Source organism: Actinoplanes siamensis, from assembly GCF_016862395.1.
Lineage (GTDB): Bacteria > Actinomycetota > Actinomycetes > Mycobacteriales > Micromonosporaceae > Actinoplanes > Actinoplanes siamensis.
The window spans coordinates 114,388-227,666 of sequence record NZ_BOMW01000012.1; the positions used below are offsets into that span (position 1 = coordinate 114,388).

Here is a 113,279-nt window from a genome sequence, read left to right on the forward strand (position 1 = left end):
CTCGGCATCTCGCGGTGCGGCACCGCGCCGACCAGCCGGAGCCGGTCGGCCACCTGGAACCGCTCGGCGAGCGCGCGCAGCGACCTGGCGCCCGGGTCGGCGGGCAGCTGGTCCGGCGACGGGCCGCCGACGACCACCATCTCGGCGCCGGGGACGTAACGCATGGCCTGGATGACGTCGCCGTACCGCTTGTGCTCGACCAGCTTGCCGACCGCGAGGATGCGGGTGCGCTCCGGGTCACGCGGGGCGATCGGGCCCTCCGGGGTGAAACGCTCGCTGTCCACGCCGGCCGGGACGACGGTGAGCTGCGCCCGCGGCACGCCGATCCGGACCAGGCCGCGGACCTCGTCCTGGGTCTGCGCGACCACCCGGTCGACGGCCCGGCCGAGGGCCCGCTCGTAGCCGGTGCGGGACGGGCCGGCCACGCCCGGCTCGATCGCGCCGAGCTCGTGGAACGACTGCACGACCGGGATGTCGAGCTGCCGGGCGGCGGTGACGGCGGCCAGGCCGCTGGTCCAGAAGTGGGCGTGGGCGACGTCCGGCGACCAGCCGTCGCGCTGCCAGTGCTCGCCGAGCAGCCGGGCGAACTCGCCCATGTGCGGGAGGAGCTCGTCGGTGGGCAGCGGCTGGGCGGGGCCGGCCGGCACCTGGACGACGTGCACGCCGTCCGCTACCAGTTCGGCCGGCTCCTGGCCGGTGCGCCGGGTGTACACCCGCACCTCGTGCCCGAGATCGGCGAGCGCCCTGGACAGGTCGGCGACGTGAGCGTGTTGGTCGCCCACGCCGAGCGGGCTGGCGTACTCGGAGATCATCGCAATCCGCACGGGCTCTCCTCGGGGCGACAGATACGACTGTGATAACGGCGTGCTTCGTTGCCCGGCTGCTCCCAGCGTAAACATCGTCGCCGGCCACGCGCCGGCTTGCCGCGGCAACGGTGGCCGTGTTCGCCCGGTGGCGTGCCCGCGGCCGGCTCGATCTCGGACCAACGACTCAGCCGGGCCGGGAAGGCGCCCGGGGAGGTCCGTCGTTAAGCCGCCGCGGCGCCGGGTAAGAGCCATCCGTGGCTACCGTGACCCGCACCGTCCAGGCCCCGCCCGACCGCGTCTTCGCCGTCCTCTCCGACGGCTGGAGCTACAGCGACTGGGTGGTCGGCACCTCGCACATCCGCGACGTCGAGGACTCCTGGCCCCGGCCCGGCTCGCAACTGCACCACAAGGCCGGCCCGTGGCCGTTCTCGCTGCACGACTCCTCGACCGTGCTGGAGTGCGTGCCCGGCCGCGAGCTCAAGATCCGGGCCGGGCTGTGGCCGCTCGGCGAGGCGGTGGTGGACATCCTGCTGGAGCCGGCGTCCGGCGGCGGCACCCGGGTCGTCATGCACGAGGACTTCGAGTCCGGTCCGCTGCTCTGGGTCCGCAACAAGATCAACGACCTGTTGCTGCACCAGCGCAACGTCGAGGCGTTGCGCCGGCTCGCCGACATCGCCGAGGCGCAGCACGATCACCGGTAGATCGAGCGCTGCGCGGCCGCGACGGCCGCGCGGTAGGCGGCTCCGCTCAGCTTCCGGTCCCGGGCCAGCGCCGCGCGCGCCGCGTTCGCCCCCGGCGCCCCGTGCACCCCGCCCCCGGGATGCGCCGAGGAGCTGCCCAGGAACAGCCGGTCGACCGGCGTGTCCGCCCGCCCCAGCCCCGGGACCGGCCGGAAGAACAGCTGCTGGAACGCGGCGGACGTGCCGCCGCCGAGGGCGCCGCCGACCAGCGACGGGTTCTCCTCCTCCAGGTCCTCGGGCGAGAACACGTTGCGCCCCACGATCCGGCTCCGGAACCCGGGCGCCTGGTCCTCGATCACCCCCTCCATCCGCTCCACGTGCGCCGCGATCTCGTCCGCCGGCCAGCTCTCGCGATGCGGCAGATGGGTGTACGCCCAGGCGCTCTCCGTGCCCTCCGGTGACCGGGTCGGATCGGCCGTGGTCATCTGCCCGAGCAGCAGGAACGGGTGGTCCGGCACCTCCCCGGTGGCGAGCTCGGCGGAGTACCGGGTCAGCCCGTTCAGATCCGCGCCCAGGTGCACCGTGCCGGAGCCGGCGACCTCCGGGTTCTTCCACGGGATCGGCCCGTCCAGCGCCCAGTCCACCTTCACTGTCGCCCCGTCCCACCGGAAGTGCGCCAGGTCCTCCACCATCCGCGGCGGCAGCCAGCGCTCCCCGACCAGGTTCAGGAAGAGCGACGGCGCCGGCACGTCGGCGATCACCGCGCGCCCGGCCCGCCAGTCCCGCCCGTCAGCGGTCCGCACGCCCATCGCCCGGCCGCGCGCCACCAGGACCCGGCTCACCGGCGCCGAGTAGACGATCTCGCCACCTCGCGCCGTCAGCCGTCCGACCAGCGCGGACGTCAGCCGCCCGGCCCCGCCGACCGGTACCGGCCAGCCGACCTCCTGGCCCAGCATGGCCAGCAGCCACCCGTAGACCCCGCCGCCGGCCTCCTCCGGCGACAGGTCGGTGTGCAGCGCGCAGCCAGCCAGCAGCGCCCGGGCGCCCTCCCCGGCGAACAGCTCGGAGCCCAGCTCACGCGCGGAGAGCACGAGCCTGCGGGCCAGCCGCAGCGTCTGGCCGGTGCCCAGCCGCCGGACCAGGCCGAGACCGGACCGGACCGGGGGGAACGGCCGCGTGATCGCCTCCAGCATGCGGCCGGAGACCTTCGACCAGTCCCGGTACGCGTTGCGCCACCGCTCGCCGTCGCCGGCCGCGAACGCCTCCACCGACGCCATCGTCCGCTCGATCTCGCGATGCACCGTCGCGGCCCGCCCATCGGGCAGCAGATGGCTGAAAACGCTCGGCGCGTGCGTCCAGGACAGGCCGTACCGTTCGAGTGCCAGCTCGCGCATCACGGGCGAGGCGTAACCGAGCGGATAGAACGCGCTGAACAGGTCGGACAGGTACCCGGGCGCGGTGATCTCCCCGGATCGCACCGCGCCGCCCGGTTCGCCGGTGGCCTCCAGCACCCGAACCGTCCAGCCGGCGTCGGCCAGGATGTTCGCCGCCACCAACCCGTTGTGCCCCGCTCCGATGATCACCGCATCAACCGTGTCCACATTCGCACGTTAGCCACGTTTAGCCCCCAACCGCGAGGGCACCCCTCATTCATGGAACGGGGAAACAGCAAGCACGGCACGGTGCTCGACGAGCAGATGGCCCAAGAGGTGCGAGGCAGCATCCAGGGCACCGCAGGCGGACGGGCCGAGGAATGGCACACGCCCGAGCCGGCCGGCGAAGACCAGCCGGAGGTCACCGTCGCGCCCAACGGCGATTTCGGCCGGGGCATCCCGGACGGTGTGGGAAGCGCCCACGGCGAGGCTCTCAGCCGGTTCGGGAGCTTCCTGAGCAGATCCGCCTTCCCGGGCGACCGTGCCGCGCTGGAGGCCTCGGCGCGGACGATGAACGCCCCGGACGACGTGTTGCGGCGCATCGCGTCGCTGCCGGAGGGCAGGACGTTCCAGAACGTCGCCGAGGCATGGCATGCGAGTGAAGGAGGAACCGCGTGAGCACGGTCACCGAGTTCGTTGACGTCAACGTCCCGGTCCGCACCTGCTACGACCAGTGGACGCAGTTCGAGGAGTTCCCGCGCTTCATGGAGGGCGTCGAGGAGATCCAGCAGCTGGACGACACGCACATGCACTGGAAGACCAAGATCGCCGGAGTGGAGCGCGAGTTCGACGCGAAGATCACCGAACAGCTGCCCGACGAACGGGTCGCCTGGACCGCCACGCAGGGCGAGAAGCAGGCCGGTGTGGTCACGTTCCACCGCTTGGACGACACGCACACCCGGGTGACGGTCCAGCTCGACTTCGACCCGCAGGGCTTCGTGGAGACCGCGGGCGACAAGCTCGGCCTGGTGGACCGCCGGATCAAGGGCGATCTGCACCGCTTCAAGGAGTTCATCGAGAGCCGCGGCGGCATCACCACCGGCGGCTGGCGGGGCCAGGTGCACCGCCCCGGTGCGTGATCTCCCCCTGCTCCCGCGACGGCCGCCCCTCCGGGGCGGCCGTTTCTTTCTCCCCGCGCGCCGGCGTCCCGGTCCGCTTCGCTCCCGCCCTTTCGCGGCCGATCACGTTCCGGCCGTCTCCCGCGCCGCCTTCCGCCGCCGATCACGTTCCGGCCGCCTCCCGCGCCGCCTTCCGCCGCCGATCACGTTCCAGCCGTTTCGGGGGCCACCGCCCGGGTACGCGAAAGTCATGACTGATCGACCGGAAGGCGCCTGGCGCGACGAGGAGAAGCTCCCGTTGAAGGACCTGAAGCAGGCCATGGCCACGTGGGACACCGACGGGCAGGACGAGCCGAACGACAACGACACCGGCAACCAGCCGGGCGACAATGTGCGGCCCAGCACCGTGGGGCCCAGCGGACCGCAGTGATCAGCGCGTTCGCGGCCGGGCCCGGACGTTCCGGCGCAGGAGCACACTGCCCGTCCCGGCCGCCGCGCGGACCTCGTACCGATCGGCGGCCCGGTGCCAGCCGTCCTCCTGGAGGACCGCGCCCATCGGCGTCCCGTTGCTGGTGGTCCACGGAGTGACCACCGCCCCGGCGCCGCCGTCCAGCCGGATCCGGAACGGCGCGGACGTGTCGGCGGCCAGCACCACGGCGCCCACCCCGCCGGTGAACGTCACCGGCACCGTGCCGGCCGGCTCCGGCAGCCGCACCTCGGCAAGCCCGCAGGCCCCCAGGTCGATCCGGCCCACCCGGCCGCCGCGCAGGTCCAGCTGCTGCTCCCCCGCCCCGGCGGGCAGCCGGAGATCCCACCGGAGGTCCCGGTTCAGCACGATGCGTACCTCATCCAAGCCGTCACTCCCGGTGGCCCGCAGGCGCACCTCGACCCGGCCACCGCGCCGCGTCACCACCGGCGCCACCCCCGCGTCCGGCGCCGAGCTGACCCGGTAGAGCAGGCCGGGCAGGGTCGCCGTCCGCACCTGGATCCGGCTGGCCGCGTCGTGCACCGTGAGCCACGCGCCGGTCCGATTCGGCAGCGGACCCGCCTGAACCCGATCGGTCACCGGCGGTACCGGATCCGTCTCCGGAGCCGATTCCCTGGTGTAGCCCGCCACAACCGCTCCCACCAGCGCGAACGCCCCGATTGCGGCGACTGTTGAGCGACTCCGGCGCAAGGTTGGGTGCACGATCGGACAACGGAGAATCGGCCGAACGGGTGACGGCGTTCTCGGCTTGCCGAGCCAGACTTTTCGGGTGCGATCTGCCGGATTCCTGTCTGAACGTCAGCGCCGCCTCGCGTGGGTCGGCTTCTTCCTGGCCGCTTTCCAGGCGCCTCTGGCCGCGAAGCTCATCGATGACGCGTCGTGGTTCTTCGCCGTCGTCGTCGCTCTCGTAGTCGCGACGGTCATCGTCGCCGACGACGCCCAGCGTCGCCGCCCCGAGCCCGCCAACTACCCGGAGTAATTCCCGACGAACGATCAGGGCCGCCCGGCGCGGTCCTCTCGTCCCGGTTGAGGCAGGGCCCCCGGCGCGGTCCTCTCGTCCCGGCCACCCCGTCCCGCGGAGGTGGCCGCGCCGTTACCTGCCCGGCGTCCAGTGCCTGCCCGACGCTCAGCCGGGCAGTGACTCGTGCCCGCGCCGGCCGTGGGTGCGCCGCCGCTCCTTGAGTTCCGCCTCGTAGAGGTGGCGCCGCCCACCCGCGAGCTCGTCCCGGGCGTCCCGCTCCACCTGCCGGAACTCGCTGTAGTACCCGTCGTCGTACTCCTCGACGATCTGGAAGGTCCAACGCCCCGGGATGACGTTGCGCCCGATCAGCTCCCGCTCGATCCGTTCCGCGATCGCGGTGTGCCCACCCTTGCGGAACAGTGACACGGCCTCGTCCAGCATGAAGTCGGCGGTCCCGGTGAGCTGGTGCAGCGAGTACAGATGCCCGCGCACCCGTTCCACCGTCTCCAGTGCCTCGCTCAGCTTCCCGAGCGCCTCCACCGTGACGTCGTCCAGCCCGTCCGGCCGCCGATGCGCCGCATCCGGCCCGTCCGCCTGACCCGCTGGCCCGTCCGCCCGCTCCGGCCCGTCGTTCTCCTGCCGTGCCCGGCCGCTCCCGGCGCCGTCCGGCAACCGCTCCGCCTGCCGCGACCCGTCGTTCTCCGCCCCCGCCATGGCTCCCTCTCCTTCTTCGGCTGCCGCTCTCGTACCCGCTTCACCTCCTCCCGAACAACGTCGTTCCGGCCACGCGGCCCGGCAGCTTCAACCGAGCTGCACCGGTGGGGAGAACCGTTGGCTACCCGGCCGTCTCTACCTTTCTTCTCATGAATGGCCTGTTCAGCAACGCCGCCGCCCGCGCCGCCCTCCGCTCCGCCCACGCCTCGCTGGCCGACCTCACCGCCACCGTCGGCGTCAGCGGTCTCGCCGCCGCCCAGTCGAACCCCGGCCTCATGTCGGTCATCGACCAGCACGCCGCCGGCGTCCGCGACAGCCTCAACGCCGACACCCGCCCGCTGACCGCGATCCTGCTCGCCGCCTACGCCGAGGGTGTCCGCGACGCCGCCTTCCAGCACGGCTGGGTCGCTCCGGACGCCGAGATCGACTGGTCGGAGAACGACTGGGTCCTGCGCCGCCTGCTCGCCGTCTGCATGCTGGCGCGCACGCTCCCCACCTCGCACTGACCGGGCGGGCCCGCCCGTCCCCGCCGGACCGCTGGTCAGCACCAACCTCCGCGACATCCTGAGCGCCCAGTCACCTCCAGGGCCGGCCCCGCACCCGCGGCGCCGGCCCTGCTCACGTCCCAGCCCTCGGCGACATCCCGGCTCCGCAGCCTCAGGTGTCGTCCCGGGAGTCGGCCGCCCGCTTCTGCTCCGCACCCGGCGGCGAGACCACCTGGGTCCGATCACCGTCGTCACCCTCGCCGATCACCAGAGTCCGATCCGGCCCAGGCGACGGGATCACGGTCGTCTCCTCGTCCCCCGCGCCCTGCGTGACCACCGTGGTCTCGCCGCCGTCCTCCGCGCTCCGCTCGGCCGCCGGGGCGGTCCCATCGTCACCGGACCGCACTGCCGAGGCCGTCGCCCCGTCGCCGGACCCGGCAACCGCCGTGTCCCCGTCAGGTCGCCCGGAGCCCGGCCGAACCCCGGGCCTGATCACCGCGGTACCGGGCGTCGCCGGGCGCGCACCCGGATCGGTCGGCTCGTCGTCACGGCCGAACCCGGGGATGAAGTGCAGGGCGTCGTCCTCCGGCATCGCGATCACCTCGGTCCGGTCGTCCTCCGGCTCCCCGGCCCACCGGTTCGCCGCCCGGCGCTCCCGCTCCTGCGCGACCCGGCGCTCCTCGGCCGCCCGCCGCTCCTGCACGGCCCGGCGCTCCTCCACGGCGCGGGCCGCACGCTCGATCTCGGCCTGGCGGGCCGCCTCGGCCCGGCGCGTCTCCTCAGCCCGGCGCGTCTCCTCAGCCCGGCGCGTCTCCTCCGCGAGCCGCCGTTCCTCGACCCGGCGAGCTTCGGCCGCGAGCCGCGCCTCCTCGGCCTTGCGCGCCTCCTCCGCGCGCCGGGCCTCCTCCGCCTTGCGCGCCTCCTCCGCCCTGCGCGCCTCTTCCGCGCGGCGTTCCTCCTCGGCGCGGGCGGCCGCCTGGCGGGCCCGCTCCTCGGCGAACGCCCGGGTCCGCTCCCGGATCGCCGCCGACTCCACCGCCGCCTGGTCCAGCCAGCCCTCCCAGCGCCGCTGCATGGGCCGGATCAGGCCACCGCCGACGCCCACGACGATCACCCCGGCGACGGTGACCAGCACCGTGATCAGCAGTGGCCGGGTGACGGTCGTGGCGATGCCGATCTGGTCCAGCCCGGCGATCGCTGCGAGCGTGACGATCACCCCGGCGACCACGTTGGCCACCACTCGGGCGTAGCCGAGGTCGCCGAGGGCGTCGCGCACGAGATCGCGCGCGACGCCGGCCACCGCCACGGCGGCCACCACGATCAGGATCGCCACGAACGCCTGGGGCAGCCAGGCGATCAGCGAGTTGAGCAGGGTGCTCACCGGGTTCGGCCCCCACAGGCCGAAGGCGAGCTGCAAGGCGATCAGCAGCACCGCCCAGTAGGCGAGCCGGGCGCAGAGGGCGACCGGGTCGGTGCCGCGCAACAGGCGGCCCGCCGGACCGCGCTGGACGGCCCGGTCCAGGCCGGCGCGGCGCAGCGCCTTCGCCGTGATCGTCCGGGCCAGCCGCGCCAGTAGCCAGCCCACCAGCAGCACCGCGACGAACGCCAGGGCGACCGGCACATGGAGCACCAGAGATCGCCACATGTCGCTGAGTCCACGGCTCAACCCGTCACCGGTCATCCGCTGCTCCCGCCCTCTCGTCGCCTCCCCCGACAGGTGTATCACCCGCCTCCGACACATCCTGGACGACCGGAACAAGTCGATGAGGTACGTCGATCAGCGCCTCGGACGCACGTCACCGGCCGCGGGACCGGCGGCCGAGTCCTTGGAGACGACGACGGTCGACGGCCCCCGGGGAAAGCCTCCGGGTGCGTCGACGCGCACGGGAGCCGGGAACGCCGTAACCGAGAGATCGGGATTGTCCGATGAGGCGGATCGCACGAAGGAATCGGCCCGCCGCCACCCCTCGGCGGCTCCTGCGGCCGGGTGCGACTCCCGATGTCAACCATCCGGCCCGCGCGGCGGGCGGCGGCCCGGAACGCCAATGGACACGCGGACCACACCGCTTGATCACGTGCTGTCACGCCCTCCGGGTGGCACACCTCGCACAACGTCAAGAATCGGACGGTCGGCCGGTGCGGCATCGTACAAACGGCCCAGCCGGGATAGGCTTTCCGCATGGTCGGCTCGGGAGCGGCACGCCCGCCAGCGATCTCCACGCTGCCCGTGCAGTCCGCGGGAGCCAAGGGATGCGCGGCCCTGGTGCACGCCTTCGACTGGTCGCGCACCTCGCTCGGCCCCATCGACCGCTGGGACTCCGCGGTGCGCGCCTCCGTCGATCTGCTGCTGGAGTCGCCGGTCCCGATGATGTTCGTCGGCGGCCCCGACTGCGTGGTGCTCTACAACGACGCCTATGCCGAGGTGCTGGGCGGCCGGCATCCGGCGGCGCTGGGCCAGCCGGCCGCGGAGGCGTTCGGCGAGGCGTGGGACCAACCCGGGATGAGCGACGTGATCGGCCAGGTGTTCCGCACCGGTCAGGCCGTGCTGGAGCCGGAGAGCCAGGTGACGCTGCGGCCGGGCGGCTCGGAGCCGGCCTTCTACACCCGCGGCCACTCGGTGGTGCGCGACTCGGCCGGCGCGATCGCCGGGGTGCTCACGGTGGCCGCCGAGACGACGCAGGTGGTGCACCGGCTGCAGAGCCTCGGCGAGCTGACCGCGCGACTGGCCGGGGCGCTCACCATCGACGACGTCACGCGCGTCGTGCTGACGTACGCGATGGCCTCTTTTGATCTTGATCATTGTGTCCTGGCGGTGGACGACGGCAGTTCCTACCGGTTCGTCCGCCGGATCCGCGGCGAGATGCTGGACGAGGCGGACGAGCGCCTGCCACCGGTCTGGCGCCGGGTCGCCGCGGTCCCGGACGCGCCGCTGGTCACGGCTGCCGAGAGCGGCCGGGCGACGTTCGTCTCGGACGGCGAGCCGCTGCGGGCGGTCGCGCAGGACCGGCACGAGCGGCGGATCCGCTCGCTGGCCGCCCTCCCGCTGCGCACGGCGTCCGTGCGCGGCGCCCTGATCATGGGTTTCCGGCGCGCGCACGTCTGGCTGCCGGCCGAGCGCGCCCTGCTGCGCGCCGCCGCCGAGCTGATCGCGCAGGCGGCCGAGCGGGCCCGCCGGTTCGAGGCTCAGCACGGCACCGCCCAGCTGCTGCAGCGCAGCATGCTACCGGAGCACCTGCCGGAACTGGACACGTTCCGCATCGCCGCACGGTACGACGTGGGTGTCGACGGCAACGCGGCGGGCGGCGACTTCTACGACGCGTTCCGGCTCTCCGACGGCCGGCTGGCCATGGTCCTCGGCGACGTGGCCGGGCACGACGTGCGGGCCGCGGCCGTGATGGGCCAGGTCCGCGCGGCGCTGCGGGCGCTCGCGCTGACCGATCCGGCCCCGCCGAGCGTGCTGGCCGGGCTGGACCGGCTGGTCGGCTCGCTGGGCGCCGAGTCGCGGAACGAGGAGATCTTCGTGACCGTGGTCTACGGCGTGCTGGACCCGGCCGACGGGTCGGTCACGCTGGCCAGCGCCGGTCATCCGCCGCCGGTGCTGCGCCGCGCCGGGCTGGGCGGCGAGCCGGCCAGCGCCGAGCTGGTGAAGGTTCCGCCGGGCGCCCCGCTCGGGCTGGGCGGCCGCTGGCAGACCGGTTCGCTGACGCTGGAGCCGGGCGACACGATACTGATGTACAGCGACGGCGTGGTCGAGCGCCGCGACCGCCCGCTGAACGAGGGTCTCGACGCCCTGGTCGCCGCGGCGGCCGGCTCGGCGAGCGGCGATCCGCGGAACATGTGCTCGCTGGCCACCGCCGCGATCGAGGGCACCACGGACGACGACGTGGCGGTGCTCGCGGTCGAGCACGCCCTGGCGATGAGCCGGGCGGCGACCATGCACGTGGCCGCCGAGCCGACCGGCCCGAGCCGGGTCCGGCAGTGGATGAGCAACCGCCTGCGCGACTGGCAGGTCCCCGAGCCGGTGATCGGCGCGGCGATCCTGTGCACCAGCGAGCTGACCACGAACGCGCTGCTGCACGCCGGCACCCCGGCGCAGGTGCACATCGACCTCAACGCGGAGCGCCTGCTGGTGTCGGTGGCCGACACCGGCACCCGGGGCAGTGTGATCCGGGCCAGGGCCGATGCCCTCGCCAGCCGTGGCCGCGGGCTCGGCCTGATCGAGGAGCTGAGCGATTCGTGGGGCACCGATCCCACGGTGCGTGGCTCCACTGTCTGGTTCGAGGTGTTGCTCAACAGAGAGTGACAGCGTGCACTCTCGATGCGAGCCTTGGGCGCCTACGACACGAACGATCACCCACAATCGCGCATATCGGCGACCAAGGATCACCTGATTCACTCGACCGCTTACCCACGGTAGTTTAATTCTGCTCTAAAGCGGACAATGAACCGTCCAGTGGTGACGAAGCGTTATCAGTGCCGTAGAGTGCTCAAGCAACTGGGGACGTCCATACTGGAGCGGCACATGCGGATCAGAGGCTATGCACCACTGACACCCTGCTGGGTGGAGCTGGCGAGCGCGGACCCTGCGCGAGCGGCACAGTTCTACGGAGAGTTGTTCGGCTGGGAGTCAGCCGGTGATCGTTTCAAGCTGAACGGCCGTGCCGTCGCGGGTCTCACCCGCAGCCAGGCGGACCGCCCGGACGGATGGTTGACCCACCTCAGCACGCCGGCCCTGGACGAGACCCTGGAGCAGGTCGCGCTCGCCGGTGGCAGCTGCCTTAGCCACCCGGCCCACGCGCACGGCGGCCGCCGTGCGATCGTCACCGACCCGGCCGGCGCGGTGCTGGGCCTCTGGGAGCCGGCCGACTTCGCCGGGGCGCAGGCGGGCGGCGAGCCGGGCACCATGTCGTGGCCGGAACTGATCACTGACGACCCGAACGCCGCGGCGCTCTTCTACGGCTCCGCGTTCGGCTGGCTGCTGCGCCACGACTTCGGCGTCGGCGAATGGCTCAACCAGGCCCACGACGCCATCGCCGGCCTCGCCCCGGGTTACCGCGGCGCCTGGTGGCGCGCGGCCTTCCAGGTCGAGGACATCGCCGAGGCGGCGGACCGCTGCGAGCGGCTGGGCGGCGCGCTGATCTCGGAGCCGGCCGAGGCCGGGCTGACCGAGTTCGCCGAGCTGCGCGACCCGTTCGGCGCACGCTTCACGGTCGCGGCGCCGGTGCACCATCCGGTCGAGCTGACCGTTTCGCTGGGCTCGCTGCCGGCTTTCGAGCGGTTCGTCTGAGAGACACCTGGAATCCGCCGAAGGCCATCATTGCGGAAAGGCCGGCCCTCCGGGGCCGGCCTTTCGCATGACATTCACCGGGTACGACCGTAAGCCCCGCCCAGCCGGCCCCGAAAGCGACAGCGACCCCGGGACACCCCCAAGCCCCGGCCGACCCCACAGGCCGGCAACCGGAAGCCCTTCGAAGCCCCGAGACCCCCCGAGCCGAGCCGTCAGGGGTCTCTCCGGACCGGGTCCGCCCGCCACGGCCGGCGGCCGCCGGACGGCCCGGAGTGGCGACCCTCTCGCGGGGCGCCACCACGGGACAAGGCACCTCCCGTACCAGCAATCAATCGGTGTGCGGCAGGCGCGTCGCCGGAATCGTCCCCAGCCGCCCCTTCTGGAAGTCCTCGAAGGCCTGCTGCAGCTCCGCCTTGGTGTTCATCACGAACGGGCCGTAGTGGACCACCGGCTCCCGGATCGGCTGCCCGCCGAGCACGAACAGATCGAGCTCGGTCTTCGCCTCCAGGCGGATCGCGTCGCCCGCGCCGAACGTCGCCAGCTGACCGAGCTTGATCGGCCGCATGTCGGTGCCGGCCCAGCCCTCGCCGGAGAGCGCGTAGACGAGCGCGTTGTACTCCGGCTGCCAGGGCAGGTCGAGCCGCGCGCCCGGCTGCAGCGTCACGTGCGCCAGGTTGATCGGCGTGAACGTGGAGCCCGGCCCCTGATGGCCGGCGATCTCACCCGCGATGATGCGGATCAGGGCGCCCCCGTCCGGCGTCGTGAGCAGGGCGGACTCCTTGCCACGGATGTCCTGGTACTTCGGGTCGATCATCTTGGCGGCGCGCGGCAGGTTCACCCAGAGTTGCAGGCCGTGGAACAGCCCGCCGCTGGTGACCAGGTGCTCCGGCGGCGCCTCGATGTGCAGGATGCCGGAGCCGGCCGTCATCCACTGGGTGTCGCTGTTGGTGATGGAGCCGCCGCCACCCATCGAGTCCTGGTGGTCCATGATGCCGTCGATCATGTAGGTGACCGTTTCGAACCCCCGGTGCGGGTGCCACGGGGTGCCCTTCGGCTCGCCCGGCGCGTAGTCCACCTCACCCATCTGGTCCAGGTGGATGAACGGGTCCAGTTCGCTCAGCGGGACGCCCGCGAAGGCTCGCCGGACCGGGAACCCTTCGCCCTCGTAGCCCTTCGGCGCGGTCGTCAGGCGGCGCACCGGGCGGTACTCCGTCGCGACCGGGTCCAGCTTCGGCAGGCGCGGCAGAACAAGGACGTCATCGACGGTGATTGCAGGCATTTCGAGCCCTCCTGACTTCGAGGACTTCAGCGTATCTCCTTCAAATCTGAAAGACCAGGACTTAGCTTCAAATCTGAAGATCTAGTGAGCTGCGTCATCCTCGCTGACCGGGCGCGCTGGCTCCGCCGTCGCCGATCGTGCACGATCTGAGCGTGGACCCCCGATCAAGGACGGGGCGGCGCTGCACTCCCGCGCGTACACGACCTACGGCTACCTCGACCCCGGCAAGGTTGCGAAGTGGCGCGGCAGGGGCTACACCATCCAACTGCGTAACGTGCACCGCTGGTGTCCGCAGGTGCACGCGATCTGCGCTGCGATGCAGAACGAGACCGGGTACGGCACGTACGCCACCGGCTTCGTGACCCCGGCGGACGGGCAGGGTCTGCACCATCACTGGGACCAGAACATGGGGTTCGTCTACCAACTCGCCGGTCGCAAGACCTGGCAGATCTGGGAGCCCGGGGTCGAGGAACCGCACCGGGAGCAGTTCGCGTCCAACACCTCGCCGGGCAGCGAGGTTCTCGGCCGCATGAAGTCGAGGCGCCCCGACTACGAGTTCGACCTCGGTCCCGCCGGACGGCCGTTCCTACCGCGTCGTCCCGACCGAGCCGGTCGACGCGGCCTGGCACGCCTCGCTCCAGCACACCGAGCCGTACCAGGCCGCCTGCGAGCAGGTCGTGGGAGAGTTCATGCACCACGTGCCGATCCTGACCGAGGGCATGGCGGACGGCTCCTCGATGGAGTACACCCGCCAGGCGCTGAAGGCGACGGGCTACTACATCGACCCCGAGTTCTGGTACGGCGAGGCGAAGTCCTGCTGCCCGCCGAACCCGGGCATCTGAAAGGCCAACTGATCGATGCGCACTGACTGGGCCGCGTTGCCCGAGGCCGTCACGAAGGAAGTCGTCGACCGCGTCGGCGGTTCTCATGTAACCCCTGCCGCGACCGGTGACCACGCGGAGATAGCCGCAACCGTTACCGGGACGGCTGGGAAGGTGTTCCTGAAGGCGGCTCATTCTGACTTCGGGGTTCGGTCGTTGCGCTTCGAGCTGCGGGTGAGTGAGGCCGTAAGCGGGTCTTGCTCGCCCGCGGTCAGGTGGCACTTCGAGACGGCCGGCTGGCTGGTCGTGGGGTTCGAGCACTGCGAAGGTCCGCACGCTGACCTGTCGCCGGACAGCCCCGATCTGGATCTTCTCGGCGAGGCGCTGGCGGCGCTGGGCAAGACACGGGCGCCGGATGTGGGGCTTCTCAGCCCGAAAGGGCGGCTCGGGTTCGAGCACCCGGCGATGGACGGTGACGCGCTGGTCCACACCGACCTCGGGCCGGCCAACCTCATCGTCACCCGGGACGGCCTGCGGATCGTCGACTGGGCGATGGCGACCAAGGCCGCGCCGTGGGTCGAGCTTGCCATCCTCGCCCAGTGGTTGATCGGCGGCGGCCACACGCCCGAGCAGGCTGAACAGTGGTTGGCGCGGTACCCCGCATGGGGCGAGGCCGGTCCTGACGTCCTCGACGACTTCGCGGCGAAGAACGCCGCGAAGTGGGCGTCGAAGGCAAAACCCGGTTCACCGGACTGGATGCACGACCTTGCCAACTTGACCGGGCAGTGGGCGGCCTATCGGCGCAGGGCCGGTGAGAAAACGTGAATCCCGTCAATCGCAGGAGGCACTCCGTGCACCGCAACACGGCCTCCGCCGCGAACGGGCCACTACCTCAAGCGCTCACACCTTCCGGATCTTGGCAAAGGCCCGGCCGATCACGGCCAGCTCCTCGTCGTCGAGAACGTCGATGAATCGTTGGCGAACGGTCTCCAGATGCGCCGGCGCGGCGGCGCGCAGCGCCGTGAGGCCCTCGCCGGTCAGCACGGCCTCCTGGCCGCGGCCGTCGCCGAGGCAGCTCTGCTTCTCGACCAGTCCGCGTTTGACCATGGAGCTGATCTGATAGGTGATCCGGCTCGGGGAGAGCACCAGCCGGCTGGCCAGCTCGCCCATCCGCATCCGGCGTCCGGGCGCGTCGGCGAGCGTGACCAGGACGTGATAGTCGTTCATGCTCAACCCGGTCGCGGTCCGGAGCTCGTCCTCCAGCGTCGTGTGCAGCGCCCACGAGCTTTCGATGAACGTGCGCCAGTGCTGCAGCTGGCTCTCACTGAGCGGTTCGGCCATGCGCGGAACCATACTCCTTCAAATCTGAAACTTCCAATCTGAAATTTGGTACGGCCGCAGCCCGGTTCCCACGATCGGGGCCGGTGGAAAATGGCGGGCCTCGCGGGCGCTCCCCCGGCTAGCGTCTCGGGCGTGAGGATCCGCCGGGCCACATCCGCCGACGCCGCCGAACTCGTGCGCCTCCGCGCCGTCCTGCTGCGCGGGTTCGAGGACTCCGGGTGGAACGACGACTGGCGCGCCCCGGCCCGGGAGACCCTGCGCGACCAACTCGGCCGGGCCGAACCGCGGCTCGCGGCGTTCGTCGTGGACCGGCCCGCGGGGAACGGCCTCGCCGCCTGCGCGGTGGGCAACATCGAGCAGCGGCTCGGCGGTCCGGGAAATCCGGGCGGCCGGGTCGGGTACGTCTACAACGTCGTCACCGACCCGGACATGCGTCGCCGCGGATACTCCCGGGGATGCGTGACCGCGCTGATCGAGTGGTTCCGGGAGCACCGGGTGCGAGCCGTCGACCTGCGGGCCTCGGCCGACGGGGAACCCCTCTACACGTCGCTCGGCTTCCGGCGCGGCGCGGAGGCCGGGATGCGCCTGCGACTCAGCTGACCCGGGTCTGCAGGGACCGGGTCAGCTCGGCGCGCAGCCGGTCCAGGTCCGTCCCCCGGTCGGCCAGGATCCGCATGGCCAGGCCCTGACCCTCGCGGAGCACGCCCAGCATGATGTGCTCGGGCGCGATGAACTTGTGCTTGAGGCGCAGCGCCTCGCGCAGCGACAGCTCCAGCACCTTCTTGTTCCGCCCGGAGAACGGGATGTGCCCGCCCGAGGCGTAGAGCCTCCCGAAGATCCCGCGCTTCTTCCGGGCAGGCCTGGGCAGGTGCAGCGCGCCGGCGCCGAAGTTCTCCTCGATCGCGGCGCGCACCGCGTCCAGGTCGATGCCGATCGCCTTGAGGGCGGCGGCGTCCTCGGCGTCCCGGTCGGCCGCGGCGGCCGCCTCGCCGCCCAGGTCGCCGGCGTGACCGACGACGGCGGCGCGCACCCACTCGCGGTCGACGCCGGCCTCGCGCAGCACCACGGCCGCACCGTTGTCGAGGGCGATCAGCGAGAGCAGCAGGTGCTCCGTGCCGATCACCGGATGGCCCAGGTCACGGGCCTGCTGCTGGGCGCCGGTCACGACGGCGCGGGCGCTCTGGGTGAACCGCTCGAACATCTCAATCCTCCCGCGGGTCGATCATCGGCATCAGCCGTGCGTGTTTCTTGTGGACACCCTGGCGGGTCACCTCGAGCGCATCGGCGATCTCCTGCCAGGACCAGCCCTTCTTGCGCGCGTTCGCCACCTGCAGGTGCTCCAGGCCCTCCAGCAGGCGGCGCAGCGCCACCACCGCGCGCAGGCCGACCCGGGGGTCGGCGCTGCTCGCGGCGGCGGCGAGATCGGTAGCCTCGGTCATGTCGTCAACTTACGTTGACACCATCCACCGTGTCAACCCCGGTTGACGCGCGGGACGCTCAAGGCCTGTCGCCGGGATCACGCGAGCGCACGGCGAGGTCCGGGCGGTGGTTGTGCTTTCCCTGAGCGCCGCCCGGGCCACGCCGCGGCCCCCGCGTGATCCACGCGACAAGCCCTAAGCTGACGCGCATGGATCAGATCGAGCGCTTCGCCGACGTCGTCGTCCGGGCCGGGGTCAACGTGCAGCCCGGGCAGGGTGTCGTTCTCAACACCGACACCGCCCACCTGGAGATCGCCCGCGCGGTGGTCCAGGCCGCCTACGCCGCCGGCGCCGCCTGGGTCGAGCCGATCTGGTCCGACGGCCCGATGCGCCGCTCCGAGGTCGACCACGCGAGCCTCGACCAGCTGCGGGCCAGCCGCCCGTGGGCGCTGGAGCGCATCCGTGAGTGGGGCGCGCAGGGCGCCGCGTGGATCACCCTGGTCGGCGACGCCGACCCGCACGTGCTCGACGGCGCCGATCCGGTCAAGGCCGCCGCGCGACGGGCCGGCGAGTCGCTCGCCCGGCGCGACGTGGTGATGGGCAAGCTGCGCTGGACCGCTGTCGGCGCGCCCAACCCGGGCTGGGCCAGCCAGATCTTCGGCGAGCCCGACCTCGACCGGCTCTGGCAGGCGGTGGCCATCGCGATGCGGCTCGACCAGGACGACCCGGTGGCGGCCTGGCAGCGGCGGTCCGCGACGCTCGCCGAGCGCGGGGCGGCGCTGGACGCGCTGGAGCTGACCGAGATCCGCTACCAGGGCGAGGGCACCGACCTGACCGTCGGCCTGATCCCGGGCTGCCACTGGACCGGCGGCGGGATGCTGGACCGCGACGGCATCGCGTACCTGCCGAACATTCCGACCGAGGAGGTCTTCACCAGCCCCGACCGGCGCCGCGCCGACGGCGTGCTGCGGGTGACCAAGCCGCTGGCGCTGGCCGGCCGCCTGGTCACCGGGCTGCGGCTGACCTTCGAAGGCGGGCGGATCACGTCGGTCGCCGCCGACGAGGGCGCCGACATCGTCGAGGCGCAGCTGGCCACCGACGAGGGCGCGCGCCACCTGGGCGAGGTTTCGCTGGTCGACCGGGAGAGCCGGATCGCGAAGGCCGGGATCGTGTTCCACAACACGCTCTTCGACGAGAACGCGGGCTGTCACGTGGCGTGGGGGCAGAGCTTCCCGTTCGCGGTGCCGGGCGGGGTGGCGATGAGCCCCGAGCAACGGGCCGGGCTGGGGCTGAACACGTCGGGCGTGCACACCGACGTGGTGATCGGCGGCGCCGGGATCAGCGTGACCGGCACCGGGCCGAAGGGGACCATCGACATCATCCGTGACGACGAGTGGGTGCTGGAGTGACCTGACGCGGGCGCCCCGGACGGCCGGCTCTCCACATCGGACCTCGGCCGGCGTCCGGCGCCGCGGCGCGGGCGGCTCCCCGCCGGAGCGCGGCCGGCGGTGTGGCGCCGGCGGCTCCGGGACGAGGCCGGCGGGGTCAGGCCATGAAGAGGATCGCCGCGGTGCCGAGCAGCACCAGGAGCAGCATGGTGACGAGGAGGCCGGTCTCGGCGGCCGGTGCGGTCTCGGGTCCGGGCGTGGTGGTCAACGGCTCACTGCTCATGGCGGGATTTCCTCCGCGGGGTGGGACGCGTCGATCGGCGTGATCGTGTTGGACGTGCGCGCGGCGGGCGGGGGATCTACGGTGAGGGCGTCGTCGACCTCAGAGGGGTTGCCTGTGCCAACGGAGGACTGGCTGCTGACCGCCGCCGAACGCGGCAACCCGCACAGCCACATACCCACGTGGTGCTCGGGAAACACCGCCGAACCCCTGATTCACGGGAAAACGTACTTCTCCCGGTTGATGGCGGAGGTGGAGAAGCTCCGCGAGGGTGACCACCTGCTGTTCACCGACTGGCGGGGCGATCCGGACGAACTGGCCGCCGACGACGGGCCGGCGATCGCCGAGCTCTTCGCGTCCGCCGCCCGCCGCGGGGTGATCGTCAAGGGCCTGCTCTGGCGGTCCCATCTGGACAAGCTGGCGTACAGCGAGGAGGAGAACCGCAACCTCGGCGACCAGATCCGCGAGGCCGGCGGCGAGGTCCTGCTCGACCAGCGGGTCCGGCGCGGCGGCTCGCACCACCAGAAGCTCGTCGTGTTGCGGCATCCCGGCCGGCCCGAGCTGGACGTCGCGTTCGCCGGCGGCATCGACCTGTGCCACAGCCGCCGGGACGACGCGGAGCACCACGGCGATCCGCAGCCGGTGCGGATGGCCAAGGCCTACGGGCCCACTCCGCCCTGGCACGACGTCCAGCTGGAGTTGCGCGGCCCGGTGGTCGGCGCGCTCGACCTGACGTTCCGGGAGCGCTGGTCCGACCCGGCGCCGCTCGACCAGCACGGCCCTGTCTCCACGATCGCCGACAAGCTGAAACACGCCGACCTGCACGCCGACCGGCTGCCGCCGCAGCCGCCCGACCCGCCGGCGGCCGGGCCGCTGACCGTGCAGGTGCTGCGGACCTACCCGGCGATGCGCCCGCGGTACACGTTCGCGCCGCTCGGCGAGCAGACCGTGGCCCGCGGCTACACCAAGGCGATCAAGCGTGCCCGCCGGCTGATCTACCTGGAGGACCAGTACCTCTGGTCGGCCGAGGTGGCCCAGCTGTTCGCCGAGGCGCTGCAGGCCAACCCGGAGCTGCACCTGATCGCCGTGGTGCCCCGGCACCCGGACGTGGACGGCCGGTTCGCGCTGCCGCCCAACCAGGTCGGCCGGGAGCAGGCCATCGACCTGTGCAGGAGCGCCGCGTCCGACCGGGTGCACGTCTTCGACCTGGAGAACCACGCGGGCACCCCGATCTACGTGCACGCCAAGGTCTGTGTGGTCGACGACGTCTGGTGCAGCGTGGGCAGCGACAACTTCAACCGTCGATCGTGGACGCACGACAGCGAGCTGTCCTGCGCGATCCTGGACGACACCCGGGACGAGCGGGCGCCGGTGGACCCCGCCGGGCTGGGCGACGGCGCCCGCCGGTTCCCGCGCGAGCTACGGCTCGCCCTGACCCGCGAGCACCTGGACCGCGAGGACGGCGACGATCAAGATCTTCTGGACCCGATGGCGATCGTACGGACCATGACCGCCGCCGCCGAGGCCCTGCGTGACTGGCGTGACAACGGACGCCGGGGCCCGCGCCCGCCCGGGCGCCTGATCCCGCACGAGACGGTACGGCTCCCCTGGTTCCAGCGTCTCTGGGCGACCCCGGCGTACCGCCTGATCTACGACCCGGACGGCCGCCCGTGGCGTGATCGCCGGGCCGGCCGGTGGTGAGGGGGTATATCCAGCCATACCCCTGATCCGGATGCCAGCGGGATGGGCCGCGAGTCACCGGCTGCCTACGGTGAATCCGTGTCCACCACCAACCTGAGCGCGGCTCTCCGCCAACGCCGCTACCTGCTCACCTCCTGGCCGTGGCGGTCGGCGGCGTTCCTGTCCACCACCGCTGTCGTCGCGGCGCCGCTGTCGTTCGGCCTCACCCTGCTGTTGCTGCCGCTGCTGGTCTCCGGCCGGCGGATCGCCCACGGCGACCTGCCCACCCCGGCGATCCTCTTCCTGGTCGTGGTCGCCGCCGTGCTGCTGGCCGCCGGTGCCCCACTGGTCGCGCTGCCGGTCGCCGCCCTGGAGCGGCGGCGCCTGCGGCTGGTCGACCGGCGGCCGTTGCGCGGCGCGACCCATCCCGCCGGCCTCGCCGCGCTGTTCCGGGCGGAGGCCACCTGGCGCGCGGTGCTCTACACCACGCTGCTGGCCCTGCTCGCGCCACCGGTCTTCTTCGCGGCGTTCCTGGCGCTGCTCGCCGAGGTGCTGATGATCGGCAGCCCGTTCGGCGTCGGCACCTGGCAGTTCGGGAACTACACGGTGCACGGGGGCTCGCGCGGCCTCCCGCTCTGCCTGCTCGGGATCGTGCTGGTCCCGGTCCTGCTCTACCTGGCCGGCGCGCTCGCCGCCGGGCAGGCGATGCTGGCCCGGCGCCTGCTCGGGGCCGGCGACCCGTTGCGTGACCAGCTCAGCGAGGTGTCCCAGTCCCGGGCCCGGCTGGCCGACGCGTTCGACGCGGAGCGCCGCCGGATCGAGCGGGACCTGCACGACGGCGCGCAGCACCGGCTCACCAGCCTCACCCTGCACCTGGGCATGGCCCGGCTGGACCTGCCGGAGGACTCCCCCGCCGCGGGGCCGCTCGGGCTGGCGCACACCCAGGCCAAGGAGCTGATGGTGGTGCTGCGCGACCTGGTGCACGGGATCCGCCCGCAGGTGCTGACCGATCTGGGCTTGCCGGCCGCGCTGCGCGAGCTGGCCGGCAGCTCCCCGGTCCCGGTCACCGTCGAGGCGGCGATCGCGGCCCGGCCGCCGGAGAGCATCGAGACCACGGCGTACTTCGTGGCCGCCGAGGCGCTGACGAACGTCGCCAGGCACGCCCACGCGACCGAGGCCCGGGTCCGGGTGCGCGGTGACGGCACCCGGGTGGAGCTGGAGATCGAGGACAACGGGCGGGGCGGCGCCGACCCGCAGACGGGTAGCGGGCTGACCGGGCTCGCCGATCGGGTGGCGGCGGCCGGTGGCCGGTTGCTGCTGGCCAGCCCGGCGGGCGGGCCGACGCTGCTGAGGGTGGAGCTGCCGTGTCCGAGGTGACCGCCAGGGTGGTCCTGGCCGAGGACGGGGTGCTCCTGCGCGAGGGGCTGATCGGGGTGCTGGGCCGGTTCGGCTTCACCGTGGTGGACGCGGTGGGCGACGCCGAGCAGCTGATCACGGCGGTCGCCGCGCACGAGCCGGATCTGGTGGTCACCGACATCAAGATGCCGCCGGACTTCCGCGACGAGGGGCTGCGCGCCGCGGTGCGGCTGCGCCGGGAACGCCCCCGCCTGCCGGTGGTGGTCCTGAGTCAGTACGTGCAGGAGGAGTACGCGTCCGACCTGATCGGCACTGGCGACGGGGTGGGTTACCTGCTCAAGGACCGGGTGGCGGACATCGAGGATTTCGTGGCGGCGCTGCGGGCCGTGCTGGCCGGCGGCACGGTCGTCGACCCGGAGGTGGTGCGGCGGCTGCTGCACCGGCCGCGGGATCCGCTGGCCGGGCTGTCGCCGCGGGAACGGGAGGTGCTGGGGTTGATCGCGGAGGGGCGGTCGAACTCGTCGATCGCGGGGGCGCTGTTCGTGAGCGAGACCGCGGTGGGCAAGCATGTCGGCAACATCCTGGCCAAGCTGGGGCTGCCGCCGACCGACGACACCAACCGGCGGGTCCTGGCCGTGCTGACCTATCTGGGCGCCCGGGGCTGACAGGGGCGCCGTCTCGCCCCGCGCGGCAGCCGCGTCCGGAGCGGCGGCGGCCTGTGGGGGTGCCGGTGTCCGTGAGTTGCCAGTCGTGCGGGGCCGAGACCGGGGCGGCCGGGTCGCCTTCCACGGTCGGGCTGATCCGCCAGGCGTGCATCGGCGGCGGCCCGGTCGCGAACAGCGGTCCAGGACGTTCCTACGTCCCGCGGCGACACGCAGGACGTCTTTCTATGCCGCCACTTTCCATGCCGCCACGGCCGCGGCGAGGCGGTCCGGCACGTCATGAGCGTGATACGGCCATTCCGACTGCTCGATGCGGGCGAGAAAGCCGGCGTACGTCGCGGCCGACTCCAACGGCGCGACCGGCCGCAGCAGTTCCACTGCCCGTTCCGGATCGCTGCCCGGTACGGCTTCCCGCCAGCGCCGCGCCCACGCCGTGACCAGCGGCTCCGGCGCCTCCACGCCGTCGATCAGCCGGAGCAGGTCGAAAGCCGGATTGCCGATCGCCGCATCGCCCCAGTCGACGATCGTCAGCCGGTCCGCCCCGTCGGTACGCACATTGCCCGGGTGCAGGTCGCCGTGCACCAGCGTGTCCGGCAGCCCGCACCCGGCGACGGCGGCCAGCCGGTCCGGCAGCCCGTCGATCAGCTCGGCGAGCCCGGGAATGCCACCGAGATAGGGCGCGGCCACGGCGGCGAACCGCCCCGCCGCCAGCCGCCGGTCCGGCGCCCCGGCCCCGGCCAACTCCTCCGGATGGCGGGCGAAATGCTGCTGAACCGGGTGGAACGCCTCGGCGATCGCCGCGCACAGTTCCGGGCCGGCGCCGTACCGGTCCTCCCCCGGTACGTGCGCGAGCAGCATCCGTCCCTCCTCGCCGGCCGCCAGCACGTACGGCACCAGCTCCGGGGCCACCGAGGCGACCAGGCCCAGCACCGCCGGCTCGTGCGCGAAGAACCCGGGCACCTGCTTGATCCAGGCCACCGGCCCCTGCGCGCCGTCCACCCGCCAGATCGCGGACAGGTTCCAGGTGCGCTGCTGGCGCACTGTCACGTCGGCGAGCCCGAGCCGGTCCAGCGCACCGGATGCCCAGGCCAGCGTGGCGGCCGGTCCGCCCGGCGAGGCCCACGGCGCCCGGTGCGCGTGGGGCGTCAGATCGGCGCCGAGCGGGATCAGCCCGTCCGGCCGTTCCCGGGTCTCGGCCAGGTAGGTGACGTGCCCGCCGGGCGGGGCCGGCCGGTCCGTGCGCAGCAGCCGCAGCACGGTCACATCGACGCCCGCGCCGGCGACCACCTCGGCCACCTCCTGCCACCAGGGGCTGCCGACGGGGAACGGGGGCAGCGCGCCGAGCAGCTCACCGGCCGGATCGACGAGCACCAGGGTCACGGTTCGAGACACTGTCTCATTCTCTCCCACAGGTGGTCCCGGTCGGCCCGCCCCAGCAGACGCAGCCGGGCCATCCCGCCGTCGGGGAACACGTCGAGTCGCGCGTGCGTCACTTCCGGGCCCTTGGCCAGCGGGAACCGGTGCGGGGTGTCGGGGCGCAGCGCGGTCCTGGGCAGCAGCTCGATCTGATCGCCGGTGGCGGTGATGCCGGTGAGGACGGCCCAGCCGGGTGCGTTTCCCTTGAAGTGGCTGGTGTCCAGATCGGCGAAGCGCAACCTGGCCGGGGCCGCGAGTCGCACCAGCACCCAGTCGTTGGCGTCGTCGCGGCGGCGCGACGTCTCCCAGCCGTCGCCCATGTTCTGCGCCCGGCCGGGCATCAGCATGCGCTGCGGGTGCCCGTAGAACATGTTGCTGCAGTCGACGACGCGGCCCCCGTACTCCGCGGCGGCGACGTCGAAGACCTTCGGCAGCAGCTCCGGGTCGGGGATCACCTCGCCGTGCACACGCAGCCGGGCCACGCCGCCGTCCGGGTAGATGTTGAGCCGCACGTGGGTGAAGCGACGGCCGTCGCCGATCGGGAAGCGATTGCCGCTGTCGCCGGTGAGCCCCTGGCGCGGCAGGATCTCCACCCACTCGGCCCCGGCCAGCTCCTCCGGGCCCGGATAGCCGGGCAGGGCGGTCGCGTCGACAGACGCGAACGGCGGGTAGTTGCCGGTGAAGAACGCGGTGTCGATGTCGACGCCGTGGATCACTCCGGGCGCGCCGAGCCGGATCACGGCGAAGTCGTGCCCGGGACCGCGCCGCCGCCGGGTCTCCCACCCGTCGTACACCTGGCCCTTGTGGTCGAAGGTCTTCGGCGTGTGTCCGGGGGCGGCGGGCAGCACGAGGTGGTCGGCGGCGGCGAAGAACTCGTCGTTGGCGTGCACGACGCCACCGCCGAGGGCCCGCGACGCCAGGTCGGCCAGTGCGGTGAAGTCCTCCATCAGCTCCCCCTCGTCAGGAGTCGTCCGCCCGGTGCGCCACCGGCGACCGGGAAGCCGCGCAGCCAGGTGGCGCGCACCACGCCGCGCAGCGTCCTGCCGGCGTACGGCGTCACCGGGTTCTTGTGGTGCAGCGCGTGCGCGTCGACCACGAACTCGGCGTCCGGGTCGAAAGCGACCAGGTCGGCGTCGGCCCCGACCGCGATCCGTCCCTTGTGTTCCAGCCCGGCCAGGTCGGCCGGACCGGTCGCCATCCAGCTCACCACATCCGCGAGCGGGAAGCCCCGGGCTCGCGCCGCCGTCCAGATCACCGGCAGCCCGAGCTGCACCGACGCGATGCCGCCCCAGGCCGCGGCGAAGTCGCCGGTGTCCTGCCGCTTGAGCTCCGGCGTGCACGGCGAGTGGTCGCTCACCACGCAGGTGATCAAGCCGGCGGCCAGCGCCTCCCAGAGCTGGTCGGCATTCGCCGCGTCGCGGATCGGCGGGCAGCACTTGAACTCGGTCGCGCCGTCCGGGATCGCCGCCGCGTCCAGCGTCAGGTAGTGCGGACAGGTCTCCGCGGTGACCCGGACGCCGTCGGCCCGCGCCCGGGCGATCAGTGGCAGCGCCGAGGCGGCCGACAGGTGCAGGATGTGCACCCGGCGGCGCGCCGCACGGGCCACCTCGATCGCGGTGGCGACGGCGGCGTGCTCGGCAACGGCCGGCCGGGAGGCGAGGAAGTCGGCATAGGCCGCCGAGCTGGTCGCCTCCCGCAGGTGACCGGGGTCCTCGGCGTGCACGAGGAACAGCGCGTCGGCGGCGGCCATCGCCTCGGCGAGCTGGTCCCGGTCGACCGGCGGGAACTCCGGGACGCCGGAGTCGGCGAGGAAGGCCTTGAAGCCGAACACCCCGGCGGCGTGCAGCGCCGGGATCCGGGCGGCGTTGCCGGGGACGACGCCGCCCCAGAACCCGACGTCGACGTGGCACTGGCCGGTGGCGGCGGCTTGCTTGGCCGCCAGCGCGGCGGTGTCGACGGTCGGCGGCAGGCTGTTGAGCGGCATGTCGATGATCGTGGTCACGCCACCGGCGGCGGCCGCCCGGGTGGCGGTGGCGAAGCCTTCCCACTCGGTGCGTCCTGGCTCGTTGACGTGCACGTGAGTGTCCACCAAGCCCGGTGACAACACGGTGTCGGCGAGATCGACGTCGGCGCTCGCGGCCACCTCTGCCGCGTAGGGCCGGATCGCGACGATCCGCCCGTCCCGGACCGCCACCGCCGCCGGGACCTCGCCGCCGATCGTGATCACCCGGCGGGACCGCACCACGAGATCGACCATGGCCAGACCCTAACGACGATCTGTTTCCACCACACGCCCTTCTCGCCGGCGCCGGAATCCGGGCGCGTAACCTTCGGCCCATGATGCGACGCTGGGGACTGGCCCTGCTCAGTGCGGCCTGTGGGGTGCTCGCGGCCGTTCCCAAGCTGTCGCAGGGCTCACCTGCCGGCGCGGCCGCCCTGCTGGCGCTCTTCCTGGTGCTGGCGGTGGTGACGTCGCCGCTGGTCTTCCCGCGCGGTGTGCGCGCCGCCGAGGCGGCCACCGCCGGCCGGCCGGTGGTCTACTGGCGACCCGGCTGTCCGTACTGTCTGCGGTTGCGCGCCCGGCTCGGCCCGGACGCGGCCCGCCTGGAGTGGGTGGACATCTGGAAGGATCCGGAGGGCGCGGCGGTCGTCCGCGGCTTCGCCGACGGCAACGAGACGGTGCCCACGGTGGTCTTCGGCGGCGAGGGCTTCGTCAATCCCGACCCGCAGTTCGTCCGGGACAGACTGCAGACCGATTAGGTGTACGACCGGAGCGTCCGGCCCCCCCCCCGCGGCGACCGCGCCGGTCAGGTCGCCCGACCGGCGCGGCCCGATTCCAGACCGTCGGCGATTCGGCGCAGCCAATGTGTCGCGATGGGAACGAGGAGACGGACCAGCGCTCCCGGAAGGGCCAGGCCGATCGAAGCTCCGGTCAACCGGATCCGACACCTGTCGTCTGGAGCGCTGTCAGCTGCTCGCGGGCGAAGCCGGCGTCGGCCAGGGCGCCGCAGTCCAGCCCGCGCAGCAGGTATCCGGCCAGGGCGCGGGCGGTGGCCGGCTCGTCCATGATGCCGCTGTCCTGCCGGTCCAGGTAGCGCCGCAGGCGCGCGACCGCGGCGTCGCGGCCGTCCCGGAAGAAGGCGTACGTCGCGGCGTACCGGCTGGGCAGCTGCGCCGGGTGCAGATCCCAGCCCTGGTAGTAGCCGTGTTCCAGGGAGCGGCGGACCAGCCGGTGGTGCAGTCGCCAGGCGGCGTGGACGGCGTCGCGCCCGCCGGCCGGCAGGACGTTGGTGGAGCCGTCGGAGAGCCGGACACCGGTCTGGGCGGCGGCTGCCTGCATGACCGCCTTGGCGTAGTCGGCCGCCGGGTGTTCCATCGACTGGTACGCGGCGGCCACTCCGGCGGCGGCGCTGTAGTCGTAGGTGCCGTAGTGCAGGCCGGTGCACCGCCCGGCGGCCGCGGTGATCAACCGGGCCACGGTGGCCGTGCCGTCCGCGGCGAGCACCGCCGCGGGCAACTCGACCTGGATCTCGAACGTCAGGGCGCCGGTGCTCAGGCCGTACCCCGTCTCCAATCTCTCGCAGACCGCGACCATCGTCTCGACCTGGACCGGACCGCTCACCTTGGGCAGCGTGATGGTGAAGGTGCCGGGGCAGGACTCCAGCCACAGGTCGAGGGTGCGCAACGAGCGGCGGCGCGTGGCCGCCTCCAGGGACTTGATCCGCAGGCCGACGAAGGGCGGGCGGGGGCCGTCGCGCAGGATCGCGGCGGCCTCGCGGACCGCGGCGTCCTCCTGGTCGTCGTCGCGGACGCCGTAGCCGTCCTCGAAGTCGACGCGCAGGTCCTCGATCGGTTCGCGGGCCAGCTTGTCACGGACCGTGGGGTCGGGCCACGGGAAGCCGTGCTCGTCCATCGCGGCCAGCGCGATCGCGCCCCAGTCGCGGAAACCGCCGAGCTTGTCGGCGGGCACGTAGACGGTGTGCACGGGTTGCCGCCCGGCGCGCTCCCCCGGGTACCGGGCCCGGAGGAACGCGTCGTGGGCGGCGAGGCGCCGGTCGATCTCGGAATAGTCATGATCGGACAGGCGCATCCCTCTCTCCCCCGGTCAGTCGATCGAGTCGTAGGCGGCGGTGGTGAGGAAGTCGGCGAAGTCGTCGGCCAGGGCGACCCGCTCGAACAGCTTGCGGGCGTCCTCGAAGCGGCCACCCTCGCCCACCGCCTCCCGGATCTTCTCAAGCTCCTCGTCCTCGATCCGGGCGACCAGCTCGGCGGTGATCGGGGTGCCGTCCGGCAGTTTCACGCCGTTGTGGATCCACTGCCAGATCTGCGAGCGGGAGATCTCCGCGGTGGCGGCGTCCTCCATCAGGTTGTGGATCGCCACCGCGCCGTTGCCGCGCAGCCAGGCCTCCAGGTACTGCAGGCCGACGTTGACGTTGTTGCGCAGGCCGGCCTCGGTCACCTTGGCGCCCAGCGCGGCGACGTCGAGCAGGTCGGCGGCCTCGACCGCGACGTCCGGGCGCAGTTTCGCGAGCTGGTTCGACTTGTCGCCGAGCACCCGGTCGAAGATCTCCTGGCAGACCGGCACCAGGTCGGGGTGGGCCACCCAGGAGCCGTCGAAGCCGTCGCCTGCCTCGCGCTCCTTGTCCTCCCGGACCTTGGCCAGGGCCACCTCGTTGACCTGCGGGTCCCGGCGGCTGGGGATGAAAGCGGCCATGCCGCCCATGGCGAACGCCCCGCGTCTGTGGCAGGTGGAGACCAGCAGTTCGGTGTACGCCCGCATGAACGGCGCGGTCATCGTCACCGCGGCGCGGTCCGGCAGGATCATCCGCGGGTTGTCGCGGAAGTACTTGATGATGCTGAACAGGTAGTCCCAGCGGCCGGCGTTGAGCCCGGAGATGTGCGGGCGCAGCGCGTGCAGGATCTCCTCCATCTCGAACGCGGCCGGGATGGTCTCGATCAGCACGGTGGCCCGGATGGTGCCGACCGGGATGCCCAGCCTCTCCTGCGCGTGGGTGAAGACGTCGTTCCAGAGCGCCGCCTCCTTGTGGGACTCCATCTTCGGCAGGTAGAAGTACGGCCCGCTGCCGCGTTCGAGCAGCTCCTTCGCGTTGTGGAAGAAGTAGAGGCCGAAGTCGACGAGGGCGCCGACGGCCGGCTCGCCGTCGACCGGCAGGTGGCGCTCGTCCAGGTGCCAGCCGCGCGGGCGCATCACGATCGTCGGGTACGGGCCGCCGTTCAGCTCGTACGTCTTCGCGTCCGTCTCCAGCGAGATCGTGCGCCGGATCGCGTCGTAGAGGTTGCGCTGGCCGTCGACCACGTTGGACCAGTGCGGGGTGTTGGCGTCCTCGAGGTCGGCCAGCCACACCTTGGCGCCCGAGTTGAGCGCGTTGATGGTCATCTTCCGCTCGGTCGGCCCGGTGATCTCGACGCGGCGGTCCCGCAGGTCGGCCGGGGCGGGCGGGGCGGACCACTCGGCGGCGCGGATGTCCGCGGTCTCGGCGAGGAAGCCGAGGTTGGCGCCCGCGGCGATCTCGGCCCGCCGGGCGGCACGCGCCTGGAGGAGCTCGTTGCGGCGGGGCCGGAACCTCCGGTTCAGGTCGGCGACGAACGCCACGGCCTCGTCGGACAGGATCTCAGTCATCGTTGACGGCTCCTCTCGGTATGGTTACTCCCGCGTAGCGTAATGGTGACGCCGGCCCGCGTCAGCGGCCGTGAGCGCCAAGAAGATCACACTTGGCGCACGACTGTCGTCTATCCCCGCAGCAGGCGCCGATGCGCACGCCTCGCCTCCATGGTCAAGGTCCGCTCGTCTGCGTTGACCAGCTCGCCGCGCTCGACCACCGGCCGGCCGCCGACCAGCGCCAGCTCGACCCGCGCCGGCGGGCCGAAGACCAGCGCCGCCACCTTGTCCCTGATCCCCTCGTGGCCCAGCCCGTCCAGTCGCCACATCACCAGGTCACCCAGCTTGCCGGTCTCGAGCGAGCCGAGGTGCTCCGACCGGCCCAGGCAGCGCGCCCCGCCCATGGTGCCGAGCCGCAGCGCCTCGCGGGCGTCCATCGCCGCGGGCCCGCCGCGCAGGCGCGCCGTGTAGAGCGCCTGCCGCAGCTCCGCGCCGAGGTGCGAGACCTCCTGCGACGCCGCGCCGTCCACCCCGAGCCCCACCGGTACGCCCCGGTCGAGCAGGTCGCGCACCCGGGCCGTGCCGGCGCCCAGGCGCGCGTTGGAGCTGGGGCAGTGCGCCACCCCCGTCCCGGTCGCGCCGAGCCTGGCGATCGCCGAGTCGTCCAGGTGCACCCCGTGGGCGAGCCACACGTCGTCGCCGAGCCAGCCGACGCGCTCCGCGTACTCCACCGGGGTGCAGCCGAACCGCGTGCGGCAGAACTCCTCCTCGTCGCCGGTCTCGGCGAGGTGCGTGTGCAGCCGCACGCCCCTGCGCCGGGCCAGCGCCGCGGACTCCTCCATCAACCGGGTGGTGACCGAGAACGGCGAGCACGGCGCCACCGCTATCTGCAGTGTCGCGTCCGGCGACGGGTCGTGCCAGCGGTCGATCGCCGCCTCGGTCGCGGCCAGCGCCTCGTCGGTGTCCTCGACCACGTGGTCCGGCGGGAGGCCGCCGTCCTTGCGGCTCAGGTCCATCGAGCCGCGGGTCGGGTGGAAGCGCAGCCCGATCCGCCGAGCCGCCTCGATCTCGGCGGCCAGCACGTCACCGCCGTCGCGCGGGAAGACGTAGTGATGATCCATGCTGGTGGTGCAGCCGGAGAGCGCGAGCCAGCCCAGCCCGGCGCCGGCCGCCGCGCCGACGATCTCCGCGTCCAGCCGGCCCCAGATCGGGTACAGCGTGGTCAGCCAGCCGAAGAGCGTCTCGTCCAGAGCGAGCCCGCGGGTGGCCCACTGGTAGAGGTGATGGTGGGTGTTGATCAGCCCCGGCGTGACCAGACAACCCGTACCGTCGACGCTTGTCGTTCCAGGCGGGACAACCGGCTTCCCGGCGCCGACGGCGGTGATCCGTCCGTCGTCGCCGATGACCACGTGGCCGTCCGGGTATTCGGTGCCGGAGGCGTCCACCGTGGCGATCGCGGCGTTCTCGACGGCGATCACAGATACCACTCCACGGCTGCCGGCGGCACGTCGTCGCGCGTCACCGTGCCCTCGATCAGTCCGTACGGCCGGTCACCGGCGAGGAACACCTCGTTCTCGTTCTCCAGGCCGAAGACCGAGAGATCGACCAGGTAGTGATGCTTGTTCGGCAGCGCCAGCCGGATCTCGGCGAGCTCCGGGCGGGCGGTGAGCACCATGGTGCCCATCGACATCAGCGTCTGCTGCAACGACATGCTGTACGTGTTGACGAAGGCGTCGGTCAGCGCGTCCACGGCGCCCTCGAACGACGTGCCCCAGTCGGCCCGGTCGCCCAGGTGACGCCACTTCGCGTCCACAGCGGTCGCCAGGATGCGGTCGGTGGTCTCCGGCAGCGTGGTGTACCGGTCCCTCACGAACCCGTGGAACTCCGACGCGGTGGTGTTCATCAGGACCAGGCCGGTGACGCCGGAGACGACCTGGGTCGCCTCGCGGGTCACGGTGACCGCCGTGGTCCGCGTGTGCTCACCTCGCCGCCGGAACGAGTGCGGGCCGAGCCGGTCCCACGCGAACGACTCGACCGTCACCCGCGCCGAGCGCACCTGGCCCTGTGTCTCGACGAAGTGCCGGGCGAGCAGCAGCGCGAACGTCTCCGGCTCGCCGACACCGTGCTGCTTGGCGAACGCGTACACCGTGTTCTTCATCGTGTCGGTCGGCAGCACGCCGGCGTTGTCACCGGTCAGATGGGTCGCGCTCAGGTCGCCGGAGAGCGCGACGCCGACGTTGAGGTCGACCAGCCGGTGCGTGTCACCGTCCCGGTGCACACGGACCAGCCTGGTCTCCGCCTTGCCGTAACGATTGGGTCCGAGCACGATGGCCAACGGGTCTCAGCTCCCTCGATAGGTGGTGTAGCCGTACCGGCTGAGCAGCAGCGGCACGTGGTAGTGACGATCCGGATCGTTGACGTGGAAGGCCACCGTGATCTCCGGGAAGAAGCAGTCCCGGCCGAGGTGGGGCTCCACGTAGAACAGCAGCCGGTAGCCCCCGGCCTGCCACTCGCGCATCGGCACCCGGTAGCGCAGGCGGCCGTCGTGGTCGGTGCGGCCCTCGGCGATGGTCCGCCAGCCGTCCGCGTCGCGCCGCTCCAGCCGCACGTGGACATCCGCCGCCGGGTCGCCGGTGGCGGTGTCCAGGATGTGCGTCGAGATGCGGGCGTGTGCCTCCGGGGCGGTGCCGTCGTCAGAGGGCATCGAGCACCCGCTCCAGCCGCCGCCCCGCGATCTTGCGGAGCTCCTCCGCGACGATCGCCCGCTCGGCGGCCTCGTCGTTGTCCAGCCGCGCGCGGGCGGCCGCCAGGATCTCGGCCTGGCTCCGGCCGCTCGCGAAGATCAGGAAGACGTGGCCGAACTTCTCCTCATAGGCTCTGTTGGCCTCGGCCAGCGCCTGTCTCGTCCGGTCGTCGGCGGTCCGGGCCGCGGCCGACTGCTCGGTGCGGGACCAGGCGGCCGCGGGCGAGTCACCGGCCGCGCGCTCGCCGATCCGCGGATGCGCGGACAGGCTCTGCAGAATCTCCGCCCAGGTCAGTGCCCGTGCCGCGGCGTCGGCCGCGGCGACGATGGCGGCCCGGTCGGCAAAGGGCCTGCCGGCGGCGATCCCGGCGCCCCAGGCCGGCGCCGCCAGGCAGGCCAGCAGTCGCTCCGCCAGACGCTCGGCCGGCAGCGCGTTGAAGGTCTCCACCGCGCTCATGGGTCACCTCTCCTCCGTGTCGATCAGTCAAGCGGGCCGGCTCCGCCGCGTGCACCGGCGGAGCGAGGAATCGACACGGCCACCCTGCCACGAACCGGAGGCCGGAACACGCCCGATCGACCGTCCTGTGGACAACCGCCGGTTGTCCACAGGCCCCCGGCGAATTGTCGGTGGGACCGGTAAGACTGTGCGCGTGCTGATCCCCGCCGACGCCCTGCCCGATCTTCCGGTCCGCGACCTGCTGCCGGAGGTGAGCGCCACGCTGTCCGGGGCCGGAGCGGCGGTGCTGGTCGCGCCGCCTGGCACGGGCAAGACCACGCTGGTCCCGCTGGCCCTGGCCGGCGATGGCCGGGTGCTGGTCGCGGAGCCGCGCCGGGTCGCGGCGCGGGCCGCCGCCCGCCGGATGGCCGCGCTGCTCGGCGAGCAGGTCGGTGAGCGGGTGGGTTATGCGGTGCGCGGCGACCGGCGGGTCTCCCGGCGCACCGTGGTCGAGGTGGTCACCACCGGCCTGCTGGTCCGCCGGCTGCAGCGCGACCCGGAGCTGGCCGGCGCCACGGCGGTGATCCTCGACGAGTGTCACGAGCGGCACCTCGACTCCGACCTGGCGCTGGCCTTCCTGGTCGAGGTGCGCGGCGTGCTGCGGCCCGACCTGCGGTTGCTGGCCACCTCGGCCACCGCCGACGCGGACCGGCTGGCCCAGGTGCTCGGCGAGCCGGCCCACCCGGCGCCCGTACTGACCGCGCACGCCCGCACCCATCCCGTCGAGGTGATCTGGGCCCCGCCGCCCGGCCCGATCGCGCCGCCGCACGGCCTGCGGGTGGATCCGAGACTGCTCGACCACGTGGCCGCGACGGCCCGCCGCGCGCTCGCCGAGGGCGACGGTGACGTGCTGGTCTTCCTGCCCGGCGCGCGGGAGATCGAGACGGTCGCCGACCGGCTGCACGGCGCCGGGGCCGACGTGCTGCCGTTGCACGGCCGGCAGTCCGGTGCGGCGCAGGACGCCGCGCTGCGGCCCGGTCCGCGCCGCCGCGTCGTGCTGGCCACCGCGGTGGCCGAGAGCAGCCTGACCGTGCCGGGTGTGCGGGCGGTGGTCGACTGCGGGCTCAGCCGCGTGCCACGGATGGATCACGCGCGCGGGCTGGGCGCCCTGGTGACCGTTCCGGTGTCCCGCTCGTCGGCGGCCCAGCGGGCCGGCCGGGCCGGGCGTGAGGCGCCTGGGCGGGTTTACCGGTGCTGGCCACAAGCACGGCACGACCGGTTGCCGGCACAGCCCGAGCCGGAGATCGCGGCGGCGGACCTGACCGGTTTCGCCCTCGACCTGGCGCTCTGGGGCGATGCCTCGGGCAGCGGGCTGGCGTTGCCCGACCAGCCGCCGGCCGGGGCGATGCGCGCGGCCACCGCTACGCTGCACGACCTCGGCGCGATCGACGACTCGGGGCGGGTGACGCCGCGCGGGCGGGCGCTGGCCGGCGCGGGCCTGCACCCGCGCCTGGCTCGCGCGCTGCTCGACGGCGCCGGGCTGGTCGGGACCCGCCGGGCCGCGGAGATCATCGCGGTGCTCGACGACCCCGGATCCGCGACGAGCGACCTGGTCGCGGCCCTCCGGCGGGCTCGGGCCGCGGGTGATCGAGCGTGGCTCGCCGAGGTACGCCGTCTGGCCGCCGCCACCGAACCGGAGGCGGGCGCCTCGCCGGCTTCCGCCGCGGCCGAGGCGCCGGGTCCGGGCGGTGCGCGGGTCCCCGACGATCTGGCTGTCGGCCTGGTGGTCGGGCTCGCCTATCCCGAGCGGGTGGCGCTGGCCCGCGACCCGGGCGGGCAGGCGTATCTGATGGCCGGCGGCACCGCGGCCGACCTGCCGCCGGAGAGCCCGCTGGCCGGCACGCCCTGGCTGGCGGTGGCCGTCGCGGACCGGGCGGCCGGGGCACGCACGGCACGGATCCGCAGCGCCGCGCCGCTCGACGAGGCCACCGCACGCGAGGTCGCGGCGGCCATGTTCACCGAGGAGTCCGAGATCGGCTGGGTCGACGGCGACGTGCTGGCCCGGCGGGTGCGGCGGCTCGGCGCGATCACGCTGACCAGCACCCGGTTGACCGATCCTGATCCGGCGGCGGTGCGCGTCGCCCTGCTGGCCGGGCTGCGTGGCGCCGGTCTGGGCCTGCTCACCTGGAGCCGCGCGGCCGAGGAGCTGCGGGCCCGGCTCGCCTTCGCGCACGCGGCGCTCGGCGACCCGTGGCCGGACGTCTCCGACGCCGCTCTGCTGGAGCACGCCGAGGACTGGCTGGATCTGGGCTCCGCCCGCCGCCGCGCCGACCTGGCCCGGCTCGACGTGGCGGCCGCGCTGCGCCGGGCGGTGCCCTGGTCGGTGGCCGGCCGGCTGGACGAGGTCGCTCCGGAACGGCTGCCGGTGCCGAGCGGATCGCAGATCCGGGTGGACTACTCCGATCCGGCCGCGCCGGTGCTCGCGGTGAAGGTACAGGAGGCGTTCGGCTGGCGGGAGGCGCCGCGGCTGGCCGAGGGGCGGGTTCCGGTGCTGCTGCACCTGCTCTCGCCGGCGGGGCGGCCGGTGGCGGTCACCAGGGATCTCGCGTCGTTCTGGGTTCAGGGCTATCCGCAGGTGCGCGCCGAGATGCGCGGGCGCTATCCCCGTCATCCCTGGCCGGAGGACCCGATGACCGCCGTGCCGACCCGCCGGGCCAACCCCCGCTCCCGATGATCACGATAACTGCCATCCGCGTCCCCGCCGGCCCGAGCCGGCCGGGCGGCGGGGCGGCGCCACCACTCGGGACGGGCCGGGAACAGCCGGCAGGCCGGGACCTCGGCCCGAATCGACAGGCCCCGGACAGGCGGATCAGGGCCTCGGCTCGGGACGGCCCAGGTCGGCCAGGCGGGCCGGCGGTCCGAAAAGGTATCCCTGGCCCAGCGGGCAGCCGAGGCCGGCCAGCGCCGCGGCCCGCTCGTTCGTCTCGATGCCCTCGGCGACCACGGTGATGCCCAGGTCCGCGCAGATGGTGAGCACCGAGCCACAGAGGGCGCCGGCCCGGTCCGGGGCGGTGTCCACGTCGGTCAATGTGGAGTCCAGCTTCACCGTGTCCACAGGCATGCCGTGGAGCTGGGCCAGCGCGTTGTAGCCGCTGCCGAAGTCGTCCAGCGCCACCCGGACGCCACGGGCGCGGAGCCGTTCCACCATCGCGGCGGCGCGGGGCAGGTCCGGGATGCGCAGCGTTTCGGTGATCTCGACGACCAGGCGTTGCGGCGGCATGGCGTGCCGGGCCAGGGCCGCGTCGACGGCGTCCTCCAGGCCCTGCTGGCCGAGGCGGCCGGCGGAGACGTTGACGTGCACGTCGATCGGGCGGCCGTACAGTTCGGCCAGGGCGGCCGCGTCGGCGCAGGCCTGGTCCAGGACGAAGTCGTCGATCGCGGAGACCAGGCCGGTGCGTTCCGCCATGGTGACGAAGACGTCCGGGTGGACCGGGCCGGCGACCGGGTCGGTCCAGCGGGCCAGCGCCTCGACGGCCACCGTCGCGTGGTCGCTGAGGCGGACTATCGGCTGGTAGTGGACCTCGAAGCCGGCCGCGGCGGGGCTGCCGCCGCTGAGCGCGCCGGCCAGCAGCCGCGGGAGGTCGGCGTTCGGGCCGTGGACCGGGCCGGTGTAGCGGATCAGGGCGCCCTTGCCGCGGCGCTTGACGGCGTACATCGCGGCGTCGGCGCGGCGCAGCAGCAGGTCGGCGGAGAGGCGGTCGCCGGGTTCGGCGACGACCAGGCCGATGCTGGCGCCGACGCTGACCGAGCGGCCGTCGATCAGGTACGGCTCGCGGAGGGCGGCCAGGACCCGCTCGCCGACCCCTTCCGCCTCCTCGACCCACAGCCGGTCCGCGGAGATCCCGGCGAAGGCGCCCTCGGAGGAGCCCGCCGCGGAGGAAGCCGCAGCGGGCGAGGCTGCAGCGGACGAAGCGGCAGCCGACAAGGGACCCGCGGCCGAAATCGCAGCGGACGAGGGAACAGCGGACGAAGTGGACCCGGAGGCTGCCGCGGCCAGGTCGGCGGAGGAACCGGAGCGCGGAGCCGGGACGGGAGCCGTGGACACCCCGTAACCGGCGGAGGTGACCAGCCCGGGAGCCGTCGCCGGGTGACCGTTGACCACCACCCCGTTGGGCACGGGCGCCGCGGGATCGGCCGGCATCAGGATGTCGGTGCGGCGCCGGGCGGGCGGTCGCGCCTGCGACCCGCGCCGGGCATCTCCGGAGACGCGGATGCCGGCGGCCGACAGGACGTAGCGTCGCTGCCGCCCCACCACCCGGCGCAGCAGCGAGACCCGGGGCGCCGGCGCGGGCGGCAGGACGTCGCTCTGGTCCAGGACCACCGCGAACTCGTCCCCGCCGAGCCGCGCCACCAGGTCCTGCGGGCGCACCGAAGCGCGCAGCCGCTCGGCGATCGCGTACAGCACCCGGTCACCCATCGCGTGCCCGTAGGTGTCGTTGATCAGCTTGAAGTCGTCCAGGTCCGCGAAGAGCACCGCCACCGGCGTCCCCCGGTGCTGGTTCGCGTCCAGCGCCAGCACCAGGCGTTCCCGGAACAGGGCCCGGTTGGCCAGGCCGGTCAGCGGATCGTGGTAGGCCTGGTGGTGCAGCCGCCGCTGGGTCTCGGCGACCCGGTCGAGCAGCACCGAGTTGTCCAAAATAATGATCATCTGCCGGGTCACCACGAGACCGAGGCCGAGCCATCCCAGGTAGGCCTGGAACGACGTGAGCGGATGCCCGGTCGCCGTGCGGACCACGATCACCACGCCGGTGACCAGCACCGGGACGTACGGCAGCAGCAGGTGGAACCAGTCGCGGCGCAGCGCGGCCGAGTCGGGGAGCACCGGCATCGGCCGGGGCGGGCTGAGGGCCGCCAGCGCGACGAACCCCGGCCCGAGCAGGTGGCCGAGGAACTCCAGAAAGGAGAGCCCGGCCACCCAGGACGATCCGGCCCCGAGCAGCCGGATGCTGTCCGCGACGCCGAACGCGAGCAGCCCGGCCCCGATCAGGGCCAGCGGCCGGCGGCCGGCCGGCGAGTCGGGCCGGGTGGTGAGCAGCAGGACCACCATGGTGACCAGCACCATGTCGGCGATCGGGTAGGCGGCCGCCCACCAGGTCAGCGCGCCCCAGTCCGCGATCTGGCTCAGGCAGGCCGACGACCAGCAGAGCGCCACCACCGAGCCGACGATCAGCACGCTGTCGATGAGCAGCGCGATCTGGTCCCGCCGCGGGGAGGTGGGCACCGGGCGGGGCCGGGTCCGGGTCGCGCCGAGCAGGCCGAGCAGCATGCACACGGGCAGCACCACGAAGCCGATGTCGAAGATCGACGAATGGTCCGCCCGGTCGCGCCCGGCCAGGTCCCCGATCACCCACCAGAGCCGGCCCGCGGACCACGCGGCGAGTCCACCGGCCGCGAGGAAGCGCCAGTGGCGCGGGATGCCGATCCGGCGGCGTGCCGAGTCCAGGCAGGCCCAGGCCGCGATCGCGCCCGCGGCGAGCTGCGCGGTGTCGGTGTAGAGCCGGGGCGCGCCCACGAGCTCACCGACCGCCACCACCGCGAGGGCGAGCGCCAGAGTCCCGATCAAGCGCGCCGTCGTGATCACCACCAGTGGCCGGAGGAAATGGCCGCGCGGTCCGGCGCGGCCGGGCGAACCAGCCGCGTGGTCGTCCGCGACCGGATGGTGCCGGATGAAAATACCTGCTCAGTCCCCGTCGGTCACGTCGGCGACGACCACCGTGACGTTGTCCGGTCCCCCGCCGCGCAACGCGAGATCGACAAGCCTCTCCGCGCACGCCTTCGGGTCGGGAACGATGCGCATCTCTTCCTCGATGGTCGCATCGTTCACCACGCCCGTCAGCCCGTCGCTGCAGAGCAGCCACCGGTCGCCCGCCTGGGGCTCGACGATCACGTATGCGGGGCTGACCGGCTCGCCCTGGAGCACCCGCGTGACGACTGCCCGCCGCGGATGTCCGGCCGCCTCCTCCGGCTTGATCAGCCCCTGGTCGACAAGCATCTGGACGTATGTGTCGTCCTTGGTCAACTGGTTGAGCCGCCCGTCACGGAGCAGGTAGGCCCGGGAGTCGCCGACGTGCGCCATGGCCGCCCGCTCGCCGTTGAAGAGCACCGCCGTCAGCGTGGTGCCCATCCCCTGCAGCGAGGGGTCGGCGGCGACCGTCTCGGCGATCCGCCGGTTGGCCAGTTCCAGCGCCTTGTGCAGCGCGTCCATCTGATGTTCGGTCTCGATCGGCGCGTCGAGCGCGACCATGGACTCCACGGTCAGCCGGCTGGCCAGATCGCCGGCGGCCATCCCGCCCATGCCGTCCGCGACGACGAGGAGCCGGTCACCGGCGTAATGACAGTCCTCGTTGTTGCTCCGGACGTGTCCTTGGTCGGTGACGGCCGCCCACCGCAGGTGCAAGGTCATGGCGTGCAGCCTGCCAGGTCGATGGCTGGCTGTCTGCACGTGGTGGGCGGCATGTCGCACATGTCGTCGTCGAAAATACACTCACGCCGGGCCACGGGGCCGCCCGAGGCACCTGGAATCGATTTCGGTCACCTTCCGTGTCGGCGCTATCCATTCCAGTACCGTTTCCTCGACCGGCCAGCCACGCACCGCCACGGCGCTCTCCGGCGGGCGCACCGGCTCGGGGCAGAGGGTCTTCGACCGTACCTCGCCGTTGGGAATGAAAGTGACCTCGCCGGTCGGCCGCAGCATGGTCGTCGAGGTGTCGTCGACCGCGATCAGCTGGCCGCGGACCACCTCCCGGATGGGACCGCCCTCCTCGCCCACCTCGACCGCGCTGCTGGGCAGCACCGGCGCACGCAGGAAGACCACGCCGGCGACGATCGGCAGGGCCAGCGCGGCGCACACCGCCGGCCAGTGCGTGACCAGCCGGGCCCAGCGCGCCGGGACCGGCCCGGTGAGCAGCGGGCCGAGCAGCGGCGGCCCGGCCAGCAAAACGGCCGTGGCGTGCTCGCCGCCGCGCACCGCGGCGAGCACGCCGGGCCAGACGAAGATCCAGGTCAGCACGCCGGTGAGGACGGGTACCCAGAGCGTGATCCAGTTCATCACCCACGGCTCGGCGCGCAGCCGCTGCACAGCGGTCAGGCCGAGCACCGCGACCACCAGCATCTGCAGCGCCGGCAGCAGGCGCAACTGCCAGGTGAACGCGGCGATCATGATGGCGATGAGCACCACCCAGTCGGGCATCCGCAGCGCGGCGACCGCGATCGGCGAGCGGCCGGCGTCGCCCGGGTTGCTCACCAGCAGGATGCCGCCGAGAACCCGCAGGGTCAGGATCACCGCGGGGACGGCCCAGCTCAGCGAGATGAAGAGCGCGCTGATCATGCCGAGCGGATTGATGTACTGGACCAGCAGCAGCATGGTCGGCAGGTCCTGCCGGCTCAGATACCACAGCCGCAGCACCAGCAGCATCAGCGGGAACGCCGGCAGGACGGTGAACAGCCAGTTGAGCTGCGAGCGCCGCCGGCGTGGCGCGATCACCGGCCCCTTGGCGAAGAGGTCGGTCATTCCAGCAGGTCCTCCCACGGGAGCTCGCGCACGTCCGGCCGGATCACCCGGGGCTGCTCGGCGACCGCTATCGGGGTCTTGCCGTTCTGCGCGACCTCGACCTGGAGGTTGTTCTCATACGCCTTCTCCCAGCGGCCGTCGCGCGGATCGGCATAGGACCGGTACAGCGTGATGTCGACCAGCTCCTTGAGCGCGGGGTTGTTGCCCACGTTCACACCCCACCGCTCGACGGCGTCCAGACCGAGGTCCCAATGCGCGTACCTGTCGGGGAATCTCGCCTTCCAGCCGGCCAGGATCGCGGCGTCCGTGCTGATCGCGTCGACGTCGCCGTGGTCCATCATCTCGAAGCACTCCCGGACCCGGTTCTTCCGGAAGACCTCGGCGTCCGCCCGTTCCACAGCGATCTCGCTGGTCGCTGTGGACAGCGTGCAGACCCGCTGGTCGCGCAGGTCCTCGAGCGCGGAGATGGGCCGATGCCCGGTCAACGTGATCACGGACTGCTCGGTGTCCAGGTACTCCTGGGAGAACCGCACACCGGCCGCCACGCGGGCCTCGGTGATGCTGTAGCTGGCGATCACCATCTTCACCGGGACCCGCTTGCCGTTCTCGTCGTTCGCCTGCATCCGCGCGCGGTCCTCGGACTCCATACCGTAGAACCGCACCTGGTCACGGCGGAACCCGAGATCCTCCGCGATCATGTAGGCGATGTCGATGTCGAACCCGGACCAGATCTTGGTGGCTTCGTCGTAATAGGCGGTCCCGTACTGATCGTCCTTCACGCCGATGGGCAACTCCGGCCAGGTGTCGACTCCGGACTGGGCGCGCAGGTCCGCGAGCGACGGTGGGCCGCCCACGAAGAGCCGCACCATCGTCAGCCCGAGCGCGAGCACCAGCGCCAGCCCGAGCCCGGAGAGCCGCAGCGCGGCCATCGTGAACCGCTCCGGCCGGTCGGGCAGCACCTCCGCCTCGACCAGCGTCTCCGGCTCGGTCGCGAGCGGCAGCCGGCCCTCGTCCACCGCCTCCTGCACGGCGATGTCCCGGGCGGCGATGTCCTCCAGAGTCCGCCGGCGCAGCTTCCACACCCGGCGCAGCTGCGGTGGGATGCCGGCCGCGAGATCACCGCGGAGCAACGATCCTGCCCGCGACGCCGCGGCCTCGGAAGGTGGAGGCGGCGAAGCGGGCGAAGTCGACGAGGCGGGCGATGACGGCGTGGAAGACGAAGGAGACGAAGCAGGCGACCCCGACGAAGCGGGTGCGGAGAATGAAGGAGACGAACTTGGCGAAGCTCCGGAAATCGGCCCCGGGGCCCGCGAGGCCCTGTCCATCGGCTCGCCCATCGGCCCTCCCCACTGTCCCGGTGGGGCCATCGTGCACCATCAGGTCAGGGCACGGGGTCCCAGGTCCCGAGCGCGATCCGCGGACCGCACCGGCGCAACCGCGCGGCCACCAGCCGAAGCCCGCCGCCCAGACCGTACTTCTGAATCGCCTCCAGCGCGTAAGCGCTGCACGTCGGCCGGTAGCGGCACCTCGTGGGCAGTCGCGGCGACACCCTGCGGTAGCCGTGGATCGCGGCGACGACGGCCCGCTCGGCCGGGCGCACGGTGGAGCGGTGCCCGAGCAGCGCGACGAGCGTCAGCAGGGTGCTGAGCCGGAACAGGTCGCACCCGGGAAAGTCGCAGTCGCACCCCGGGTCGCAGTCACACCCGGAATCGCAGTTGTGGTACCAGGACTCCTTCTTCTTCTCCGGCTCCTGCGGCTGCACATCGTCGGGCACGTCTTCCACCGGCACATCGTGCCGGGTCACTTCAACCCCGCGGCACCGCCCGGAGATTCACAAGCGATCACCGATGGTGTACGCCCGGAGCACGCCCCCTGCGCGCCCCAGCCCCACGCCGGCGCGCCGCACGCTACTCGGCCGGGGCTGACGGTCGCCTCACGAGTCTTGAGACGACCACCAGCCCGGCCGAGAGCCTGGCGCCACGCCGCCCGTCCGGCCCGCGCCGAGCGTGCGCGGACCCCGAGCCGCGCGGGAGCCGGCGCGAGTGCGGCGGGTGCGGTGGTCAGCGGGAGGTGCGGACCACTACGGCGCTTTCCGGGGGGAGGACGACCCGGTCGCGTTCGAGGACGACGCCCTCGGCCGTGGCCAGCAGGACCGCGGACGGGACCGCGCGCAAGCTCACCGTCTGCGGGGCCCCGGCGAGGTTCGCGGCCACCGCGTGCCGGCCGCGGCGGATCACCACGAACTGGTCGCCGTGCCACACCTCGACCTCGGAGAGCCACGGATCGGTCAGGTCGGGCACCTCACGGCGCAGCCGGATCAACTTGCGGTACAGCGCGAGCATCTCCGAGTGCCCCGGCTTGCCCAGCTCCGACCAGTCCAGTTTGGAACGCTCGAAGGTGGCCGGATCCTGCGGGTCGGGCACCTCCGCCTCGGCCCAGCCGTGCCTGGCGAACTCGCGGCGGCGGCCGTTCTGCACCGCGGCGGCGAGGTCGGGCTCGGGGTGGCTGGTGAAGAACTGCCACGGGCTGCTCGCCGCCCACTCCTCGCCCATGAACAGCATCGGCGTGAACGGTGAGGTGAGCAGCAGCGTCGCGCCGACCTTGAGCAGCCCGGGCGAGAGCGTGGCGGTGAGCCGGTCGCCGATCGCCCGGTTGCCGATCTGGTCGTGGTTCTGCAGGAACGCGACGAACCGGTGCCCGGGGACACGCTGCCGGTCGACCGGGCGCCCGTGCCGGCGCCCGCGGAACGACGACCACGTGCCGGCGTGGAAGAACGCGCCCTCCAGCACCGTACGCAGGCAGTCCAGCGACCCGAAGTCCTCGTAGTAGCCCTGGCGCTCCCCGGTGAGCACGCTGTGCAGGGCGTGGTGCACGTCGTCGTCCCACTGCGCGTGCAGGCCGTAGCCACCGGCCTCGCGCGGGGTGATCAGCTTCGGGTCGTTCAGGTCCGACTCGGCGATCAGCGACAGCGGCCGGCGCAGCGCCGTGGACAGCGACTCCACCTCGACCGCGAGCTGTTCCAGCAGGTGCACCGCGCCCTCGTCGTGCAGCGCGTGCACGGCGTCCAGCCGCAGGCCGTCGACGTGGTAGTCGCGCAGCCACATCAGCACGCTGTCGGCGATGTAGCGCCGCACCTCGTCGGAGTCCGGCCCGTCCAGGTTGAGCGAGCTGCCCCAGGTGTTGGAGCCGGTGCTGAGGTACGGGGCGAACATCGGCGCATACGCCCCGGACGGTCCGAAGTGGTTGTAGACCACGTCCAGCACCACGCCCAGGCCCTTGTCGTGGGCGGCGTCGACGAAACGCTTGAGACCGTCGGGACCGCCGTACGCCTCGTGCGGCGCGAACCAGCAGACCCCGTCGTAGCCCCAGTTGTAGACGCCGTTGAACGCGTTCACCGGGAGCAGCTCCACCAGGTCGACGCCGAGGTCGACGAGGTGGTCCAGCCGCTCGATGGCGGCGTCGAACGTGCCGGCCGGGGTGAACGTGCCGATGTGCATCTCGTAGAGCACCGAGCCGGGCAGCTGGCGCCCGGTCCACGCCTGGTCGGTCCATGCGAACGCGGCGTGGTCGTAGACCCGGCTGGGGCCGTGCACGCCCTGCGGCTGCCAGGGCGAACGCGGGTCGGGGAGCGGGTTGTCGACGTCCTTGAGAACGAACGCGTAGTCGGTGCCGGGGCCGGCGGACGGCACGTCGAGGTGCCACCAGCCGCCGTCGCCCGGCTCCATCTCGTGGTCCCGGTCACCCACGCGCAACTTGGGCGACTTCTCCGGCGCCCAGACCTCGAAAGTAGTCATTCCTTCACCAGGAGAGCGACGGGATAGGTGTGGAGCAGCTCGGCAACGGCCAGGCGATCGCCACCGTAGCTGGCATTCGTGAACACTTCCGTCCAACTGTGTCCGTCGAGTGACAACGCGGTGTCGTGCCATCCGCCGTGCCGTGACAATCCGACCGGGAGCCGGGTGGCGACCGCCACCACGCCGCCGCGGTCGAACGCGAGCACGTGCTCACCGAGGCGGCCCTCGGCGAAGACCGGCTGGTACGACCGGAACAGCTCGGGACGTTGCCGCAGCAGCCGCAGCGTGCGGCTGACCACCAGCAGTTTGGCCGCGCCGGTGTCGTCGACCGGCGGCTGCCACCCGTCGTCGACGCGGCCGAGCAGCTTGCGGCGGGCGGCGAAGTCGACAGGCCGGCGGTTGTCCGGGTCCACCAGCGACCAGTCCCACAGTTCGGTGCCCTGGTACACGTCCGGCACGCCGGGCATGGCCAGCTGCACCAGCTTCTGGCCCAGCGAGTTGGACCACCCGGGCGGCGTGATCGAGGCGGCGAAATCGGACACCTCACGGTTCAGCGCGGGGTCGTCGTAGATCTTGTCGATCATCGCGCGCAGGGCGTTCTCGAACGACTCGTCCGGTTGCGTCCAGGTGGTGACGGCTCCGGACTCACGGGCCGCCTTGAGGGCGTACGCCAGCAATCGCTCTCGGGAGATCGGCCACGCGCCGACCGCGACCTGCCAGATCAGATGGGCCAGGGAGGGGTCCGGGAGCGGAGCGGCCCGGACCCAGCGGCGGACCACCTCGGTCCAGTCGCCGGGCACCTCGGAGAGCACCGCCAGACGGGCCCGGACGTCCTCGCCGCGCTTGGTGTCATGGGTGCTCAGCGACGTCATGGTGTCCGGCCAGTCATGCTGGCGGGCCTGCGCGCACTCGTGGAACTCGTCCGGGCTGACGCTGAACCGGGAGGGGTCGTTGCCCACCTCGTTGCGGGCGACGAACCTGGTCCAGCGGTAGAACGCGGTGTCCTCGACGCCCTTGGCCATCACCGCGCCGGTGTACTGCTGGAAGCGCACCGCCAGCTCGTCCGAGGCGTTGCGCAGCCGGCCGGTCAGCTGGTCCAGCACGCTGGTCAGCTGCGGTCGCCGGCGGCCCGCCTCGGCACGGGCCTGGGCCAGGTGCCGGGCGCCGGCCGGCAGGTAGGAGCGATAGACCGGGAAGCATGCGGCCAGCTCGGCCAGCCCCCGGGACGCCTCGTCGATCTCCGGGACCAGGCGGGACAGCCGCCCGAGCTCCGCCGCGAGCAGCCGGGTGGCCACGTCGTGCTTGGTCTCGTGCACCAGGTCCTGCCAGGAGATCTCCCGGCCGGTCAGGTGCCGCTCCAGCGTGTCGAAGAACGCCTCGGTGCTGCCGTCCACGAAGACGCCGTTGACCTCGGCCATCGCGTCGTAGCCGGTGGTGCCGGCGACCGGCCAGCGAGGCAGCTGCTCCCCCGGCTCCAGGATCTTCTCGACCACCAGCCAGGCCTCCGGCGCCGCGTCGTGCAGGCGCTGCAGGTACGCACCGGGGTCGCGCAGCCCGTCCGGGTGGTCGACCCGGATGCCGTCCACCATGCCCTCGCGCACCCAGCGCAGGATCTCGGCGTGGGTGGCCTCGAAGACCTCCGGGTCCTCGACGCGCAGCGCGGCCAGGTCGACGATCGCGAAGAACCGCCGGTAGTTGACCTCGCTGTCCCCGCGGGTCCAGTTGACCAGCTCGTAGTGCTGCCGGTCGTGCACCTCGCGGGCGCTGCCGGCGCCGGTCCCGTCCGCGATCGGGTACCGCTTGTCGTAGTAGACCAGCTCGTCGCCCTCGACCGTCAACTTGTCCAGCGCGTCCGGCTCGTCGGCCAGCACCGGGATCAGCAGCCGCCCCCGCGACCAGTCGATGTCGTAGAACGCGGCGTACTCCGACTCCTGGCCGCGCTTGAGCACGTCCCACCAGGTCGGGTTGGCCTTCGGGACGGCCACCCCGGCGTGGTTCGGCACGATGTCGGCGACCAGGCCGAGCCCGGCGTTCCGCAGCGCCTCGGAGAGGCCGCGCAGTCCTTCCGGCCCGCCCAACTCCGGGCTGACCTGGGTGTGGTCGACCGCGTCGTAACCGTGCTGCGAGCCGGGCGCCGCGGTGAGCAGCGGCGCCGAGTAGAGGTGGCTCACCCCGAGGTCGGCCAGGTAGTCGGCGATCTCGGCGGTGGCCTTCAGGGGGAAATCCGGGCGGACCTGGACTCGGTAGGTGCTGGAGGGGACCTTCTTGTTCGGTTTCCGGGTGGCGGTGGGGCGGTCGGATGTGGGCATTACACCGTCCTGTCGAGCACGATGAGGGAACGGTCCGGCACCCAGATCTTGTGGCCGGCCTCCACGACCGACGGGCGATCCAGGGACGGCTCGGCGGTTTCGATGACCTTCTCCCACTTCTCCCCGTACTCCGCGGGAGGTGTGGCGAACTCGAGGGGCGCGTCGTGCGCGTTGAAGAAGAGCAGGAACGAGCTGTCCACATGACGCTGGCCGTACTGGCCGCGTTCCCGGATGCCCTCGCCGTTGACGAACAGCGCGACCGCCCGACCGAAGTCGTTGCCCCAGTCGTCGCCGGCCATCGGGCGCCCGTCCGGGGTGAACCACTCCAGGTCGGGCAGCGGGTCGCCGCCGCCGCGCGCGGTCACCGGCAGGCCGGTGAAGAACCGCCGCCGCTGGAACACCTGGTGGCGGTGGCGGAACGCGGTCAGCTTGCGGACGAACTCCAGCAGCTGCTCGTCGGCGTTCTCCCAGTCCACCCAGCTCAGCTCGTTGTCCTGGCAGTACGCGTTGTTGTTGCCCTGCTGGGTGCGCCCCATCTCGTCACCGTGCGAGATCATCGGCACGCCCTGGCTGAGCATCAGCGTGGCCAGGAAGTTGCGGCGCTGCTTGGCGCGCAGCTCCAGCACCTTCTCGTCGTCGGTCGGGCCCTCGGTCCCGCAGTTCCAGGACCGGTTGTGGCTCTCGCCGTCCCGGTTCTCCTCGCCGTTCGCCTCGTTGTGCTTGTCGTTGTAGGAGACCAGGTCGTCGAGCGTGAACCCGTCGTGCGCGGTGACGAAGTTGATCGAGTGGAACGGTTTGCGGCCGTCGTCCTGGTAGAGGTCAGCCGAGCCGGTGATGCGGCTGGCGAACTCGGCCAGGGTGGCCGGCTCGCCACGCCAGAAGTCGCGGACCGTGTCGCGGTACTTCCCGTTCCACTCGGTCCAGTTCGGCGGGAAGTTGCCCACCTGGTAGCCGCCCGGGCCGACGTCCCACGGCTCGGCGATCAGCTTGACCTGGCCGACGATCGGGTCCTGCTGGACCACCTCGAAGAACGTGGAGAGCCGGTCGACGTCGTAGAACTCGCGGGCCAGCGTGGACGCGAGGTCGAAACGGAAGCCGTCCACGTGCATCTCGGTGACCCAGTAACGCAGCGAATCCATGATCAACTGCAGGCTCTGCGGACTGCGCACGTTCAGGCTGTTCCCGGTGCCGGTGTAGTCCATGTAGAACTGCGGCTGGTCGTCGACGAGCCGGTAGTACGTCCGGTTGTCGATGCCCTTGAGGCTCAGCGTCGGCCCGAGATGGTTGCCCTCCGCGGTGTGGTTGTAGACCACGTCCAGGATGACCTCCATCCCGGCCGCGTGCAGTGCCTTCACCATGCCGCGGAACTCCTGGGTCTGCTGCCCGAGCGTGCCGGTCGAGGAGTACCCGTGGTACGGCGCGAAGAAGCCGAGCGTGTTGTAGCCCCAGTAGTTGCGCAGGCCCAGGTCGTGCAGCCGGTTGTCATGGACGAACTGGTGCACCGGCATCAGCTCGACAGCCGTCACGCCGAGGCTCTTCAGGTGCTCGATGGTCGCCGGGTGGCCGATCGCCGAGTAGCTGCCGCGCATGTCCCGGGGGATGTCCGGGTGCCGCTGGGTGAGGCCCTTCACGTGGGTCTCGTAGATCACCGAGTGGTGGTACGGGATGTCCGGCCGCCGGTCGTTGCCCCAGTCGAAGTACGGGTTCACCACGACGCCCTTGGCCATGTAGGGCGCCGAGTCGGTGTCCGACATCTGGTCCGGGTTGTCGAAGTCGTACGCGTACAGCGAGGGGTGCCAGTCGATGTCCGAGTCGACGGCCCGCGCGTACGGGTCGAGCAGCAGCTTGTGCGGGTTGCACCGAAGTCCGCGGTGCGGCTCGTACGGGCCGTAGACTCGATAGCCGTACCGCTGGCCCGGCTCCACGCCGGGCAGGTACGCGTGCCAGACGAACGCGTCCTGCTCGTGCAACAGGACCTTGCGCTCGTTCCCGGCGGCGTCGAAGAGACAGAGCTCCACGGCTTCGGCCACCTCGGAGAAGATTGCGAAGTTCGTGCCCGTCCCGTCGTACGTCGCCCCCAATGGGTACCGGTGACCAGGCCAGACCTGCATGTGTTGCGCTCCCCTCGGCCTTCGGTCGTCGCGACCGGCCCGCGGTTCATGCCCGTCCGCGGGGCGGGTTAATCCTGTCCGGCCGCGTCTGTGGCCATTCTCGCGGGACCGGCTGATACGGTCGGTTCGACTGTCCGATTAGGCGATGATTTATCCCCATACGGGGGTTTAGCGTGTTCGAAATCGAGCATAAGGGGGACGTGCCGCGGATCGAGCCTCTGACCTTCGGGCCGCAGCTGGGCGGCGTGCCCTCCCCCGAACTCGGCGCGGGCCGGGAATGGCTGGTCACGGACGGTCTGGGCGGGTCGGCCACGGGCACCGTGAGCGGCCTGCGGACCCGCCCCGAGCACGCCCTGCTGACCGTCGCCCGGCCCGGCCGGACACCACACGTCGCCCTCGCCGCGCTCGATCTGACCGTGACGCTTCACACAGGCACGAAAGTGCCCCTCTACACCCACGCGTGGGAATCCGGCAGCGTCGACCCGCTCGGCCACCGCCTGCTGGAGACGTTCACGCTGAGCGCCGGGCTGCCCCGCTGGCGCTGGCGGATCGGCGACGTGGTGATCGAGCGCACGCTGGCGATGTCGTACGGGAGCCCGTCGCTCGCGGTGGTGCACCGGGTGGTCAGCGCGCCGGGGCCGGTCGGCCTGACGGTCGCGGCGATGTGCACCTGGCGCGAGGCCTCCGGCGCCCGGCGCGCGGACGGCCCGGGTCTGCGGATCGAGCAGGTCGCCGACGGGGTGCTGGTGGAGGACGCGTACCGGCTGGCCGGGCCGGGCTGGCAACCCGCCGGGCAGTGGCACCTGGGCGCCCGCGCCGGCGCGGTGACCGAGGACCTCTGGTTGGGCGGCACCTTCGGCGGACCGGCCTGGCCCGGCGAGACCCTGGAGATCTCCGCCTGGGCCGGCGATCTCGCGCACCGTCCGCCCGCGCCCCCTCTGGTCCTGGCCGCCGCGCGGGAGCGCGCGCATCGGCTGGTCACCGCCGCCAAGGCCGAGGGGTACGCCGGCAGTCTGGCCCTCGCCGCGGACGCGTTCGTGCTCCGGGCCCCGTTCCTGGCCGACGGCTATCCGTGGTCCGGGCGGGCCGCGCCGCTCGCCGCCTACGAGGGGCTGCTGCTCGACACCGGACGCGCCGACGAGGGCCGGGACCTGCTGCGCGCCCTGGTCGAGCGGCCCGGGGACGGTGTCGACTTCCCGCTCTGGCTGGTGCACGCGGTCGACCGGCACGTGACCCGCACCGGCGACAGCGATCTGGCCCGGGAGGTGGCCGTCCCGCTCAGCCGGCTGCTGCGGCAGTCGCTGAGCGGTGCCGGCCCGCTCACCGTGGACCCGGCCGACGGGCTGCTCGCGCTAGCGGCCGGCGCCGCTGCTCCCGGTGGCGGCCGGGTGGGCAAGCTCGTCGAGATCAACGCGCTGTGGGTGAACGCGCTCGCCGCGCTCGGGGACCTGCTGGCCGAGGGCGGGCGGGACGACGCGCGGCCCCGGGAACGGCACGCCCGCGCGCGGGAGTCGTTCGTGCGGCGGTTCCCGGCGCCCGAGGGCTGGCTGCACGACGTGGTGGAGGGGCCGGCGGCGCCGTACCCGCTCGGGGCGGGGACCCAGCACGACGATCCGACGCTGCGGCCGTACCAGTTGTTCGCCTGGTCGCTGCCGCACGCGCCGATGCGCGGCACCGCCGGGGTCGGGGTGGCGGCGGCCGGGGAGGCCCTGCTCACACCGCTCGGGCTGCGGACCCTGGCGCCGGACGAGTACGGCTACGACGGCGCCCACCCGGAGCAGGGCCGGGTGCTGCCGTGGCTGATCGGGCCGTACGTGGACGCCTGCGCCGCCACCGGCCGGCCGGTCGACGGCCTGCTCGACGGGATCACCGCCAGCCGCGCCGAGCAGGGCGTCGGCTCGGTCGGCGAGGCCGCGCACGGCGACGCCCCGCACCCGCCGGCCGGCCGCCCGTTCGACGCGCTCGCGGTCGCCGAGGCCCTGCGGGTGGAGACGAGGTACGCCCCGTGAGCCGGATCCTGATGCTGTCCTGGGAGTACCCGCCCCTGCTGGTCGGCGGCCTGGGCCGGCACGTGCACGCGCTGGCCGGCGCCCTGACCGAGGCCGGGCACGAGGTCACTGTCGTCACCCGGCACTGTTCGGGCACCCTCCGGGAGGAGACGATCGAGGGGGTACGGGTGGTCCGCGCCCCGGAGGACCCGCCCGTCTTCGAGACGACCGGCGGTGACCTGCTCGCCTGGGCGACGGCGTTCAACCACGCGCTGACCCGGGCCGCCCTGCGCGCGGTCCGGTCCGCCCGCGCGCGGGGCCGCCGGTACGACGTGGTGCACGCGCACGACTGGCTGGTCGCGCACGCCGCGATGACCGTTCGCGACCAGTTGGACGCCCCGCTGGTCGCGACCGTGCACGCCACCGAGTCCGGCCGCCACCAGGGCTGGCTGCCGGACGCGCACAACCGGACCATCCATGACATCGAACGCTGGCTGTGCGCCGAGGCCGACCGGGTGATCGTCTGCTCGGAGTACATGCGCGGCGAGGTGATCCGCCTCTTCGGGGTCCCGCCGGAGCGCACGCGGGTGGTCCGCAACGGGGTGGACGCACTGCGCTGGCGGGCCCGGCCGCGGGCGGTCGCGGCCGCCCGGGCCCGCTTCGCCGGAGTGGACGGGCCGCTGGTCAGCTACGCCGGGCGGCTGGTCTACGAGAAGGGCGTGCAGCACCTGCTGGCCGCGGTACCGGCGTTGCGGGACCGCTTTCCGGGGCTGCGCGTGGTGATCGCCGGCGACGGCCCGTACCGCGAGGAACTGGAACTGCGATCCGGCCCTCCGGTGACCTTCGCCGGCTTCCTGACCGGTCATGAGCTGACCGGGCTGATGGCGGCCTCGGACTGTTACGTGGTGCCGAGCATCTACGAGCCGTTCGGCATGGTCGCCCTGGAGGCGGCGGCGGCCGGAACCCCGGTGGCGGTCTCCGCCACCGGGGGCCTGACCGAGATCATCGAGCATGGGCGCACCGGCGTGCGTTTCCCGCCGGGCGACCCGGCCGCGCTGACCGACGCGGTCGCGGCAGTGCTCAGCGACCGCGAGTACGCCCGCTCCCTGGCGCTGCGGGCCCGCGCCCGCGTCGTCGAGGACTACAACTGGCACTCGATCGCCACCCGGACCGCGGCGGTGTACGACAGCGTGCGGGCGCGGCCCGGCCTTCTCCCGCACCAGACGTCGCCCCCGCTCCTGACCATCCCCCGGGTCCTGGTCGGCTGATCCGGGCCAGGGCGAGCGGCCCGGCCGGCAGCGGCGCGGCGCGACCCCGGCGGGCCGCGCCGTATCGCGGGGTCCGCCGGGAGCGCGGTGCGGATCAGGCGGCCGTGGCCGACCACATCGCGGTGAAGGCCGCCGCCTCCCCCGCCAGCCAGCTCTCCACATCGGCCGGTCGGGTCGCCGGGTTCAGCCGGTGGGTGACCCCGCGGCGCAGGTCGACCAGGACCGGCTCGGCGTCCGGCAGGATCTGGTCCATGTGCCGGGCCATCAGGTGCAGCATGGCGGTGACCAGCTCCACGCTCGGCGGCTCCTCGTCGAAGTGGATGCGGACCGCCTCCCGGCGACCGTCCTCGAAGCGCAGCCCGAAATGCGGGTTGATCTTCACTGCCAGCGGCCCGACGCTGGCCAGGGCGTCGCGGGTCTGGATCAGGGTGATCCGCTCGGGGTCGCCGAGGGACGCCAGGTAGGTGCGGGCGCCGGCGCGGAGCGACTCGTACAGCGGCTTCCAGCGCTCCTTCACCAGGGCGACGACGCCGCCGAGATAACTGCCGCCGGTGCGGAACGCGATGTCCGCCTTCAGCGCCTTGACGAGCTGGCCGTGGGGGTTGAACCCGCTCCGCCGCTCGCGCTGCTTGCGCAGGCCGCCGACGAACGTGGCCTTCGCGGGGCCGGTGCGGGAGACGTACCGCGTGAAGCCCAGCATCGTGGCGTAGGGCGGGATGACGGGCACGGGGTTGGTCGAGATCGTGGACAGGGTGGACGTGGTCACGTCGGTCTCCTCACTCGCGCCGCGAAGCCTCGAACAGGCGTTCCCACCTGGCCGAAGATCAGCAGCTCAGGGCCCCTCTTTCGTACATACATTCTAATCGACGGGTACGACATTCCCAACCGCCGGCGGCTCCGACCCGACGCGTCGACGCCCCTCCGCGGCAGGTCGCCCGCCGGCGTCGCGGACCGGTCGCCCGACGTCGGGATTTCCGCGGCCGATCCGGCCCGGCAATCCGCGAGGTCGGGCCGGGACGTGGCGCCGGGCGGGACGGAGCCGGGTTCCGGACCGGCCGGATGGCACAGAATGAGGGGCGTGGCTCTGATCCGGTGTGACTTCGACTCCGAGGCGCTGGAACTGCGTACCTCGATGACCGTGATACTGCCCGACCAGGACGGTGACGCCCCGCCGCCGGTGCTCTACCTGCTGCACGGGCTGACCGACGATCACAGCGCGTGGAGCCGGTTCACCTCGGTCGAGCGGTACGCCGCCGAGCACCGGCTCGCGGTGATCATGCCGCAGGTGCATCGCAGCTTCTACGCCAACGAGGCGTACGGGATGCGCTTCTGGGACTTCCTGTCGGCCGAGCTGCCGGAGCGGGCGAAGCAGTTCTTCCGGGTCTCCGGGCGCCGCGAGGACACGTACGTCGCCGGCCTGTCGATGGGTGGCTACGGCGCGATGAAGTGGGCGCTGCGCGAACCCGAGCGGTTCGCCGCGGCGGCGACGCTCTCCGGAGCGCTGGACCTGGCGTACATCCAGGAACATGATCTGCGGCCGGAGATGCGCGCCCTGGTCGCCCGGGTCTTCGCCGACCGGGTCGTCGCCGGAGGCGACGAGGACCTGCTGCATCTGCTGCGGGTCGCCGACAAGCGGCGGCTCCCCCGGCTGATGCTGCGCTGCGGCACGGAGGACCACCTGCTCGCGCAGAACCGCCGGTTCACCGCCGCCTGCAGGGCCAACGGCGTCGACCTGACCACCGCCTTCGAACCCGGCGAACACACCTGGTCCTACTGGGACGCCCAACTCCCCGCCGTACTCGACTGGCTGCTCACCCCCCGCAACCCCTGACCGCCCCCCAGCGACCGGCACCCCGACGCATTTCGCCCGCCGACGACGGGAGCGCCGAAAGCTACAAGCGAAGCGTGGTCGTTCTCGGCGCTCCCGTCATCGGCTCACAGGGGCGAAATGCCCGCCAGGTGGAGCGAGGCCATCAAACTCAGTCATCCCGGGTCTGCTCGGCCAGGAAGCGCTCCAGCTCCGCCCCGAGCTCCTCGGCCGTCGGCAGCGGCGCGTCCGACTCCACCAGCAGGCTGTTCGCCCGGCCGCGCAGGAACGCGTCGTACTGCGCCTCGAGCGAGGTGACCAGCCGGGCCGCCTGCTCGTCCTCGGCGATCTGCTTGTCCACCTCCTCGCGGACCAGCTTCGCCGACTCGCGCAGCTTGCCGGTGGGCAGCGCCAGCCCGGTGACCTTGGAGACGGCGTCGAGCAGCAGTTCGGCGGCGGCCGGGTAGCCGGTCTGCGCCAGGTAGTGCGGGACGTGCGCGGCGTACCCCAGCGCGTCGTGCCCGCTCCGCCCGAGCCGGAGCTCCAGCAGGTTGCCCAGGCTGGCCGGCACCTGTACCCGCTGCAGCCAGGACTCGTGGTCGCCGATCAGGCTCTTGTCGGTGGCGTGCGCGGTGAGACCGGCCGGCCGGGTGTGCGGCACGGCCATCGGGATGGCGTTCAGCCCGATCGTGACCTTGACTCCCAGCCGCTCGATGAGCTCGGTCACCGCCTTGATGAACCGCTCCCACTGCAGGTCCGGCTCGGGGCCGGTGAGCAGCAGGAACGGGGTGCCCAGCTGGTCGCGGACCAGGTGCAGGGCGAGAACCGGGTCCTCGTAGCTCTCGAAGTGATCGGCCACGAAGATCATCGGTGGGCGGCGGGACCGGTAGTCGAGGAGCTGGTCCATGTCGAAGGTCGCGACGACCTCGCTCTCCAGGTTCTCCAGCAGGTTCTCCCGGGAGAGCTGGATCGCGCTGCCGGCGTCGACGAACCCGGTGAGTGCCTGGATGAGCACCGGCCCGTCCAGGGCCGGCAGTTCCCCGGCCACCTCGTAGAGCCCGTGTGGGTCGAGCACCTGCGGTCCTCCTCGAAGACATCGCCCGCTGACGCGGGCTTTCCGCCGACAACAGCCGCGGCGGACAGTTCATTCCGTGTTTTGCATCATCGCGTACCGCCGGCGCCGGTACACGCTGTGGCGGTCAACCCGGAAAGTTCCGACAGCCGGGCAACAGACGTGCGCGGGCGCGCCACCAGGTGGGTAGATCGCCGCCTCGCCCCTCGGGAGTGATCTTGAGCCGATTCGCCAAGGTCGTGCCGGGAGCCGGAGTGATCCTGGGCACGTGGGTCAACTCCTTGGCGACCAGGGACCTGGCCCGTCGCGCCCGGGAGCATTTCCGGAACGGCTAAGCCCGTCCCGGCGCCGCCCGAACCTGAAGGACGTGCCGAGGATCCGCAAAGCCACCGCCGTCGTTCTGCCCGTGCTAGCCGGCTCGCTGCTGCTGGCCGCCTGCGCCTCCACCGGGACCGCGCCGGCGCAGCCGACCCCGACCGGGACGAACTGGCTGCTGATGGCGACCGGCAGCGTCGCGCCGTCGCCACAGGCCAGCTTCTCGCCGCGGGCCACGTTCGCCGCCGCCACGCTGTCGCCGGCCCCGTCCGTGTCGCCCACGCCGAGGGCGAGCGGCAGCGCCTGCGGGACGACCGGGTTCAAGGGCGGCCAGATCAACGGCGCCGACGTCACCGCGGGCAGCACCAGCGCCGTGGTCACCTGGTTCAACCCGGGCGGCGCCAACCTGGTCGGCTACCACATCCTCGCGGTCAGCCAGAAGCTCGTGAACGGCGCGCAGCCGGAGACGCCGGGCTGGGTCAGCGTCACGCCCTCCGGCTGCGGCTGGATGACCGGCACGGTGACCGGCCTCACCCCTGGTACGCCGTACGTCTTCTCGGTCGACGGCCAGTGGCTGCGCGAGGGCATGGACGGCACCTACACCCGTACCGTGGCGCGCTCGGGCGTGGTCAGCACGACCTGACATAAGCTTTCCGGCCATGGAGAGCATCGTCGACACGGTCGTGCTCGTGGCGATCTCGGTTGTCGGCGCGGCCCTCGCCCGCCGCCTCGGGTTCGTCGCGCCACTGGTCCTGCTCGTGGCCGGTCTGGGTCTGTCCTACGTGCCCGGTTTCCCGGAGGCCCATCTGTCGGCGGAGCTGGTGCTGATCGGCATCCTCCCGCCGCTGCTCTACGTGGCCGCCCTGCAGACCTCGGTGCCCGCGTTCCGCCACTCCCTGCGGCCGATCCTGCTGCTCGCGGTGGGCCTGGTGATGGTCACCGCGTTCGTGATCGGCTTCGCCGTGCACTGGCTGGTGCCGCAGGCGCCGCTGGCCGCGTGCGTCGCGCTGGGCGCCATCGTGGCCCCGCCGGACGCGGTCTCGGCCACCGCCATCGCCCGCCGGGTCGGCCTGCCCCGCCGCGTGGTCACCATCCTGGAGGGCGAGAGCCTGCTCAACGACGCCACCGCGCTGGTGATGGTGCGGGTGGCGACGGGTGCGCTGATGGGCACCGCCATCGGGTTCCTGGACATCACCAAGGAGGTCGCGCTCAAGGCCGGCGGCGGCCTGGTCATCGGCATGATCGCCGCGGTGGCCGCGGCCCGGCTGCACCGGTGGATCGAGGACTCGCTGCTCGACGACGCGGTGTCGTTGCTCACGCCGTTCGTCGTGGTGATCGTCGCGGAGAAGCTGCACACCTCCAGCGTGGTGGCCGTGGTGATCACCGGCCTCTACCTGGGGCACCGCATCCCGTACCTGCTCTCGGCCACCTCCCGGTTGCAGATGGAAGCGGTCTGGCGGCTCACCACGTTCCTCCTGGAAGGTGTGGTGTTCCTGTTGGTCGGCCTGCAGCTGCGGGTCATCGTGGAGAGCATCGAGACCGGCCTGTCGAAGACCGTCCAGGTCACCTCGCTGATCTTCGGCGTGCTGGTGCTGATCCGCTTCCTGTGGATGTACCCGGCGACCTATCTGGCCCGGCTGATCCCGCGGGTGCGCACCCGGGAGGAGCGCCCGCCGATCGCCGTGCCCACCGTGATCTCCTGGGCCGGCATGCGCGGCGTGGTCACCCTGGCCGCCGCGCAGACGCTGCCCGAGCCGGGCGCGGTGATCGGCGGCCGGCTCGTCCCGGACTACCCGCGCGAGTTGTTCGTCTTCATCGCCTTCGCGATCATCGTGCTCACCCTGCTGGTGCAGGGCACCACGCTGCCCGCCCTGGCCATGCGGCTCGGCGTCCGGGAGGACACCACCAGCGAGGACGCGCTGGCCGAGGCCGGGGTGCAGCACGCGGCCAGCCGGGCGGCCCTGGAGGCGCTCGACTCGCATGCCGGCGGGGCGCCCGCCTCGGTCGTCGACCGGCTGCGTGGCCTGGTGGAGAGCCGGTCCAACAACGCGTGGGAACGTCTGGGCAACCAACAGCAGGAAACCCCCTCGGCGGCGTACGGACGGCTGCGCCGCGAGATGATCAGAGCCGAGCGGCACGTCTTCAAAATCGCCCGGAACGAGGGGCGCATCCCCGAAGAGGTGCTGGTCCGCGCCCAGCGCGAGCTCGACCTGGAAGAGTCCCAGCTGCGACGGAGTGAAGAGTGATCTGCCAGCATCTCAAGGAGTCCGGCGAGCCAGCCCCACAGACGGCGTACGAACAGGGCTGCCCGCAGTGCGTGGCCGGCGGCTTCGACGACTGGGTCCACCTGCGACTCTGCCTCGGCTGCGGCCTGGTGGCCTGCTGCGACTCCTCACCTCGCCGGCACATGTCGGCCCATCACGCCGAGGCCGGTCACCCGGTGATGCGCTCGTTCGAGCCGGGTGAGACCTGGCGCTGGTGCTTCGACGACGAACAACTGGGCTGAGGAGCCCGGTGACCCGCCGGGGAGCGGGACGAGCCGCCGGCCGGCTGACAGTGGTCGGCTAGGCTGCCCGGCGTGAGTCCGTTCCCCGGCGTCCTGCCGCCGCCCCGCCGCTGAGCGGGGCGTGAGCCGAGCCGCCCGAGCCGAGGCGCGGGCGGTTGTTCCGGGCTGCGTTCCGCCGACGATCCGTCCGGACCGACTCACTCACGCGGAGCGTGCATGTTCTCGTCCCACTCACCCCATCTCTCGGCCGGCGCCCGGCTGAGCCTTCTCCAGCTCTCCGCCGCCGGGATCCTCTGGGGCACCGCCGGCGTCGTGGTCCAGGTCGTCGCGAGCCGGACCGGGCTCGGCGCCGTGGCGATCGGCTTCTACCGGCTGCTGTTCGCCGCCGGGACCATGCTGATCCTCGGCTTCCCGGCCCGCCGCCGCATCTGGGCCGCGTTCCGGTCCGCCCCGGTCGCCGTGCTCGCGGCGGGGGCCGGGCTCGCGGCGTACCAGGCGCTGTATTTCATCGCCGTCCGGCTCTCCGGCGTCAGCATCGCCACAGTGGTCAGCCTCGGCCTGGCGCCCGTGCTGCTCAGTGTGTGGGAGACGATCCGCACCCGGCAGCGGCCCGGCAACGCCGAGCTGGCCGCCTCGGCCGCCGCGATCGGCGGCCTGGTGCTGATCTCCACGGTGACCGGCGGCGGCGCGACCGCGTCCGGTCTGGGCCTGCTCGCGGCGGTCGCGTCCGGCACGGTCTACGCCGCGTCGACCGCGCTGAGCCGCCGGACCACCCAGGGCGTGCCCCCGCTGATCCTGACCACCCTGTCCGGCACGATCGGCGCGATCACCCTGGCTCCGATCGCCGTGTCCCAGGGCCTCGCCTTCACCCCCGGCCTCGGGCCGATCGCGCTGCTCGGCTACCTGGGCGTGATGACCACGGCTCTCGCGTACGCCTGCTTCTACACCGGCCTGCGCCACACCGCCGGCAGCGTCGCCGTGGTGGTCACCCTGCTGGAGCCGCTGACCGCCGCGCTGCTCGCGGTGCTGCTGATCGGCGAGCCCCTGGCCCTGCCCACGATCGCCGGCTCGGTGCTGCTCCTCGGCGCGGTCACCACGTTGTACCTGGGCGCCGGCCGCCCGGCGAGCCGGGAGCGCGGAAGCGGGCCGGGCGGGACGAGCCCGGAACGCCCGGCGGTGCCGGGCGGCCATGCGGACTCCGGCCGGTAGCTCAGCGGACGTCGAGCGGGAGCCGCACCAGCACCGTGGTTCCCGCATCGTCCCCGGTCAGCTCGATGCTGCCCTGGTGCCGTTCCACCACCACCCGGCTCAGGGTGAGCCCGAGCCCGCTGCCCGGCAACGTCCGCTCATGCCCCCGGCTGGTCCGGTACCGGCCGGTGAACAGCTGCTCCCGCTCGTCCCGCGGCACGTCCGCCGCGGCGTCCGAGACGGCCAGCTCGGCGACCCGGCCGGCGCGGCGCAGGCCGACCCGGACGTGGCCGCCGTCCGGGCTGTACCGGATCGCGCTGCCGAGCAGGTTCTCCACGACCTGCCGCAGCCGGTCGCGGTCGCCGGGGACGATCAGCTCGGCCGGCAGGTCGGTGTCGATCATCACCGGCGCCGGTCCGATCGCCGCCCGGCTCCGCTCGACCACGTCCCGGACCACCTCGGCCAGGTCGAGCGGGGTACGCCTGACGTCCGCGTGCCCGGCGTCCAGCGCGGAGAGCTCCAGCAGCTCGTTGATGATCTCCCGGAGCTGCACGGCGTTGCGTTCCACCACCGCGATCAGGCGCGGCCCGTCCCGGACCAGGGTGGCCTCGTCCGCCTCGCGGAGCAGTTCGGTGTACGCGCTGATCGACGTCAGCGGCGTGCGCAGCTCGTGCCCGATCAGCGCGAGGTACTCGTTCTTGCTGCGCACCAGCTGCCGCCGCAGATCCTCGGCCCGGTTGCGCTCGACGAACTGTCCCACGTGCGCGGCGATCCCGGACATCAGCGCGACCAGCTCGTCCTCCGGGTCCTCGACGGCGTCGGCGAATCCGGTGAGCACGCCGACCGTCCCGGTCCCGCCGTGCACCGGGATGGCCAGCGCGGTGTGCAGGCCGTCCCGGGACGTCTCCGGGGAGATCAGGCTCTGCGGGCGGCCCACGTCCCGGATCCACAGCGGCTTGTCCACCTGCCAGGCCCGGCCGGCCAGCCCCTGCCCGTACGCCAGCTCGCCGGGCACCGGGATCCCGGTCGGCCAGCCGGGGGTGCTCCACCGCGCCGCGGCCCGGATCACCCCGGCGGCCGGGTCGACCATCCACAGCTCGGCGTGCACCCAGTCGAGCGTGTCGACCACCGCCTCCAGCACCCGCGGACCGGCCGCCTCGACGCTCGGCGCCTCGGCCAGCGCCGTGGTCACGGCCAGCTCGCAGGAGCGAAACCGCTCCGCCCGCCGTTGCCGGGTGACGTCCTGCATGGCCTGGACCGCGCCGGCCACCCGGCCGTCCGGCCCGAGGATCGGCTGCGCGTCCATCAGGTAGTACCTGGTTCGCCGGGTGCGTCCGGGCCGCGCGAGCGGTTCGTCCTTGAGGCGTTCGCCAGCCAGCGCCCGGAGCAGGCCCGGTTCCTCGACGTCGGCCGGGTCGTCGGCCCAGAGCCGTCGCATCCGCTCGTTGGCGAAGACCACCTGCCCGTCGGCGTCGCACGCGGTCACCCCGTCGTGCAGGCTCTCCAGCACCGCGTCCAGGAACCGGTGCTGCTGCTCCAGCTCGTGCCGGGCCAGTTGCTCGCCGATCAGCAGCGTCGCCACCTCGGCCGCCTCGGCCACCGCGGTGATCTGCTCCGGGGACCACTCCCGCGGCCGCAGGTCGTAGGCGCAGCAGACCCCGATCACCCGCCCGTGCCGGTCGTGCACCGGGTAGCCCAGGTAGGCGCCGCCGTGGCTGCGTACCAGCCCGGACGGCACGCGCTCGTCCGCTGTCGCGTCGTCCACGATCACCGCCCCGCCGCTGTGCACCACCAGGCCGCCGAGGGAGTCGTCGAGTCCGGTGTCGGCGATCGCGTCCCAGTCGCCGTCGACGCCCCAGCTGCCGTACAACCGCAGTCTGTCCTTCTCCAGGAACTGCACGCAGGCGCTCGGCGTCTGTGCCGCGCGCGCGGTCAGCGCGGCCAGCTGGTCGGCGGTTCCGCTGGTGAGCACGCCGCGGTGGGCCGGCGACGCGAGGCCGTCGCGCGGCCGGCCGACAGGCGACCAGCGCGGCTCGATGGCGGCCGCCGGCGAGCCGGGATGCTCGTCGACGGCCGTCCCCCCGTAGAGGTCGGCCGGGCGTGCGATCGCCGCGGCCTCCGCCGCCCGTGCCCTTTCGGACCGCCCGGCGCCAGGGCCGGAGTCTTCTCGCCGCATGGCCGACCTCCACGGTTCAGGGTAGAGGTGCGAAAACCCTGAAACCGGCAAATCCCTCGGTCAGGCGAGCGGTTTTACGCAAGCTCGCGCCCGGCTCGCGGCCGCTCTCACAAACTTGGCGGTACGACCGTCTCAGCCGCCCCGGCCGGGGGCACGGCGCCGGAGGACCGCGTGTACCGCAGGTCCGCGATCGGCCGCCCCGCGGCGGCGCCCCGGCGCTCGAACTTCGTCTCCGGGCGGGCGTGCGGCATCGACGGCAACCGGCGCAGACCCGGGTCGGCGTCCAGGGTCGCGGCCATCGCCTCGGCGTACTCCGGCCAGTCGGTCGCGCAGTGCAGCACCCCGCCGGCGCGCAGCCGATCGCGGAGCAGCGCCACGTTCGCCGGCTGGATCAGGCGGCGCTTGTGGTGCCGAGCCTTGGGCCAGGGGTCCGGGAAGAAGACGTGCACGGCGTCCAGCGCGCCCGGGGCGATCCGGTGCACCAGCTGCATCGCGTCGCCCCGGGCCACCCGGACGTTGGCCAGGCCCAGCTCGCCGACCAGGGCCAGCAGGTTGCCGACGCCCGGCGTGTGCACCTCGACGCCCAGGTAGTTCCGCGCCGGATCGGCGGCGGCCATCGCTGCTGTCGCGTCGCCCATGCCGAAGCCGATCTCGAGCACCGCCGGCGCGTCCCGGCCGAACAGTTCCGGCAGGTCGAGCGGGGTGCGGTCGCCGTCCAGGACGGTGAGCCCGTGGGTGGGCCAGAGCGCGGCGTGGGCGTCGGCGTGCCGCGAGCTCATCCGCCCGCGGCGGGGGTGAAAGGTCCGGATCGGCCGGGCGCTGGTGTCAGTCATGGCGGCGCCCACGATACGGCCGCCGGCCGGTCCCGGACAAAATCGTCAGCGGCCGGGCACCGAGGGCTGCGAGCCTGCGTGGAACAGGGTGCGGGCGCCGGTCCGCAAGTCGACGATCATCACCTGGGAGCCCGCCGTGGTCTGGGCGGTCAGCAGCGCCCGGCCGGCGTCCTGGTACGTCATCTCGCGGTCCAGGGGGTTGCCGATGGTGCGCTTGCGGCCGGTCCGCGGGTCCAGCTCGACCACGTGGATCGGCTCGTTCTGCGCGGCGGTCTCGCCCTCCTGGTAGGCGGTGAAGGAGAGCCGCGCGCCGTCCGGGCGCCAGGACGGGATCACCGCGAAACCGCGGTTCTGCAGGCTGCCACCGCCGTAGGCGGCGACCGTCCGCTCCGCGCCGGAGCCCACCGTGCCGATGCTCAGGCAGGCGTCGTAGACCGCGTCGCACTCGCCGCCGCGGAACGCGATCTGCTTGCCGTCCGGTGACCAGGCCACCGCGTCGTCCACCCGCAGGCGCTCGACGAGCGATCCGGTCGGCCGGGTGGGCGCCGGCTCGTCCGGCAGGTCCTCGGTCCGGCAGTCGCGCGGGAACAGCACCGTGGGCTTCGCGGCGGGCGCCGTGGCGGAGATGCGGTAGACGCCCGGGCCACCGGTGCAGGAGAGGGACGAGAAGGCCAGCCATCTGCCGTCCGGGGACCAGGACGGGCCGGCGGCCGCCCGGGTGGTGAGGCGGCGCGGGGCGGTGCCGTCGGCCTTCATGGTCCAGAGCTGTCCGTTCCGGAGCACGGCCAACTGCTTGCCGTCCGGGGCCAGCCGGGGACGGGCGTACCCGCCCCCGGTGGTGATCCGCCGCTCGGCGGGGCCGGCGCTGGTGTAGATGTCGCCGCTACGGACGTACGCGACCAGGGTCTGCGGAGCGGAAGCCGCGGCGACCGCGGGCGCCGGGCTGAGAACGAGACCGGCCAGCACGGCCGCTGTTGCGCTGATCATGGATGACGGCTCCCCCGATGGTTCCTGCCTGCGTCTACGTCCTGCACCATCGTCGCAACCGGCCCGCGCCTTAAGGGGTTCAGCGGGCCGGCCGGACCACGGCGGCCGATCCGCTGCCGCGGCGCACCGGCTCGGCTACCGCCAGCTGCCCACCCTTGCGGGTGAACTCGATGGCGGTGGCGGCGCCGATCTCCGGTGCGTCGGCGCCGAACACATGACCGAGAGCGGTCAGTGCCGGCCCGTACGTCGCGCGGAACGCCGGTTCCGCCTGGATGCCCGCGGTGTTGCGCTGCGCCGCCCGGGGCGCCGCGACGGCCTGCGGCAGGGTGAGCCCCAGTTCCAGGCGGCCGTAGAGGATCTGCAGGACGGTGGTGATGATGGTCGACCCGCCGGGCGCGCCGGCCGCGAGGAACGGCTTGCCGTCCTTGAGCACGATCGTCGGCGACATCGAGCTGCGCGGCCGCTTGGACGGTCCGGGCAGGTTCGGGTCGTCGAAGGCGCCCTGCGTGCCGGTGAAGTTGAAGTCCGTGAGCTCGTTGTTGAGCATGAAGCCGCGCCCGGGCACCACCATGCCGTTGCCGCCGAATTGCTCCAGGGTCAGCGTGTACTCGACGACGTTGCCCCACTTGTCGGCGACGGTCAGGTTGGTGGTGCTCATCCCGTTGTCCGGGGTCTGCCGGGCGACGGCGGGCGCGCAGCCCGACGGTCCCGGCGCGACCGGCTTGACCAGCGCCCGGTCCGGCGAGATCTGGCAGGCCCGCTGCTCGGCCCAGCGGTCCGAGAGCAGTTCCCGCAGCCGGGACTGCGGGGTGTACGCCCCGACGTAGCGCCCCCGGTCGGCGAACGAGAGCGCCGAGGCCTCCAGGTAGTAGTGCAGCTTCTCGACTGTCGACGCCGAGGTGATCGGCGACGCCTCCAGGATGTTCAGCGCCTCGCCGACCGCCACGCCGCCGCTGGACGGCGTGGACATGCCGTAGACGGACAGCCCTTTGTAGTCGGACCGGGTCGGCGCGGGGTGCCGCACCTGGTACCCGGCGAGGTCGGAGGCGGTCAGCACGCCGGGCCGGATCGGGTACGCCCAGGGCGACGACGGGCTCGCCGAGACCGGTGGCCTGCGCACCGTCCGGAGCAGATCCGCGCCCACCGCGCCGCGGTAGAAGACGGCGGTGCCCTTGCGGGCGATCTCCCGGTAGGTGGCGGCCAGGTCGGGGTTGCGGATCGTGGTCCCGACCGCGGGCGGCGCCCCGCCCGGCAGGTACAGCGCCCTGGTCGCGTCGAACTGGCCGAACGCGGCGGCGTTCTCGGTGACCTGGCGGCGGAACTCGGCGTCCACGGCGTATCCGCGGTCGGCGACCTCGGCGGCGTCGGTGAGGGCGCGGCCCAGCGACCGCGTGCCCCACTGCCGGCTGGCCGCCTCCCAGGTGGCCAGGGTGCCGGGCACGCCCACCGACAGGCCGCTGACCCGGGCCTCGTCGAAGCCGTACGGCTGCCCGGTGCCGGGGTTGACGAAGTAGTCCGGGGTCATCGTCGCCGGCCCGGCCTCACGGCCGTCGATGGTGAACACCTGGCGCTTGCGGGCGTCGTAGTAGACGAAGAATCCGCCACCTCCGATCCCGGAGGCGAACGGCTCGGTCACGCCCAGGGTGGCGGCTGCCGCCACCGCGGCGTCCACCGCGTTGCCGCCCCGGCGCAGCACCTCGAGGCCGGCCGCGGTGGCGGTGGCGTCGACGGTCGCGATCGCGCCGCCGTACCCCTGAGCCGTTGATCCAGCGGCGACGGCCGGCGCCGAAACCGCTGTCAGTGACAGAGTGGTCAGCGAAACCGCTGCTAGTGCGGATAGGAGCCGCATCGGCCCTCCAGACTGGACGGTGTCGGTTGTCAGATCCTTGCCTACCGCTGAACACCAGCCGGCACAACCGCTGCGGCGATCATCCGATACCGAACGGCTCGGGTTCCACGGCCGGGCAGGTGGTTCCGGGCGGGGGCAGCCGCAGATCGAGCAGGTAGCTCTCGACCGCGGCCTTGACACAGGGACTGTGCGTGTACGCCACGTGCCCCCAGCCCTGGTAGGTGAGCAGCCGCGCGGACGGCCCCAGCTGGCCGGCCACCTGTTGCGCCCAGGCGTACCCGGTGGCCGGGTCGTGCACCGCGTTGACCAGCAGCGTCGGCAGCTTCGCGGGGCTCAGGCGGCGCTGCGGGCTGCCCGGCGGCGACGGCCAGCCGACGCAGCCGGCGGCCGCGGACAGCGCGATCGGCGAGGCGCGGACCTGCGGCGCGACCCGGGCCAGAGCGTCGAGCCTGCGCCGGTACGCCGCGAAGTCGCCCACCGGCAGCGACCAGTCCCCGCAGAACACCGCCGGGAAGCTGTTCGGCGTGAGCTCGACAGGTGGCGCCGCCCGGCGGCCGGTGGGCGGCGCCACGGGTCGGGAGGCGTCCTGCAGGTAGTGCGCGAACGAGAACCACTGCGGGTCGTAGAAGGCGCTGAACGCGGCGGAGATCAGCTCCCAGACGCCGAGCCGGGCCGGCGGGTCGTACGGGTCCACCAGGGTCCCGGCCGCCGCCTGCCGCATCAGCGAGGCCCAGAGCGCGGTGATGTCCTGCCCGCGCAGCACGCACCGGGTGTCCCGGGCGCACCACTTCACGAACTCGTCGAACGAGTCCTGCACCGCAGCGGTCTCCTGGGCCAGGAACCCGTCCACGTCCACGCTGTGGTCCATCACGCTGTCCAGCACCACCGCGCGCAGCGTGCCCGGGTAGCTCTCGGCGTACAGCTCGCCGATCATCGAGCCGTAGGACGCCACGAAGATGCTGATCTTCGGCTCGCCGAGCGCGACGCGGAGCGCCTCGACGTCGCGGACCACGGCCGCGGTGTCGGCGTGCTGCACCACGGGGCCGCTGCGGGCCGTGCAGTCGGCCGCCAGCCGGCGGTTGTAGTCGGCCAGCGCGCGGAAACCGGCCTCCGTGCCGACCAGCGGCGACGGTTTCGCGTCGACCAGGGCCTGGGAGCAGAGCACCGGCGAGCTGCGGCCCACCCCGCGCGGGTCCAGCCCGATGATGTCGAACCGTTTCTCCAGCTCGGGGCTGAAGAACTCGCTGTCCAGGGCCATGTTGACCGCCGAGGCGCCGGGACCGCCCGGGTTGACGATCAGCACCCCGATCCGGCGGGCCGGGTCGGCCGCCGCTCGCCGGGCCATCTGCAGCTCGATCGACGGCCCGTACGGATTGGCCCAGTCCGCCGGGACCCGCATCCGCCCGCACTGCACCTGCGCGTCCTCCGGGCACGCCGCCCAGGTCACCACCGAGGCGGCGCGGGCCGGCCGGGCGAACCCGAGCAGGGTGGCAAGGGTGAGGATCGCCGCCGTGACCGGCCGTCGTAAAGCACGCAAAACCTGTCCACTCCGCCCTGCGCGGTGAGATTCGGCCGCGCCGCACCATCGTGGGCCGCTGTTGCGCAACGATTCCACAGAATGCCCGATTGTGCATCATATGGGGCATTCATCACCGAAACCACGTGGCAGGGTTGATCCATGCCGACAGTCACCCGCCTGGCCCTCGCGGTAACCGGGGCCGTCCTGCTGACCGCCTGCTCCACCGGGGAGCCCACCGCCACGCCGTCGCTCGACCCGGTGCCGCCGGCGTCGGCCCCCTCGGCGGCGCCCGCTCCGAGCGGGTCACCGCGGACGCCTGACCTGGGCGCGAGCCCGGAGACGGTCGCCACCGGGATCCAGGTGCCGTGGGGGCTGGCGTTCCTGCCGGACGGCAGCGCGCTGGTCGCCGAGCGGCAGACCGGCGTGATCTTCCAGGTGCGGCCCGGCACGGAGCGGAAAAAGGTGTACACGGTGCCCGGCGTGCGGCCCGGCGGCGAGGGTGGCCTGCTCGGGCTGGCGGTCCGCGGGGACTGGGTGTATGCCTACTTCACCGGGGAGGACGACAACCGGATCGTCCGCTTCCGGCTCAGCGGTGGCGACCCTGAGGTGATCTTCAAGGGGCTGGACCGGGGGTCACGGCACAACGGCGGCCGGCTCGCGTTCGGCCCGGACGGGATGCTCTACGTGGGCACCGGCGACGCCGGGCAGGAGCCGCAGGCGCAGGACCGGGACGATCCGAACGGGAAGATCCTGCGGCTCACGCCGGAGGGTGAGCCGGCCAGCGGCAACCCGTGGCCGGGCTCACCGGTCTGGAGCCTGGGCCACCGCAACGTCCAGGGCCTGGCCTGGGACCGCCAGGGCCGGATGTACGGCATCGAGTTCGGCCAGGACACCTGGGACGAGGTCAACCTGATCCAGCCCGGCAAGAACTACGGGTGGCCGGAGGTGGAGGGCAGGGCCGGCGACTCCCGGTTCACCGACCCGATCGCGCAGTGGCGCACCGACGACGCCTCCCCGAGCGGGGCGGCCGTCGCCGGCGGCACGCTCTACGTGGCCGCTCTCAAGGGTGAGCGGCTGTGGACGGTGCCGCTCGGCGGCGGGACGGCCAAGGCCGAACTGACCGGGACGTACGGCCGGCTGCGCACGGTCGCCGTGGCCGCCGACGGCTCGCTGTGGCTGACCACCTCGAACACCGACGGCCGCGGCGACCCCCGGGACGGCGACGACCGGATCCTGCGCTTCCCGGCCCGCTGACGCCTTACCTGTGATTGTTCGGCGGAAGCTCGGGCAGGGCCGAGATGGCCTGCGCGTAGATCGCCATCTGCTTCGCGTTGGGGACCACGCCGAAGACCCGCAACTGGTCCTGCAGAGCCTGCTTGACCTGGTCCTCGGTCTGCCCACGGTGGGTCTGGGTCACTTTGTTGACGACGTAGTCGACACGGAGTTGCGCCTGCCAGCCAGCGGTGCGCTGACCGCCGGACGAGGCGAGGCTGCTGATTGAGGCGAGGGGTTTCATGCCCCGGTATTCGGCCGCACGGGTACCTGTCTTGACGATATGAGGACCCTGTGCACCGAGAAGGCAACCGGGGCATACCCGAGCGGACATCAGGCCTCGCGGTCCGCGCTCTCCTCGGCCGGCTGCTCCTGCGCCGGCAGCGGGTTGAGTCGCAGCCAGAGCAGCATGAGCAGCCCCAGGACCAGCATGGCCAGCCCCATCCACAGGTTGATCCGGACGCCTTGGGCCTTGTCGATCTCGGACGGGCTGTCGAACAGGCCCAGGACGGTGACGATCACCCCGTACAGGGTGAACATGCCGCCGATCACCGCACGGACATCAAAAAGTCGGTTCATGCCGATCTCGCTCCCACGCTCACCAGAAGGGGATGTAAAGGACGACGGCCAGGATCACCGCGATGGCGCCGAGCAGCACCGGGTTGCGCCACCACACCTTGTCGGCGGCGACGATCGTCTCGCCCGACGTGCTCGACCCGGCCAGGCCGTAGACCAGGCCGCGCAGCTCGCTCTCCGGCTTGCTCGGGGTGAACAGGCTGACCACGACCGCCACCACCACAGCGGTGACGAACGCGGCGCCGGCGCCCCAGAAGCTCTCCTCCAGGTCGGAGTTGAACGTGAAGACGTCACCCAGGTAGCCCAGGTAGAGCGTGAGCGAGGCGAGGAAGCCGAGCAGCAGCGACCAGAAGCCGGCCCACGCGGACATCCGCTTCCAGAACATGCCCACGATGAACGTGGCGAACAGCGGCGCGTTGAACAGCGAGAACAGCGCCTGGATGTAGTTCATGATGTTGTCGAAGCCGGCCGCGATGAACGCGGTGCCGATCCCGATCACCACGCCGACGACGGTGGCGATCCGGCCGACCCGCAGGTAGTAGCCGTCCGGGCGGTCCTTGCGGATGTAGGACTGCCAGATGTCGTACGTGAAGACGGTGTTGAAGCCGCTCACGTTGGCCGCCATGCCGGCCATGAACGACGCCACCAGGCCGGTCACCGCGACCCCGAGCACACCGTTCGGCAGCAGGTCGCGCATCAGCAGCGGGATCGCGTTGTTGTAGGTCAGGTCGCCCTCCCCGGCGCCCAGTCCCTGCACGGTGACCAGGGCGATCAGGCCGGGGATCACGGTCACCACCGGGATCAGCAGCTTCGGGAAGGCGCCGATGATCGGGGTGCGCCGGGCGGCGCTCATGTCCTTGGCGCTCAACGCCCGCTGCACCTCGGCGAAGTTCGTGGTCCAGTACCCGAACGAGAGCACGAAGCCGAGACCGAAGATGATCCCGATCCAGTTCGCGCCCAGCGGGTTGTCGGTGTTCGCCGTGTTGCTGAAGGTGTGCAGCGCCGCGTCACCGATCTTGCTGGCCTGCACCTTCTCCACCAGGCCGTTCCAGCCGCCGACCTTGACCAGGCCGATCACCGTGATCGGGATGAGGCCGGCCAGGATCACGAAGAACTGCAGCACCTCGTTGTAGATCGCCGAGGAGAGGCCGCCGAGGGTGATGTAGATCAGCACGATGGCCGCGCCGATCACGATCGACAGCCACAGCGGCCAGCCCAGCAGCGCCTGCAGGATCAGCGCCAGCGCGTAGAGGTTGACGCCGGCGATCAGCACCTGGGCCACCGCGAAGCTGACCGCGTTGAACACGTGGGTCGGCCGGTTGAACCGCCGCCGGAGGAACTCCGGGACGCTGCGGACCTTGGAGCCGTAGTAGAAGGGCATCATCACGATGCCGAGGAAGACCATCGCCGGAACCGCGCCGACCCAGTAGTAGTGCAGGGTCATCAGGCCGTACTGCGCGCCGTTCGCGGCCATGCCGATGATCTCGAGCGCGCCCAGGTTGGCCGAGACGAACGCCAGGCCGGTCACCCAGGCCGGCATCGACCGGCCGGAGAGGAAGAAGTCGGAACTGTTTCGGATGGCCCGCCGGGCCATGAACCCGACGCCCAAAACGGTGATGAAATAGATCGCGAGGATCAGATAATCGACGAAGTTCACGTCGAGCCGGAGACCGCTCACGGGCCCACCTCCAAGATTCGGCCCGGACCTACCCGGATTGAAGATTTTTCACACTCGTGTCGTGACCAACCTCTCCAGACCGTCGAGAATGCGCACCAGGCCGATGCCGAACGCCTGATCCTGGCCGCCGTGCGCGGCGACGCCGGCCAGCGCCGCGGAGATCGACCAGATCCGCCGGGTGGACACGCCGGAGTGGACCCGCGGCCGGATCGCGCTGGTCGGCGCCGCGGCCTGCGGCGCCACGATCGGCGGGCAGGGGCACCGGCACCGCTGCCGTACGCGCGGCAGCCGGCTCCGCTCCGGGCCGTCAGCGGAGCGCCGCGACCGCCTCCGGGGTGACCCGAGTGACCGAGTCGACCACCAGCGAGGCCTGGGCCAGCGCGTCCTCCGCCGGTGGGTAGACGCCGTGCGGGACGGCGATCACGGCCAGCCCGGCCGCCCCGGCCGAGCGCAGCCCGTTGCTGGAGTCCTCGATCGCCGCGCACACCTCGGGCGTCAGCCCCAGCGCACGGACCGCCGTGAGATAGACGTCCGGGGCCGGCTTGCCGCGCGGCACCTCCTCGGTGGAGAGCGTGACCTCGAACTCCGCGGTCAGCCCGGCGGTCTCCAGCACCTTGTCGATCAGGACCCGGGCGGACGAGCTGGCCAGCGCCAGCCGGTACCGTTCGCCGAGCGCGCGGACCGTCTCCACCGCGCCCGGGATCAGCGGCAGCGACTGCTCGTAGCGCCGCGCCATCCGGTCCAGCACGTCGGCCGCCACCCGGGCGGCCGGGAGCGGGACGCCCACCTCGTCGGCCAGGTGCGCGGACCACTCGGCGGTGCTCATCCCCATCATCCGGTCCTGGGTGTCCGGGAGGAAGGCGCGACCGTGCTCGGCCACGTACCCCCGCCGGACCTCCTCCCAGACCTCCTCGGAGTCGATGATCACGCCGTCCAGGTCGAAGACGACCGCCTCGATGCTCACAGCGCCTCCGCGGCCGGCACGATCTCGGGCGGCCCCACCACCCCGATCTGCCAGAGGTGGTCCATCACGCTGATCCGCTCGAAACCCGCCTCGTCGGCGGCCGAGGCGATCTCGGCGAGCGTCGGCGCGAGCCTGGCGGGGCCGTCCGGCCAGGTGAAGTTCGAAATGTGCAGCCCGAGTCGCATCACGGGACAAACCCTACCGGTTTCGTACGGACGGTGACCGCACCCGACCGACCCGACCCGAGCCGTCGAGATGATCACTATCCGCCGTTCCGACGAGTTGCCACCAGGTTGCCGACCGGTAGCTTCGTGCCCAAGCACCGCACCCGACCTGGGGAGCCGCCACTCATGCCCGTCGCGCCACTCCGATCGCAGTCACCTTCCGTGAGCGTCGTCGTCCCGGCCGGGACCACGGCCCTGCCGGTTCTCCTCGCCGCCCTGCCCGCGGTCGCCGAGGTGATCGTGGTGGTCGGCCGGGACGACGACACCACAGCGCCGGCGGCGCCCCGCGCCGCGCGGGTGATCCGGCAGACCCGTACCGGCATCGGCAACGCGCTGGCCTGCGGGGTCGCCGCGAGCACCGGGGACGTCGTGGTCACGCTCCCCGGCGACGGCGCGTGCGACCCGGCCGAGCTGCCCCGCTACATCCGGGCGCTGCGGGACGGCGCGGACGTGGCGCAGGGCACCCGGTTCCGCGGCGCGGGCCGCGACCTGTCCGGCGGCCGGATGTCCCGGACCGGCGCGCGGATCGTGCTCTGGCTCATGGCGGTGCTCTTCGGCTGCCGGCGCAGCGACCCGGGCTTCGGGTTCCGGGCGTTCTGGCGCGACGTGGCCGGGTCGGTCGGGCTGCCACCGGTGGCCGGGGTCGAGCCGCAGCGCGGGGACGGCGCGGAGATCGAGCCGCTGCTCACCGTGCGGGCGGCGCTGAACGGGCTGGTCGTGACCGAGGTGCCGGGGGTGGCGTACCCGCGGACCGGGCCGGTGGCGCGGGCCGGGCTGCTGGAGGCGGCGCGGGCGCTGGCCGGTGAATACGTCGCGCGGCGCCGGGCGGCTCCCGTGGGGACGCCGGACAGCATAGTGGTGATGACCCGGCGGGACGGGGCGGCCGAGCGGCTCCGGCGCACCGGCACCGACACCGGCTCGATCACCCCCGGTGCCGGCGCCCGCGCGGCGATGACCGGCCGGGTCGGCCTGGACCCGGCGTGGTCCGGGTCGCGGGCCGAGCCGGTGGACGGGCCGGGGCTGGGCCGGCGGAGCACCGACAACGGGGTGGAGCGGCGGCAGGGCGCGCGGCGGCTCAGTGGCGGCGCCGGGGAGCCCCGGCCGCCGGCCGGACGCACGCCGGGCGCCGGGGAGCCGCGCGTGCCGGCCGGGCGGACTTTGGGCGACGCGACGACCGTGCGCCGCCGGTGGCGCGACAACCGCGGCCACGAGGTGGGCGCCGAACGCCGCCGGGTGCAGAGCCGGCCCAACCTGCGCGTGATCAACGGGGAGGGCGCCGGGGACGGCTCGTCCCGTACCGCCGGATTGCGCGCGGTGCCCCCGGCGGACCTGGACCGGTGAACCGCCGCCGCCCGGCCGGAAGCCGGGCGGCGGACGCGGTCAGGCGCGGTCGCGCAGGCGCGGCAGGATCTCCTGCGAGTACAGGCGCAGGAAGCGCTCCTGGTCCGGCCCCGGCGCGTGGAAGACCAGGTGCTTGAAGCCCATGTCGAGGTATTCGGCGACCTTCGCGGCGTGCTCGTCCGGGTCCGACGAGACGATCCAGCGGGTCGTGGTGCGCTCGACCGGCAGGGCGTCGGCCAGGCGCTGCATCTCGACCGGGTCCTCGACGCCGGTCTTCTCGTCCGGGGAGAGGGCCAGCGCGCCCCAGTAGTGGGTGTCGTTGCGGGCGCGGTCGAGGTCGTCGTCGAAGGAGACCTTGACCTCGATCATCAGGTCCAGGTCGTCGATCTTGCGACCGGCCTTCGCGGCGCCCTCGGCGACCGCGGGCAGCAGCGTGTCGGTGTAGAGCGAGTGGCCCTTGCCGCTGGTGGTGATGAAGCCGTCGGCGATGCGGCCGGCCAGCCGGGTGGCGGCCGGGCCGGAAGCGCCGATGTAGATGGGCACCGGCTGTTCCGGCTTGTCGTAGATGGTGGCGTTCTTCGTGGAGTAGAACTGCCCCTCGAACGTCACCCGGTCCTCGGCCCACAGCTTCTTGATCAGCAGGACCGCCTCCTTGAGGCGGGCGAACCGCTCCTTGCCGTCCGGCCACCGCATGCCGAGCAGCACCTCGTTGAGCGACTCGCCGGAGCCGACGCCGAGCACGGCGCGGCCCGGCGCGAGGCAGCCCAGCGTGGCGAAAGCCTGCGCGACCACGGCCGGGTGGTACCGGAACGTCGGCGTGAGCACGCTGGTGCCGAGCAGCACCCGCTCGGTGCGGGCGGCCAGCGCCCCGAGCCAGGGCAACGCGGCCGGGGCGTGGCCGCCGTCGTGACGCCACGGTTGCAGGTGATCGCTGACGAAGACCGAGTCGAAACCGAGCTCCTCGGCGAGAATGCCGTACTTCAGCAGTTCCGCCGGCGCGAACTGCTCCGCCGACGCCTTGTACCCGAACCGAATCATGAACCCGAGCCTAACCCGCCGCGCGGTACGCTTTGCCCGCCTCGGTGGGACTGTCCCCGTCTTCGTAGAGGCCGAAGTCCACGCTGTCGCCCACGGCCGGCAGGCCGAACCAGGCGTAGCGCTCGACGAACGACCGCTTCTCCAGGCCGGCCGTGGCGCCCTTGATGAAGGCAACCTTCTGGGCGTCGCTCGGGTACTTCGGCGAGCCGGAGAAGTTCATCAGGCCGAACTCGGTGATCCAGATCGGCTTGCCGTAACGCTTGTGCACCGCGTCGACGTAGCCGAGGAACTGGTTCACCGAGGCGGCGCTGAAGTCCGAGCCGTACCAGTGCAGGGCGATCGCGTCGACCCGCAGCCCCTTGGACCTCGCGCCCGTCAGGAAGCGGTCGAGCCAGCCGCCCGGGGTGTCACCGCCGAACGCCACGGCCGGGCTGACCAGGCGCATCCCGGTCGCCTCCAGCTGCGGCCAGGCGGTCAGCGCGTCCTCGACGCTCATGTTCGCCTGCCCGGCCAGGTCCGGCTCGTTGAAGCCGAGCAGCGTGTCGCCCTCCGATCTGGCCTCCGCGAGGGCGGCGCCGGTGACGTTCTGCCTGCCCCAGATCATCGGTACGAACTCGACACCGGCCGGGCCGGGGAAGTCGTTGTTCTGCGAGGCCCAGTCGTAGTACCAGGCGGCGCCGACGTCCTCGAGGGCCGCCTTCGACCCGGTGAACTTCCAGACGCCGACCCCCTTCTTGGCCGAGGTCTGCCTGGCCGGCACGGCCGGCTTGGGCGATGCGGAGGTACGGCGGGGAGCCGGTGACGTGGTCGGCGGCGCCGAGGACGGGGCGAGTGTGGGCGGAGCCGTCGTGCCGCTCGTGGCGGGTGCCGGCGCGACGATCGCCTGCGGCGCCGGGGCGGCCGGGTCGTTCTCGGCACGCAGCGCGTAGACGGCCGCGCCGCCCCCGCCGACGACGCTCACCGCGAGCGCGGTGACCAGGGCTTTCTGTGCCGCGCCGACACCGGCCTTGACCGCCAGTTTGCCGGCCGCCGCCTTGCCCCCGGCCGCGGCCTTGCCCGAGGACGCCGCCGCGTAGGACGTCGCGCCCGCGGCGCCGGTCGTCAGCTTCGCGGTGAGGGCGGACGGCGGCACGATCAGCGCCAGGCCGGTCAGCAGGCGTTCCGCGGCCACCAGGTCCTGCCAGACCGCGGCGCAGAGCCGGCACTCACGGGTGTGCCGGGCGATCCGTTTGCGCCAGAGCGCGTGGGGGCGGTGGTCCCACGGCTCGATCAGCACCGCCAGCTCCGGGCAGAGCGGGCTGCGTTGCAGCGCCCGGACCACCGCCCGGGCCGTCTCCAGCTGGCCCTTCATCCGTTGGATGCGGACCGCCGCGTGCTGGCGGCCCAGGCCGGTGCCCGCCACGATTTCGTCGCGGGTCAGCTCGCCGGAGGCCTCCAGCCACCAGAGCGAGAGCAGCTCGCGGTTCTCCTCGTCCAGCCAGCGGGTCGCCTCGGCGGTCTCCCGGCGCTGGCCGGACAGCTCCAGGCGGGTGATCGCCAGATCGGTGAAGTCCGCGCCCGGATCGCGCAGGTCCGCGTCGAGCAGCGCGTCCGGGACGACCTGGCGGCTGCGGAAGCGGTCGCGCACCTGGCGCACCGTGATGGCCACCAGCCAGGACCGGAACGCCTCCGGCTCGCGCAGCTCGCCGAGGTTGCGCAGAACCCGGATCATGGTCTCCTGCACGACGTCGTCGACGTCGGCGTGCCCCTCCAGGGCCCGGCCCACGATGGTGTAGACGAGCGGGAGGTAACCGGCCACGAGCCGGTCCACCGCGGCCGGGTCGCCGGCTCGCGCGGCGAGCACCGTGGCGGTGTCGGGTTGGTTCACCATCTTCTGCCCTTTCATCCGGCGCCGGGCGCCAGGGAGGGAGACGCGCGCGGGCTCCATGGATAACACGAACCCGGCACGTGATGTCCCTCGCACGGTTAACGGATGACGTGATCGGGCACAGCAAACGGCATGCGGATGTCGGTTCGGCTCAATCTCCCCCGAGAGGTGGACAGTGTTCCCGCCGTGCGTCGCCTGCTGCGCTGCGCGCTGACCACCCTGGAGGTGGACCGGGAGGCCGGCGCCGATCTGGAGATCGCCCTCAGCGAGGCCTGCGCGAACGTGGTGAAGCACGCCGCCGGCGCGGAGGGCTTCGAGGTCCGGCTGGACGTCGGCGAGGACCACTGCTCGATCGACGTGGTCGACAACGGCAGCGGGTTCGACCTGGAGGCCGGGCCGACGCCGACCGCCTCCAGCGAGCACGGCCGGGGCCTGCTCCTGATCCGCGCGCTGGCGGAGAACGTGCGGATGCAGTCCAGCCCACGGACCGGATCACTGATCCACTTCGAGAAGTCCTTCGCCTGACTGTTCGTCCCCACCGCCGGTGCGGCGTCGCGGACGAGGTTGGTCCGGGCGGTCTGGGCCCTTCGCCTGACCGCCCACCCCGCCGCCGGTGCGGCGGGGTGGGCTGCCCGCGGGTCAAATATTTGCCGTATAACAAATATTGTTCCCGGAGAGGAGTTCAGGTGTCCGACCAACCGGTGCCCGTCGGAGCGCTGCTGCGCGCCTCGGCGCCCGACCGCCTGCCGGAGGTGGCGGTCGACCATCTGCGCCGGCACTTCGCGGCCGATCACGTCGAGGTGCTGGTCAGCGATCTCACCCTGCGAAGACTCACGCCGCTGCTCGGCCCAACGGAGCCGGACAGCGACCCGGGAGCGATGCGCTGTTTCGGCAGCCAGCGGCCGGGCACCGAGACCGACATCAGTGGCCGCGCCCGGCTGTACCTGCCGCTGTCCGCCTGGGGCGAGCGGCTCGGGGTGCTGCGGGTCGACCTGCCCGGCCGGCTCGACCCGGAGCAGGCCGACCAGCTTCGCACCGTCGCCGACGAGCTGGCGGTGGCCCTGCGCGCGGCCGACCGGATGACCGACCGGTACCGCGCCGCGCAGTGCCTGCAACGGCCCACCATGGCCGCCGAGCTGCAGTGGGATCTGCTGCCCGGGCGCTCGCTCGGCGACGAGCGGTTCATGCTGGCCGGACAGCTGGAACCGGCGTACGACGTGCACGGCGACCACTTCGACTGGGCGCTGGACGGCGACCGTCTCACCGTCACCGTGCTCAACGGCGCCGGGGAGGGAATGGACGCGGCCCTGCTCACCGCGACCGCGGTGAACGCCATGCGCAACGCCCGCCGCTGCGGCGCCGACATCGTCGAGCAGGCCGAGCTCGCCTCGGACGCGCTGCACGCCCGGTACGGCGGCAGCCGGCACGCGGCCACCCTGCTCCTGGAGATCGACCTGGTCAGCGGTTGGGTGGACGCGGTCGACGCGGGCTCCCCGCACTGCCTGATCGGCCGGGGCGGCGAGATCACCCAGGTCCGGCTGGAGCAGCAGCTCCCGCTGGGTATGTTCGGCGAGGCGCGCTACGAGATCGAGCGGTTCCGGCTGGAGCCGGGCGACCGGCTGCTCGTGGTCAGCGACGGCGTGCACGCGGCCGCGCCCGGCGCAGGCGTCACGTTCGGCGAGTCCGCGCTGGTCACGGCGTTGCGCCGGACTAGGCTGCAACCGGCCACCGAGGCGGTCGGTACGGTGATGCGGGGCCTGCGTGAGTTTCACTCCGGCGCCGAGCCGGAGGACGACGCGGTCACGGTGTGCCTGGACTGGCGCCGTTGATCTGTTTGGCATGGCCTCCGGTGGGGAAATGCAAAGTTCTTTGAACGGGATCCGTGACTTCGCGACGGGGAACGCCATGGAGCACGCCACCGAGGTCGCCGCGGCCATCGAGTCGTCTGTGGAGTCGCTGGTCGCTGTCCTGGAACGGGCCCGGCTCGCCCAGACGCCGGTGATCCCGCCGGCCCAGCTGCGGGTGCTGACCATCGTCGCGGAGAACCGGCACACCAACATGAGCCGCCTCGCCGAGGCCCTGGACGTGGTGCCCTCCTCGGCCAGCCGGCTCTGCGACCGCTTGGAGGCGACCGGCTTGCTGCGCCGGGTCGCCGACCCGCGGGACCGCCGCGAGGTGCGCCTGCTGCTCACCACCGCCTCCCGACGCCTGCTCACCGATCTGCGGCAGCGCCGCCGGGCCGCGCTCTCCGAGGTGCTGGAGCGGATGCCGGCCGGCGCCCGACAGGAGTTGCTGCGGGCGTTGCGCGCGTTCGAGGCCGCCGCCGGGTCCGGCGTCGGTGCGGACGCCCCCGCCGGGGACGATCTTCGCAGCGCCTAAGCTGGCCGGGTGCGTTTCGGCATCGTGATTCTTCCTGACCAGCGCTGGGCCGAGTCCGCCAAGCGGTGGCGCCTGGCCGAGGAGTACGGCTTCGACCACGCCTGGACCTACGACCACCTGGGCTGGCGCGACCTGATCGACGGGCCGTGGTTCGACGCGGTGCCGACGCTGACCGCGGCCGCGTCGGTGACCGAGCGGATCCGGCTCGGCACCTACGTCGCCACCCCGAACTTCCGGCACCCGGTGCACTTCGCGCGGGAGGCGACAGCGCTGGACGACATCTCCGGCGGCCGGCTGGTGCTCGGCCTGGGCGCCGGCGGGATCGGGTTCGACTCGGCGGTGCTCGGCGGGGCCGAGCTGAGCCCGCGCGCCCGGGTGGACCGGTTCACCGAGTTTTTGGAGCTGCTCGACACCATCCTGCGCGCACCGTCCACGACGTGGTCCGGGTCATATTTCTCGGCCGTCGACGCGCGCAGCATCCCAGGGCCCGTGCAGCAGCCCCGGCCGCCGTTCGTGGTCGCCGCCAACGGGCCGCGGGCGCTGCGGCTCGCCGCGCGGCACGGCGACGGCTGGGTCACCACCGGGCCGCAGTCCGAGACGGCAGAGGAATGGTGGCGGGCGGTGGCCGAGAGCCGGGACCGTTTCGAGGCCGCGCTCGCCGACGCCGGGCGCGCCCCGGAAACGGTCGACCGATACCTCAATCTCGACTCGTCACCGGTGTTCTCGATGAGCAGTCTGGACGCGTTCCAGGAAGCGGCCGGACGAGCGGCCGCTCTGGGTTTCACCGACGTGATCACGCACTGGCCGAGGCAGTCCAGTTGGTACGCGGGCGACGAACGGGTACTGGAAGCGGTGGCCGCCGAGCTGCCACGCCTGCGCACGACTATTTGAAACCATCCAATCCGGACGGAACCGCAATTCCGGTCGCCGGGTCAGCGGCCGTGCGCCGCCCGATAGGCGTTGCTGACCTCCTGCGGAATGCGGCCCCGCTCGGAGATTTTGTGTCCGTTGCTGATGGCCCACTCGCGGATCAGCCGGTTCTCGTCGCGGGAGCCGGCGGTGCGGGCCGGCGCGCCGCCGCGTGCCGGGACCCGGCCGGAAGCGGTCCGGCCCAGACGCGTTCCCGCGTTGATGTACGGATCCAGCGCCTTGCGCAGCTTTCCGGCATTGGCTTCGGAAAGGTCGATCGTGTAGCTGATCCCGTCGAGGCTGAACTCGACCGTGCGATCCGCCTTCTTGCCGTCCAGATCGTCGATCAGGGTGGTGATTACCTGCCGCGCCATAACGACTCCCGAGAAATTAATCGCCCGCGGACAGTCTGGCCCCCGAACGGCTTCCGGCGCAACTCCCCGGCACGATCCGGCAATTATTCGTCCCTTGTTGCCAGGACCCTTATCAGAATGGGCTGAGAGCATTCGCACCGAATCCTGAGAAAGCCCGGTTGGCCGCCGGCCGGGACTCACGTTAGGGTCGGCGCCATGCAGGACGAGCACGCCGCCTGGCTGGCGCACCACCGGCAGGCCGTGGCCGGGCGCGCCGCCGCCCTGGAGGCCGGGCGCAACACCGAGGCCAGGCACGCCGCGGCGCTGCTCGAGGAGTTCGTCCGCCGGGCCGGCGAGCGCGGGCTCGCCCCGCATCCGCTGAGCGCCCGCAGTTACGACGGCCGCTGGACGTACAAGACGCGCGTCCGCGGGTGGTACCTGAAGTCGAACCGGTCGGTCGCGGCCGGCGAGGACGGGGAATATTACGTGCTCACCGTGCCGGCGTCGCTGCGGGCCCGGTTCACCGGCGCGGAGCTGTCGCCGAGCATGCCCCGGCTGATCGTCGGCGCCGGCGGCGGGGACGGCGAGCCGGTGCCGCTGGAGCATCTGCTGGAGCGCCGGCTGGAGGCGGGAACCCGTTGGCCGTGACCTCTCGCCGCTTGCGCCCCTTCGCCGCGGCGCCGGCTGCGCGCTCCCGCCGGGCGGTCAGCCTGGTGCTGGCCGTGGGCCTGATCGTTCCGGCGTTGCCCGCTCCGGCCGCCTCCGCCGCCGCCTCGGGTGTTTCGGCCGCTTCGGCCGCTTCGGCCGTTTCCGCCGCTTCGGCCGTTTCCGCCGCTTCGGCCGCTTCGGCCGTTTCGGGTGCGGAGATCCCGTGCCCGCATCCGAAGATCGTCAAGCCGAGCGCGCCGCCGCGGCCCGTTCCGCCGCCCGCCGACCCGCAGGCGATGCGGGTCGGCGGCGACGCGCTGGCCACCCACGGCCTGGTCATCCCGGCCGGGGCGAAGCAGCCGCCGGCCGTCACCGCGACCACCTGGATGGTGTCCGATCTGGACACCGGCGAGGTGCTCGGCGCCTGCGGCCCGCACGTCCCGCAGACCCCGGCCAGCGTGCAGAAGACACTGCTGGCCGCCACCGCGATCGACAAGCTGGACCCGAGGAAGAAGGTCACCATCGTCCAGAGTGACCTGGAGATCGAACCGAACAGCTCGGCGGTCGGCATCGTGGCCGGCGGGACGTACCCGGTCTCCACCCTCTGGCTCGGGCTGCTGCTCAACTCCGGCAACGACGCGGCCAACGCGCTGGCCCGGATGGCCGGCGGCGGCGGTCCCGACGGCGTGGCCAGGACCGTGGCGGCGATGAACGCCAAGGCGGCCGAGCTGGGCGCCTTGCAGACGCACGCGGTGACCCCGTCCGGATTGGACGGCAAGGGGCAGTTCACCAGCGCGTACGATCTGGCGCTGATCGCCCGGGTGGATTTCGCCAACGCGGACTTCCGCAAGTACGTGCTGACCAGGAGCGCGCAGATGCCCGCGCAGCGGGCGCGCAAGGTGGCCGGGTTCCAGTTCCAGAACGAGAACAAGCTGATCTACAACTATCCGGGCGCGCTGGGCGGCAAGACCGGGTTCACCACGATCGCGCGGCACAGCTACGTGGGCGCGGCCCAGCGCGACGGGCGGCGGCTGGTGGTCACGCTGCTCGGCGCCGAGGCGGCGCCCCTGCGCGGCTGGCAGCAGGGGGCGGCCCTGCTGGACTGGGGTTTCACCCAGCCCGCAGGCTCCTCGGTGGGCCACCTGGTGACACCGGCGGAGGTGGCGGCGTCGGCGGCCGCTGCCGCCGCTGCGAGAGGCGCCACCGCGGAGAAGGCGACAGCGCCCGGGCCGGGGGTGGCCGCCGGTCCGGCGAGCCGCTCGCACGGATGGTCGGTGCTGGTCGCCGGCACGGTGGCGGTGGCGCTCACCGCCCTCCCCGTGCTCCTCCTGCTCACCCAACGACGCCGCCGCCGCAAAAGCCGCGACTGACCCCGCAAGACCCGGGTCCCCAACACGCGTAGCCGAGCCGGCACCCCCCACCCGGAAGCCGAGCCTGCGCCCACGCGACGCCCAGCCGACCCGGGCCCGCGGCGCGCCTCCCGTTCCCGGCTGGTGCCCAGGGGTGTCTCGCGGGCGGGAGAGAGCATGGGGCCGGCGGGGTTTGCCGGCGGGAAGAGCCGAGTCAGGCGGCGATCAGGCCGAACACCCAGATGACCGCGATCGCCAGGGCCGCGGCGAACTCGACGAGCAGGGAGAGGCCGACGGCGGCCAGGGCCCGCCGGGTGGAGGGCCAGGCCTGATCGGCCCCGAGGCGCATCGCCTCCATCGCGTACACGCCCAGCAGGAAGCCGAGCAGCAGGCCCACCACCGGCACCACGAAGAAGCCGATCAGGCCGAGCACCCCGCCCACCAGCAGGGTCCCGGTGGGCAGGCCGGAGTCCTTGAGCTTGCGGCCCGGCCAGACGAACTTGACCACCAGACCGGCGCCGGCCACCACCGTGGCCAGCGCCAGGACCAGCCACTTCGCGGCGGCGCCGGCGTCCGACAGCAGCACCCAGAGCAGCACACCGGCCCAGCTCAGCAGCAGGCCCGGGATGACCGGCAGGACCACTCCCAGCACGCCGGCCAGGATCAGCACACCGGAGATGGCGTTGACGGCGGTGGTGCTGTCGCTCAGGTCCATGCGGCACACCCTGCCGCACCACGCGGAAACCCTCAACCGGGGGCTCCGGCCGCCGATCGACTCGGGCATCGCCCCCGGGAACGGGCGGCCGGACGGCGCCGGAGCCGGTGGCGCGGCACGCGGGGCGAGCTCACCGCAATTCCCGGGGCGTTCGCGTGCAACCGGAGGGCAACTGTGCGTGACCTTCTCCCGCACCTCCGTGACCGCAGAGTTTCTCCCTGTCAGCCGGTGCCCTCCCAGCAACGGGCGCCGACAACAACCGGGGGAAACGACATGACCAGCACCGTGACGACCGCTGCCGACCTCGCCGCCGACACCGCTCCCGCGACGCCGGTTCTCTCCGCTGCCGAGCAGGAGGAGCTGATCCGCACGCACATGCCGCTCGTCGGGCACCTGGTGCGGGACATGCTCAGCCGGATCCCCAACCACATCCACCGCGACGACCTGACCAGCGCCGGCCTGCACGCGCTGGTCACCGCGGCGCGTGGCTGGGACCGGGAGCGCGGCGTCCCGTTCCACCGCTTCGCCGGCACCCGGATCCGTGGCGCGCTCCTGGACGAGCTGCGCGCGCTGGACTGGGCCACCCGGTCGGTACGGTCGAAGGCCCGCAACACCGACGTGACCCGCCAGAACCTGACCACCAGCCTCGGGCGGACCCCGACGCCGGAGGAGCTGGCCCAGGCGCTCGGCACCACCACCTCCGAGCTGCACCAGACCGACACCGACGTGCAGCGCGCCACCGTGCTGTCGCTGCAGGGCTTCACCACCAGCAGCGCGGACGAGCTGGTCACCGAGCGTACGCCCGGCCCGGAGGAGATGCTGCTGCGCCGCGAGCAGATCGGCTACCTGCACCACGCGATCGAGTCGCTGCCGGACCGGCTGCAGACCGTGGTGACCGAGTACTTCCTGTACGAGCGCCCGATGGCGGACATCGCCAAGGATCTCGGCGTCACCGAGTCGCGTGTCTCCCAGCTGCGCGCCGAGGCGCTGTCGCTGCTGCGTGACGGCCTGAACACCCACCTCGACCCGGAGCTGGCCCCGGTGCCGGAGAACCCGGACAGCATCACGGCCCGCCGGCGCGCGTCGTACTACGCCAGCATCGCCGGCAACACCACTCTGCACAGCCGGCTGGCGATGACCAACGCCAACGGGCACACCGCCATCGGACGCGGTCAGCGACCGGCGGCCTGATCATCCGAAGGGCTCGGCGTCACGACGCCGAGCCCTTTTTTGTTGTACGCGGCTATCGTGACGTTATGGGAGATTTCGTGGTGGCGCCCGCCGGTGTCGACGATCTCGGACTGATCGCGCAGTGGGCCGCCGCCGAGGGCTGGCTGCCGGGCGACGGTGACGAGCGGCTGTTCTTCCCGGTCGACCCGGGCGGCTTCCTCGTGGGCCGGCTGGACGGGCTGGTGGTGTCGTCGATCTCGGCGGTGCGGCAGGGCACCGGACACGGGTTCCTCGGGTTCTATTTGACCGCTCCCGATCAGCGTGGCCGCGGATACGGACTGCGTACCTGGCAGGCCGGGATGCGGCGGCTCGCCGGCCGGCACATCGGCCTCGACGGCGTGGTGGCCCAGCAGGACAATTACCGCAAGTCCGGGTTCCGGCACGCCTGGAACAACCTCCGGTTCCGCGGGACCGCCCGGGTGCAGGCCGCTGTGCCGGGGACCGCGCCGGTGGACGTACGACGGCTCGGCTTCGAGGATCTGGCCGCCTACGATCGGCGGTTCTTCCCGGCCCGGCGGGATACCTTCCTGGCGTTGTGGATCTCCGCGCCGGGGCACCGGGCGCTGGCCGTCCTCCGCGACGGCAAGCTCGCCGGGCTCGGGGTGGGACGGCCGGCCGGGCCGGTGGTCCGGATCGGCCCGCTGCACGCCGACACCCCGGAGATAGCGGCGCGGCTCCTGGGCGCGCTCGCGTCCGGCCCGGTCGTCCTGGACGTGCCCGACCGCAACCGGGACGGCGTCGAGCTCGCCCGCGCGGCCGGTCTGGAACAGATCTCCGAGACCGCCCGGATGTACACCGGCGAACCACCGGACATCGACGTCCGCGGCATTTATTCGGTGGCGAGCCTGGAGCTCGGCTGATTTATTGCGGGCATGCCTGACGCCTTGTTCGCCCATCCCCGGCTGGCCCCGCTGTACGACTCCTTCGATCGCGATCGCGGCGACCTCCCGGCGTACCTGGAGATCGTCGAGGCGCTGCGGCCGGCGCGGATCATCGACGTCGGGTGCGGGACCGGGACGCTCGCGGTGCTGCTCGCCGAGCTCGGCTACACCGTGACCGGGGCGGATCCGGCGGCGGCCTCGCTCGCGGTGGCGCGGGCCAAGTCGTCGGCTGTCGACTGGGTGCACGCCGGGGCGGGCGATCTCCGGGACGGTTCGTACGACCTGGCGCTGATGACCGGGAATGTCGCCCAGGTGTTCGTCACCGACGAGGAGTGGAGTGCCGCGCTGCGCGGGATCCGGCGGGTGCTGCGGGACGGCGGGCATCTGGTGTTCGAGGCGCGGCGGCCGGAGTTCCGGGCCTGGGAGGAGTGGGCCGCGGACACCGCGCCGGTGACCCGGGAGATCCCCGGGGCCGGGCTGGTCGAGCGGCGCCTGACCGTCACCGACGTCCGGTTGCCGCTCGTCACCTTCCGCACGGAGTTCCGTTTCCACGCCGACGGGACGGTGCTGACCTCCGACTCCACCCTGCGGTTCCGGTCGCCTGCGGAGATCGAGGAGGCGCTGGGTACGGCCGGATTCGAGGTTCTCGATGTCCGGGAGGCGCCGGACCGCCCCGGCCGCGAGAACGTCTTCGTGGCCGGGGCGGTCTGTTCACCCCAGTGAGGACAGCACCGCGGGGAGCGGGGCCGTGTGCAGGACGCCGAGGCGTTGGGTGGCCCGGGTGACCGCGACGTAGAGGTCGGAGAGGCCGCGCGGGCTCTCCGCCACGATCTCGTCCGGGCAGACCACCAGAACGGAGTCGAACTCCAGGCCCTTGGCCTGCCGCACGGTCATCAGCACCACGTGGTTGAGCAGGTCGGGCTGCTCCCCCACGGCGGCGCCCGGGACGGCCGCGACGACCTCGGCGCCCAGCCACGGCTCGAGCCGCGCGGGCACCAGGACGCCGACCCGGCCCGGCTCGACGGCGGCGGCCTCCTTGCGTACGTCCGCGATCAGCTCCTCGGCGAGCGCGTCCACCGGCACGCGCCGCGCCCACGGGTTCACCCCCGCCGAACGGACCGAGCGCGGCGGCTTGAGGCCGGGACCCACCTCGGCCAGGACGTCCGCGGCGATCGCCATCACCTCGGCCGGAGTCCGGTAGTTGACGCTCAGCTCGACCAGACGCCAGCGCTGCCCGACGTACGGCTCGAAGACCTGCTCCCAGGTGGTGCTGCCGGCCGGCTCGGAGGTCTGCGCGACGTCGCCGACCACCGTCATCGACCGGCTCGGGCAGCGGCGCATCAGCAGCCGCCAGGCCATCGGCGACAGCTCCTGCGCCTCGTCGACGATCACGTGGCCGAACACCCAGGTGCGGTCGGCCGCCGCCCGCTCGGCGGCGGTGCGGGTGTCCAGCTCCTCGTGCCGTTCGACGAAGGTGCTCGCGTCGACCACGTCGATCGCGGAGAGGATCTCCTCCTCGACGTCCTCGAAGTCCAGCGAGCGAGAGCCCTCGACGATCTCCAGCACGCCCTCGGCGTACTCGATGGCGGCCTCCCGCTGCCGGGCCTGTTCCCGCTTCTTCAGGGTGTCGTCGACCCCGAGCAACTCGGCCAGCTCGTCGAGCAGCGGCACGTCGGCCGGTGTCCACCGGGCCGAGCGGTCCCGCAGCAGCGACGGCGGCAGCCCCGCGGACTCCAGCCGGTCCGCGTCGGTGAGCAGATCGCGCAGCACCTGGCGGGGGGTCAGCACCGGCCAGCAGTCGAACAGCGCCTGCTGCACGTCGATGTCCTCGCGCAGCTCCCGCCGGGTCTCCGCGAGATCCGCCTCGGAGAGCAGGTTCTCCCCGCCCAGCGGGTCGGCGCCGATCCGCTCGGCGATCTGCAGCGACAGCGCGTGGATCGCCTCGGTCACGAAGATCGCGCGAGCCACGTTGTGCGGGCGGCCGGACCTGCGGGCGACGGCCCGGGCGTCCTCGACCACCGCCCGCTCGATCCGCAGCGGGTAGCCGTCGTGGTCCACCTCGACGAAGGTGCCCGGCACGGTCTGCCGGTCGGCGACTGCGTTCTCCAGCGCCGGCAGCATCAGGGCCTGGTCGCCCTTGATCGCCGTGACCGCGTCCGGCTCGGCGCCGCGGGCGCGCACGCCGGGGAACATGTCGCCGAGGGTGGCCAGCAGCACGCCGGTCTCGGCGAGCGACGGCAGCACCTGCGAGATGTAGCGCAGGAACGTGGTGTTCGGGCCGAGGATCAGCACACCGGACCGGGTGAGCTGCTCCCGGTACGTGTACAGCAGGTACGCCGCGCGGTGCAGCGCCACAGCGGTCTTGCCGGTGCCCGGCCCGCCCTGCACGACGAGCGCGCCGGCCAGCCCGGAACGGATCACCTCGTCCTGTTCGGCCTGGATCGTCTCGACGATGTCGCGCATCCGGCCGGTACGGTTCGCGGTGAGCGCGGAGAGCAGCGCGGCCTCGCCGGTCACGTCCTCCCGGCCGGCGCCGCCGACCGCCTCCAGGTCGAGGACCTCGTCGTCGATGCCGGTGAGCACCCGGCCGCGGGTGCGCAGGTGCCGGCGCCGGGTGACACCGTCCGGATTGACCGCGGTGGCGAGGTAGAACGGCCGGGCCGCGGGCGCCCGCCAGTCGACCAGCAACGGGTCCTGGTCGCGGTTCTCGGCGAAGAGCCCGATCCGGCCGACGTAGCGCTCCGTGCCGGTGGTGAAGTCGAGACGGCCGAAGCACAGGCCGTTCTCGACGGAATTCATCTGGGCGAGCTGCTCGGTGTAGTGGGCGCGGGTGGCCTCGCGCTGGGTGCGGCCCTGCGGGGTGCCGCCCCCCTCGAGCAGGATCGCCTTGAGCCGGCTGTCGGCCTGCTCACGCAGCTGGTCCAGCCGCTGGTAGAGCGCGGTCAAGTACGCCTGCTCGGAAACGGCGTCGGCGTTCGAGCTTGACAAAATCGCCCCTTTTCGTGCTATCATTCCGGCCGTCGGCAACCAATTACTTGGTTGCCTTTTCTGTTTACGGCAAACGACCAGAATAGCTGAACGCCCAGGGGTTACGGCCGCGGCGGCAAGTGTCCGGAAGTAGTCAAGGACACGCCGGAGCCGTTACGCGGGACGGCGTGGCGGGATTAAGCCCGTCATGGACATCAACACCCCGTACCGCCGGCTTGCCGTCCTCGCCCTCGCCGCCGTCTCCGCTCTCGGCGTCACCGCCGCCTGCTCCTCCGGCGACGACGACAAGGCGAACGCCGCTGCCGCCGGCGGCCCGGAGCCGAAGACCGTCGACGGCGCCAAGGCCGCGGCGCAGACCGTGTTCGACAGGTTCAGCGGTGGCGACTTCGCCGGCGCCTGGGACATGTACACCTCGGCCGGCAAGCAGGCGATCAGCAAGGACGACTACGTCAAGCTGAACCAGGCGTGCTCCCGCAAGGGGCTGGCGATCCAGCTCACCAGTGCCCGGATGGAGGGGGCCGACAAGGCCATCGTGATCGCCAAGCAGCTGGTCGCGGCCCAGTCGTACACCATGGTCTACGAGAACGGCGCCTGGAAGCTGGAGCCGGCCGCGGAGGGCCTGGCGCTCTACAAGATGGGCGCGGCCAAGGCGATCGCCGCCCAGAAGAAGGCAGGCACCTGCGCCAACGCATGATCTTCCGCCGGGGCCCGCCGCGCACCGCGGCGGGCCCCGGCCGCGCACCGAGTTCCTAGGCCGCCACCGGCAGGCCGTCCGGGCCGGTCAGGGCCAGCCGGCTGCGCAGCGTGCCGCGGCTGGCGATCCGGTCGTAGTACGCCGCCCGGCGCCGGGCCACGCACCCCTCCTTGGGCGGGTTCTGCGCGGCTAGCGCCGGGTCCAGGTGGGTGTTCAGCCCGTCCCGCAGCAACACCAGGGCCTCGGCGCGCAGCTGCGACACCCGGGACTCGCTGACACCCAGCTCGGCGGCGATGTCGGCCATCGGCCGCTCGCCGAAGAAGTAACCCTCGACGACCACGCGCAACCGGTCCGGCAGCGCGTCGACGGCGTGCCGCAGGTAGCCGAGCCGCTCCCGGCGGATGAGCATCTCCTCCGGCCCGGCCCCCGGCTCGGTGACGATGTCGTCGGCCGTGGCGGTGGTGAAGCCCTGGAGGCTGAACACCGTGGCGCGGTGCACGTCGTCCTCGGCGTGCTCGATGTCCTCGACCGTACAGCCCAGCCGCTCGGCGATCTCCGGCACGGTCGGGGTGCGGCCCAGCTCGGCGGTCAGCTCCTCGCGGGCCGAGTCGGTCCGGCGGGCGCGCTGGCGGACCGAGCGGCTCGCCCAGTCCAGCCCGCGCAGCTCGTCCAGCAGGGCGCCGCGCACCCGGGCCGCGGCGAACCGGGGGAACGGGACACCCCGCTCCGCGTCGAAACCGCGAGCGGCGGCGACCAGGGCGGCGTACCCGGCGGACAGCAGGTCATCGCGGTTGACGTGGGCGGGGACCCGGGCCAGCATCTCGCGGACCAGGTGCCCGACGAGCGGCATGTTCGCTCGCACGATGTCCTCACGACGCCGATCGACGGCAGATGCCTCACCGTTCATCAGGGGTCTCCTCAGTACCGGCCGGAGTGGGGGCGTCCCGGCGCTGAGGAAAAAGATCTGCGAGGCTGAGTGCGAAACGGTTCCCTGCCGGGTGCAGAGAGGTTGCCAAGGGCGACCAGTAGGATTGATCTCCAACTGACCTACGGAGAGTTACCCCCGTTGACTTCGTTCATCGAGCTAGGCGTCCCTGCCGTTCTGACCGGCGCCCTCGCCGAGCTCGGCATCACCACACCGTTCCCGATCCAGGCGGCCACGCTGCCGGATTCGCTCGCCGGGCGTGACCTGCTCGGGCGTGGGCGGACCGGATCCGGGAAGACCTACGCGTTCGTGCTGCCCGTCGTGACCCGGCTGGCATCGGACAAGAAGCCCCGCCGGCCCGGCCGCCCGCGTGCCCTGATCCTGGCGCCGACCCGGGAGCTGGCCACCCAGATCGAGGCCAGCCTGCGCCCACTCGCCGACGCGATGGGCCTGAACACGCTCACCGTGTTCGGCGGCGTCGGGGCGAACCCGCAGATCGCCGCCCTGCGCAGGGGCGTCGACGTGCTGGTCGCCTGCCCAGGCCGGCTCGACGACCACATCCGCAACGGGCACGCGTCGCTGGACTCCGTCGAGATCACCGTGCTCGACGAGGCCGACCACATGGCTGACCTGGGCTTCCTGCCGGTCGTGCGGCGGTTGCTGGGGCAGACCCCGGCCGGCGGGCAGCGGCTGCTGTTCTCGGCGACGCTGGACAACGGGATCGACGTCCTGGTCCGGCAGTTCCTCCGCAAGCCGGTCACGCACCACGTGGACGCGGCCGCGCAGGCGCCCGTGGAGATGGATCACCACGTGCTGCACGTCCAGCCGGACGACCGGTTCGAGGTGCTGGTCGACCTGCTGGCGGCGCCCGGCCGGTCGGTGGTCTTCACCCGGACCAAGCGGCGGGCCAAGGTGCTGACGAAGCAGCTCGTCGCGGCCGGGGTGCCGGCCGTGGAGCTGCACGGCAACCTGGCGCAGAACGCGCGCAACCGGAACCTTTCGGCGTTCTCCGACGGGACCGCCGGCACGCTGGTCGCCACGGACATCGCGGCCCGGGGCATCCACGTGGACGATGTGACGTTGGTCATTCACGCGGATCCGCCGGTGGAGCACAAGGCGTACCTGCACCGGTCGGGCCGGACGGCGCGGGCCGGCGCCCGCGGCACCGTGATCACGCTGATGACCGACGATCAGCAGGCGGATGTGCGGGATCTCACCCGTAAGGCCGGGATCCGGCCGGTCACCCGGCGGGCCCGGCCCGGCGACGCGCTGCTGGCGCAGCTGGCGCCCGGTGAGCGGACGTTCGTGGCGCCCGCGCCGCCGGCACCCGCCGCTGCGGCTCCCGCTCCGGCCGAGGGCAACGGCAGGTCCTCTCGCCGCCGCCGGGGCGGTGGCGGGGCTTCCGGCTCCGCACCGGGCGACGCCGTGGGTTCCGCCAACGGCGGGCGGCCTTCCGCTAACGGATCCGGCGGTCACCCGGCCGCCTCCCCGGCGGGCGCGGAGAAGAAGGCGTCCGGCCGGCGGCGTTCCGGCGGCGAGGCCGGCGGCTCCCCGCGGTCCGCCGCCGGAACGCCGCGCTCCGGGCAGGCGAAGACCAGCCGTTCCGGTACGCCCCAGCCCCGTCCCGCCACCGGCGGCGGCGCGGCCGCGTTCTCGGCCCGCGCGGGCGGCCGCCGCTCCGGCCGCTGACCCGACCGGCGTCGCGTCGCCGGCTCTCCACCGGCGACGCGACGAACCCGGCCAGGGAAGACCGCTGCGGGGCGGCTACCTGGCGGGGCGGGCCGAATCGGTTTCCGGGACCCGTACCGAGATCTCGTCGCCCAGCACGAACCCGGCGTTGAGCTCCAGCTCGTCCCCCGACCAGAAGCGGCCCGGGTCGTACCAGTTGGCCTTCCGGTTGCGGGGCAGCAGACCCATGTCCTCGTAGGTCACCGCGACCACCTCGGCGCAGTACGCCTTCTCCAGCGTCGCGTTCGACGTCTCGGACGGCTTCCACGGCGGGCGCATCTGCGGGATCCGGCCGCGGGCCCAGCGCATCGCGAGCTGGGAGGTGGACGGGAACGGCGTGCCGTCCAGCCGGGCCACCGTCTTGAGCGCCTTGTCCTCCATCGCGCGGGTCACCCCCGGCTCCAGCTGGCGCAGCCAGCCGCGCTGGCCGTAGCGGCGGGCCCAGACGGTCACCGCGTCGCGCAGGTCGTGCAGCTGGACGCCGCGCTGGAACGTGCCGGACCACAGGTCCGGCAGGGACCTGCCCAGCTCGGCGTGCCACATCAGTGGTGGCATGTCCTCGATCACCAGGGACATCCCGACATGGTTCACCGGGCTGTTGGTGAGGGTCTGGATGGCTCTGTCCGGCCCGGATCGGCCGCGGAAGATCCAGATGTCACCCGTGCGGGTCAGGTCGATGGCCTCGTCGAGGCTGATGTCGGCAACCACGTGTCTATTCTCAGCAGATGCGGTGGTGGAAGGTAGCGGGACTGGCGGGGCTGGCGGGAGTCGCGGCGACCGGGGTGGTGATCGCCCGGGCCGAGCGCAAGCGCAGGGCGTACACCCCGGACGAGATCCGGGAGAGGTTGCACACCCGGGTGGCGGAGGCCGCCACGTCGCCGGAGAAGAGCGAGTAGGAGCTCACTCGGCGAGGTCCGTGTCGCGCAGCAGGGACCAGAGGCCGGCGCCGTCCGGGGCGGCGAACCACGTCTTGCCCCCGGACGGCACGGCCTCGGGCGTCTCGGTCGGGCCCGGGATGGCGCCGGCCAGCACCGCCTGGGTCGGCGAGAGCCGGCGGATCGCCACGGCCGCCACGTTGTCCGGGTGCTCGCGGGCGAACTCCGAGTAGATCTCCTGGTCGTGCTGCCCGTCGTCGCCGACCAGCAGCCACCTGACGTCGGGGAACTCCTCGGCGAGCCGGCGCAGCGAGTTGCGCTTGTGCTCCTGGCCGCTGCGGAACCAGCGGTCCGGGGTGGGTCCCCAGTCGGTGAGCAGGATCGGACCGGCCGGGTAGAGATGCCGGCTGAGGAAGCGGGTCAGGGCGGGCGCCACGTTCCACGCGCCGGTGGACAGGTAGATCACCGGGGCGCCCGGGTTCGCGTTGATCAGCCGCTCGTAGAGCACAGCCATGCCGGGCACCGCCATCCGGGCGTGCTCGTCGAGGACGAACGTGTTCCACGCGGCGAGCAGCGGGCGGGGCAGCGCGGTCACCATCACGGTGTCGTCGATGTCGGAGACCAGGCCGAATCTCACCGCCGGGTCGATCACCCGGATCGGCGCGTCCACCGCGGTGGCGCCCTCGCAGTGCAGCCGGACGCTGGCCCAGCCCGGGTCGAGGTCGCCCTTGACCCGGCAGTCGACGTAACCGCTGCGGTCGGTGCGGGTCTCGGTGACGCTGCCGCCGACCTCGATGCGCACCACCGCGTTGCTCACCGGGGTGGTGGTGAAGCTGCGCCAGCCGCGCACCTTCTCCCGGCGCTTGCGGACCAGCCGGGGGCGGGACAGCAGCACCCGCGCCATCACCCGGGCCCAGCCGGGCGCGCCGTAGCCGGTGTAGGCGGTGATGTACGGTTTCCAGCCGCGGTTGCGCAGGTTCCGCTCGATGATCTCGTGCACGGCATCCTCGACCAGGGCAGCCCGGTGCATCCGGGCCACGGCCTTGGACGTCTCCGCCGGTGTTACCGCCACCATCTCCTCCTCGCCGTTCCGCTTCTCCCGCCCAGGAGAGCGTCCCGACCCCCGTCCAGCGCCGGGGAGTCCGAGAGACCAAACGTTACCGGGCGGGTCCGACAGGCCGCTCGGTAACGTGCGCGGGGTCCAGGGTGGACCTCAGGCGGCCGCCCGGATTTCGGCTGTGCTCCATTGCTCGGCCCACCACTGCTGGTCCACCGGCTCGGGGGCGCCGACCCGCAGCGGTGCGCTGATCGCCTCGGAGCGCAGGCTGCTCAGCGCCTCGGCGGCGGCCTCGACGCCCCGCCAGGCGGCCCGCTCCCGCTCGACGGCCGCGTACCAGGCGGACAGCCGGTGCGCCCGGGCCGCCTGGGCGAGGACCGCCTCCTGCTGGACCGGGTGCAGCCGCGGGTTCCAGCCGCGGTGCGCGAACACGTCGTTGAGCTGGTCGATGGAGAGGTCCTGGGAGCGGCACAGGGCGCTGGCCGCGCGGTGCAGGTACCGCTGCCGGTCGACGTTCTCGCCGGGCTTGCGGCGGCGGCTCATCAGCGGGTACGCCGTGGCCGAGCCGATCCGCCGGCAGGCCTGGTCGGCCTTCTCGTACGCGGCCCAGGCCTGCTCCACCCCGGCCTGCGCGGCCTCCCACTCGGCGCGGCGCCGGCGCACGGTGCCGGCCGCGCGCCCGGCCGCGACCGCGATCTCGTCGGCGTACCGCTGGCGCTCGGTGGCGTCCGGGGTCGGTTCGGTCAGGACACGGGGGATCGAGACGGTCGCCGCGGCGACGGCGAGGAGCAGCACGATGATCAGCCAGATCGCGACGGCTTGCGGGACGGAGCTCAGGAAGGCGGAATCCACGGAACACCCCCAGGACAGCGGAACGGGAACGACGAGCCGACGTGTGCGGAGAAGGACGTCAGCGGGCCGGGGGCGCGCGGGGGCCGCCGGTCGCCGGGACGACGCCGGTGCGGGCGGCCGGGGCCGGGGCCGCGCTCCGGGGAGCCGGCGCGGCCGCGGGCGGGGCCGGTTCGGCGAGCCGGGGCTCGGACTCGGGCTCGGCGGCCCGCGCCGCGACCGGGGCCGCGACGGCAGCGGAGTGCTGAACCGGATCAGCGGCCGGGGTGACGGCCGGGCCGGGCAGCCGCAGCGTGACCGCGAGGGCCAGCACGGCGAGACCGGTGAGGAACCGCAGCAACCGGCGGCCGTCCCAGGGACGGTTCGCCTCAGGCGTCACAGCGGTCACCTGGATCAAGGTACCTGTGCATGCGTCAACGCGCACCGCTCGTCCCGGACACCCCACCGGACGGTGTCCCGGCCGGTCACCCGGGCGAGAGACGATAGGTGTCATGGACCTTGAGATGCTCGAGCAGGTGGACCGGCTGGACGGCTGGCTGGGCGAGGGCGGCGTGGTGGTGCTCAGCGGCGCGGGCCTCTCCACCGACTCCGGCATCCCGGACTACCGGGGCCCGTCCGGCTCGGCACGGCGCAACACCCCGATGACCTATCAGACCTTCACCGGCGACCCGCTGGCCCGGCGCCGCTACTGGGCGCGCAGCCACCTCGGCTGGCGCACCATCGGCCACGCCCGGCCCAACGACGGGCACCGGGCGGTGGCCCACTGGCAGGAGCGCGGCCTGCTGCACGGGGTGGTCACCCAGAACGTGGACGGCCTGCACCAGGCGGCCGGCGCGCGCGACGTGGTGGAGCTGCACGGCAACCTGGCCCGGATCACCTGCCTGGACTGCGGGGCGCGCAGCGGGCGCGACCAGCTGGAGCACCGGCTGACCGCGGCGAACCCGGGATTCGCCGCGGTGGCCTCGGCGGTGAACGCGGACGGCGACGTGGAGCTGGACGACGCCGAGCTGAACGGGTTCAGCACGGTGGACTGCCTGGCCTGCGGCGGCATGCTGAAGCCGGACGTGGTGTATTTCGGCGAGACCGTGCCGGCCGACCGGGTGTCCCGGGCGTTCGCGCTGGTCGCCGCGGCGCGCACGTTGTTGGTCCTGGGCTCGTCGCTGACCGTCATGTCCGGCCGCCGGTTCGTGGTGCGGGCCGTCAAGCAGGGCACCCGGGTGGCGATCGTGAACCGCGGCGTGACCCGTGGGGAGCCGTACGCGGATCTGATGATCGACGCTCCGCTGGGGGTCGTTCTCCCGAATCTTGCCCGGGAGACCGATACGTACCGATTGTTGCCTCGGTAAACGAACCCGGCTTCCGCTGGTTACCGGAATGAAACCTAAATAGATCTCGGCCCCATTGACGTGACCGCGCTCACTGAGGTTGACTGCCGAAACCGGTCCCGAAACCGGTTCCGAACCCTCGGCGCTGGCCGCCGGAAACAAACTCTCGGAGGAGCTGTGCCGATCACCATCGCCGACGTGGCGGCCCGGGCGAAGGTCAGCAAGACGACCGTGTCGCGGGTTCTCAACGGCAAGGGTGAGCTGGACGAGTCGACAGCCGCCCGGGTGCGCGCGGTGATCGAGGAACTCGGCTACGTCCCCAGCGCCCGCGCGGTCAACCTGGCCCGCGGCCGCACCCGGGTGATCGGCATGCTGGTGCCCTCGCTGACCTGGCCCTGGATGGGCGAGGTGCTGCAGGGCGCGGTCGACGTGCTGGAGGCCGAGGAGTACGGCCTGCTGCTGTTCACCTTCAACCGCGGCGACGACTCGATGCGCCAGTTCGCCGCGCAGGTCGCCGCCAAGTCGTTCGACGGCCTGCTGGCGATCGAGCCGGAGGGCACCCTCGGCTACCTCACCACCCTGCACAACCGCGGCCTGCCGATGGTGCTGATCGACGACCGTGACCAGATCTCCGGCGGCCAGATCCCGACCGTCGGCACCACCAACCACAGCGGCGCCGCCGACGCGGCCCGGCACCTGCTGGAGATCGGGCGCCACAAGCCGCTCGTGATCACCGGCCCGCCGCGGTTCGGCTGCACCGTGCAGCGCTCCGACGGCTTCGCCTCGGTCTACGCCGAGGCCGGCCACCCCATCCCGGACACCTACGTGTTCCCCGGCGACTTCACCGTCGCGTGCGGCGCCGACGGGGTCCGGCAGGCGATCGCCGCCGGGCTCGAGTTCGACGCCGTCTTCTGCCACAACGACCTCTCCGCCTTCGGCGTCGTGCAGGCCGTCCAGGACGCCGGCCGGCGGGTTCCGGAGGACGTCGCGGTGGTCGGCTTCGACGACATCCCGATGGCGGCACACCACAAGCCGCCGCTGTCCACCGTGCACCAGCCGATGCGCGAGATGGGCGAGGCGGCGGCCCGCACCCTGCTCGCCCACTTCGAAGGCACCGCGCTCCCGAACCGGCCGACGGTGATCCCGGCGACGTTCACCGCGCGGTCCTCCACACAGGCCTGACGACCCAGCCACACAGACCCAGACCAGCACGTCCGGGGCCGGCACCCGCCGGCCACGCGACGCCGCACGCCCTCCGGGCACCCTCTCACCCTCAACACCGCCAAATCCCGAGGAGATTCTCCGATGCAGAGAAGGAAGCTGTTCGCGGTCGCCCTGGCGGGCGTGCTCGCCACGGGCGGCCTGGCCGCGTGCGGTGACTCGCCGAACGCCAACAAGAACGCGAACAACGGCAAGACCGCCGACTTCCTGTCGATCGGCATGCCGAACGGCACGGTCACCGAGAACAACAACCCCTTCGTCGGCACCTCGGCCGGCGCCTCGCTCGGGTACCGCTGGGTCGTCTACGAGCCCCTCGGCATGTGGAACAACGTCAAGCCGGCCGACCCGGCGAAGCCGTGGCTGGCCAGCGACATCAAGTGGGCCGCGGACTACAAGCAGCTGGACGTCACCATCCGCGACAACGCGACCTGGTCGGACGGGCAGAAGCTGACCGCCGAGGACGTGGCGTACACGTTCAACCTGGTCAAGTCGAACGAGGCGCTGAACATCTTCGCCATCCCGATCGACCAGGTCACCCTCAACGGCAGCAAGGTCACCGTGACCTTCAAGTCGTCGCAGTTCACCACGTGGCACAAGATCATCAGCCAGATCCCGATCGTCCCCAAGCACGTCTGGGAGAAGATCAAGGACCCGGCGTCCGACCCGATCAAGGAGCCGATCGGCTCGGGCCCGTACACCCTGAAGACCTTCAGCCAGCAGGGCATCGTGCTGGAGCGCCGGGAGACCGGTTACTGGCAGGAGAAGCCGGCCGTCAAGGAGCTGCGCTACACGTCGTACACCGACAACAACGCGCAGACCACGGCCCTGGCCACCGGCCAGTCCGAGTGGAGCTTCGTCTTCATCCCGAACTACCAGCAGACCTTCCTCGCCAAGGACCCGGAGCACTTCAAGGTCTGGGCGCCGGGCGTGCTGGGCATCCACGGCCTCTACATCAACACCACCCAGAAGCCGTTCGACGACCCGACGCTGCGCCGTGCGATGAACATGGTGATCAACCGGACGGACATCTTCAACCAGGCCGAGGCCGGCTACTTCCACCCGGAGCTGAAGAACGTCACGGGCCTGCCGGAGGGCGCTGGTGACGCGTTCATCACCGACGCCTACAAGGGACAGAACTTCAAGGTGGACGTGGAGGGCGCCAAGGCGCTGCTCACCGGCGCCGGCTACAAGCTGGACGGCACCACGCTGAAGGACAAGACCGGCAAGGCCGTCACCATCAAGCTCAGCGACCCGGCGTCGTGGTCGGACTACCAGACCACGCTGGAGATCATCAAGAGCAACCTGGCCGAGATCGGCATCGCCGCCACGGTCGAGAAGCCGAACCAGAACGTGTGGGACGCGAACGTCCAGAAGGGCGACTTCGGCGCCACCATGCGCTGGACCAACGGCGGCTCGACGCCGTTCGACATCTACCAGACCGTCATGGACGGCGACCTGAAGAAGCCGATCGGCACCGCCGCCCAGCAGGGCAACTTCGGCCGCTTCGACAGCCCGGAGGCGACCGCCGCGCTCAAGGCCTACGCGAACGCGACGAGCGACGCGGACCGCACCGCCGCCCTCGCCACGGTCCAGAAAATCTTCGTGGAGCAGGCCCCGATGCTGCCGATCGGCTCGGACAACGTCGGTGGCGCGATCAGCACCAAGAACTGGGTCGGCTGGCCCTCGGACAGCGACCCGTACGCCCCGATGCAGCCCACCCAGTCCGGCACGCTCGACGTGATCATGCACCTCAAGCCCGCCAACTCCTGATCGCCGCACCGCGGGCGCCCCGGTCGCCGGGGCGCCCGCGTCCCCTGTTCGCTGCTTCGTAAGGAACCCGGCATGACGTCGATCCCCGACGCGAAAGCGCCGGCCGCCGAGGTGGTGCTTGAGGCGATCAGCCTGACCAAGCACTTCCCCGTCCGCCGGAAACTGCGCGACCTGTTCTCCCACCGCAAGGACGCGGTGCACGCCGTCGACGACGTGAATCTCACGCTCCGGCGCGGACAGGTGGTCGCCCTGGTCGGCGAGTCCGGCTCGGGCAAGTCAACCATCGCCCGGCTGCTCGCCCAGCTCTATCCCCGCACCAGCGGGGACATCCGGCTGCACGGTGAGACGACGAAGGTCAAGGGGGGCGCGGCGTTCCGCCGGTACTGCTCCCAGGTCCAGATGATCTTCCAGGACCCGTTCGCGTCGCTGAACCCGACGCACACCATCCGGTACCACCTCACCCGGTCGCTGAAGATCCACGGCAACGCCGGCAAGACCGCCGAGGACCTCGACCGGGCGCTCATCGAGCTGCTGGAGCGGGTGCAGCTGACCCCGCCCGAGCGGTACCTGGACAAGTTCCCGCACGAGCTGTCCGGCGGCCAGCGGCAGCGCGTGGCGATCGCCCGGGCGCTGGGCGCCCGGCCCGAGGCGCTGCTGGCCGACGAGCCGGTGTCCATGCTGGACGTCTCGATCCGGCTGGGGGTGCTGAACCTGCTGCGCGACCTGCGGGACCGGCTCAACCTGGCGATCCTCTACATCACCCACGACATCGCGTCGGCGCGCTACTTCGCGGACCAGACGATGGTCATGTACGCCGGCCGGATGGTCGAGGGCGGCGACAGCGAGACGGTCACCCAGTCGCCCGCTCACCCGTACACCCGGTTGTTGATCGACTCCGCGCCGGACCCGGACCGGCTCGCCGGCACGTCCGACGCCGAAGGCGAGGACGCCGGCAACGGCGAGCCGCCGAGCCTGATCCACCCGCCGGCCGGCTGCCGGTTCCACCCGCGCTGCCCGTTCGCGATGGAACGCTGCAGGACCGAGCTGCCGGTCCCGCTGGAGATCGGCGACGCGCCCGGTCACTGGGCCGCCTGCTGGTTGTACGACCAGAACGAGAAGGCCGAGGTGGCCCAGTGAAATACCTGCTCCAGCGCATCGCGTTCTACCTGTTCACCGCGTGGGCCGCGATCACCCTGAACTTCTTCATCCCGCGGATGGTCCCCGGCGACCCGGTGCAGGCCCTGATCACCAAGTACCAGGGCCAGCTCAGCACCCAGGCGATCGACTCGCTGTACGTCCTGTTCGGACTCGACAAGGACAAGGGTCTCTGGCAGGAGTACCTGGACTACTGGGGCCAGCTGTTCCACGGCGACCTGGGCCTGTCCTTCACGTTCTTCCCGACCCCGGTCTCCGAGATCATCTCGTCGAGTCTGCCGTGGACGCTGCTGCTGGTCGGCATCACCACGATCATCAGCTTCTTCCTCGGCACCGGCCTCGGCGTGCTGGCCGGCTGGCGGCGTGGCTCGTGGGCGGACGGCCTGCTGCCGGTCACCACGTTCCTCTCCTCGGTGCCGTACTTCTGGCTCGGCATCATCGCGATCTACCTGCTCACCGGTCCGGGCAGCTTCTTCCCGTCGTCCGGCGGCTTCGACAACGGCCTGGTGCCGGCGTTCGACCAGTACTTCATCCCGAGCGCGCTGCGGCACAGCGTGCTCCCCGCGCTGACCATCCTGATCTCCTCGGTCAGCGGCTGGATCCTGAGCATGCGCAACATGATGGTGACGGTGTCCAGCGAGGACTACATCACCGTCGCGCACGCCAAGGGGCTCACCGACCGCCGGGTGGCGATGAGCTACGCGGCCCGCAACGCGCTGCTGCCGAACGTCTCCGGCTTCGCGCTGTCGCTCGGCTTCATCGTCGGCGGCACGCTGCTCGTGGAGATCGTCTTCTCCTACCCGGGCATCGGCTTCCAGCTCTTCCAGGCGCTGGGCGCCCAGGACTACCCGCTGATGCAGGGCATCTTCCTGATCATCACGATCTCGGTGCTGGTGGCGAACCTGATCGCGGACGTGGCGTACCTGCTCCTCGACCCGCGCACCCGCAAGGAGGGCTGACGCGATGAACGACCGCACCGAGCGGCACCTCGCCGAGCCGGACAGCCCCCTCGCACGCGAGGGCCAGGAGGGCTTCGCCAAGGGAGCACAGTCATGACCATTCCCACCTCCAGCATCGAGCAGGTCATCCCCGGCGAAGGCTCGATGGCGCAGCCGGAGACCGGCAAGAGGGGCAAGGCCAAGCGGCAGCGCTTCCGCTTCGTGTCCAACCGCAAGGCGGCCACCGGCCTGGTCATGCTCGCGATCTACCTGCTGTTCGCGATCATCGGACCGTGGGTCGCGCCGTACGCGCCGGACGCCCGCAGCAACGACCTGATCCAGAGCCCGTCGGGCGCGCACTGGCTCGGTACCACCCACCTCGGCCAGGATGTCTTCAGCCAGCTGCTGGTCGGCACCCGCAGCGTGATCTTCGTCGGCTTCTTCGCCGGCATCATCGCCACCATGCTGTCGGTGCTGATCGGCGTGACCGCCGGCTACCTGGGCGGCAAGGCGGACGAGGGCCTGTCCGCGCTCTCCAACGTCTTCCTGGTCATCCCGGCGCTGCCGCTGATCATCATCATCACGTCCACCCTGGAGAACGCCGAGGACTGGCTGATCGCCCTGGTGATCGGCCTGACCTCGTGGTCCTGGAACGCCCGGGTGCTGCGCGCGCAGACGCTGTCGCTACGCCGCCGGGACTTCGTCGACGCGTCCCGGGCCACCGGCGAGAAGACCTGGCGGGTGATCGTCTTCGAGCTGATGCCGAACCTGACCGCGGTGATCGCCTCGGGCTTCGTCGGCACTGTCATCTTCGCGGTGCTCTCCGAGATCACCCTGGCCTTCATCGGTGTCACGTCCAGCACCACCTGGAACTGGGGCACGATCCTGTTCTGGGCGCAGGGCCAGCAGGCCCTGGCCCAGGAGGCCTGGTGGTGGTTCATCCCGGCCGGCCTGGCCATCGCGTTGCTCGGCACCGCGCTCTCGCTGATCAACTTCGGCATCGACGAGTTCGTCAGCCCGCGCCTGCGCAGCGCCGGCAAAACCAAGATCAAAACAATTGATGGACGTACGGTCCGGATGCGCATCGGTTTCACACCGGTCCTGAGCAACTCCCCCGAGCCGCACACGCACGCCCGGCCGCTGGCCGATCCGGGCGCCGCGACGCCCGTCGTCAAGAAGGAGGTGGCCCCGTGAGCGACCCGGTGCTCGAGATCCGCAACCTGAACGTCGAGTACGGGCTGGGCGACCAGGCGGTCCGCGCGGTCCGCGACGTGAACCTGACCCTGCACCGCGGTGAGGTGCTCGGCCTGGCCGGCGAGAGCGGCTCGGGCAAGTCGACACTGGCGTACGGCATGACCCGCCTGCTCGCCCCGCCCGGCGTGATCACCGGCGGGCAGGTGCTCTACCACCCGGAGCAGGGCGAGGCGTACGACGTGCTCGGCCTCTCCGACCGCGAGCTGCGCGGGTTCCGCTGGGCCGAGACGGCCATCGTGTTCCAGGGCGCGATGAACTCGCTGAACCCGGTGCACAAGATCTCCACCCAGCTCACCGACGTGCTCAAGGCGCACCGGCCGGACATGTCCGAGTCGGCGCGCCACGCCCGGGCACGCGAGATGCTCAAGCTGGTCGGGATCGCCGCGGACCGGATGGACGCGTACCCGCACCAGCTCTCCGGCGGCATGCGGCAGCGCGTGATGATCGGCATGGCGCTGATCCTGCAGCCGCAGGTCGTGATCATGGACGAGCCGACCACCGCGCTCGACGTGGTCATGCAGCGGCAGATCCTCGGTCAGTTGATCGAGCTGCGCGAGCGGCTGGGTTTCTCGGTCATCTTCATCACCCACGACCTGTCGCTGCTCGTCGAGTTCTCGAACCGGATCGCGATCATGTACGGCGGCCGGATCGTCGAGGAGGCGCCGGCGGCGGCCATCTACCGGGACGCTCTGCACCCGTACTCCAAGGGTCTGCTCGGGTCCTTCCCGGCCCTGCGCGGGCCGCGCCGCGAGCTGACCGGCATCCCCGGCTCCCCGCCGGACCTCAAGGGCATGCCGAGCGGGTGCTCGTTCCACCCCCGCTGCCCGAAGGCGTTCGAGCCGTGCTCCGGGAACATCCCGGTGCTGGGCCGGCCGGGGACGCCGGACGGGCCGAGCCGGTCGGTGGCGTGCTGGCTGCACCCGACCGAGCAGCCGGTCGGATAGGCAGGCGGCCGGCCCCCTGCCGTCGGGGCCGGCCGCCACAATCCCGCACAGGGGAAATCCGCAATCCTGCATAGGGGACATTTCGTGACTTTCACGTGGGGTGTGGCGACCTCCGCCTACCAGATCGAGGGCGCCGCCGCCGAGGACGGCCGCACACCGTCCATCTGGGACACCTTCGCCCACCGCGTCGTCGGCGAGCACGGGGACGTGGCCTGCGACCACTACCACCGGATGCCCGACGACGTGCGGCTGATCAAAAGCCTGGGCGTGGACGCGTACCGGTTCTCGGTCTCCTGGCCACGGGTACAGCCCGGCGGGCGCGGCCCGGCGAACCCGGCCGGCCTGGCCTTCTACGACCGGCTGATCGACGAGCTGCTGGGCAACGGGATCGAGCCGTGGCTGACGCTGTACCACTGGGACCTGCCGCAGGAGCTGGAGGACGCCGGCGGCTGGCCGGAACGGGACACCGCCCACCGGTTCGCCGACTTCGCCGCGCTGGTCTCCGACCGCTTCCGGGACCGCGTCAAGAACTGGCAGACGCTGAACGAGCCGTGGTGCGCCGCCTATCTCGGCTACCAGCACGGCGTGCACGCGCCCGGCCGCCGCGACTTCGGCGACGCGCTGCGCGCCACCCACCACCTGCTGCTCGCCCACGGGCTGGCGGCCTCCGTCGTGAAACGACCGGACAACTCGGTGGGGATCGCGCTCAACATCGGCACCGCCACCCCGCACACCGACGACCCGCTGGACGTCGCCGCCGCCCGCCGCGCCGACGGCAACGTCGCCCGGATCTTCCTCGACCCGCTGGTCTTCGGCCGCTACCCGGAGGACGTGCTGGCGGACCTGGCGGCGCGGGGCCACCACCTGCCGGTCCGGGACGGCGACCTCGCGATCATCAACCAGAGGCCGGACGTGCTCGGCGTCAACTTCTACTTCGGACAGGACTTCGCCGGCCGCGACGAGCACGGCAACACCCACGACGAGCGCGGGCTGCCGATCGTCCGGGAGATCCGGCCGGACGTGCCGACGACCGCGATGGGCTGGGCGATCACCCCGGACCGGTTCACCACGCTGCTGCTGCGCCTGCACCGCGACTACGGCGTGCCGCTCGCGGTGACCGAGAACGGCGCCGTCTACGACGACCACCCGTTCCCCGACGGCTTCGTCGCCGACCAGGAGCGGACGGCGTACCTGAAGGCGCACGTCGAGGCCACCCTCGCGGCCCGGGAGCAGGGCGCGGACGTGCGCGGATACTTCGCCTGGTCGCTGATGGACAACTTCGAGTGGGCCGAGGGGTACGGCCGGCGGTTCGGCCTGGTCGCGGTCGACTACGAGACCCAGCGGCGTACGCCGAAACAGAGTGCGCTGTGGTTCCGTGACCGCATACGCTCCGGCCTGTGAGCGACTACCTGACAGTCAACCGCGCCAACTGGGACGAGCGGGCCCCGGCGCACGCCGCGTCCGCGGACTACGGCCTCGCACGCTTCGTGGCCGACCCCGCGCACCTGAGCGACGTGGTCCGCTTCGACCTGCCGCTGCTCGGCGACATCGCCGGGCAGCGGGCGGTGCACCTGCAGTGCCACATCGGCACCGACACGCTCTCGCTGTCCCGGCTCGGCGCCACCATGACCGGCCTGGACTTCTCCGGTGAGTCGCTGAGGCAGGCCCGGCTCCTCGCGTCGTCGGCCGGCGCGGACATCAGCTACGTGCAGAGCGACGCGTACGCCGCGCGGGACGCCCTGGACGGCGACTTCGACCTGGTCTTCACCGGGATCGGGGCGCTCGGCTGGCTGCCCGACGTCAAGCGTTGGGCGGCGACCGTGGCGTCGCTGCTCAAGCCGGGTGGGCGGCTGTTCATCCGGGAGGGACACCCGGTGCTGTGGGCCTGCGACTACGACCGTACCGACGGGGTGATCGCGCTCTCCGAGCCGTACTTCGAGCAGGCGGAGCCGCAGATCTACGACGAGGACGGGACCTATGTGGACACCGGGGCGACGTTCACGCACACCGTGACGCACGAGTGGAACCACGGGCTCGGCGAGATCGTCACCGCGGTGCTGGCGGCCGGGCTGACCCTGACCGGCCTGGTGGAGCATCAGAGCGTGCCGTGGAACGCGCTGCCCGGCCGGATGCGCCGGCTCGGCAACGGGGAGTGGCAGCTCGCCGACCGTCCCGAGCGCCTCCCGCACACCTACACCCTCCAAGCCGTCAAGTAGCCCGCCGCCCGCCCCCACGGGTGTCTCCGAGGCGTTGAGACACCCATCAGGACAAGCCGACCCCGGAGGCGCGGCCGGGCCGGGAGTAGCAGCGGCATGGCGGTGACGACTGTCCGGGCACCGGCGCTCCGGGCGTACCCCATCGATCCGAGCGGCCTGGACCCGGTTGCGGCCCGCGGGCTTCGCCGCACACAGCGGGTCGCCGGCCCGCGGCAGCGTGTCGGCCGGAGCCTCGCCCGGACGGACCTCCCGCCGGGCCCAGTTTAGAGAGCGGACGGATCCGGGTATCTGCCGCGCATTCCCCTGGTTTGGAGGCTCTCGATGCGTGCAGGCGCGGTTGTCATCGTCATCTGGCTGCTGCTCGGGCTGGTCGCGGCGTACCAGCGCAATTATTTCAAGAACACCGGCGACGCGAGCTGCGCGGAGGCCGGCACCGTCATCGTCACCACGCTCGCCGGGCCGCTGAACTGGCTCGGGGTCAACCCGAAGATCAAGTGCGAGGTGCCGGAGCCGTCCAAGTAGGCGGCTCTTGACCTGGAGCGCGCTCCAGGTCCTAGCGTCGTGGGACATGGAACTTCGTAACTTCGGGCGACTCGGGCGGATCAGCGCACTCACCCTGGGCGGCGGCGGCATCGGCGGCGTATGGGGCCGGACCGACCGGCGCGAGGCGGTGGCCACCGTGCACGCCGCCCTCGACGCCGGCATCACGATGCTGGACGTGGCGCCGTCCTACGGCACCGACTTCGAGTCGGAACGGGTGGCCCGCTCGTTCTCCTCCGCCGACCTCCTGATCACCTCCAAGGTCGGGCTGCCGGACGATCACGAACGGGACTTCGCCGCCCGCATCCGGCGCGGCCTGGTCGCGAGCCTGGAGCGTCTCGGCCGCGACCACCTGGATCTCTTCCTGCTGCACACCCAGATCCGGGCCGGCGCCCCGGTGCCCGAGACCATCGACCGGGACGGGTACCAGGAGGCCGCGGCGGCCTTCGCGGCGCTGCGGGACGAGGGGCTGATCCGGGCCTGGGGCATCACCGCGGTCGGCCATCCGGATCAGGTGCTGGCCGCGCTGCGGGGCACGCCCCGCCCGGACGCCGCCCAGGTGATCGTGAACGCGCTCGACCTCAACGGGTGGTGGGCGTTCGACGGCGTGCCGCCGAGGGGCGACGAGATCGTTCGCTCCGCTCACGAGAACGGGGTCCAGGTCATGGGCATCCGCGCGGTGGCGGCCGGGGCGCTCACCTCGGCGATTGATCGTACGACCGGAGCCGGCGACCCGGTGGCTGCCGACTTCGATCGCGCCGCCCCCTTCCGCAAGGTCGCCGCGGAGTGGGGAACGCCGCCCGCCGTGCTCGCGCATCGGTACGCGCTCTCGGTGCCCGGCGTCTCCACAGTGGTCCTCGGCGTGAAGAACCGGGCCGAGCTCGCGGAGTGCGTGGCGGCCGAGGCGGCGGGTCCGCTGTCGCCCTCCGAGATGGACGCGCTGCGCGCTCTGGCCCGGTGACCACCACCGTCGACCGAGCCGGCGCGCCCTGGTGTCACCGCCTTCGCCGGCGCGGACCGCGCTCTAGCGAACCCAGGGCGGGCTGATCACCGAGCCGTCGGGCAGGGTGGCCTCCAGCCCGACGCTGGTGGTCACCCACGCCTCGGCGGTCTCCGGGCCCCGGTTGTCGACGCCGAACTCGGCGCCTGCCGGGACCCGGAGCACGTCTCCCGGGTCCAACTGCTCGACGGCGCCGTCCAGGTGGACGTGGATCCGGCCGGTGAGCACCAGGATCACCTCCTCCTTGCCGACCCGGTGCGGGATGCCCGCGGTCCCCGGGGCGATCTCCAGCCGCCAGGCGCAGAGCTCCTCGCTGCCGGCCCGCGGCGAGACGTACGAGTGGAAGACCGCTCCGTGCAGGCGGTGCCGCACCGCGTCGCCGTGCTTTCGTACTGCCATCTGCTCCCCCTCATTCGGTCAAGTGACTTGACGAAATGGTCAACCAGCTTGACCGCCGTGTCAAACTCGACCGGTGCGACGTGATCTCCTGGACCTGCCGGTGCTGCTGCTCGGTGCGGCATCCGCGCTGGTGGACGGCATCAACGCGGGAATACGCGCCCGCGGCTTCACGGATCTGCGGCCGGCACACGGTTTCGCCTTCGTGCGCCTCGCCCCGTCCGGCGCGACAGTGGTGGAACTGGCCGAGCATCTGGGGGTGACCAAGCAGGCGGCCAGTCAGATGGCGGACGAGCTGGTCCGCAAGGGGTACGTCGCGCGCCGGCCGCACCCTTCGGACGCCCGCGCGCGGCTGCTGACCCTCACCGAGCGGGGGTGGGCGTGCACCCGGGCCGCCGACGAGGCCGCGTCCGAGGTGTTGCGGCCGTGGGCCGACGCTCTCGGGGCTGACCAGGTGGCCGCCGTGCGGGCGGCGCTGTCGGCGCTGACCGTCCCCGGCCGCATCCGCCCAACCTGGTGACCTTCCGCCCCCCAACCACCCGAGCCCATCCCAGCCCGGTCCCCCAGCCGGGACTGATGGTCGCCGAAGCCCGTCCGGAACAACCACCAGCCCCGGCCCGGTCCACTCGACTGGGGCTGGTGATTGTTCCGGACGGGCCGAGACGACCATCAGGGCCACCGGAGGGCTTGGCCGGGGGTGAGCATGGGTTCGGACGGCCACCAGGGCCGGCTGGGTGGTGGTCGCTCGGGGTGGCATGGAACGCGAACCGCCCGCCGCGTGGGCGGCGGGCGGTCGGGGCGGGACGTGGTCAGTCGCGCTCGATGTGGTGGCCGATCAACTGCGGTCCCATGAGGACAGCGGTGCCGGAGCCGTCGCGGCGGGTGTCGACCTCGGGGAGCTCGACCGGGTCGCCGGTGTTGGTGGCGCCGACCGGGCGCGGGCCGACCCAGGCCACCGCCAGCGCCGACTCGCCCTTCAGGAAGCGCTGCACCCGCACCCCGCCGGTGGCGCGGCCCTTCGCCGGGTACGACGCGAACGGTGTCACCTTCACCTGCGTGCCGGTCGACGTGACGACCATCGGCTCGCCGTGCGTGGGGTCCGAGGTGGACACCGCGTTGAACGACACGACCGTGGCCTCCGGCGTCAGGTTGATGCCGGCCATGCCGCCACCCTTGAGGCCCTGCGGCCGCACCAGCTTGGCCGGGAAGCGCAGCAGGCTCGCGTCCGACGTGACGAACACCAGCGACTCGGCGCCGTCCACCAGCCAGGTGGCCTGCAGCACCTCGTCACCCTCCTTGAGGGTGATCACCTCGAACTCGTCGGAGCGCACCGGCCACTCCGGCGCGCAGACCTTGACCACGCCGTGCCGGGTACCCAGCGCGAGACCCGGGGAGTCGCCGGCGGCCAGCGGCGCGAGCCCGACCACCTTCTCCCCCTTCTCCAGCGGCACCAGCTCGGACGCGGACATGCCGCCGCGCAGCGACACCGTCCCGGACTGCTCGGGCAGCACCGGCAGCGGCAGCACGTCGGTCTTGAACGCGCGTCCCCGGTTGGTGATCAGCAGGATCCGGCCGCGGGCGGTGGAGTGGATGAGCGCGCGGACCGCGTCGTGCTTGACCCGGCCGCTGCGCTTGCGGCCCTCGGCGGACTCCTCGCTCTCCGCCGCGGTCCGGGCGATCAGGCCGGTCGCGGAGAGGATCACCTGGCACGGGTCGTCGGCGACCTCGAGCGGGCCGGCCGGCACCGAGGCCGCGAGCACCTCCTTGAGGTCGCCGTCGATCAGCGTGGTGCGCCGGGAGCTGGCGAACTCGCTGGTCACCTCGGCGAGCTCGTCGGAGACGACCTGCTTGAGCACGGCTTCGTCGTCCAGGATCCGGCTCAGCTCGGCGATCTCGTTGCGCAGCCGCTCCTGCTCGGTCTCCAGCTCGATCCGGTCGAAGCGGGTGAGCCGGCGCAGCGGGGTGTCCAGAATGTACGTCGCCTGGATGTCGCTCAGCCCGAATTCGCTCATCAGCGACGACTTGGCGGCCGCCGCGTCGTCGCTGGCCCGGATGATCGCGACCACCCGGTCGATGTCGATCAGGGCGATGAGCAGGCCGTCGACCAGGTGCAGGCGGTCCTGGCGCTTGGTGCGGCGGAACTCCGTCCGCCGGGTGACCACCTCGTAGCGGTGCTGGACGAAGACCTCCAGCAGCGCCTTGAGCCCGAGCGTGCGCGGCTGGCCGTCGACGAGCACCAGGTTGTTGATGCCGAACGAGGTCTCCAGCGGGGTGAGCCGGTAGAGGTCGGCGAGCAGCGCCTGCGGGTTGACGCCGACCTTGCACTCGATCACCAGGCGGGTGCCGTGCTCGCGGTCGGTCAGGTCCTTGACGTCGGCGATGCCCTGCAGCCGGGCCGCCTGCCGCTGGCCGCGCTTGGGGCCGGAGGTGATCATCTTGCCCTTCACCTCGTCGGTGATGGCTTCGATGATCTTCTCGGCGCCGACGCCGTACGGCAGCTCGGTCACCGTGATCGCCTGGCGCCCGCGCCCGCCCTCGAGCAGTCCGGTCTGCGCCCGGGCGCGCATGCGCACCACGCCACGGCCCGTCTCGTACGCCCGGCGCACCTCGTCGAGGCCGAGCAGCTGGCCGCCGGTCGGCAGGTCCGGCCCGGGCACGAAGCGCATCAGCTCGTCGAGGCCGGCGTCCGGGTTGGTGATCAGGTGCCGGGCGGCCGCGACCACCTCGCCCAGGTTGTGCGGGATCATGTTGGTCGCCATCCCGACCGCGATCCCGGACGTGCCGTTGACCAGCAGGTTCGGGAAGGCGGCGGGCAGCACCTTGGGCTCGACGTCGTCGCCGTCGTAGGTCGGCTTGAAGTCGACGGTGCCCTCGCCCAGCTCGCCGACCAGCAGCATCGCCTCGCGCGACATCCGGGCCTCGGTGTAGCGGGCGGCGGCCGGCCCGTCGTCGGGCGAGCCGAAATTGCCGTGCCCGTCGATGAGCGGCGCGTTCAGCGAGAAGTCCTGCGCGAGCCGGACCAGCGCGTCGTAGATCGCCACGTCGCCGTGCGGGTGGTACTTGCCCATCACGTCGCCGACGACGCGGGCGGACTTCACGTACGCCCGGTCCGGCCGGTGGCCCTGCTCGGACATCGACCAGAGGATCCGCCGATGCACCGGCTTCAGCCCGTCCCTGGCGTCCGGCAGCGCCCGCGAGTGGATCACCGAGTACGCGTACTCCAGGTAGGAGTCCTCGACCTCGGTGGTCAGCGGGTTGTCGATGACGCGGGCGCCGGCCTGATCGAACGCGGACAGGTCGACGCGATTATCGGTGTTCTTGCGGCGTGCCATGAAACAGCGACCTCTCAGGCGTCGATCGTCTCTTGATCGATGCGGCCCGCCGCGTCGATCAGCCAGTTCTTCCGGGGCTCGACCCGCTCACCCATCAGCAGTTCCAGGGTGGCCTCGGCACGGTCGGCGTCGTCCAGCGTGATCCGGCGCACGGTGCGGCTGGCCGGGTTCATCGTGGTGTCCCACAACTCGTCGGCGTCCATCTCGCCGAGCCCCTTGAACCGGGGCACCGGCTTCTGCACCTGTTTGCCGGACCGCTCGTACCGGCTGACCGTGCTCTCCATCTCCTGCTGGGTGTACGTGTACACCGTCTCCGGGTTGCGGCCCTTGGTGACCACCTTGTGCAGCGGCGGCATAGCGGCGTAGAGCCGCCCCTCCTCGATCACCGGGCGCATGTACTTCGCGAAGAGGGTGATCAGCAGCGTCCGGATGTGCGAGCCGTCGACGTCGGCGTCCGCCATGATCATCACCCGGCCGTACCGCATCGCGCCGATCTCGAACGTGCGGCCCGAGCCGGCGCCCAGCACCTGGACGATCGCCGAGCACTCGGCGTTGTCCAGGACCTGCTGGAGGCTGGCCTTCTGCACGTTGAGGATCTTGCCGCGGATCGGCAGCAGCGCCTGGTACTCCGAGGAGCGGGCCATCCGGGCGGTGCCCAGAGCGCTGTCGCCCTCGACGATGTAGAGCTCGCTGCGGGAGATGCCGGTGGAGCGGCAGTCGACCAGCTTGGGCGGCATCGACGCGCCCTCCAGGGCGGTCTTGCGCCGGGCCGCGTCCTTCTGCTGCTTCTGGGTGAGGCGGACGCGGGCCGCGTCCACCACCTTCTGCAGGACCGTGCGGGCCTCGGTCTTGGTGCGCCGGCCGTCGATCCACTCCTTCAGGTACGCCTCGACCAGGGTCTGCGTCACCCGGGTGATGCCGGCCGTGGAGAGCTCGTCCTTGGTCTGCGAGGTGAACTGCGGCTCGGGCACCCGCACGTGGATGACAGCCGTCATGCCCTCCAGCAGGTCGTCCAGGACCGGCGGCTCCTCCTTCGGCTTGAGCAGGCCGCGGGCGTTGCGGATGGCCTCGGTGAGCGCACGCACCAGGGCACGCTCGAAGCCCTTGCGGTGCGTGCCGCCGTGCACGTTGCGGATGGTGTTGGTGAAGCACTCGACGTTGCGCTCGTACCCGGTGCCCCAGCGGAAGGCGACCTCGACCTGGGCCTGCCGGACCACGTTCGACTGCATGACGCCGTTGGCGTCGGCGGCGTTCTCCTTGTATGTCCCCTCGCCGGTGACCATCAGGATCCCGGAGACCGGCTTGTCGGCGGCCGGGGTCAGGAACTCCACCATGTCGACCAGGCCGTTGGGGTAGTGGAACGTCTCGGTGTGCGGCTCCTCGGCGGTCGCGTCGAAGAGCGTGAACTGCACGCCGGGCACCAGGAACGCGGTGTTGCGCAGCTTGGTGCGGACCGCCTCGACGTCCAGCCGGGCGCCGCTCTCGAAGTAGCGGGCGTCGTACCAGTACCGCGTCGAGGTGCCGGTGGGCTCGCCGCGCTTCATCCGGCGGGCCACCCGCAGGCCCGGCTGCGGGGTGAACGGCGCGGTCGGCCCGGGGCCGTCGAAGACGCCCGGCACGCCGCGCTGGAAGGAGATCTCGTGCACCTTGCCGTCGCGCTTGACGGTGACGTCGTAGCGCAGCGAGAGCGCGTTGACCGCGGAGGCGCCGACGCCGTGCAGACCGCCGGACGCCTTGTATCCGGAGCCGCCGAACTTGCCGCCGGCGTGCAGCCGGGTGAGCACCAGCTCGACGCCGCTCAATCCGCTCTTGGCGTGCACGTCGGTCGGGATGCCCCGGCCGTCGTCGTCCACCTGGACCGAGCCGTCGCCGTGCAGCGTCACGGCGATCCTGGTGGCGTGGCCGCCGACCCCCTCGTCGGTGCAGTTGTCGATGATCTCGTTGGCCAGGTGGTTGATGCCCCGGCTGTCGGTGGACCCGATGTACATCCCTGGGCGTTTCCGGACAGCGTCCAGCCCTTCCAGGTGCGTGAGGTCGTCAGCCCCGTACAAGGTCTCTGGCTGTGCGGTCACGAGGTGGCTCTCCCGGTCGCCCTTCGGTGGTCAGAACGGCGCGAGCCTACCCGGAGCGTCCGACACTTCTGTCCCTGGCGAGCCAGGTGACGGCAGGTCAGGTCGAAAATTCGGGAAAAAGGTTACAAAATTCCGCTAGTTGACCGCCATCAGGCGGGCGGACTGCGGCTGTAGCGCGCGCCACAGGTCCAGCGGGCACACCTTGCCCGGCACCGACACCGGCGGCATCTCCTGGTAGGCGATCAGCTCGTCGCTGACCTCCCGGGTGGCCGAGCAGACCACCACCGTGTCGTGCGGCGCGTACGCCTGCAGCCGGGCCGCGGTCGCCACCACGCCCCCGCTGATCATCCCGTAGCCCCCGTCGAAGGCCGCCAGCGGATCGACGATGACCTCGCCGGTGGCCAGCCCGGCCCGGGTCCGGACCCGGTGCCTGCCGGCCAGGAGACGCCCCCTCAACGCCTCCTGGACCGACAGGCCCGCGCGCACGGCCGAGGCGGCCGCCTCCGGCTCGAAGCCGTCCTCGCCGGCGCCGAACACCGCCATCACCGCGTCGCCGACGTACTTCTCGACGATGCCGCCGCCGTCCCGGACCACCCCGGCCACCGCCGAGAAGTAGTCCCGCTGGAGTGCCCGGACCTCCGCGCAGTCGAGCCGGTCCACCAGCGCGGTGAAGCCGACGATGTCGATGAACAGCACGGTCACGGTCTGGCGCCGCTCCGCGACGGCGTCGATGGTGCTGGCGGTCATGTCTCACGCTCCCCCAGAGCACTGCCTTGGCCGGGAGAACGGTGCCAGCCCGCGCCCGGCCCGCGGATCCGCAGAACGACGTATCTCCGAGCTGATCGACACTCGTCATTTTTGTGACGCAGAACAGTCCGAATTGACGACAACGTGGTAGGTGCTTTCGGATTAGGCTGCCGGACATGGCCAGCCAGGGGGACGACGGGCCGCTTGTCGGGCGCACCGGCACGCTGGCCGACATCAAGTCCTACTTGGGCGATGTCGGTCCCGGCGGGACGGCCGCGGTCTTTCTGACCGGGGAGAGCGGTGTCGGCAAGAGCCGGCTGCTGCGGGAGACCGCCGACGCGTTGCGCGGTGGGGGTTTCGCGGTGCTCTTCGGCACCTGTCTGGACATCGGCGACGCCTCGCCGCTGCACCCGGTGCTGCAGGCGCTGCGCCGGCACGACAGCGCGCCGGCCACTGTGGCCGACGACGCCGGCGCCCTGCTCGACCGGGTGTCGCGGGACCTGCGCGCGATCGCCGGCGACCAGCGGCTGCTGCTCGTCCTCGACGATCTGCAGTGGGCCGACCGGAGCACCCGCCAGCTGCTGCTCTACCTGCTCGCCGGTCTGGGCGACGTGCGGGTCTCGGTGCTCGCCGCGATCCGGGCCGAGGCCCTGCACGGCACCCACCCGCTGCGCCGGGTGCTGGCCGAGCTGCGCCGGCTGCGCTCGGTGCGGGTGGTCGACCTGGCCCCGCTGGACCAGGAGCAGACCCGCGAGCTGGTCACCGCGATCGCCGGCGGGGAGGTGGCCGGGGAGGACGCCGAGCGGGTCTACAAGCGCAGCGGCGGCAACCCGTTCGTGGTCGAGGAGCTCGCCAGGGACCTGCGCGACGGCCGGGTGGAGCTGTCCGACACGCTCCGCGAGATCTTCCTGTCCCGCATCGACGAGCTCCCGCCGAACGCGCACGCCGTGGTGAACGCGCTGGCCGCGGGCGTCGAGCCGGTCGAGCACGCGGTGCTGGCCCGGGTGGTGCGCCTGGCCGAGGACGAGCTGCTGGAGGCGGTCCGCGCCGCGGTGGCCTACCGCTTCGTGGTCGGCGACGGCGAGGGCTACCGGCTGCGCCACCGCCTGGTCGCCGAGGTGCTGGAGCAGGAGGTGCTGCCGGCCGAGGCGGCCGCGCTGCACCGGCGGTACGCGGAGGCGCTGGAGACCTGCCCGGGCGACGCCGACCACGCCCGGCTGGCCCACCACTGGCAGCGGGCCGGGCTGCCGGCCCGGGCGCTGCCCTCGGTGGTCGCCGCGGCCCGCTCCGCGGAAGGTCTGTACGGCTTCGCCGAGGCACACCGGCACTGGACCCTGGCGCTGCGGCTGACCGGCGAGGACGCGGCCGAGCGCACCGAGCTGCTCGGCCACGCCGCCGAGTCGGCGCACCAGTGCGGCGAGCACCTGCTCGCGCTGGCCCGGCTGGAGGAGCTGGCCGGCCGCGCGGACGCGCCCACCGAATGCGAGCTGCACCTGCGCCGGGCCCGCTACCTCGCGGCGGCGGGCCGGTCCGAGACCGCCGAGCGGGAGTACGAACTGGCCCTGCGCTCCTCCGACTGCACGCCCCGGCTGCGCGCCACCGCCGCCGCGTTCCTCGCCGAGCTGCTGCTGCACCTCGGACGGTACGCGGACGCCAACCAGCACGCCCGGGACGCGCTGGAGCTGGCCGCGATCGACGGCTCGACCGCCGACCTGGTCCGGGCCAGCGCCGCGCTGGGCTTCAGCGCCGCCTTCCGCGAGGATCCGGACGCCGGCCTGGCGGTCATCCGGCACGCCGTGGAGATCGCCGAGCGCTCCGGCCACCCGGACGACCTGGGCGTGGCCTACCTGCATCTCGCCGAGCTGCTCACCGGCCCGCTGAACAGCATCGAGGAGGGTGTGCTGGTGGCCCGCCGGGGCGCCGACCGGCTCGCCTCGCTCGGGGTCGGCCGCACCTATCAGACGCGGCTGCTGGCGATCGCCGGCAACGGCCTGTTCCGGATCGGCCAGTGGGCCGAGGCGGACTCGGTGCTGGAGGAGGCGATGCGGCACCGCCCGTCCGGCGCCGACGCGGTGGAGCTGCTGCTCGCCCGCAGCCGGCTCTGGGTGGGCTTCGGCGAGCTGGACAACGCCCGCCGCGACCTGGACGCGGTGGCCACGCTGCTGGCCGGCGGCGGGGCCCGGCAC

General features: G+C 72.5%; 105 protein-coding genes and 3 pseudogenes (2 of these 108 only partly in view). 52 read left to right on the plus strand and 56 right to left on the minus strand.

Annotation, left to right across the window (positions count from 1 at the left end; translation table 11 throughout):
- On the minus strand, positions 1-824 hold the 5' portion of the coding sequence (locus Asi03nite_RS05335) for a glycosyltransferase (protein ID WP_203677270.1). The gene continues 358 nt to the left of window position 1, outside the view; 824 of the gene's 1,182 nt are visible here — the first part of the coding sequence; it begins with the start codon at positions 822-824; its stop codon lies beyond the left edge, outside the window.
- A gap of 236 nt (positions 825-1,060) precedes the next feature.
- Here Asi03nite_RS05335 and Asi03nite_RS05340 point away from each other — a divergent pair, with 236 nt between their 5' ends.
- Entirely contained in the window at positions 1,061-1,507 is a 447-nt protein-coding gene (locus Asi03nite_RS05340) for an SRPBCC family protein (protein WP_203677271.1), read from the plus strand.
- On the opposite strand, the gene Asi03nite_RS05345 is transcribed toward Asi03nite_RS05340, so the two are convergent.
- Positions 1,498-3,087: a phytoene desaturase family protein gene (locus Asi03nite_RS05345; RefSeq protein ID WP_203677272.1), complete on the minus strand. Its 1,590-nt coding sequence runs from the start codon at positions 3,085-3,087 to the stop codon at positions 1,498-1,500. The genes Asi03nite_RS05340 and Asi03nite_RS05345 overlap by 10 nt on opposite strands.
- Positions 3,088-3,138: 51 nt before the next feature.
- Here Asi03nite_RS05345 and Asi03nite_RS05350 point away from each other — a divergent pair, with 51 nt between their 5' ends.
- The 3 genes from Asi03nite_RS05350 to Asi03nite_RS05360 all read left to right on the plus strand — a co-directional run bounded on the left by Asi03nite_RS05350 (position 3,139) and on the right by Asi03nite_RS05360 (position 4,407).
- Positions 3,139-3,537, plus strand: coding sequence for a DUF2795 domain-containing protein (locus tag Asi03nite_RS05350; RefSeq protein ID WP_203677273.1), 399 nt, complete (start codon positions 3,139-3,141; stop codon positions 3,535-3,537).
- Positions 3,534-3,998 (plus strand): SRPBCC family protein, encoded by a 465-nt coding sequence (locus Asi03nite_RS05355; RefSeq protein WP_203677274.1) that lies wholly within the window; start codon positions 3,534-3,536, stop codon positions 3,996-3,998. Before Asi03nite_RS05350 ends, Asi03nite_RS05355 begins: the two co-directional genes overlap by 4 nt.
- Before the next feature lie 229 nt (positions 3,999-4,227).
- Positions 4,228-4,407, plus strand: a complete 180-nt coding sequence (locus Asi03nite_RS05360) for a hypothetical protein (protein WP_203677275.1) — start codon at positions 4,228-4,230, stop codon at positions 4,405-4,407.
- Here Asi03nite_RS05360 and Asi03nite_RS05365 read toward each other — a convergent pair whose 3' ends face one another.
- Complete coding sequence (locus Asi03nite_RS05365) at positions 4,408-5,043, minus strand: hypothetical protein (RefSeq protein WP_239102410.1); 636 nt, start codon at positions 5,041-5,043, stop codon at positions 4,408-4,410.
- A 190-nt stretch (positions 5,044-5,233) separates the two neighbouring features.
- On the opposite strand from Asi03nite_RS05365, the gene Asi03nite_RS05370 reads away from it, so the two are divergent.
- Positions 5,234-5,443 carry a hypothetical protein gene (locus Asi03nite_RS05370; protein ID WP_203677276.1) on the plus strand — a complete coding sequence of 70 codons (210 nt, stop codon included), beginning with the start codon at positions 5,234-5,236 and terminating at the stop codon, positions 5,441-5,443.
- Positions 5,444-5,590: 147 nt separating this feature from the next.
- Here the strand turns inward: Asi03nite_RS05370 and Asi03nite_RS05375 are convergent, their stop codons facing one another.
- The gene (locus Asi03nite_RS05375; protein WP_203677427.1) at positions 5,591-5,980 is read right to left on the minus strand and encodes a hypothetical protein; all 390 of its coding nucleotides are present in this window, start codon (positions 5,978-5,980) and stop codon (positions 5,591-5,593) included.
- A gap of 308 nt (positions 5,981-6,288) precedes the next feature.
- Here Asi03nite_RS05375 and Asi03nite_RS05380 point away from each other — a divergent pair, with 308 nt between their 5' ends.
- Positions 6,289-6,645, plus strand: coding sequence for a DUF6401 family natural product biosynthesis protein (locus tag Asi03nite_RS05380; RefSeq protein ID WP_203677277.1), 357 nt, complete (start codon positions 6,289-6,291; stop codon positions 6,643-6,645).
- A 151-nt stretch (positions 6,646-6,796) separates the two neighbouring features.
- Here Asi03nite_RS05380 and Asi03nite_RS05385 read toward each other — a convergent pair whose 3' ends face one another.
- A complete protein-coding gene (locus Asi03nite_RS05385; protein ID WP_239102411.1) occupies positions 6,797-8,269 on the minus strand; it encodes a mechanosensitive ion channel family protein in 1,473 nt (490 codons plus the stop codon).
- Positions 8,270-8,803: 534 nt separating this feature from the next.
- Between Asi03nite_RS05385 and Asi03nite_RS05390 the strand changes: the two genes are divergently transcribed.
- Both Asi03nite_RS05390 and Asi03nite_RS05395 read left to right on the plus strand, forming a co-directional pair.
- A complete protein-coding gene (locus Asi03nite_RS05390) occupies positions 8,804-10,927 on the plus strand; it encodes an ATP-binding SpoIIE family protein phosphatase (protein WP_203677279.1) in 2,124 nt (707 codons plus the stop codon).
- Between the two features lie 153 nt (positions 10,928-11,080).
- On the plus strand, positions 11,081-11,911 hold the full coding sequence (locus tag Asi03nite_RS05395; protein WP_239102412.1) for a VOC family protein: 831 nt from the start codon (positions 11,081-11,083) through the stop codon (positions 11,909-11,911).
- A gap of 328 nt (positions 11,912-12,239) precedes the next feature.
- Here Asi03nite_RS05395 and Asi03nite_RS05400 read toward each other — a convergent pair whose 3' ends face one another.
- Entirely contained in the window at positions 12,240-13,190 is a 951-nt protein-coding gene (locus Asi03nite_RS05400) for a pirin family protein (protein ID WP_203677280.1), read from the minus strand.
- 274 nt (positions 13,191-13,464) lie between these two features.
- On the opposite strand from Asi03nite_RS05400, the pseudogene Asi03nite_RS38860 reads away from it, so the two are divergent.
- The 3 genes and pseudogenes from Asi03nite_RS38860 to Asi03nite_RS05415 form a co-directional block, all read left to right on the plus strand.
- Positions 13,465-13,662 (plus strand): annotated as a pseudogene (locus Asi03nite_RS38860) (JmjC domain-containing protein); the annotation flags it as partial.
- A 217-nt stretch (positions 13,663-13,879) separates the two neighbouring features.
- Positions 13,880-14,032 (plus strand): hypothetical protein, encoded by a 153-nt coding sequence (locus Asi03nite_RS05410; protein WP_203677281.1) that lies wholly within the window; start codon positions 13,880-13,882, stop codon positions 14,030-14,032.
- Positions 14,033-14,047: 15 nt separating this feature from the next.
- A complete protein-coding gene (locus tag Asi03nite_RS05415; protein WP_203677282.1) occupies positions 14,048-14,836 on the plus strand; it encodes a phosphotransferase family protein in 789 nt (262 codons plus the stop codon).
- Positions 14,837-14,911: 75 nt separating this feature from the next.
- On the opposite strand, the gene Asi03nite_RS05420 is transcribed toward Asi03nite_RS05415, so the two are convergent.
- Entirely contained in the window at positions 14,912-15,352 is a 441-nt protein-coding gene (locus Asi03nite_RS05420) for a MarR family winged helix-turn-helix transcriptional regulator (RefSeq protein ID WP_203677283.1), read from the minus strand.
- A gap of 132 nt (positions 15,353-15,484) precedes the next feature.
- On the opposite strand from Asi03nite_RS05420, the gene Asi03nite_RS05425 reads away from it, so the two are divergent.
- Positions 15,485-15,952, plus strand: coding sequence for a GNAT family N-acetyltransferase (locus Asi03nite_RS05425; protein ID WP_239102413.1), 468 nt, complete (start codon positions 15,485-15,487; stop codon positions 15,950-15,952).
- Here the strand turns inward: Asi03nite_RS05425 and Asi03nite_RS05430 are convergent.
- From Asi03nite_RS05430 to Asi03nite_RS05435, 3 genes and pseudogenes are all read right to left on the minus strand, one after another.
- A complete protein-coding gene (locus tag Asi03nite_RS05430; protein ID WP_307833989.1) occupies positions 15,945-16,382 on the minus strand; it encodes a Clp protease N-terminal domain-containing protein in 438 nt (145 codons plus the stop codon). The genes Asi03nite_RS05425 and Asi03nite_RS05430 overlap by 8 nt on opposite strands.
- Positions 16,380-16,553: pseudogene (locus tag Asi03nite_RS38770) on the minus strand (Clp protease N-terminal domain-containing protein); the annotation flags it as partial. The pseudogene Asi03nite_RS38770 and the gene Asi03nite_RS05430, both read right to left, overlap by 3 nt.
- A gap of 1 nt (position 16,554) precedes the next feature.
- Positions 16,555-16,791: a helix-turn-helix domain-containing protein gene (locus Asi03nite_RS05435; RefSeq protein WP_203677286.1), complete on the minus strand. Its 237-nt coding sequence runs from the start codon at positions 16,789-16,791 to the stop codon at positions 16,555-16,557.
- A 188-nt stretch (positions 16,792-16,979) separates the two neighbouring features.
- Here Asi03nite_RS05435 and Asi03nite_RS05440 point away from each other — a divergent pair, with 188 nt between their 5' ends.
- The gene (locus Asi03nite_RS05440; protein WP_203677287.1) at positions 16,980-18,179 is read left to right on the plus strand and encodes an aminopeptidase; all 1,200 of its coding nucleotides are present in this window, start codon (positions 16,980-16,982) and stop codon (positions 18,177-18,179) included.
- Between the two features lie 136 nt (positions 18,180-18,315).
- Here the strand turns inward: Asi03nite_RS05440 and Asi03nite_RS38440 are convergent, their stop codons facing one another.
- A complete protein-coding gene (locus Asi03nite_RS38440) occupies positions 18,316-18,441 on the minus strand; it encodes a hypothetical protein (RefSeq protein WP_275409327.1) in 126 nt (41 codons plus the stop codon).
- Between the two features lie 114 nt (positions 18,442-18,555).
- Between Asi03nite_RS38440 and Asi03nite_RS05445 the strand changes: the two genes are divergently transcribed.
- The 3 genes from Asi03nite_RS05445 (at position 18,556) to Asi03nite_RS05455 (ending at position 22,139) form a co-directional block, all read left to right on the plus strand.
- The gene (locus Asi03nite_RS05445; RefSeq protein WP_203677288.1) at positions 18,556-20,139 is read left to right on the plus strand and encodes a phospholipase D family protein; all 1,584 of its coding nucleotides are present in this window, start codon (positions 18,556-18,558) and stop codon (positions 20,137-20,139) included.
- A gap of 78 nt (positions 20,140-20,217) precedes the next feature.
- Positions 20,218-21,495 (plus strand): sensor histidine kinase, encoded by a 1,278-nt coding sequence (locus Asi03nite_RS05450; protein ID WP_239102414.1) that lies wholly within the window; start codon positions 20,218-20,220, stop codon positions 21,493-21,495.
- Positions 21,483-22,139 carry a response regulator gene (locus Asi03nite_RS05455; protein ID WP_203677290.1) on the plus strand — a complete coding sequence of 219 codons (657 nt, stop codon included), beginning with the start codon at positions 21,483-21,485 and terminating at the stop codon, positions 22,137-22,139. Before Asi03nite_RS05450 ends, Asi03nite_RS05455 begins: the two co-directional genes overlap by 13 nt.
- Before the next feature lie 222 nt (positions 22,140-22,361).
- Here the strand turns inward: Asi03nite_RS05455 and Asi03nite_RS05460 are convergent, their stop codons facing one another.
- From Asi03nite_RS05460 to allB, 3 genes are read right to left on the minus strand one after another with little or no spacing between them, the layout of a single operon-like run.
- Positions 22,362-23,528, minus strand: coding sequence for an aminoglycoside phosphotransferase family protein (locus tag Asi03nite_RS05460; protein WP_203677291.1), 1,167 nt, complete (start codon positions 23,526-23,528; stop codon positions 22,362-22,364).
- Complete coding sequence (gene alc / locus Asi03nite_RS05465) at positions 23,513-24,499, minus strand: allantoicase (protein WP_203677292.1); 987 nt, start codon at positions 24,497-24,499, stop codon at positions 23,513-23,515. Before alc ends, Asi03nite_RS05460 begins: the two co-directional genes overlap by 16 nt.
- Entirely contained in the window at positions 24,499-25,809 is a 1,311-nt protein-coding gene (gene allB / locus Asi03nite_RS05470) for an allantoinase AllB (RefSeq protein ID WP_203677293.1), read from the minus strand. The genes alc and allB overlap by 1 nt, the downstream gene beginning before the upstream one ends.
- A gap of 80 nt (positions 25,810-25,889) precedes the next feature.
- Between allB and Asi03nite_RS05475 the strand changes: the two genes are divergently transcribed.
- Entirely contained in the window at positions 25,890-26,312 is a 423-nt protein-coding gene (locus Asi03nite_RS05475; RefSeq protein WP_203677294.1) for a glutaredoxin domain-containing protein, read from the plus strand.
- Between the two features lie 172 nt (positions 26,313-26,484).
- Here the strand turns inward: Asi03nite_RS05475 and Asi03nite_RS05480 are convergent, their stop codons facing one another.
- The 6 genes and pseudogenes from Asi03nite_RS05480 to uraD all read right to left on the minus strand — a co-directional run bounded on the left by Asi03nite_RS05480 (position 26,485) and on the right by uraD (position 32,372).
- Positions 26,485-27,642, minus strand: coding sequence for a DUF6986 family protein (locus Asi03nite_RS05480; protein WP_203677295.1), 1,158 nt, complete (start codon positions 27,640-27,642; stop codon positions 26,485-26,487).
- 15 nt (positions 27,643-27,657) lie between these two features.
- A pseudogene (gene aceB, locus Asi03nite_RS05485) lies at positions 27,658-29,196 on the minus strand (malate synthase A); the annotation flags it as partial.
- Positions 29,197-29,303: 107 nt separating this feature from the next.
- Positions 29,304-30,650, minus strand: a complete 1,347-nt coding sequence (locus tag Asi03nite_RS05490) for an 8-oxoguanine deaminase (protein WP_203677297.1) — start codon at positions 30,648-30,650, stop codon at positions 29,304-29,306.
- Entirely contained in the window at positions 30,647-31,498 is an 852-nt protein-coding gene (pucL, locus tag Asi03nite_RS05495) for a factor-independent urate hydroxylase (protein WP_239102436.1), read from the minus strand. Before pucL ends, Asi03nite_RS05490 begins: the two co-directional genes overlap by 4 nt.
- A 15-nt stretch (positions 31,499-31,513) precedes the next feature.
- Entirely contained in the window at positions 31,514-31,876 is a 363-nt protein-coding gene (uraH, locus tag Asi03nite_RS05500; RefSeq protein WP_203677299.1) for a hydroxyisourate hydrolase, read from the minus strand.
- Positions 31,866-32,372 carry a 2-oxo-4-hydroxy-4-carboxy-5-ureidoimidazoline decarboxylase gene (gene uraD, locus Asi03nite_RS05505; protein ID WP_239102416.1) on the minus strand — a complete coding sequence of 169 codons (507 nt, stop codon included), beginning with the start codon at positions 32,370-32,372 and terminating at the stop codon, positions 31,866-31,868. The genes uraH and uraD overlap by 11 nt, the downstream gene beginning before the upstream one ends.
- Positions 32,373-32,571: 199 nt before the next feature.
- Between uraD and hrpB the strand changes: the two genes are divergently transcribed.
- Positions 32,572-35,085, plus strand: coding sequence for an ATP-dependent helicase HrpB (hrpB, locus tag Asi03nite_RS05510; RefSeq protein WP_203677430.1), 2,514 nt, complete (start codon positions 32,572-32,574; stop codon positions 35,083-35,085).
- Positions 35,086-35,220: 135 nt separating this feature from the next.
- Here the strand turns inward: hrpB and Asi03nite_RS38445 are convergent, their stop codons facing one another.
- The 9 genes from Asi03nite_RS38445 to glgX form a co-directional block, all read right to left on the minus strand.
- Positions 35,221-37,974 carry a putative bifunctional diguanylate cyclase/phosphodiesterase gene (locus tag Asi03nite_RS38445; RefSeq protein ID WP_275409328.1) on the minus strand — a complete coding sequence of 918 codons (2,754 nt, stop codon included), beginning with the start codon at positions 37,972-37,974 and terminating at the stop codon, positions 35,221-35,223.
- 117 nt (positions 37,975-38,091) lie between these two features.
- Positions 38,092-38,814: a PP2C family protein-serine/threonine phosphatase gene (locus Asi03nite_RS05520; RefSeq protein ID WP_203677300.1), complete on the minus strand. Its 723-nt coding sequence runs from the start codon at positions 38,812-38,814 to the stop codon at positions 38,092-38,094.
- Between the two features lie 81 nt (positions 38,815-38,895).
- Positions 38,896-39,921, minus strand: a complete 1,026-nt coding sequence (locus tag Asi03nite_RS05525) for a hypothetical protein (RefSeq protein ID WP_203677301.1) — start codon at positions 39,919-39,921, stop codon at positions 38,896-38,898.
- Positions 39,918-41,051 (minus strand): transporter substrate-binding domain-containing protein, encoded by a 1,134-nt coding sequence (locus tag Asi03nite_RS05530; RefSeq protein WP_203677302.1) that lies wholly within the window; start codon positions 41,049-41,051, stop codon positions 39,918-39,920. The genes Asi03nite_RS05525 and Asi03nite_RS05530 overlap by 4 nt, the downstream gene beginning before the upstream one ends.
- A complete protein-coding gene (locus Asi03nite_RS05535) occupies positions 41,038-41,298 on the minus strand; it encodes a hypothetical protein (protein WP_203677303.1) in 261 nt (86 codons plus the stop codon). Before Asi03nite_RS05535 ends, Asi03nite_RS05530 begins: the two co-directional genes overlap by 14 nt.
- 4 nt (positions 41,299-41,302) lie before the next feature.
- On the minus strand, positions 41,303-41,704 hold the full coding sequence (gene yidD / locus Asi03nite_RS05540; protein ID WP_239102418.1) for a membrane protein insertion efficiency factor YidD: 402 nt from the start codon (positions 41,702-41,704) through the stop codon (positions 41,303-41,305).
- A 277-nt stretch (positions 41,705-41,981) separates the two neighbouring features.
- Positions 41,982-43,715: a malto-oligosyltrehalose trehalohydrolase gene (treZ, locus tag Asi03nite_RS05545; protein WP_203677304.1), complete on the minus strand. Its 1,734-nt coding sequence runs from the start codon at positions 43,713-43,715 to the stop codon at positions 41,982-41,984.
- Positions 43,712-46,024, minus strand: a complete 2,313-nt coding sequence (gene treY / locus Asi03nite_RS05550; protein WP_203677305.1) for a malto-oligosyltrehalose synthase — start codon at positions 46,022-46,024, stop codon at positions 43,712-43,714. Before treY ends, treZ begins: the two co-directional genes overlap by 4 nt.
- Positions 46,024-48,135 carry a glycogen debranching protein GlgX gene (gene glgX, locus Asi03nite_RS05555; protein WP_203677306.1) on the minus strand — a complete coding sequence of 704 codons (2,112 nt, stop codon included), beginning with the start codon at positions 48,133-48,135 and terminating at the stop codon, positions 46,024-46,026. Before glgX ends, treY begins: the two co-directional genes overlap by 1 nt.
- A gap of 173 nt (positions 48,136-48,308) precedes the next feature.
- On the opposite strand from glgX, the gene Asi03nite_RS05560 reads away from it, so the two are divergent.
- Together Asi03nite_RS05560 and Asi03nite_RS05565 are read left to right on the plus strand one after the other, a co-directional pair.
- Positions 48,309-50,144 carry a glycogen debranching enzyme N-terminal domain-containing protein gene (locus Asi03nite_RS05560; RefSeq protein WP_203677307.1) on the plus strand — a complete coding sequence of 612 codons (1,836 nt, stop codon included), beginning with the start codon at positions 48,309-48,311 and terminating at the stop codon, positions 50,142-50,144.
- Positions 50,141-51,391 carry a glycosyltransferase family 4 protein gene (locus tag Asi03nite_RS05565; protein WP_239102421.1) on the plus strand — a complete coding sequence of 417 codons (1,251 nt, stop codon included), beginning with the start codon at positions 50,141-50,143 and terminating at the stop codon, positions 51,389-51,391. Before Asi03nite_RS05560 ends, Asi03nite_RS05565 begins: the two co-directional genes overlap by 4 nt.
- A 94-nt stretch (positions 51,392-51,485) precedes the next feature.
- On the opposite strand, the gene Asi03nite_RS05570 is transcribed toward Asi03nite_RS05565, so the two are convergent.
- On the minus strand, positions 51,486-52,091 hold the full coding sequence (locus Asi03nite_RS05570; RefSeq protein ID WP_203677434.1) for a hypothetical protein: 606 nt from the start codon (positions 52,089-52,091) through the stop codon (positions 51,486-51,488).
- Positions 52,092-52,469: 378 nt separating this feature from the next.
- Between Asi03nite_RS05570 and Asi03nite_RS05575 the strand changes: the two genes are divergently transcribed.
- Positions 52,470-53,222, plus strand: a complete 753-nt coding sequence (locus tag Asi03nite_RS05575) for an alpha/beta hydrolase (protein WP_203677308.1) — start codon at positions 52,470-52,472, stop codon at positions 53,220-53,222.
- A 148-nt stretch (positions 53,223-53,370) separates the two neighbouring features.
- Here the strand turns inward: Asi03nite_RS05575 and Asi03nite_RS05580 are convergent, their stop codons facing one another.
- Positions 53,371-54,273, minus strand: coding sequence for a proteasome assembly chaperone family protein (locus Asi03nite_RS05580; protein WP_203677309.1), 903 nt, complete (start codon positions 54,271-54,273; stop codon positions 53,371-53,373).
- A gap of 364 nt (positions 54,274-54,637) precedes the next feature.
- Between Asi03nite_RS05580 and Asi03nite_RS05585 the strand changes: the two genes are divergently transcribed.
- From Asi03nite_RS05585 to Asi03nite_RS05600, 4 genes are all read left to right on the plus strand, one after another.
- Positions 54,638-55,228 carry a fibronectin type III domain-containing protein gene (locus Asi03nite_RS05585; protein ID WP_203677310.1) on the plus strand — a complete coding sequence of 197 codons (591 nt, stop codon included), beginning with the start codon at positions 54,638-54,640 and terminating at the stop codon, positions 55,226-55,228.
- A gap of 16 nt (positions 55,229-55,244) precedes the next feature.
- Positions 55,245-56,831: a Na+/H+ antiporter gene (locus tag Asi03nite_RS05590; RefSeq protein WP_203677311.1), complete on the plus strand. Its 1,587-nt coding sequence runs from the start codon at positions 55,245-55,247 to the stop codon at positions 56,829-56,831.
- Positions 56,828-57,091 (plus strand): UBP-type zinc finger domain-containing protein, encoded by a 264-nt coding sequence (locus Asi03nite_RS05595; RefSeq protein ID WP_203677312.1) that lies wholly within the window; start codon positions 56,828-56,830, stop codon positions 57,089-57,091. Before Asi03nite_RS05590 ends, Asi03nite_RS05595 begins: the two co-directional genes overlap by 4 nt.
- 216 nt (positions 57,092-57,307) lie before the next feature.
- Positions 57,308-58,300, plus strand: coding sequence for a DMT family transporter (locus tag Asi03nite_RS05600; RefSeq protein ID WP_203677313.1), 993 nt, complete (start codon positions 57,308-57,310; stop codon positions 58,298-58,300).
- A gap of 1 nt (position 58,301) precedes the next feature.
- On the opposite strand, the gene Asi03nite_RS05605 is transcribed toward Asi03nite_RS05600, so the two are convergent.
- From Asi03nite_RS05605 to Asi03nite_RS05625, 5 genes are all read right to left on the minus strand, one after another.
- Positions 58,302-60,455, minus strand: a complete 2,154-nt coding sequence (locus Asi03nite_RS05605) for a sensor histidine kinase (RefSeq protein WP_203677314.1) — start codon at positions 60,453-60,455, stop codon at positions 58,302-58,304.
- A 107-nt stretch (positions 60,456-60,562) separates the two neighbouring features.
- On the minus strand, positions 60,563-61,288 hold the full coding sequence (trmB, locus tag Asi03nite_RS05610; RefSeq protein ID WP_203677315.1) for a tRNA (guanosine(46)-N7)-methyltransferase TrmB: 726 nt from the start codon (positions 61,286-61,288) through the stop codon (positions 60,563-60,565).
- A gap of 45 nt (positions 61,289-61,333) precedes the next feature.
- Positions 61,334-62,275 carry a TolB family protein gene (locus tag Asi03nite_RS05615; protein WP_203677316.1) on the minus strand — a complete coding sequence of 314 codons (942 nt, stop codon included), beginning with the start codon at positions 62,273-62,275 and terminating at the stop codon, positions 61,334-61,336.
- A 79-nt stretch (positions 62,276-62,354) separates the two neighbouring features.
- Positions 62,355-64,124, minus strand: coding sequence for a gamma-glutamyltransferase (gene ggt / locus Asi03nite_RS05620; protein WP_203677317.1), 1,770 nt, complete (start codon positions 64,122-64,124; stop codon positions 62,355-62,357).
- Positions 64,125-64,203: 79 nt separating this feature from the next.
- The gene (locus Asi03nite_RS05625; RefSeq protein WP_203677318.1) at positions 64,204-65,661 is read right to left on the minus strand and encodes an alpha/beta hydrolase; all 1,458 of its coding nucleotides are present in this window, start codon (positions 65,659-65,661) and stop codon (positions 64,204-64,206) included.
- Positions 65,662-65,802: 141 nt separating this feature from the next.
- Between Asi03nite_RS05625 and Asi03nite_RS05630 the strand changes: the two genes are divergently transcribed.
- Complete coding sequence (locus tag Asi03nite_RS05630; protein WP_203677319.1) at positions 65,803-66,897, plus strand: PQQ-dependent sugar dehydrogenase; 1,095 nt, start codon at positions 65,803-65,805, stop codon at positions 66,895-66,897.
- A gap of 4 nt (positions 66,898-66,901) precedes the next feature.
- Here the strand turns inward: Asi03nite_RS05630 and Asi03nite_RS05635 are convergent, their stop codons facing one another.
- From Asi03nite_RS05635 to Asi03nite_RS05660, 6 genes are all read right to left on the minus strand, one after another.
- Positions 66,902-67,159 (minus strand): hypothetical protein, encoded by a 258-nt coding sequence (locus Asi03nite_RS05635; protein ID WP_203677320.1) that lies wholly within the window; start codon positions 67,157-67,159, stop codon positions 66,902-66,904.
- A gap of 89 nt (positions 67,160-67,248) precedes the next feature.
- Positions 67,249-67,494, minus strand: a complete 246-nt coding sequence (locus Asi03nite_RS05640; RefSeq protein ID WP_203677321.1) for a hypothetical protein — start codon at positions 67,492-67,494, stop codon at positions 67,249-67,251.
- Between the two features lie 19 nt (positions 67,495-67,513).
- Positions 67,514-69,169 (minus strand): sodium:solute symporter family protein, encoded by a 1,656-nt coding sequence (locus Asi03nite_RS05645; protein WP_203677322.1) that lies wholly within the window; start codon positions 69,167-69,169, stop codon positions 67,514-67,516.
- A gap of 48 nt (positions 69,170-69,217) precedes the next feature.
- A complete protein-coding gene (locus Asi03nite_RS05650) occupies positions 69,218-69,412 on the minus strand; it encodes a hypothetical protein (RefSeq protein ID WP_203677323.1) in 195 nt (64 codons plus the stop codon).
- Between the two features lie 64 nt (positions 69,413-69,476).
- Positions 69,477-70,133 (minus strand): HAD family hydrolase, encoded by a 657-nt coding sequence (locus Asi03nite_RS05655; RefSeq protein ID WP_203677324.1) that lies wholly within the window; start codon positions 70,131-70,133, stop codon positions 69,477-69,479.
- Positions 70,130-70,321, minus strand: a complete 192-nt coding sequence (locus Asi03nite_RS05660; protein ID WP_239102422.1) for a hypothetical protein — start codon at positions 70,319-70,321, stop codon at positions 70,130-70,132. Before Asi03nite_RS05660 ends, Asi03nite_RS05655 begins: the two co-directional genes overlap by 4 nt.
- Before the next feature lie 198 nt (positions 70,322-70,519).
- Here Asi03nite_RS05660 and Asi03nite_RS05665 point away from each other — a divergent pair, with 198 nt between their 5' ends.
- Positions 70,520-71,698: a glycosyltransferase family 2 protein gene (locus tag Asi03nite_RS05665; protein WP_203677325.1), complete on the plus strand. Its 1,179-nt coding sequence runs from the start codon at positions 70,520-70,522 to the stop codon at positions 71,696-71,698.
- Between the two features lie 39 nt (positions 71,699-71,737).
- Here Asi03nite_RS05665 and fgd read toward each other — a convergent pair whose 3' ends face one another.
- Positions 71,738-72,736 (minus strand): glucose-6-phosphate dehydrogenase (coenzyme-F420), encoded by a 999-nt coding sequence (fgd, locus tag Asi03nite_RS05670; protein WP_203677326.1) that lies wholly within the window; start codon positions 72,734-72,736, stop codon positions 71,738-71,740.
- Between the two features lie 10 nt (positions 72,737-72,746).
- Positions 72,747-74,606 (minus strand): sigma-70 family RNA polymerase sigma factor, encoded by a 1,860-nt coding sequence (locus Asi03nite_RS05675; RefSeq protein WP_203677327.1) that lies wholly within the window; start codon positions 74,604-74,606, stop codon positions 72,747-72,749.
- A 135-nt stretch (positions 74,607-74,741) separates the two neighbouring features.
- On the opposite strand from Asi03nite_RS05675, the gene Asi03nite_RS05680 reads away from it, so the two are divergent.
- The 4 genes from Asi03nite_RS05680 (at position 74,742) to Asi03nite_RS05695 (ending at position 77,873) form a co-directional block, all read left to right on the plus strand.
- The gene (locus Asi03nite_RS05680; protein ID WP_275409332.1) at positions 74,742-75,128 is read left to right on the plus strand and encodes an ATP-binding protein; all 387 of its coding nucleotides are present in this window, start codon (positions 74,742-74,744) and stop codon (positions 75,126-75,128) included.
- Positions 75,129-75,289: 161 nt separating this feature from the next.
- The gene (locus Asi03nite_RS05685; protein WP_203677329.1) at positions 75,290-76,432 is read left to right on the plus strand and encodes a PP2C family protein-serine/threonine phosphatase; all 1,143 of its coding nucleotides are present in this window, start codon (positions 75,290-75,292) and stop codon (positions 76,430-76,432) included.
- A 76-nt stretch (positions 76,433-76,508) separates the two neighbouring features.
- Positions 76,509-76,982: a MarR family winged helix-turn-helix transcriptional regulator gene (locus Asi03nite_RS05690; protein WP_203677435.1), complete on the plus strand. Its 474-nt coding sequence runs from the start codon at positions 76,509-76,511 to the stop codon at positions 76,980-76,982.
- 9 nt (positions 76,983-76,991) lie between these two features.
- Entirely contained in the window at positions 76,992-77,873 is an 882-nt protein-coding gene (locus Asi03nite_RS05695) for an LLM class flavin-dependent oxidoreductase (protein WP_203677330.1), read from the plus strand.
- Between the two features lie 41 nt (positions 77,874-77,914).
- Here Asi03nite_RS05695 and Asi03nite_RS05700 read toward each other — a convergent pair whose 3' ends face one another.
- Positions 77,915-78,265: a histone-like nucleoid-structuring protein Lsr2 gene (locus Asi03nite_RS05700; RefSeq protein WP_203677331.1), complete on the minus strand. Its 351-nt coding sequence runs from the start codon at positions 78,263-78,265 to the stop codon at positions 77,915-77,917.
- A 195-nt stretch (positions 78,266-78,460) separates the two neighbouring features.
- Here Asi03nite_RS05700 and Asi03nite_RS05705 point away from each other — a divergent pair, with 195 nt between their 5' ends.
- Positions 78,461-78,892 carry a hypothetical protein gene (locus Asi03nite_RS05705; protein WP_203677332.1) on the plus strand — a complete coding sequence of 144 codons (432 nt, stop codon included), beginning with the start codon at positions 78,461-78,463 and terminating at the stop codon, positions 78,890-78,892.
- An 80-nt stretch (positions 78,893-78,972) separates the two neighbouring features.
- On the plus strand, positions 78,973-80,262 hold the full coding sequence (locus tag Asi03nite_RS05710; protein WP_373872091.1) for a D-alanyl-D-alanine carboxypeptidase family protein: 1,290 nt from the start codon (positions 78,973-78,975) through the stop codon (positions 80,260-80,262).
- Between the two features lie 193 nt (positions 80,263-80,455).
- On the opposite strand, the gene Asi03nite_RS05715 is transcribed toward Asi03nite_RS05710, so the two are convergent.
- A complete protein-coding gene (locus Asi03nite_RS05715) occupies positions 80,456-80,956 on the minus strand; it encodes a DUF456 domain-containing protein (RefSeq protein WP_203677333.1) in 501 nt (166 codons plus the stop codon).
- Between the two features lie 273 nt (positions 80,957-81,229).
- On the opposite strand from Asi03nite_RS05715, the gene Asi03nite_RS05720 reads away from it, so the two are divergent.
- The 3 genes from Asi03nite_RS05720 (at position 81,230) to Asi03nite_RS05730 (ending at position 83,790) form a co-directional block, all read left to right on the plus strand.
- The gene (locus Asi03nite_RS05720; RefSeq protein ID WP_203677334.1) at positions 81,230-82,147 is read left to right on the plus strand and encodes a sigma-70 family RNA polymerase sigma factor; all 918 of its coding nucleotides are present in this window, start codon (positions 81,230-81,232) and stop codon (positions 82,145-82,147) included.
- A 65-nt stretch (positions 82,148-82,212) separates the two neighbouring features.
- Positions 82,213-83,046, plus strand: a complete 834-nt coding sequence (locus tag Asi03nite_RS05725; RefSeq protein WP_203677335.1) for a GNAT family N-acetyltransferase — start codon at positions 82,213-82,215, stop codon at positions 83,044-83,046.
- A gap of 12 nt (positions 83,047-83,058) precedes the next feature.
- A complete protein-coding gene (locus Asi03nite_RS05730; protein WP_203677336.1) occupies positions 83,059-83,790 on the plus strand; it encodes a class I SAM-dependent methyltransferase in 732 nt (243 codons plus the stop codon).
- Here the strand turns inward: Asi03nite_RS05730 and Asi03nite_RS05735 are convergent.
- Complete coding sequence (locus tag Asi03nite_RS05735; protein ID WP_203677337.1) at positions 83,779-86,079, minus strand: HelD family protein; 2,301 nt, start codon at positions 86,077-86,079, stop codon at positions 83,779-83,781. The two genes, Asi03nite_RS05730 and Asi03nite_RS05735, sit on opposite strands and share 12 nt — an antisense overlap.
- Positions 86,080-86,242: 163 nt before the next feature.
- Between Asi03nite_RS05735 and Asi03nite_RS05740 the strand changes: the two genes are divergently transcribed.
- Positions 86,243-86,749: a hypothetical protein gene (locus tag Asi03nite_RS05740; RefSeq protein ID WP_203677338.1), complete on the plus strand. Its 507-nt coding sequence runs from the start codon at positions 86,243-86,245 to the stop codon at positions 86,747-86,749.
- Between the two features lie 55 nt (positions 86,750-86,804).
- Here the strand turns inward: Asi03nite_RS05740 and Asi03nite_RS05745 are convergent, their stop codons facing one another.
- Positions 86,805-87,656 (minus strand): sigma-70 family RNA polymerase sigma factor, encoded by an 852-nt coding sequence (locus Asi03nite_RS05745; RefSeq protein WP_203677339.1) that lies wholly within the window; start codon positions 87,654-87,656, stop codon positions 86,805-86,807.
- 159 nt (positions 87,657-87,815) lie between these two features.
- Between Asi03nite_RS05745 and Asi03nite_RS05750 the strand changes: the two genes are divergently transcribed.
- On the plus strand, positions 87,816-89,363 hold the full coding sequence (locus Asi03nite_RS05750; protein ID WP_203677340.1) for a DEAD/DEAH box helicase: 1,548 nt from the start codon (positions 87,816-87,818) through the stop codon (positions 89,361-89,363).
- 75 nt (positions 89,364-89,438) lie between these two features.
- Here the strand turns inward: Asi03nite_RS05750 and Asi03nite_RS05755 are convergent, their stop codons facing one another.
- Entirely contained in the window at positions 89,439-90,110 is a 672-nt protein-coding gene (locus tag Asi03nite_RS05755; protein ID WP_203677341.1) for a hypothetical protein, read from the minus strand.
- A gap of 17 nt (positions 90,111-90,127) precedes the next feature.
- Between Asi03nite_RS05755 and Asi03nite_RS05760 the strand changes: the two genes are divergently transcribed.
- Positions 90,128-90,298 carry a hypothetical protein gene (locus Asi03nite_RS05760; RefSeq protein WP_203677342.1) on the plus strand — a complete coding sequence of 57 codons (171 nt, stop codon included), beginning with the start codon at positions 90,128-90,130 and terminating at the stop codon, positions 90,296-90,298.
- A gap of 4 nt (positions 90,299-90,302) precedes the next feature.
- Here the strand turns inward: Asi03nite_RS05760 and Asi03nite_RS05765 are convergent, their stop codons facing one another.
- The 3 genes from Asi03nite_RS05765 to Asi03nite_RS05775 form a co-directional block, all read right to left on the minus strand.
- Positions 90,303-91,352, minus strand: a complete 1,050-nt coding sequence (locus Asi03nite_RS05765) for an App1 family protein phosphatidate phosphatase (RefSeq protein WP_203677343.1) — start codon at positions 91,350-91,352, stop codon at positions 90,303-90,305.
- Between the two features lie 138 nt (positions 91,353-91,490).
- Positions 91,491-92,186, minus strand: a complete 696-nt coding sequence (locus Asi03nite_RS05770) for a hypothetical protein (RefSeq protein ID WP_203677344.1) — start codon at positions 92,184-92,186, stop codon at positions 91,491-91,493.
- Between the two features lie 58 nt (positions 92,187-92,244).
- Positions 92,245-92,571 (minus strand): hypothetical protein, encoded by a 327-nt coding sequence (locus tag Asi03nite_RS05775; RefSeq protein ID WP_203677345.1) that lies wholly within the window; start codon positions 92,569-92,571, stop codon positions 92,245-92,247.
- A 103-nt stretch (positions 92,572-92,674) separates the two neighbouring features.
- On the opposite strand from Asi03nite_RS05775, the gene Asi03nite_RS05780 reads away from it, so the two are divergent.
- The 11 genes from Asi03nite_RS05780 (at position 92,675) to Asi03nite_RS05830 (ending at position 104,507) form a co-directional block, all read left to right on the plus strand.
- Positions 92,675-93,529: an NAD-dependent protein deacetylase gene (locus tag Asi03nite_RS05780; RefSeq protein ID WP_203677346.1), complete on the plus strand. Its 855-nt coding sequence runs from the start codon at positions 92,675-92,677 to the stop codon at positions 93,527-93,529.
- Between the two features lie 156 nt (positions 93,530-93,685).
- A complete protein-coding gene (locus tag Asi03nite_RS05785; RefSeq protein ID WP_203677347.1) occupies positions 93,686-94,690 on the plus strand; it encodes a LacI family DNA-binding transcriptional regulator in 1,005 nt (334 codons plus the stop codon).
- 123 nt (positions 94,691-94,813) lie between these two features.
- Entirely contained in the window at positions 94,814-96,499 is a 1,686-nt protein-coding gene (locus Asi03nite_RS05790) for an ABC transporter substrate-binding protein (protein ID WP_203677348.1), read from the plus strand.
- A gap of 72 nt (positions 96,500-96,571) precedes the next feature.
- Positions 96,572-97,636: an ABC transporter ATP-binding protein gene (locus tag Asi03nite_RS05795; RefSeq protein WP_203677349.1), complete on the plus strand. Its 1,065-nt coding sequence runs from the start codon at positions 96,572-96,574 to the stop codon at positions 97,634-97,636.
- Positions 97,633-98,613 (plus strand): ABC transporter permease, encoded by a 981-nt coding sequence (locus Asi03nite_RS05800; RefSeq protein WP_203677350.1) that lies wholly within the window; start codon positions 97,633-97,635, stop codon positions 98,611-98,613. The genes Asi03nite_RS05795 and Asi03nite_RS05800 overlap by 4 nt, the downstream gene beginning before the upstream one ends.
- Positions 98,614-98,706: 93 nt before the next feature.
- A complete protein-coding gene (locus Asi03nite_RS05805; RefSeq protein WP_203677351.1) occupies positions 98,707-99,786 on the plus strand; it encodes an ABC transporter permease in 1,080 nt (359 codons plus the stop codon).
- Complete coding sequence (locus Asi03nite_RS05810) at positions 99,783-100,790, plus strand: ABC transporter ATP-binding protein (protein ID WP_203677352.1); 1,008 nt, start codon at positions 99,783-99,785, stop codon at positions 100,788-100,790. The genes Asi03nite_RS05805 and Asi03nite_RS05810 overlap by 4 nt, the downstream gene beginning before the upstream one ends.
- An 84-nt stretch (positions 100,791-100,874) precedes the next feature.
- Positions 100,875-102,191 (plus strand): GH1 family beta-glucosidase, encoded by a 1,317-nt coding sequence (locus tag Asi03nite_RS05815; protein WP_203677353.1) that lies wholly within the window; start codon positions 100,875-100,877, stop codon positions 102,189-102,191.
- Positions 102,188-103,006 (plus strand): class I SAM-dependent methyltransferase, encoded by an 819-nt coding sequence (locus Asi03nite_RS05820; protein ID WP_203677354.1) that lies wholly within the window; start codon positions 102,188-102,190, stop codon positions 103,004-103,006. The genes Asi03nite_RS05815 and Asi03nite_RS05820 overlap by 4 nt, the downstream gene beginning before the upstream one ends.
- Positions 103,007-103,327: 321 nt before the next feature.
- A complete protein-coding gene (locus Asi03nite_RS05825) occupies positions 103,328-103,528 on the plus strand; it encodes a hypothetical protein (RefSeq protein WP_203677355.1) in 201 nt (66 codons plus the stop codon).
- A gap of 46 nt (positions 103,529-103,574) precedes the next feature.
- Positions 103,575-104,507 (plus strand): aldo/keto reductase, encoded by a 933-nt coding sequence (locus Asi03nite_RS05830; protein WP_203677356.1) that lies wholly within the window; start codon positions 103,575-103,577, stop codon positions 104,505-104,507.
- A 63-nt stretch (positions 104,508-104,570) separates the two neighbouring features.
- Here Asi03nite_RS05830 and Asi03nite_RS05835 read toward each other — a convergent pair whose 3' ends face one another.
- Positions 104,571-104,945: a cupin domain-containing protein gene (locus Asi03nite_RS05835; protein ID WP_203677357.1), complete on the minus strand. Its 375-nt coding sequence runs from the start codon at positions 104,943-104,945 to the stop codon at positions 104,571-104,573.
- 73 nt (positions 104,946-105,018) lie between these two features.
- On the opposite strand from Asi03nite_RS05835, the gene Asi03nite_RS05840 reads away from it, so the two are divergent.
- Complete coding sequence (locus Asi03nite_RS05840) at positions 105,019-105,462, plus strand: MarR family winged helix-turn-helix transcriptional regulator (protein WP_239102424.1); 444 nt, start codon at positions 105,019-105,021, stop codon at positions 105,460-105,462.
- 289 nt (positions 105,463-105,751) lie between these two features.
- Here the strand turns inward: Asi03nite_RS05840 and Asi03nite_RS05845 are convergent, their stop codons facing one another.
- From Asi03nite_RS05845 to Asi03nite_RS05855, 3 genes are all read right to left on the minus strand, one after another.
- On the minus strand, positions 105,752-108,274 hold the full coding sequence (locus Asi03nite_RS05845) for a DNA gyrase/topoisomerase IV subunit A (protein ID WP_203677358.1): 2,523 nt from the start codon (positions 108,272-108,274) through the stop codon (positions 105,752-105,754).
- 14 nt (positions 108,275-108,288) lie between these two features.
- The gene (locus Asi03nite_RS05850) at positions 108,289-110,346 is read right to left on the minus strand and encodes a DNA gyrase/topoisomerase IV subunit B (RefSeq protein WP_203677359.1); all 2,058 of its coding nucleotides are present in this window, start codon (positions 110,344-110,346) and stop codon (positions 108,289-108,291) included.
- A gap of 135 nt (positions 110,347-110,481) precedes the next feature.
- Complete coding sequence (locus Asi03nite_RS05855; RefSeq protein WP_203677360.1) at positions 110,482-111,093, minus strand: adenylate/guanylate cyclase domain-containing protein; 612 nt, start codon at positions 111,091-111,093, stop codon at positions 110,482-110,484.
- Between the two features lie 176 nt (positions 111,094-111,269).
- Between Asi03nite_RS05855 and Asi03nite_RS05860 the strand changes: the two genes are divergently transcribed.
- Positions 111,270-113,279 carry the 5' portion of a helix-turn-helix transcriptional regulator gene (locus Asi03nite_RS05860; RefSeq protein ID WP_203677361.1) on the plus strand. Its footprint extends 801 nt past the window's final position, so only the first 2,010 of its 2,811 coding nucleotides appear in the window; it begins with the start codon at positions 111,270-111,272; the stop codon falls past the right edge of the window.

Bases quoted from the DNA above. Each gene is read 5' to 3' on its own strand.
- Asi03nite_RS05350 (WP_203677273.1), top strand. From the start codon at position 3,139: ATGGAACGGGGAAACAGCAAGCACGGCACGGTGCTCGACGAGCAGATG.
- Asi03nite_RS05360 (WP_203677275.1), top strand. From the start codon at position 4,228: ATGACTGATCGACCGGAAGGCGCCTGGCGCGACGAGGAGAAGCTCCCG.
- Asi03nite_RS05380 (WP_203677277.1), top strand. From the start codon at position 6,289: ATGAATGGCCTGTTCAGCAACGCCGCCGCCCGCGCCGCCCTCCGCTCC.
- Asi03nite_RS05385 (WP_239102411.1), bottom strand. From the start codon at position 8,269: ATGTGGCGATCTCTGGTGCTCCATGTGCCGGTCGCCCTGGCGTTCGTC.
- Asi03nite_RS05390 (WP_203677279.1), top strand. From the start codon at position 8,804: ATGGTCGGCTCGGGAGCGGCACGCCCGCCAGCGATCTCCACGCTGCCC.
- Asi03nite_RS05400 (WP_203677280.1), bottom strand. From the start codon at position 13,190: ATGCCTGCAATCACCGTCGATGACGTCCTTGTTCTGCCGCGCCTGCCG.
- Asi03nite_RS05410 (WP_203677281.1), top strand. From the start codon at position 13,880: ATGCACCACGTGCCGATCCTGACCGAGGGCATGGCGGACGGCTCCTCG.
- Asi03nite_RS05415 (WP_203677282.1), top strand. From the start codon at position 14,048: ATGCGCACTGACTGGGCCGCGTTGCCCGAGGCCGTCACGAAGGAAGTC.
- Asi03nite_RS05420 (WP_203677283.1), bottom strand. From the start codon at position 15,352: ATGGCCGAACCGCTCAGTGAGAGCCAGCTGCAGCACTGGCGCACGTTC.
- Asi03nite_RS05435 (WP_203677286.1), bottom strand. From the start codon at position 16,791: ATGACCGAGGCTACCGATCTCGCCGCCGCCGCGAGCAGCGCCGACCCC.
- Asi03nite_RS05440 (WP_203677287.1), top strand. From the start codon at position 16,980: ATGGATCAGATCGAGCGCTTCGCCGACGTCGTCGTCCGGGCCGGGGTC.
- Asi03nite_RS38440 (WP_275409327.1), bottom strand. From the start codon at position 18,441: ATGAGCAGTGAGCCGTTGACCACCACGCCCGGACCCGAGACCGCACCG.
- alc (WP_203677292.1), bottom strand. From the start codon at position 24,499: ATGGAGGACTTCACCGCACTGGCCGACCTGGCGTCGCGGGCCCTCGGC.
- allB (WP_203677293.1), bottom strand. From the start codon at position 25,809: ATGGTCGATCTCGTGGTGCGGTCCCGCCGGGTGATCACGATCGGCGGC.
- Asi03nite_RS05475 (WP_203677294.1), top strand. From the start codon at position 25,890: ATGATGCGACGCTGGGGACTGGCCCTGCTCAGTGCGGCCTGTGGGGTG.
- Asi03nite_RS05480 (WP_203677295.1), bottom strand. From the start codon at position 27,642: ATGCGCCTGTCCGATCATGACTATTCCGAGATCGACCGGCGCCTCGCC.
- uraH (WP_203677299.1), bottom strand. From the start codon at position 31,876: ATGCCCTCTGACGACGGCACCGCCCCGGAGGCACACGCCCGCATCTCG.
- uraD (WP_239102416.1), bottom strand. From the start codon at position 32,372: ATGAGCGCGGTGGAGACCTTCAACGCGCTGCCGGCCGAGCGTCTGGCG.
- Asi03nite_RS05520 (WP_203677300.1), bottom strand. From the start codon at position 38,814: ATGACCTTGCACCTGCGGTGGGCGGCCGTCACCGACCAAGGACACGTC.
- Asi03nite_RS05525 (WP_203677301.1), bottom strand. From the start codon at position 39,921: ATGACCGACCTCTTCGCCAAGGGGCCGGTGATCGCGCCACGCCGGCGG.
- Asi03nite_RS05535 (WP_203677303.1), bottom strand. From the start codon at position 41,298: ATGGTGCACGATGGCCCCACCGGGACAGTGGGGAGGGCCGATGGGCGA.
- treZ (WP_203677304.1), bottom strand. From the start codon at position 43,715: ATGACTACTTTCGAGGTCTGGGCGCCGGAGAAGTCGCCCAAGTTGCGC.
- treY (WP_203677305.1), bottom strand. From the start codon at position 46,024: ATGCCCACATCCGACCGCCCCACCGCCACCCGGAAACCGAACAAGAAG.
- glgX (WP_203677306.1), bottom strand. From the start codon at position 48,135: ATGCAGGTCTGGCCTGGTCACCGGTACCCATTGGGGGCGACGTACGAC.
- Asi03nite_RS05570 (WP_203677434.1), bottom strand. From the start codon at position 52,091: ATGCTGGGCTTCACGCGGTACGTCTCCCGCACCGGCCCCGCGAAGGCC.
- Asi03nite_RS05590 (WP_203677311.1), top strand. From the start codon at position 55,245: ATGGAGAGCATCGTCGACACGGTCGTGCTCGTGGCGATCTCGGTTGTC.
- Asi03nite_RS05600 (WP_203677313.1), top strand. From the start codon at position 57,308: ATGTTCTCGTCCCACTCACCCCATCTCTCGGCCGGCGCCCGGCTGAGC.
- Asi03nite_RS05605 (WP_203677314.1), bottom strand. From the start codon at position 60,455: ATGCGGCGAGAAGACTCCGGCCCTGGCGCCGGGCGGTCCGAAAGGGCA.
- trmB (WP_203677315.1), bottom strand. From the start codon at position 61,288: ATGACTGACACCAGCGCCCGGCCGATCCGGACCTTTCACCCCCGCCGC.
- Asi03nite_RS05615 (WP_203677316.1), bottom strand. From the start codon at position 62,275: ATGATCAGCGCAACAGCGGCCGTGCTGGCCGGTCTCGTTCTCAGCCCG.
- ggt (WP_203677317.1), bottom strand. From the start codon at position 64,124: ATGCGGCTCCTATCCGCACTAGCAGCGGTTTCGCTGACCACTCTGTCA.
- Asi03nite_RS05630 (WP_203677319.1), top strand. From the start codon at position 65,803: ATGCCGACAGTCACCCGCCTGGCCCTCGCGGTAACCGGGGCCGTCCTG.
- Asi03nite_RS05635 (WP_203677320.1), bottom strand. From the start codon at position 67,159: ATGAAACCCCTCGCCTCAATCAGCAGCCTCGCCTCGTCCGGCGGTCAG.
- Asi03nite_RS05640 (WP_203677321.1), bottom strand. From the start codon at position 67,494: ATGAACCGACTTTTTGATGTCCGTGCGGTGATCGGCGGCATGTTCACC.
- fgd (WP_203677326.1), bottom strand. From the start codon at position 72,736: ATGATTCGGTTCGGGTACAAGGCGTCGGCGGAGCAGTTCGCGCCGGCG.
- Asi03nite_RS05675 (WP_203677327.1), bottom strand. From the start codon at position 74,606: ATGGTGAACCAACCCGACACCGCCACGGTGCTCGCCGCGCGAGCCGGC.
- Asi03nite_RS05680 (WP_275409332.1), top strand. From the start codon at position 74,742: ATGTCGGTTCGGCTCAATCTCCCCCGAGAGGTGGACAGTGTTCCCGCC.
- Asi03nite_RS05690 (WP_203677435.1), top strand. From the start codon at position 76,509: ATGGAGCACGCCACCGAGGTCGCCGCGGCCATCGAGTCGTCTGTGGAG.
- Asi03nite_RS05700 (WP_203677331.1), bottom strand. From the start codon at position 78,265: ATGGCGCGGCAGGTAATCACCACCCTGATCGACGATCTGGACGGCAAG.
- Asi03nite_RS05705 (WP_203677332.1), top strand. From the start codon at position 78,461: ATGCAGGACGAGCACGCCGCCTGGCTGGCGCACCACCGGCAGGCCGTG.
- Asi03nite_RS05715 (WP_203677333.1), bottom strand. From the start codon at position 80,956: ATGGACCTGAGCGACAGCACCACCGCCGTCAACGCCATCTCCGGTGTG.
- Asi03nite_RS05720 (WP_203677334.1), top strand. From the start codon at position 81,230: ATGACCAGCACCGTGACGACCGCTGCCGACCTCGCCGCCGACACCGCT.
- Asi03nite_RS05725 (WP_203677335.1), top strand. From the start codon at position 82,213: ATGGGAGATTTCGTGGTGGCGCCCGCCGGTGTCGACGATCTCGGACTG.
- Asi03nite_RS05730 (WP_203677336.1), top strand. From the start codon at position 83,059: ATGCCTGACGCCTTGTTCGCCCATCCCCGGCTGGCCCCGCTGTACGAC.
- Asi03nite_RS05735 (WP_203677337.1), bottom strand. From the start codon at position 86,079: ATGATAGCACGAAAAGGGGCGATTTTGTCAAGCTCGAACGCCGACGCC.
- Asi03nite_RS05740 (WP_203677338.1), top strand. From the start codon at position 86,243: ATGGACATCAACACCCCGTACCGCCGGCTTGCCGTCCTCGCCCTCGCC.
- Asi03nite_RS05745 (WP_203677339.1), bottom strand. From the start codon at position 87,656: ATGAACGGTGAGGCATCTGCCGTCGATCGGCGTCGTGAGGACATCGTG.
- Asi03nite_RS05760 (WP_203677342.1), top strand. From the start codon at position 90,128: ATGCGGTGGTGGAAGGTAGCGGGACTGGCGGGGCTGGCGGGAGTCGCG.
- Asi03nite_RS05765 (WP_203677343.1), bottom strand. From the start codon at position 91,352: ATGGTGGCGGTAACACCGGCGGAGACGTCCAAGGCCGTGGCCCGGATG.
- Asi03nite_RS05780 (WP_203677346.1), top strand. From the start codon at position 92,675: ATGGACCTTGAGATGCTCGAGCAGGTGGACCGGCTGGACGGCTGGCTG.
- Asi03nite_RS05790 (WP_203677348.1), top strand. From the start codon at position 94,814: ATGCAGAGAAGGAAGCTGTTCGCGGTCGCCCTGGCGGGCGTGCTCGCC.
- Asi03nite_RS05795 (WP_203677349.1), top strand. From the start codon at position 96,572: ATGACGTCGATCCCCGACGCGAAAGCGCCGGCCGCCGAGGTGGTGCTT.
- Asi03nite_RS05805 (WP_203677351.1), top strand. From the start codon at position 98,707: ATGACCATTCCCACCTCCAGCATCGAGCAGGTCATCCCCGGCGAAGGC.
- Asi03nite_RS05825 (WP_203677355.1), top strand. From the start codon at position 103,328: ATGCGTGCAGGCGCGGTTGTCATCGTCATCTGGCTGCTGCTCGGGCTG.
- Asi03nite_RS05830 (WP_203677356.1), top strand. From the start codon at position 103,575: ATGGAACTTCGTAACTTCGGGCGACTCGGGCGGATCAGCGCACTCACC.
- Asi03nite_RS05835 (WP_203677357.1), bottom strand. From the start codon at position 104,945: ATGGCAGTACGAAAGCACGGCGACGCGGTGCGGCACCGCCTGCACGGA.
- Asi03nite_RS05845 (WP_203677358.1), bottom strand. From the start codon at position 108,274: ATGGCACGCCGCAAGAACACCGATAATCGCGTCGACCTGTCCGCGTTC.
- Asi03nite_RS05855 (WP_203677360.1), bottom strand. From the start codon at position 111,093: ATGACCGCCAGCACCATCGACGCCGTCGCGGAGCGGCGCCAGACCGTG.